Source organism: Kaistia terrae (assembly GCF_026344005.1).
Taxonomy (GTDB): domain Bacteria; phylum Pseudomonadota; class Alphaproteobacteria; order Rhizobiales; family Kaistiaceae; genus Kaistia; species Kaistia terrae.
This window is the reverse complement of the sequence record NZ_JAPKNH010000002.1, coordinates 455,431-568,618: the sequence shown is the minus strand read 5'-3', so window position 1 is coordinate 568,618 and position 113,188 is coordinate 455,431. Positions and strand designations below refer to the sequence as shown.

109 protein-coding genes and 1 tRNA gene (2 of these 110 running past the window's edge) are annotated in these 113,188 nt (G+C 64.0%); 65 read left to right on the top strand and 45 right to left on the bottom strand.

Annotated features, from left to right (window positions below; genetic code table 11):
- A protein-coding gene (locus OSH12_RS07830; protein ID WP_266342965.1) for an SDR family NAD(P)-dependent oxidoreductase crosses the window boundary here: on the bottom strand, positions 1–549 show its 5' portion. The gene continues 234 nt to the left of window position 1, outside the view; only the first 549 of its 783 coding nucleotides appear in the window; the start codon lies at positions 547–549; its stop codon lies off the left edge, out of view.
- A gap of 130 nt (positions 550–679) precedes the next feature.
- Between OSH12_RS07830 and OSH12_RS07825 the strand changes: the two genes are divergently transcribed.
- Both OSH12_RS07825 and OSH12_RS07820 read left to right on the top strand, forming a co-directional pair.
- Positions 680–1,567 (top strand): DeoR/GlpR family DNA-binding transcription regulator, encoded by an 888-nt coding sequence (locus tag OSH12_RS07825; protein ID WP_266342964.1) that lies wholly within the window; start codon positions 680–682, stop codon positions 1,565–1,567.
- 58 nt (positions 1,568–1,625) lie between these two features.
- Positions 1,626–3,125, top strand: a complete 1,500-nt coding sequence (locus OSH12_RS07820; protein ID WP_266342963.1) for an FGGY-family carbohydrate kinase — start codon at positions 1,626–1,628, stop codon at positions 3,123–3,125.
- Positions 3,126–3,171: 46 nt separating this feature from the next.
- Here the strand turns inward: OSH12_RS07820 and OSH12_RS07815 are convergent, their stop codons facing one another.
- Both OSH12_RS07815 and OSH12_RS07810 read right to left on the bottom strand, forming a co-directional pair.
- Positions 3,172–3,642: a nucleoside deaminase gene (locus tag OSH12_RS07815; RefSeq protein WP_266342962.1), complete on the bottom strand. Its 471-nt coding sequence runs from the start codon at positions 3,640–3,642 to the stop codon at positions 3,172–3,174.
- A gap of 221 nt (positions 3,643–3,863) precedes the next feature.
- On the bottom strand, positions 3,864–4,082 hold the full coding sequence (locus OSH12_RS07810; RefSeq protein ID WP_266342961.1) for a hypothetical protein: 219 nt from the start codon (positions 4,080–4,082) through the stop codon (positions 3,864–3,866).
- A gap of 197 nt (positions 4,083–4,279) precedes the next feature.
- Between OSH12_RS07810 and OSH12_RS07805 the strand changes: the two genes are divergently transcribed.
- Entirely contained in the window at positions 4,280–4,690 is a 411-nt protein-coding gene (locus OSH12_RS07805; protein ID WP_266343348.1) for a DoxX family protein, read from the top strand.
- Positions 4,691–4,804: 114 nt separating this feature from the next.
- Here OSH12_RS07805 and OSH12_RS07800 read toward each other — a convergent pair whose 3' ends face one another.
- The gene (locus OSH12_RS07800) at positions 4,805–5,512 is read right to left on the bottom strand and encodes a phosphatase PAP2 family protein (protein WP_266342960.1); all 708 of its coding nucleotides are present in this window, start codon (positions 5,510–5,512) and stop codon (positions 4,805–4,807) included.
- Positions 5,513–5,605: 93 nt separating this feature from the next.
- Between OSH12_RS07800 and rfbC the strand changes: the two genes are divergently transcribed.
- Complete coding sequence (rfbC, locus tag OSH12_RS07795) at positions 5,606–6,160, top strand: dTDP-4-dehydrorhamnose 3,5-epimerase (RefSeq protein ID WP_266342959.1); 555 nt, start codon at positions 5,606–5,608, stop codon at positions 6,158–6,160.
- A gap of 6 nt (positions 6,161–6,166) precedes the next feature.
- Here rfbC and OSH12_RS07790 read toward each other — a convergent pair whose 3' ends face one another.
- From OSH12_RS07790 to OSH12_RS07740, 11 genes are all read right to left on the bottom strand, one after another.
- Positions 6,167–7,060, bottom strand: a complete 894-nt coding sequence (locus tag OSH12_RS07790) for an SDR family NAD(P)-dependent oxidoreductase (RefSeq protein WP_323180617.1) — start codon at positions 7,058–7,060, stop codon at positions 6,167–6,169.
- A gap of 57 nt (positions 7,061–7,117) precedes the next feature.
- Entirely contained in the window at positions 7,118–7,687 is a 570-nt protein-coding gene (locus tag OSH12_RS07785) for a TetR/AcrR family transcriptional regulator (protein ID WP_266342958.1), read from the bottom strand.
- A gap of 207 nt (positions 7,688–7,894) precedes the next feature.
- Complete coding sequence (gene rfbA, locus OSH12_RS07780; RefSeq protein WP_266342957.1) at positions 7,895–8,767, bottom strand: glucose-1-phosphate thymidylyltransferase RfbA; 873 nt, start codon at positions 8,765–8,767, stop codon at positions 7,895–7,897.
- Complete coding sequence (gene rfbD / locus OSH12_RS07775; RefSeq protein ID WP_266343346.1) at positions 8,764–9,648, bottom strand: dTDP-4-dehydrorhamnose reductase; 885 nt, start codon at positions 9,646–9,648, stop codon at positions 8,764–8,766. The genes rfbA and rfbD overlap by 4 nt, the downstream gene beginning before the upstream one ends.
- Positions 9,648–10,706 (bottom strand): dTDP-glucose 4,6-dehydratase, encoded by a 1,059-nt coding sequence (gene rfbB, locus OSH12_RS07770; protein WP_266342956.1) that lies wholly within the window; start codon positions 10,704–10,706, stop codon positions 9,648–9,650. Before rfbB ends, rfbD begins: the two co-directional genes overlap by 1 nt.
- 114 nt (positions 10,707–10,820) lie before the next feature.
- The gene (locus OSH12_RS07765) at positions 10,821–11,588 is read right to left on the bottom strand and encodes an SDR family NAD(P)-dependent oxidoreductase (RefSeq protein WP_266342955.1); all 768 of its coding nucleotides are present in this window, start codon (positions 11,586–11,588) and stop codon (positions 10,821–10,823) included.
- A gap of 168 nt (positions 11,589–11,756) precedes the next feature.
- Entirely contained in the window at positions 11,757–12,752 is a 996-nt protein-coding gene (gene iolG / locus OSH12_RS07760) for an inositol 2-dehydrogenase (protein ID WP_266342954.1), read from the bottom strand.
- Positions 12,753–12,834: 82 nt separating this feature from the next.
- Positions 12,835–13,953 carry a Gfo/Idh/MocA family protein gene (locus tag OSH12_RS07755; protein ID WP_266342953.1) on the bottom strand — a complete coding sequence of 373 codons (1,119 nt, stop codon included), beginning with the start codon at positions 13,951–13,953 and terminating at the stop codon, positions 12,835–12,837.
- Positions 13,954–13,985: 32 nt separating this feature from the next.
- Entirely contained in the window at positions 13,986–14,765 is a 780-nt protein-coding gene (locus OSH12_RS07750; protein ID WP_266342952.1) for an ATP-binding cassette domain-containing protein, read from the bottom strand.
- The gene (locus tag OSH12_RS07745) at positions 14,765–15,892 is read right to left on the bottom strand and encodes an ABC transporter permease (RefSeq protein ID WP_266342951.1); all 1,128 of its coding nucleotides are present in this window, start codon (positions 15,890–15,892) and stop codon (positions 14,765–14,767) included. Before OSH12_RS07745 ends, OSH12_RS07750 begins: the two co-directional genes overlap by 1 nt.
- Before the next feature lie 204 nt (positions 15,893–16,096).
- Positions 16,097–17,020, bottom strand: coding sequence for a sugar ABC transporter substrate-binding protein (locus OSH12_RS07740; RefSeq protein ID WP_266342950.1), 924 nt, complete (start codon positions 17,018–17,020; stop codon positions 16,097–16,099).
- A gap of 204 nt (positions 17,021–17,224) precedes the next feature.
- On the opposite strand from OSH12_RS07740, the gene OSH12_RS07735 reads away from it, so the two are divergent.
- From OSH12_RS07735 to iolB, 5 genes are all read left to right on the top strand, one after another.
- Entirely contained in the window at positions 17,225–18,064 is an 840-nt protein-coding gene (locus tag OSH12_RS07735) for a MurR/RpiR family transcriptional regulator (RefSeq protein ID WP_266342949.1), read from the top strand.
- Between the two features lie 130 nt (positions 18,065–18,194).
- The gene (locus tag OSH12_RS07730; protein ID WP_266342948.1) at positions 18,195–20,132 is read left to right on the top strand and encodes a bifunctional 5-dehydro-2-deoxygluconokinase/5-dehydro-2-deoxyphosphogluconate aldolase; all 1,938 of its coding nucleotides are present in this window, start codon (positions 18,195–18,197) and stop codon (positions 20,130–20,132) included.
- Positions 20,133–20,743: 611 nt separating this feature from the next.
- The gene (iolD, locus tag OSH12_RS07725; protein WP_266343345.1) at positions 20,744–22,591 is read left to right on the top strand and encodes a 3D-(3,5/4)-trihydroxycyclohexane-1,2-dione acylhydrolase (decyclizing); all 1,848 of its coding nucleotides are present in this window, start codon (positions 20,744–20,746) and stop codon (positions 22,589–22,591) included.
- Between the two features lie 356 nt (positions 22,592–22,947).
- On the top strand, positions 22,948–23,832 hold the full coding sequence (gene iolE / locus OSH12_RS07720) for a myo-inosose-2 dehydratase (RefSeq protein WP_266342947.1): 885 nt from the start codon (positions 22,948–22,950) through the stop codon (positions 23,830–23,832).
- A gap of 94 nt (positions 23,833–23,926) precedes the next feature.
- Positions 23,927–24,724, top strand: coding sequence for a 5-deoxy-glucuronate isomerase (gene iolB, locus OSH12_RS07715; protein ID WP_266342946.1), 798 nt, complete (start codon positions 23,927–23,929; stop codon positions 24,722–24,724).
- Here iolB and OSH12_RS07710 read toward each other — a convergent pair.
- Positions 24,721–25,830 (bottom strand): FUSC family protein, encoded by a 1,110-nt coding sequence (locus OSH12_RS07710; RefSeq protein ID WP_266342945.1) that lies wholly within the window; start codon positions 25,828–25,830, stop codon positions 24,721–24,723. The genes iolB and OSH12_RS07710 overlap by 4 nt on opposite strands.
- 143 nt (positions 25,831–25,973) lie before the next feature.
- A complete protein-coding gene (locus OSH12_RS07705) occupies positions 25,974–27,014 on the bottom strand; it encodes a LacI family DNA-binding transcriptional regulator (RefSeq protein ID WP_266342944.1) in 1,041 nt (346 codons plus the stop codon).
- Positions 27,015–27,191: 177 nt separating this feature from the next.
- Between OSH12_RS07705 and OSH12_RS07700 the strand changes: the two genes are divergently transcribed.
- The 13 genes from OSH12_RS07700 (at position 27,192) to OSH12_RS07640 (ending at position 40,597) form a co-directional block, all read left to right on the top strand.
- On the top strand, positions 27,192–28,286 hold the full coding sequence (locus tag OSH12_RS07700; protein WP_266342943.1) for a fatty acid desaturase family protein: 1,095 nt from the start codon (positions 27,192–27,194) through the stop codon (positions 28,284–28,286).
- A gap of 309 nt (positions 28,287–28,595) precedes the next feature.
- Entirely contained in the window at positions 28,596–28,922 is a 327-nt protein-coding gene (locus tag OSH12_RS07695) for a MocE family 2Fe-2S type ferredoxin (RefSeq protein ID WP_266342942.1), read from the top strand.
- A gap of 4 nt (positions 28,923–28,926) precedes the next feature.
- A complete protein-coding gene (locus tag OSH12_RS07690) occupies positions 28,927–30,174 on the top strand; it encodes an NAD(P)/FAD-dependent oxidoreductase (RefSeq protein ID WP_266342941.1) in 1,248 nt (415 codons plus the stop codon).
- 478 nt (positions 30,175–30,652) lie between these two features.
- Positions 30,653–31,489 carry a sugar phosphate isomerase/epimerase family protein gene (locus OSH12_RS07685; RefSeq protein ID WP_266342940.1) on the top strand — a complete coding sequence of 279 codons (837 nt, stop codon included), beginning with the start codon at positions 30,653–30,655 and terminating at the stop codon, positions 31,487–31,489.
- A gap of 71 nt (positions 31,490–31,560) precedes the next feature.
- Positions 31,561–32,343, top strand: coding sequence for a DeoR/GlpR family DNA-binding transcription regulator (locus tag OSH12_RS07680; RefSeq protein WP_266342939.1), 783 nt, complete (start codon positions 31,561–31,563; stop codon positions 32,341–32,343).
- A gap of 231 nt (positions 32,344–32,574) precedes the next feature.
- Positions 32,575–34,125, top strand: coding sequence for a glycerol-3-phosphate dehydrogenase (glpD, locus tag OSH12_RS07675; protein ID WP_266342938.1), 1,551 nt, complete (start codon positions 32,575–32,577; stop codon positions 34,123–34,125).
- Positions 34,126–34,152: 27 nt separating this feature from the next.
- Entirely contained in the window at positions 34,153–35,238 is a 1,086-nt protein-coding gene (locus OSH12_RS07670) for an ABC transporter ATP-binding protein (protein WP_266342937.1), read from the top strand.
- Positions 35,239–35,249: 11 nt separating this feature from the next.
- Positions 35,250–36,341 (top strand): ABC transporter ATP-binding protein, encoded by a 1,092-nt coding sequence (locus OSH12_RS07665; RefSeq protein ID WP_266342936.1) that lies wholly within the window; start codon positions 35,250–35,252, stop codon positions 36,339–36,341.
- Between the two features lie 2 nt (positions 36,342–36,343).
- Positions 36,344–37,213 (top strand): carbohydrate ABC transporter permease, encoded by an 870-nt coding sequence (locus OSH12_RS07660; RefSeq protein ID WP_266342935.1) that lies wholly within the window; start codon positions 36,344–36,346, stop codon positions 37,211–37,213.
- A gap of 128 nt (positions 37,214–37,341) precedes the next feature.
- Entirely contained in the window at positions 37,342–38,118 is a 777-nt protein-coding gene (locus OSH12_RS07655; protein WP_266343344.1) for a carbohydrate ABC transporter permease, read from the top strand.
- Positions 38,118–38,399 (top strand): DUF2160 domain-containing protein, encoded by a 282-nt coding sequence (locus OSH12_RS07650; RefSeq protein ID WP_266342934.1) that lies wholly within the window; start codon positions 38,118–38,120, stop codon positions 38,397–38,399. Before OSH12_RS07655 ends, OSH12_RS07650 begins: the two co-directional genes overlap by 1 nt.
- A gap of 73 nt (positions 38,400–38,472) precedes the next feature.
- Complete coding sequence (locus OSH12_RS07645; protein WP_266342933.1) at positions 38,473–40,209, top strand: ABC transporter substrate-binding protein; 1,737 nt, start codon at positions 38,473–38,475, stop codon at positions 40,207–40,209.
- Positions 40,210–40,408: 199 nt separating this feature from the next.
- Entirely contained in the window at positions 40,409–40,597 is a 189-nt protein-coding gene (locus OSH12_RS07640) for a hypothetical protein (protein ID WP_266342932.1), read from the top strand.
- A 95-nt stretch (positions 40,598–40,692) separates the two neighbouring features.
- Here OSH12_RS07640 and OSH12_RS07635 read toward each other — a convergent pair whose 3' ends face one another.
- On the bottom strand, positions 40,693–40,953 hold the full coding sequence (locus OSH12_RS07635) for a hypothetical protein (RefSeq protein ID WP_266342931.1): 261 nt from the start codon (positions 40,951–40,953) through the stop codon (positions 40,693–40,695).
- Between the two features lie 242 nt (positions 40,954–41,195).
- Here OSH12_RS07635 and OSH12_RS07630 point away from each other — a divergent pair.
- Positions 41,196–41,271: transfer RNA gene (locus tag OSH12_RS07630), tRNA-Ile, on the top strand.
- A gap of 225 nt (positions 41,272–41,496) precedes the next feature.
- On the opposite strand, the gene OSH12_RS07625 is transcribed toward OSH12_RS07630, so the two are convergent.
- Both OSH12_RS07625 and OSH12_RS07620 read right to left on the bottom strand, forming a co-directional pair.
- Positions 41,497–43,011: an FGGY-family carbohydrate kinase gene (locus OSH12_RS07625; RefSeq protein ID WP_266342930.1), complete on the bottom strand. Its 1,515-nt coding sequence runs from the start codon at positions 43,009–43,011 to the stop codon at positions 41,497–41,499.
- A gap of 38 nt (positions 43,012–43,049) precedes the next feature.
- Positions 43,050–43,922 carry a MurR/RpiR family transcriptional regulator gene (locus OSH12_RS07620; protein WP_266342929.1) on the bottom strand — a complete coding sequence of 291 codons (873 nt, stop codon included), beginning with the start codon at positions 43,920–43,922 and terminating at the stop codon, positions 43,050–43,052.
- A gap of 266 nt (positions 43,923–44,188) precedes the next feature.
- On the opposite strand from OSH12_RS07620, the gene OSH12_RS07615 reads away from it, so the two are divergent.
- The 4 genes from OSH12_RS07615 (at position 44,189) to OSH12_RS07600 (ending at position 48,128) form a co-directional block, all read left to right on the top strand.
- Positions 44,189–45,517 (top strand): ABC transporter substrate-binding protein, encoded by a 1,329-nt coding sequence (locus tag OSH12_RS07615; protein ID WP_266342928.1) that lies wholly within the window; start codon positions 44,189–44,191, stop codon positions 45,515–45,517.
- A 113-nt stretch (positions 45,518–45,630) separates the two neighbouring features.
- A complete protein-coding gene (locus tag OSH12_RS07610; RefSeq protein WP_266342927.1) occupies positions 45,631–46,548 on the top strand; it encodes a carbohydrate ABC transporter permease in 918 nt (305 codons plus the stop codon).
- On the top strand, positions 46,545–47,375 hold the full coding sequence (locus OSH12_RS07605; protein ID WP_266342926.1) for a carbohydrate ABC transporter permease: 831 nt from the start codon (positions 46,545–46,547) through the stop codon (positions 47,373–47,375). Before OSH12_RS07610 ends, OSH12_RS07605 begins: the two co-directional genes overlap by 4 nt.
- Positions 47,376–47,453: 78 nt before the next feature.
- Positions 47,454–48,128 carry a class II aldolase/adducin family protein gene (locus tag OSH12_RS07600; protein WP_266342925.1) on the top strand — a complete coding sequence of 225 codons (675 nt, stop codon included), beginning with the start codon at positions 47,454–47,456 and terminating at the stop codon, positions 48,126–48,128.
- A gap of 119 nt (positions 48,129–48,247) precedes the next feature.
- Here OSH12_RS07600 and OSH12_RS07595 read toward each other — a convergent pair whose 3' ends face one another.
- From OSH12_RS07595 to OSH12_RS07580, 4 genes are all read right to left on the bottom strand, one after another.
- Positions 48,248–48,664 (bottom strand): hypothetical protein, encoded by a 417-nt coding sequence (locus OSH12_RS07595; protein WP_266342924.1) that lies wholly within the window; start codon positions 48,662–48,664, stop codon positions 48,248–48,250.
- Between the two features lie 44 nt (positions 48,665–48,708).
- Positions 48,709–49,446 (bottom strand): glycosyltransferase family 2 protein, encoded by a 738-nt coding sequence (locus tag OSH12_RS07590; RefSeq protein WP_266342923.1) that lies wholly within the window; start codon positions 49,444–49,446, stop codon positions 48,709–48,711.
- Complete coding sequence (locus tag OSH12_RS07585; protein WP_266342922.1) at positions 49,446–50,138, bottom strand: glycosyltransferase family 2 protein; 693 nt, start codon at positions 50,136–50,138, stop codon at positions 49,446–49,448. Before OSH12_RS07585 ends, OSH12_RS07590 begins: the two co-directional genes overlap by 1 nt.
- A 97-nt stretch (positions 50,139–50,235) precedes the next feature.
- Positions 50,236–51,189: a hypothetical protein gene (locus OSH12_RS07580; RefSeq protein WP_266342921.1), complete on the bottom strand. Its 954-nt coding sequence runs from the start codon at positions 51,187–51,189 to the stop codon at positions 50,236–50,238.
- Between the two features lie 112 nt (positions 51,190–51,301).
- Here OSH12_RS07580 and OSH12_RS07575 point away from each other — a divergent pair, with 112 nt between their 5' ends.
- Positions 51,302–52,393 carry a phosphoenolpyruvate carboxykinase (ATP) gene (locus OSH12_RS07575; RefSeq protein ID WP_266342920.1) on the top strand — a complete coding sequence of 364 codons (1,092 nt, stop codon included), beginning with the start codon at positions 51,302–51,304 and terminating at the stop codon, positions 52,391–52,393.
- Here OSH12_RS07575 and OSH12_RS07570 read toward each other — a convergent pair.
- On the bottom strand, positions 52,363–54,147 hold the full coding sequence (locus OSH12_RS07570) for a glycosyltransferase family 2 protein (protein ID WP_266342919.1): 1,785 nt from the start codon (positions 54,145–54,147) through the stop codon (positions 52,363–52,365). The genes OSH12_RS07575 and OSH12_RS07570 overlap by 31 nt on opposite strands.
- A gap of 170 nt (positions 54,148–54,317) precedes the next feature.
- On the opposite strand from OSH12_RS07570, the gene OSH12_RS07565 reads away from it, so the two are divergent.
- The 5 genes from OSH12_RS07565 (at position 54,318) to OSH12_RS07545 (ending at position 58,919) form a co-directional block, all read left to right on the top strand.
- On the top strand, positions 54,318–55,265 hold the full coding sequence (locus OSH12_RS07565) for a polysaccharide deacetylase family protein (protein WP_266342918.1): 948 nt from the start codon (positions 54,318–54,320) through the stop codon (positions 55,263–55,265).
- Between the two features lie 5 nt (positions 55,266–55,270).
- Positions 55,271–56,707, top strand: coding sequence for a nucleotidyltransferase family protein (locus OSH12_RS07560; RefSeq protein ID WP_266342917.1), 1,437 nt, complete (start codon positions 55,271–55,273; stop codon positions 56,705–56,707).
- Between the two features lie 185 nt (positions 56,708–56,892).
- Positions 56,893–57,081: a hypothetical protein gene (locus OSH12_RS07555; protein WP_266342916.1), complete on the top strand. Its 189-nt coding sequence runs from the start codon at positions 56,893–56,895 to the stop codon at positions 57,079–57,081.
- 316 nt (positions 57,082–57,397) lie between these two features.
- Positions 57,398–57,604 (top strand): hypothetical protein, encoded by a 207-nt coding sequence (locus OSH12_RS07550; RefSeq protein ID WP_266342915.1) that lies wholly within the window; start codon positions 57,398–57,400, stop codon positions 57,602–57,604.
- Between the two features lie 208 nt (positions 57,605–57,812).
- Complete coding sequence (locus OSH12_RS07545) at positions 57,813–58,919, top strand: OmpA family protein (RefSeq protein WP_266342914.1); 1,107 nt, start codon at positions 57,813–57,815, stop codon at positions 58,917–58,919.
- Positions 58,920–58,974: 55 nt separating this feature from the next.
- On the opposite strand, the gene OSH12_RS07540 is transcribed toward OSH12_RS07545, so the two are convergent.
- Positions 58,975–60,318 (bottom strand): metal-dependent hydrolase family protein, encoded by a 1,344-nt coding sequence (locus OSH12_RS07540; RefSeq protein WP_266342913.1) that lies wholly within the window; start codon positions 60,316–60,318, stop codon positions 58,975–58,977.
- 242 nt (positions 60,319–60,560) lie between these two features.
- Between OSH12_RS07540 and OSH12_RS07535 the strand changes: the two genes are divergently transcribed.
- The gene (locus tag OSH12_RS07535; RefSeq protein ID WP_266342912.1) at positions 60,561–61,295 is read left to right on the top strand and encodes an SIMPL domain-containing protein; all 735 of its coding nucleotides are present in this window, start codon (positions 60,561–60,563) and stop codon (positions 61,293–61,295) included.
- A gap of 88 nt (positions 61,296–61,383) precedes the next feature.
- On the opposite strand, the gene OSH12_RS07530 is transcribed toward OSH12_RS07535, so the two are convergent.
- Both OSH12_RS07530 and carA read right to left on the bottom strand, forming a co-directional pair.
- Positions 61,384–62,310: a diacylglycerol kinase family protein gene (locus OSH12_RS07530; RefSeq protein WP_266342911.1), complete on the bottom strand. Its 927-nt coding sequence runs from the start codon at positions 62,308–62,310 to the stop codon at positions 61,384–61,386.
- A gap of 173 nt (positions 62,311–62,483) precedes the next feature.
- A complete protein-coding gene (carA, locus tag OSH12_RS07525; protein WP_266342910.1) occupies positions 62,484–63,740 on the bottom strand; it encodes a glutamine-hydrolyzing carbamoyl-phosphate synthase small subunit in 1,257 nt (418 codons plus the stop codon).
- Between the two features lie 249 nt (positions 63,741–63,989).
- Here carA and OSH12_RS07520 point away from each other — a divergent pair, with 249 nt between their 5' ends.
- The 6 genes from OSH12_RS07520 to OSH12_RS07495 all read left to right on the top strand — a co-directional run bounded on the left by OSH12_RS07520 (position 63,990) and on the right by OSH12_RS07495 (position 70,816).
- The gene (locus tag OSH12_RS07520; protein ID WP_266342909.1) at positions 63,990–64,442 is read left to right on the top strand and encodes a GatB/YqeY domain-containing protein; all 453 of its coding nucleotides are present in this window, start codon (positions 63,990–63,992) and stop codon (positions 64,440–64,442) included.
- Between the two features lie 11 nt (positions 64,443–64,453).
- The gene (locus OSH12_RS07515; RefSeq protein ID WP_266342908.1) at positions 64,454–65,422 is read left to right on the top strand and encodes a small ribosomal subunit Rsm22 family protein; all 969 of its coding nucleotides are present in this window, start codon (positions 64,454–64,456) and stop codon (positions 65,420–65,422) included.
- A gap of 289 nt (positions 65,423–65,711) precedes the next feature.
- A complete protein-coding gene (gene dnaG / locus OSH12_RS07510) occupies positions 65,712–67,655 on the top strand; it encodes a DNA primase (protein WP_266342907.1) in 1,944 nt (647 codons plus the stop codon).
- 173 nt (positions 67,656–67,828) lie between these two features.
- Positions 67,829–69,826: an RNA polymerase sigma factor RpoD gene (gene rpoD / locus OSH12_RS07505; protein ID WP_266342906.1), complete on the top strand. Its 1,998-nt coding sequence runs from the start codon at positions 67,829–67,831 to the stop codon at positions 69,824–69,826.
- A gap of 73 nt (positions 69,827–69,899) precedes the next feature.
- Positions 69,900–70,490 carry a Uma2 family endonuclease gene (locus OSH12_RS07500; RefSeq protein WP_266342905.1) on the top strand — a complete coding sequence of 197 codons (591 nt, stop codon included), beginning with the start codon at positions 69,900–69,902 and terminating at the stop codon, positions 70,488–70,490.
- Between the two features lie 35 nt (positions 70,491–70,525).
- Positions 70,526–70,816 (top strand): HlyU family transcriptional regulator, encoded by a 291-nt coding sequence (locus OSH12_RS07495; protein ID WP_266342904.1) that lies wholly within the window; start codon positions 70,526–70,528, stop codon positions 70,814–70,816.
- An 86-nt stretch (positions 70,817–70,902) separates the two neighbouring features.
- Here OSH12_RS07495 and OSH12_RS07490 read toward each other — a convergent pair whose 3' ends face one another.
- A complete protein-coding gene (locus OSH12_RS07490) occupies positions 70,903–73,188 on the bottom strand; it encodes a DUF6600 domain-containing protein (RefSeq protein ID WP_266342903.1) in 2,286 nt (761 codons plus the stop codon).
- Positions 73,189–73,491: 303 nt separating this feature from the next.
- On the opposite strand from OSH12_RS07490, the gene OSH12_RS07485 reads away from it, so the two are divergent.
- A complete protein-coding gene (locus OSH12_RS07485) occupies positions 73,492–74,427 on the top strand; it encodes an alpha/beta hydrolase (protein WP_266342902.1) in 936 nt (311 codons plus the stop codon).
- Between the two features lie 44 nt (positions 74,428–74,471).
- On the opposite strand, the gene OSH12_RS07480 is transcribed toward OSH12_RS07485, so the two are convergent.
- Positions 74,472–75,044, bottom strand: a complete 573-nt coding sequence (locus OSH12_RS07480; protein WP_266342901.1) for a DUF1003 domain-containing protein — start codon at positions 75,042–75,044, stop codon at positions 74,472–74,474.
- 6 nt (positions 75,045–75,050) lie between these two features.
- A complete protein-coding gene (gene ypfJ / locus OSH12_RS07475; RefSeq protein ID WP_266342900.1) occupies positions 75,051–75,989 on the bottom strand; it encodes a KPN_02809 family neutral zinc metallopeptidase in 939 nt (312 codons plus the stop codon).
- A 231-nt stretch (positions 75,990–76,220) separates the two neighbouring features.
- On the opposite strand from ypfJ, the gene carB reads away from it, so the two are divergent.
- From carB to OSH12_RS07460, 3 genes are all read left to right on the top strand, one after another.
- Complete coding sequence (carB, locus tag OSH12_RS07470) at positions 76,221–79,529, top strand: carbamoyl-phosphate synthase large subunit (protein WP_266342899.1); 3,309 nt, start codon at positions 76,221–76,223, stop codon at positions 79,527–79,529.
- A gap of 242 nt (positions 79,530–79,771) precedes the next feature.
- Positions 79,772–80,245 (top strand): transcription elongation factor GreA, encoded by a 474-nt coding sequence (gene greA / locus OSH12_RS07465; RefSeq protein ID WP_266342898.1) that lies wholly within the window; start codon positions 79,772–79,774, stop codon positions 80,243–80,245.
- Between the two features lie 88 nt (positions 80,246–80,333).
- A complete protein-coding gene (locus tag OSH12_RS07460; RefSeq protein ID WP_266342897.1) occupies positions 80,334–81,095 on the top strand; it encodes a glycosyltransferase family 2 protein in 762 nt (253 codons plus the stop codon).
- Between the two features lie 34 nt (positions 81,096–81,129).
- Here OSH12_RS07460 and OSH12_RS07455 read toward each other — a convergent pair whose 3' ends face one another.
- Positions 81,130–81,594 (bottom strand): Lrp/AsnC family transcriptional regulator, encoded by a 465-nt coding sequence (locus OSH12_RS07455; RefSeq protein WP_266342896.1) that lies wholly within the window; start codon positions 81,592–81,594, stop codon positions 81,130–81,132.
- A 217-nt stretch (positions 81,595–81,811) separates the two neighbouring features.
- Here OSH12_RS07455 and trxB point away from each other — a divergent pair, with 217 nt between their 5' ends.
- Positions 81,812–82,780, top strand: a complete 969-nt coding sequence (gene trxB, locus OSH12_RS07450; protein ID WP_266342895.1) for a thioredoxin-disulfide reductase — start codon at positions 81,812–81,814, stop codon at positions 82,778–82,780.
- A gap of 39 nt (positions 82,781–82,819) precedes the next feature.
- Positions 82,820–83,710: a LysR family transcriptional regulator gene (locus tag OSH12_RS07445; protein WP_266342894.1), complete on the top strand. Its 891-nt coding sequence runs from the start codon at positions 82,820–82,822 to the stop codon at positions 83,708–83,710.
- Positions 83,711–84,185: 475 nt separating this feature from the next.
- On the opposite strand, the gene msrP is transcribed toward OSH12_RS07445, so the two are convergent.
- Positions 84,186–85,142, bottom strand: coding sequence for a protein-methionine-sulfoxide reductase catalytic subunit MsrP (gene msrP, locus OSH12_RS07440; RefSeq protein ID WP_266342893.1), 957 nt, complete (start codon positions 85,140–85,142; stop codon positions 84,186–84,188).
- 209 nt (positions 85,143–85,351) lie between these two features.
- Here msrP and OSH12_RS07435 point away from each other — a divergent pair, with 209 nt between their 5' ends.
- The 3 genes from OSH12_RS07435 (at position 85,352) to OSH12_RS07425 (ending at position 88,675) form a co-directional block, all read left to right on the top strand.
- Positions 85,352–86,554: a pyridoxal phosphate-dependent aminotransferase gene (locus OSH12_RS07435; protein ID WP_266342892.1), complete on the top strand. Its 1,203-nt coding sequence runs from the start codon at positions 85,352–85,354 to the stop codon at positions 86,552–86,554.
- Between the two features lie 234 nt (positions 86,555–86,788).
- The gene (locus tag OSH12_RS07430; RefSeq protein ID WP_266342891.1) at positions 86,789–87,193 is read left to right on the top strand and encodes a VOC family protein; all 405 of its coding nucleotides are present in this window, start codon (positions 86,789–86,791) and stop codon (positions 87,191–87,193) included.
- Between the two features lie 39 nt (positions 87,194–87,232).
- Positions 87,233–88,675 (top strand): phospholipase D-like domain-containing protein, encoded by a 1,443-nt coding sequence (locus OSH12_RS07425; RefSeq protein WP_266342890.1) that lies wholly within the window; start codon positions 87,233–87,235, stop codon positions 88,673–88,675.
- Positions 88,676–88,714: 39 nt separating this feature from the next.
- Here OSH12_RS07425 and OSH12_RS07420 read toward each other — a convergent pair whose 3' ends face one another.
- Positions 88,715–89,686: a magnesium transporter CorA family protein gene (locus tag OSH12_RS07420; protein WP_266342889.1), complete on the bottom strand. Its 972-nt coding sequence runs from the start codon at positions 89,684–89,686 to the stop codon at positions 88,715–88,717.
- A gap of 240 nt (positions 89,687–89,926) precedes the next feature.
- On the opposite strand from OSH12_RS07420, the gene OSH12_RS07415 reads away from it, so the two are divergent.
- The 3 genes from OSH12_RS07415 to OSH12_RS07405 all read left to right on the top strand — a co-directional run bounded on the left by OSH12_RS07415 (position 89,927) and on the right by OSH12_RS07405 (position 94,717).
- Positions 89,927–90,445, top strand: coding sequence for a DUF992 domain-containing protein (locus tag OSH12_RS07415; RefSeq protein ID WP_266342888.1), 519 nt, complete (start codon positions 89,927–89,929; stop codon positions 90,443–90,445).
- A 195-nt stretch (positions 90,446–90,640) separates the two neighbouring features.
- A complete protein-coding gene (locus tag OSH12_RS07410) occupies positions 90,641–92,704 on the top strand; it encodes an elongation factor G (protein ID WP_266342887.1) in 2,064 nt (687 codons plus the stop codon).
- 156 nt (positions 92,705–92,860) lie between these two features.
- Positions 92,861–94,717, top strand: a complete 1,857-nt coding sequence (locus tag OSH12_RS07405) for a diguanylate cyclase domain-containing protein (RefSeq protein WP_266342886.1) — start codon at positions 92,861–92,863, stop codon at positions 94,715–94,717.
- On the opposite strand, the gene OSH12_RS07400 is transcribed toward OSH12_RS07405, so the two are convergent.
- On the bottom strand, positions 94,676–96,190 hold the full coding sequence (locus tag OSH12_RS07400; RefSeq protein WP_266342885.1) for a DHA2 family efflux MFS transporter permease subunit: 1,515 nt from the start codon (positions 96,188–96,190) through the stop codon (positions 94,676–94,678). The genes OSH12_RS07405 and OSH12_RS07400 overlap by 42 nt on opposite strands.
- A gap of 173 nt (positions 96,191–96,363) precedes the next feature.
- Here OSH12_RS07400 and OSH12_RS07395 point away from each other — a divergent pair, with 173 nt between their 5' ends.
- The 5 genes from OSH12_RS07395 to OSH12_RS07375 all read left to right on the top strand — a co-directional run bounded on the left by OSH12_RS07395 (position 96,364) and on the right by OSH12_RS07375 (position 101,595).
- Entirely contained in the window at positions 96,364–97,167 is an 804-nt protein-coding gene (locus OSH12_RS07395; RefSeq protein WP_266342884.1) for a DUF1194 domain-containing protein, read from the top strand.
- Positions 97,168–97,244: 77 nt separating this feature from the next.
- Complete coding sequence (locus OSH12_RS07390; protein WP_266342883.1) at positions 97,245–98,480, top strand: lytic murein transglycosylase; 1,236 nt, start codon at positions 97,245–97,247, stop codon at positions 98,478–98,480.
- Positions 98,481–98,778: 298 nt separating this feature from the next.
- Positions 98,779–99,276 carry a YaiI/YqxD family protein gene (locus OSH12_RS07385; protein WP_266342882.1) on the top strand — a complete coding sequence of 166 codons (498 nt, stop codon included), beginning with the start codon at positions 98,779–98,781 and terminating at the stop codon, positions 99,274–99,276.
- Between the two features lie 181 nt (positions 99,277–99,457).
- On the top strand, positions 99,458–100,285 hold the full coding sequence (locus OSH12_RS07380; protein ID WP_266342881.1) for a lytic murein transglycosylase: 828 nt from the start codon (positions 99,458–99,460) through the stop codon (positions 100,283–100,285).
- Between the two features lie 62 nt (positions 100,286–100,347).
- The gene (locus OSH12_RS07375) at positions 100,348–101,595 is read left to right on the top strand and encodes a BaiN/RdsA family NAD(P)/FAD-dependent oxidoreductase (RefSeq protein ID WP_266342880.1); all 1,248 of its coding nucleotides are present in this window, start codon (positions 100,348–100,350) and stop codon (positions 101,593–101,595) included.
- An 11-nt stretch (positions 101,596–101,606) separates the two neighbouring features.
- Here the strand turns inward: OSH12_RS07375 and OSH12_RS07370 are convergent, their stop codons facing one another.
- From OSH12_RS07370 to OSH12_RS07360, 3 genes are all read right to left on the bottom strand, one after another.
- Positions 101,607–101,969, bottom strand: coding sequence for a winged helix-turn-helix domain-containing protein (locus tag OSH12_RS07370; protein ID WP_266342879.1), 363 nt, complete (start codon positions 101,967–101,969; stop codon positions 101,607–101,609).
- Between the two features lie 146 nt (positions 101,970–102,115).
- Complete coding sequence (locus OSH12_RS07365) at positions 102,116–103,111, bottom strand: ABC transporter permease (RefSeq protein ID WP_266342878.1); 996 nt, start codon at positions 103,109–103,111, stop codon at positions 102,116–102,118.
- Positions 103,112–103,142: 31 nt separating this feature from the next.
- The gene (locus tag OSH12_RS07360; RefSeq protein WP_266342877.1) at positions 103,143–103,883 is read right to left on the bottom strand and encodes an ATP-binding cassette domain-containing protein; all 741 of its coding nucleotides are present in this window, start codon (positions 103,881–103,883) and stop codon (positions 103,143–103,145) included.
- A 470-nt stretch (positions 103,884–104,353) separates the two neighbouring features.
- Between OSH12_RS07360 and OSH12_RS07355 the strand changes: the two genes are divergently transcribed.
- From OSH12_RS07355 to OSH12_RS07345, 3 genes are all read left to right on the top strand, one after another.
- A complete protein-coding gene (locus tag OSH12_RS07355) occupies positions 104,354–105,343 on the top strand; it encodes a substrate-binding domain-containing protein (RefSeq protein WP_266342876.1) in 990 nt (329 codons plus the stop codon).
- A gap of 152 nt (positions 105,344–105,495) precedes the next feature.
- A complete protein-coding gene (locus OSH12_RS07350) occupies positions 105,496–105,753 on the top strand; it encodes a hypothetical protein (protein ID WP_266342875.1) in 258 nt (85 codons plus the stop codon).
- Between the two features lie 132 nt (positions 105,754–105,885).
- Entirely contained in the window at positions 105,886–106,209 is a 324-nt protein-coding gene (locus OSH12_RS07345; RefSeq protein WP_266342874.1) for a GYD domain-containing protein, read from the top strand.
- A 159-nt stretch (positions 106,210–106,368) separates the two neighbouring features.
- Here the strand turns inward: OSH12_RS07345 and OSH12_RS07340 are convergent, their stop codons facing one another.
- Positions 106,369–106,557, bottom strand: a complete 189-nt coding sequence (locus OSH12_RS07340) for a hypothetical protein (RefSeq protein ID WP_266342873.1) — start codon at positions 106,555–106,557, stop codon at positions 106,369–106,371.
- A gap of 107 nt (positions 106,558–106,664) precedes the next feature.
- On the opposite strand from OSH12_RS07340, the gene arfB reads away from it, so the two are divergent.
- A complete protein-coding gene (arfB, locus tag OSH12_RS07335) occupies positions 106,665–107,084 on the top strand; it encodes an alternative ribosome rescue aminoacyl-tRNA hydrolase ArfB (protein WP_266342872.1) in 420 nt (139 codons plus the stop codon).
- Between the two features lie 77 nt (positions 107,085–107,161).
- Complete coding sequence (locus OSH12_RS07330; protein ID WP_266329708.1) at positions 107,162–107,416, top strand: GlsB/YeaQ/YmgE family stress response membrane protein; 255 nt, start codon at positions 107,162–107,164, stop codon at positions 107,414–107,416.
- Between the two features lie 124 nt (positions 107,417–107,540).
- On the opposite strand, the gene OSH12_RS07325 is transcribed toward OSH12_RS07330, so the two are convergent.
- The gene (locus tag OSH12_RS07325; RefSeq protein ID WP_266342871.1) at positions 107,541–107,780 is read right to left on the bottom strand and encodes a YgaP-like transmembrane domain; all 240 of its coding nucleotides are present in this window, start codon (positions 107,778–107,780) and stop codon (positions 107,541–107,543) included.
- Between the two features lie 73 nt (positions 107,781–107,853).
- Here OSH12_RS07325 and OSH12_RS07320 point away from each other — a divergent pair, with 73 nt between their 5' ends.
- The gene (locus OSH12_RS07320; protein WP_266342870.1) at positions 107,854–108,645 is read left to right on the top strand and encodes a DUF72 domain-containing protein; all 792 of its coding nucleotides are present in this window, start codon (positions 107,854–107,856) and stop codon (positions 108,643–108,645) included.
- Between the two features lie 196 nt (positions 108,646–108,841).
- Positions 108,842–109,228 (top strand): septal ring lytic transglycosylase RlpA family protein, encoded by a 387-nt coding sequence (locus OSH12_RS07315; RefSeq protein WP_266342869.1) that lies wholly within the window; start codon positions 108,842–108,844, stop codon positions 109,226–109,228.
- Positions 109,229–109,277: 49 nt separating this feature from the next.
- Here OSH12_RS07315 and modC read toward each other — a convergent pair whose 3' ends face one another.
- Genes modC through modA form a run of 5 tightly spaced genes read right to left on the bottom strand, consistent with a single transcriptional unit; the run spans position 109,278 to position 112,637 of the window.
- Positions 109,278–110,345 (bottom strand): molybdenum ABC transporter ATP-binding protein, encoded by a 1,068-nt coding sequence (gene modC, locus OSH12_RS07310; RefSeq protein WP_266342868.1) that lies wholly within the window; start codon positions 110,343–110,345, stop codon positions 109,278–109,280.
- Entirely contained in the window at positions 110,342–111,037 is a 696-nt protein-coding gene (modB, locus tag OSH12_RS07305; protein ID WP_266342867.1) for a molybdate ABC transporter permease subunit, read from the bottom strand. The genes modC and modB overlap by 4 nt, the downstream gene beginning before the upstream one ends.
- Before the next feature lie 59 nt (positions 111,038–111,096).
- Positions 111,097–111,606, bottom strand: a complete 510-nt coding sequence (locus OSH12_RS07300) for a molybdopterin-dependent oxidoreductase (protein WP_266342866.1) — start codon at positions 111,604–111,606, stop codon at positions 111,097–111,099.
- Positions 111,607–111,618: 12 nt separating this feature from the next.
- Positions 111,619–111,825, bottom strand: a complete 207-nt coding sequence (locus OSH12_RS07295; RefSeq protein ID WP_266342865.1) for a TOBE domain-containing protein — start codon at positions 111,823–111,825, stop codon at positions 111,619–111,621.
- Between the two features lie 5 nt (positions 111,826–111,830).
- Entirely contained in the window at positions 111,831–112,637 is an 807-nt protein-coding gene (gene modA / locus OSH12_RS07290; protein WP_266342864.1) for a molybdate ABC transporter substrate-binding protein, read from the bottom strand.
- A gap of 158 nt (positions 112,638–112,795) precedes the next feature.
- Between modA and OSH12_RS07285 the strand changes: the two genes are divergently transcribed.
- Positions 112,796–113,188, top strand: the 5' portion of a protein-coding gene (locus OSH12_RS07285; RefSeq protein WP_266342863.1) for a glutathione S-transferase family protein. Its footprint extends 237 nt past the window's final position; the window shows 393 of its 630 coding nt (coding positions 1–393); it begins with the start codon at positions 112,796–112,798; the stop codon falls past the right edge of the window.

The window sequence follows — 113,188 nt, the reverse complement described above, 5'->3', positions numbered from 1 at the left end:
GCAATTAACGCGGATGTTCTTCGGCGCCATTTCGCGGGCAAGGGCCTGGGTCCAGCCGAACACGGCGAATTTCGAAGCCGAGTAGTGTGCCAGCAGAGGCGCGCCGACCTTGGCAGCCAGCGAGGCGGTGTTGACGATCACGCCCTTGGTCCGATTGGCCAGAAAGTGTCGGCAGGCGATCTGGTTGGCAAGGAAGACGCCGCGCGCGTTGACGTCGAAATTGAAGTCCCATTCCTCGTCGGTGATGTCGACGGCCGGCCGCATCGTCGAGACGCCGGCATTGGCGCAAAGCAGGTCGAAGCCGCCCATGCCGTCGATCGCCTTCTGCATGGCCCGGTCGACCGAATCCCGCTTGGTGACGTCGACCTCGACAGCGAAACCGCCATTCTCCAGCTCGGCCACGACGGCTTGCGCCGCCATCACGTCGAGATCGGCGATGGTCACGGTCGCGCCGGCCCTGTCGAGCGCCCGCGCGATGGCCGCGCCGATGCCTTTCGACCCACCGGTAACGATTGCCTTGCGTCCTTGAAGATCAAAAGTACCGGCCATGTCGTGCGTTCCCTGCTCGTTTGATGGACCAAACAAATCGCAGTTTCGAACACTTTACAACGCCCCACTTCGCGCTAATGTTCGCTTATGTTCGAACTTGTTGCAGAATAAACGTCCAGCAGGAGCTGCGATGCAATCAGACCCAGCGCATGGCCACGATTTCGGACCAAGGGAATTGGGCGATCGCGCGGATTCGGGCGAACATGGTTTTGGACGCATGCCCGCCGGCGCGCGCCAGTCTCTCATCCTCGAGTGGATCGAGCACAAGGGCTTCGTCTCCGTCTCCAAGATCGCCGGCAACCTTCATGTCGCCGAAATGACCATCCGGCGCGATCTGGTGCTGCTGGAAGAACGCGGCCTTCTGGCCCGCACGCATGGCGGCGCCGTCTCTTCAGCCTCCAGCCCACGAGAAATATTCGATCTGGAGGAACCGGCGTTCAAGCGCAGACGTCACAGAAATGCTCGCGAAAAGACCGCCATCGCCACCTGTGCGGCGGCCCTGATCGGGCCGGGCGAGACCATCGCCATTGATGTCGGCACCTCGACGCTTTCGCTCGCGGAAGCTGTCGTCGAACGACACGATCTCCGCGTCTTCACCAACAGCCTTCGTGCCGCGATGACGCTCTCCGCCTCGAAGAGCCCCGTCTATGTGCTGGGCGGCGAGGTGCGCAATCCGGAACAATCCGTGGTTGGTTCGCGCGCTGTCAGCGAATTGCAGAACTACAATATCGACCGCGTCTTCATCGGCGTTTCGGGCCTGATCGAAGCTGGCTTCTTCGATTATTCCGTCGAGGACACCGAGGTGAAGCGCGCCTTCATCGCCCGTGCCGACCAGGTGGTCATCCTGTGCGATGCATCCAAGTTCGATCATCGGTCTCTTGCGAGGGTGTGTGAACTCTCCGGGGTCGACGTCATGGTGACGGATGCAGCCCCGCCCGCCCATCTGGCCCGCGCCCTCGAAGCCGCCAATGTCGAGATCATCATCGCCGGGCCGGAGCCCGGACGACTTTTCGACTGATCGCCGCGCCTGTTTCCACCGCTGGCCTATCGCCCGGCAACTGACTGGAACTCCCCGGATGCCTGCCTTGAAGACCACTGTCATCGGCCTCGATATCGGTACGACCTCGACCATCTCGATCGCGGTCCGTATTCCCGACCAGATCCTGCACATGGCATCGCGGCCGGTGACGCTCGCCTCGCCGCGTCCAAGCTGGGCGGAGGAAGACCCGGCGCAATGGTGGTCGAACACCCGCGAAATACTGCGCGAGACGATCGCCGCCCTCCCCGATGGCCCGCAATCGCTCGCCGGGCTCTGCGTGACCGGCATGCTGCCCGCCGTCGTCCTGCTTGATGCGGACGGCAAGGTGCTGCGCCCCAGCATCCAGCAAAGCGATGGCCGTTGTGGCGAAGAGGTCGAGGGACTGAAGCGCGAGATCGATGAGGCGGCCTTCCTCCAGCGCACCGGCAACGGCGTCAACCAGCAACTGGTCGCGGCGAAGCTTCGCTGGATCGCCAAGCACGAGCCGGACATCTTTTCGCGCATCGCAACCGTGTTCGGTTCTTATGACTACATCAACTGGCGGCTGACCGGCCGCCGTGCCGTCGAGCAGAACTGGGCATTGGAAGCGGGGTTCACCGATGTCGCCAGCGGAAAGATCGCCGACGACCTAGTGGCGCTGGCTGGCATTCCGCGCAGCGCCGTGCCGGACCGCACCGTGACACACGAACAAATGGGCACGGTCACAGCCGAGGCGGCGCGCGAAACCGGTTTGCCGGAAGGCCTACCGGTGTTCGGCGGCGCGGCCGACCACATCGCCTCGGCACTTGCCGCCGGTATCGCATCGAATGGCGACGTTCTGCTCAAATTCGGCGGCGCCGGCGATATCGTCGTGGCGGCCGACAAGGCGATGCCGGATGCACGGCTTTATCTGGACTACCACCTTGTCCCCGGCCTGTTTGCGCCGAATGGCTGCATGGCCTCGTCCGGCTCGGCGCTGAACTGGATGGCCGGTCTGCTCGTGGAAGGAGATACCGAAGAGCGGCCGCATGTCGTTCTCGACAGGCTGGCTGGAGCGATTGCCGCCGGCAGCGACGGGGTGCTGTGCCTGCCCTATTTCCTCGGCGAAAAGACCCCGATCCACGATCCGCTGGCGCGCGGCACCTATATCGGCCTCAGCCTCGGCAACACGAAGGGCCACATCTGGCGCGCCCTGCTCGAAGGCGTCGCCTATGGCTTCCGCCACCACATCGACGTACTCGCCGATATGGGCCATGCGCCGCGCCGCTTCTTCGCCTCCGATGGCGGCACGAAGAGCCGGGTCTGGATGCAGATCATGGCCGACGTCATCGGCGCGCCCGTGCAGCTGCTCGATAACCCATATGGCTCGTCGGTAGGCGCTGCCTGGGTCGCGGCGATGGGCACGGGCCTGGCGACAGAGTGGAGCGGGATCTCCAGCCTCGCCACGCAGGGAGCACTGATCCAGCCGAACCCGGCCAATCGCGAAGTCTACGACAATGGCTATGCGCGCTACCGCGCCGCCTATGTCGCGCTGAAGCCCGTCTTCGCCATGCCCTAAGCTAGACTCATCCGGTCGAGTTGGGCAGGATCTTCAGTCGAAGGGTCTAGGCCTTGCCCAGATGCTTCGGCCAGAATTCCTGATGTACTTCAGCGGCTTCGTGTTCGATGGCCGGGCCAATCACGGTGACGATGCGGGCGCCAGTTTGCAACACCGCCCGGCTCGGCACGTTCAATCCGATCCCGGCGATCTCTCCAAGGCGCTCTTCGGAGCACGCAAACACCATACGGCCGATGCCCGACCAGTAGATCGCCCCCGAGCACATCGCGCACGGCTCCGTGCTGGTGTAGAGCGTGCAGTCAGCGAGAAAAGCCGTATCGTAGTGCTGCGCCGCCAGCTTGATCAGGTTCATCTCGGCGTGGTTCGTCATATCGTGGCCGGTGAAGACGCTGTTTTCGGCGCGCAGGATTACTTCGCCGTCCTTCACCAGCACCGAGCCAAACGGTTCGTCGCCGCGATCCATTGCGGATTTCGAGAGCGCAATCGCCTCACGTAAAAACGGCTCGTGGCTTTCCATCAACGGTTCCCCAAAGAGCTATGGCGGCATGAGTTTGCCTTGAATCGGAGGGGCTTCCAAGGGCTGCAAAATCACATTCAAGTCGACGATCTGCATCGCTGCTACCGCCATCCATCAAGAAAAACCCCGCCGACCGAAGGGCCAACGGGGTATTGAGGTGGAGCGCGCAATGGCACTCAGGGAGGATTCGGGAAGCCTCGTCGCAAAGAATCGGTATCGGATCAGTCGATCGTCTTGCCCTTGGCAATCTGCGACGGGGACAATTTCGATGGCTTCACCTCGGCGCCCGTGATGCCGGAGCCAGGCTGAACGCTGCCCGGCGTATCACTCGTCGGAAAGGTTTCCTTGAGCTCCTTGTCCAGGCGGCTTTCCTTTTCCTTGCGGGTGTGGCGCGCGGCGTGACCGGGCACCAGCGACTTGAGCAGTTCCTTCACAGGCATGGAATGTCTCCTCCAGAATGCGTCTTCGAATAAACAAGGCGCGAGCGCTGTTTTCGTTCCAGACAAAGCAAAGCAATCGCACCGACAGCGCTATTTCCAAGCTGGCATTCGTCGGGACGACAGCGGTGGAGGAAGACATGGACATTGATCGGAGCGACGTCGGCCACGGTCGGGACCTTGTAGCGGGATGGCCGCGCATAGGAGCCTTGGCCAGATGGCGTCCGCAGATCCTGTCGCTGCTGCGGATCGCCACGGCGCTGGTCTATCTCGAATTCGGAACAGCGAAGCTGCTCGGTTTCCCCTATTCGGAGACGCTCTCCGAATTGCCGCGGTTTTCCATCTTCTGGGTCGCAGGGCTTGTTGAAATCATCGGCGCGCCGCTGCTGCTGATCGGATTGTTCACCGGCCCGGTCGCGTTCCTCCTCTCGGGAGAAATGGCGATCGCCTATTTCATGATCCACCAGCCGACGGATTTCTTTCCGCTCCGCAATGGCGGTATCGAGGCGATCCTGTTCTGCTTCATCTTCTTCTATATCGCCGCCGCAGGCCCCGGCGCCTGGAGCGTCGATGGCCTTTTGGCGCGGCGGCGATCTCTTAAGACCGGCTAGATCCGCGCGCCCGGAGGATCGACATCGTTGAGGGCTGCGATGGGCGCCGCTTGGCATTCAAAAGGAGCGCCGGCCTGCAAGCTGGTGCTGCGCGGCCGGTATTGAGGCGACCGTTCAGCGGCAGACACCGAGCAGCGCGTTGAGTTGACGGGCCACATGTTCGATGGCCGTCTCGGCGCCGAGATCGACGCCGCGCAGCAGCGCCACAACGATCACCGGCGCGACAAGCAGCCAGATCCACTTGAGCCGGACCGGCCGCAGGAAGAGGTCCTGCCGGGTAGCAAGAAGGATCGGTGCGATCAACCCGATTGCGCCGCCAAGCACGGTTTCAGACACCGTATGCGCCCCCAGCACGATGCGGGTGACGGCAATGGCCAGGGAGACGCCAAATCCGCAGAGAAGTGCCAATCCCCCAAGCGCCCGGGTCCGCGCCAGCCGCGCCACCAGCACGGCGAGACCGCCATAGACCGCCATCGACGCTCCCGCATGACCGCTCGGGCTGCGAAGATCAAGGGCCGGAAAGTATCTGCCGCAGGGGATGAAGCCGATCTTGGCGACCAGCACCAAGCCCAGCACCAGAACGACCGAGAACGCCCACCAGAAGGCAGCGCGACGCTGGCCGGAGACCAACAGGATCAAAATCACCAGGATCAGGATCGGCAGGATGACGGCCTGCCCGCCGAAGCTGGTGACGAAGAGGGTGAGCGGCCGAAGCGACATCAAGGTTTCCGGATCGAGCGAACAACGCGCTGTAACGCGCCGCGCCAACTCGGCCGATTCGTCCGTCGTCCTGCGCTTGGCCGCCACCATGAAGCCGGCCAATCGCGCTGTCCATGCGGCGATGCGCCGACGGCTTGCACTCTGCCCCCGATCGCGTCAAAGCTGCCCTCCCTTGAGATCGGAGCCGCTCACACCATGACGACCGTCGAACGCTTTGCCATCGAAGGACCAGCCCTCATCCACCCGACGGTACATGGGGATGCACGCGGCTGCTTCTTTGAGGCGTTTCGGCAGGATCTTTTCGAGCGCAACGTCGCGCCCGGCGTTCCCTTCGTCCAGGACAACCAGTCGCTGTCACGTCCGGCCGGGACGCTGCGCGGACTGCATTTCCAACTCGATCCGCGCGCACAGGCCAAGCTGGTTCGCGTGCTCCGGGGCTCAATCCTCGACGTCGCCGTCGATATCCGCCCGCGATCGCCCACCTTCGGCCAGCATGTCGCGGTGACGCTTTCAGCCGAAAACCGGGCGCAACTCTATGTGCCGACCGGATTCGCCCATGGTTTCTGCACGCTTGAGCCGGATACCGAGGTCTTCTACAAGACGTCGGATTTCTATAGTCCGACGCATGATCGCGGCCTCGCCTGGAACGACCCGGCGCTCGGCATCGTCTGGCCCGTCAGTGAAGCAGACGCGACCCTTTCAGATCGCGACCGACTTCATCCCAGGCTCGCCGACCTCGCGATCCGCTAGGGCGCCTTATTTCCAGCCTTCCAGGATTGACAGTTCCGAGCCCTCGAAATCGGTCGAGGCGCTAACGGCTGCCCATTCCTTCGCCTCGGCCTGGCGCGCCGCCTCGGCAAGTTCATAGATATGCAGGGCGTCGCTGCCCAAGATCAGATGCGCCGGAACCGTATTGCGACCGGCGAGGTCGACGACGACATCGGCGATCCTGGCTGGGTCCCCGACCTCATTGCCTGCATAGGCCTTGATCATACCAAGCAAGGCCCCGACGGTCGGCTCGTAGTCTGGCAGCAAGTCGGGCGCAGCCCTCCCAGCGACCTGAGCCCAGGCCGTGCGCATACCGCCCGGCTCGACCGCGACGATCTTGACGCCGAACGACGCGGTTTCCTTGGCGATCACCTCGGTGAAGCCACCTACCGCCCATTTCGCCGCCTGATAGGCGGCCATGCCCGGCGCACTGGTACGTCCGCCGACCGACGAGATATTGATGATATGGCCGGCACGCTGCCGGCGCATCGCGGGCAGCGCCGCTCGCGTCAGGTTGACGACGCCATAGAAGTTCGTATCGATCTGAGCGCGAAAATCCGCAGCGTCCGTCTGCTCGAACGGGATGAGATGGCCATAACCCGCATTGTTGACGAGAACGTCGAGCCGGCCAAACGTCTGGATCGCGAAATCGACGGCCGCTTGCGCCGCCTCGGCATCGGTCACGTCAAGCGCGAAGCTGCGTAGATTGCCGCCGTGTTTTGCCTCCAGATCACCAAGCCTTTCGGGATTGCGCGCCGTGGCGACAACGCAATCTCCCGCAGCGAGAGCGGCTTCTACGATCGAGCGGCCGAGCCCGTGAGCGCTGCCGGTAATCAACCAGATCTTGGACATGGAAGCCTTGGACGTTTGAGTATTGGACATCGGATCTTTCTTTCTATGTTTAATGAGCGAGCACGCACTCATTAAAAGGACAAAAAATCAGCGGGCGATCCCCTTCCAGAATATCTCGAAGCCGGACTGTTTGTAGTGTTCGCGCTTTTCGGGATCGCGCAGGATGAACTCCAGCGTTGTCTCGGCCAGCGTGTCGAGTATGGCGGCGACATAGGTCACCTTTTGTCCGACCGGCGCATGGTCGGCGAGGTTCTGCTCCAGCACTCCAGTGATCTCCTGGAATAGTTCGCCGGCACGGCAGCGGCTGTCCTCGGAGACGCGATCGGAGACCTTGAGCTGGCGCATTGCCTTGCGTTTTGCGGGGTTCGCCGCCCCCCAGTCGATCAGCCGATCCCAGAGATGCCGGGTCCGCTCATAGGGGCTGCCGTCCCCCGGGTAGCCATCGAGAAGCGCAGCCGCCAGCTCCGCCTCGATTTCGAGGAAAACCTGGTTGAGCAGATCGTCCTTGGTGGCGAAATAGGTGAACAGCGTTCCCTCGGCAAAGCCGGCCGCCTTGGCAATCTTCGCCGTGGGCGCACCGGTTCCCTGCGTCGCCACCAGTTCGATGGCAGCGGTGAGGATCGCTTCGCGCTTTTCTTCACTGAGGGGACGAGCCATTCCAACAACCTGATGAGCGAGTGCTTGCTCATTAATTGGATCAGGCTCTGTGTCCTTTCAAGGGCGTCTCGTCATGCGAGTCGGATTTTTGGAGCCGGTAAGGCCGGCTCGCGCCGATATGCTTCGGAAATCAGATAATTGGATCGCGCGAATCCCCTGCCCTTGCCGGCCGATCTTCGAGGCATGCCAGGAAGCCACGCATCCAATTCAGCGTTCGGCGAGAACCATTTTGAGCAGGTACTGGCCGTATGAGCTCTTGCCGAGTGCCACGCCGAGGCGTTCCAGGGCGGCGGCGTCGATGAAGCCCATCTGGTAGGCGATTTCTTCCGGGCAGCAGATCTTCAAACCCTGGCGTTGTTCGAGAATGCGCACGAACTTGGACGCCTCGATCAGGCTATCGGGCGTGCCGGTATCGAGCCAGGCATAGCCACGGCCCATCTTCTCGACATGCAGCGCGCCGCGCTCCAGATAGACGCTGTTGATGTCGGTGATCTCCAGTTCACCGCGCGCCGATGGCTTGAGGTCGGCGGCGATATCGACCACCGTCTCGTCATAGAAATAGAGGCCGGTAACCGCCCAGTTGGACAGCGGCCGCTTCGGCTTCTCCTCGAGCGAGACAGCCCGCTGCTGGGCATCCAGTGCCACAACGCCATACCGCTCGGGGTCTTGCACGTGATAGGCGAACACCGTCGCCCCGGTTTCCCGTGCCTGCGCCCGGGCGAGTAGTGCCGTCAGGCCATGACCAAAGAAGATGTTGTCGCCCAGGACCAGGGCGGACCGCTGGCCGGCAACGAAATCGGCGCCGATCCGATAGGCCTGCGCCAGCCCATCGGGCGTCGGCTGCACGGCGTAGGAAAGCGAAATGCCCCACTGCGAGCCATCGCCCAGCAGCGCCTGGAAATTCGGCAGGTCCTGCGGCGTCGAGATGAGCAGGATGTCGCGGATGCCTGCCAGCATCAGCGTCGACAGCGGATAGTAGATCATCGGCTTGTCGTAGATCGGCAGCAATTGCTTGCTGGTGACCATCGTCATCGGATGCAACCGCGTGCCGGCGCCGCCGGCGAGTACGATACCCTTCATGCAGCATTCCGTTCGGGATTGAGGATGGCGTCGACAGTGACACCGAGACTGTCCGTCCAGCCGGGCAGGCGGACGCCAAAAGTTCGCTCCGCAAGCGAGCCATCGAGCCTTGAATCACGCGGTCGCGCGGCAGGGGCGACATAGGCGTCGCCCGATATTTTTCCTAGCGTCGGCACCTTGCGCCCGGTTTCCGCGAGCCGCGCCATGACGCCGCTGGCGAGATCGAACCAGCTCGCCTCGGCGCCGCCAGCAAGATGAAACACGCCGCCGGCCGCGCCCTTCGCCCGATGGGCGATGGCCAGCAAGGCATCTGCGAGATCGGACGCCGATGTCGGATTGCCGAAGCGATCGGCGACGATATCCAGATGCTCTTTCTCTCCGGCGAGACGGACCATCGTGCGGACAAAATTGCCGCCGTCCGGGCCATAGACCCAGCCGGTGCGGAAGATCAGCGCATCGGGATTTTGGGACAGGACCGCGTTCTCGCCCGCAAGCTTGGTATGGCCATAGACGCCGAGCGGATGGGTCGCGTCGGTCTCGACATAGGGCGCGCCCTTCTCGCCATCGAAGACATAGTCCGTCGAAACATGCAGGAACGGCAGGCCCAGCTGGCGCGAAACCACGGCAAGCTGCGCTGCGCCATCGCGATTGATCGCCATGGCCAGATCGGCCTCGCTCTCCGCCCGGTCGACGGCTGTATAGGCTGCGGCATTGATGACGAGATCCGGCTCGAAGCCGGCGATCACCCGCGCCATCTCGGCGGGACGGGCCAGGTCGAACTCCGGCCGGCCGAACGTGGCGACGACCTGGTCGTGCGCGGCGGCCCGCGACGTCAAAGCGCGCGCCAACTGACCGGCGGAACCGGCGACAAAAATCCGCATCACGGCACGCTCGCCAGCAGGCCGAGCCGTTGGCCCTGATAGGTACCGCTGCGGATCGGCTCCCACCAGTCGCGCCGGTCGAGATACCATACAACGGTCTTTTCGATGCCGCTGTCGAAGCTTTCCGCCGCCTGCCAGCCCAGTTCCGCCTCAGCCTTGGTCGGGTCGATCGCATAGCGGTGATCATGACCGGGCCGGTCGGCGACGAACTCGATCAGTTCTTCATGCGGAGCCCCGGCATCGCGCCGGCGGTCGAGGATGGCGCAGATGCTGCGCACCACGTCGAGATTGGTCCGCTCGTTGCGGCCGCCGATATTGTAGCTCTCGCCCGGCGTTCCACGCGTCAGCGCGAGGAACAGCGCGCGGGCATGGTCCTCGACATAGAGCCAGTCGCGCACGTTTAGCCCGTCGCCATAGACGCGGATCGGCTTGCCTTCGATGGCATTGAGGATGACGAGCGGGATCAGCTTTTCCGGGAAATGATACGGCCCGTAATTGTTCGAGCAGTTGGAAATCAGCGCCGGCACGCCATAGGTGCGCTGCCAGGCGCGGACCAGATGGTCGGACGCCGCCTTGCTGGCCGAATAGGGCGAGGACGGATCATAGGGCGTCGCCTCATGAAACAATCCGTCCGCCCCGAGCGAGCCGAACACTTCGTCCGTCGAGACATGCAGGAAACGGAACGCCGTACGCTTCTCGGCGCCGAGCCGGTCGAGATACGCGCGCGTCGCTTCAAGCAGCGTCGCGGTGCCCATGATGTTGGTCTGCAGGAACTCGCCCGGATTGCCGATCGAACGATCGACATGGCTTTCGGCCGCGAGGTGAATCACGGCATCCGGCTCATACCGGCGAAACACGTCGGCCATGGCGGTCGCGTCGCACACATCCGCGTGGACAAAGCTGTACAGCGAGTGATCGGTGATCGGCGCCAGCGAGGCGAGGTTGGCGGCATAGGTCAGCTTGTCGACATTGACGACGCCAACGCCAAGATCCCTGACCAGATGCCGGCAAACAGCCGAACCAATGAACCCGGCACCACCGGTAACAACTACGCGCATGAATGCTTCCCAAACTATCAGATTGTGCCAGCCTACCTTCGGCGAATGGCCTCAGAAAGGCAAAAGGACGCGTCTTCAGCCCTTCCCGCCGCCTTTCGTGGGGTATTTGGGGCTTCAGGCAGCCGTAAAGCCGTTGTCGACGAAGAGATGCGTGCCATTGATGAAGCTGGCCTCGTCGCTGGCGAGGAACAGAACCGCCTTTGCCACTTCCTCCGGCTCGCAGACGCGTCCCTGCTGGGCGGCCAGCGCCGCGTCGGAAACATCGACGCCGTAGCGAAGCAGGTCGGCCACTTCGCGATTGCCATGCGGCGTACGCACGAAACCGGGGCAGACGGCATTGCAGCGGATGTTGCGGTCACGGAATTCGATGGCGATGGCGCGGGCGAACATGTGACAAGCGCCCTTGGTCGTGTCGTAGAGCACCTCCATCGGCGTCGCCGCCACGGCTGAAATCGACGAAGTGCAGACAATCGAGCCGCCGCCATTGGCGATCATCTGCGGTAGCACAGCCTTCGTCATCAGGAACATGCTCTTCACATTGATGGCGGTCAGCCTGTCCCACTCCTCCTCGGTGGTTTCCAGGAACGGCTTGATGACGATCGAACCGGCATGATTGAACAGCACGTCAATCCGGCCATAGGCCGCCAGAACGCTGGCGACGGCAGCCTCGACTTCGGCGGCAGAGGAGACATCGGCCACCGCATGGATCGCATCGCCACCGGCGGCCCGGATTTCCTCGACCAGCGCCAGCGCCGCCGCCTCGTTGCGATCCACGATGGCGACCCGGGCGCCTTCGCGCGCAAACAGGACCGAGGTCGCCCCGCCCATCCCGGTCGCGCCTCCCGAGATCAAGGCAGTCTTGCCAGCGAGACGTCCAGTCATCCGTGCCTCCCCCGAAGCTTCCCGCCATCGACAAGAGGCGGAGGTGGATTACAGCGTTTTCCTGACACAGGAGCAACGGAAGGTTTATCGGCCAGCAAATGCGTGTCAAAATGCACAAACGACGGCGGCGATCCGATATCGCCACCGTCTGCAGAAGAATATCGCGCCTCAAATCGAAACGGCGATCGCGCGCTTTTCCTTGACCGATTGCAGTGCCGCGTCGGCGAGAACCAGCGCCTTCCAGCCATCCTCACCCGACGGCGTCGCCGGGCCGCCATCTTTCACCGCCGCGACAAAGGCGGCGATCTCGTTGCGATAGGCTTCGGTGTAGCGGGTCATGAAGAAGTTCAGCAGCGGCTCGCGGCGATAGCCTTCGGCATTGGCGACCTCGACATTGGTGGCGCGCAGATTGTCGGCGCTGACCAATCCCTTCGAGCCATGCACCTCGATGCGCTGGTCGTAGCCATAGCTGGCGCGGCGCGAATTCGATATCTGCGCGATCCGGCCGGATTTCGTCGTCAGCACGACCGAAGCGCTGTCAAAATCGCCGAGCTTGCCGATTTCGGGATCGACCAGCACCGACGCGCTGGCATAGACGCTGACCGGCTCCTCGCCGAGAAGGAAGCGCGCCATGTCGAAATCATGGATCGTCATGTCGCGGAACAGCCCGCCCGACCGGCTGATGTAATCGGCTGGCGGCGGTCCAGGGTCGCGCGAGGTGATCGACACCATCTCGACCTTGCCGATGGCGCCGTCATCGATTTGCCGGCGCACCTCAATGAAGTTCGGATCGAAGCGGCGGTTGAAGCCGACCATCAGCAGCGCGTTCTCAGCCTTGACGACGGCAAGGCATTGCTTGACGCGGGCGACGTCGAGATCAACCGGCTTCTCGCAGAAGATCGCCTTTTTGGCCCGCGCCGCCTGCTCGATCATAGTGGCGTGCAAATCGGTCGGCGTCGTGATCAAAACGGCGTCGATATCCGAGGCGTTCATGATCGCGTCCGCCTCGCGCACTTCCGCGCCGGTCGAGGCGGCGAGCGCCTTGGCCGCCTCGGGAAAGGCATCGGCGACAGCGACGAGCGTGGCGCCCGCATTCGCAGCAATCGCTGCCGCATGCACCTTGCCGATGCGGCCAGCGCCCAGAAGTCCCAGTCTCACGGTCATGTCAAAGTCCCTGAAAGCTCATGCGAATTAAACAGTCGTCCGCGCCACCTCGACAGAGATGCGCGCCCCATCGGCGGTAGAATTATCCGGGCACGTCCACCCAGCCTCGCACCTCGTGCGAACGAGCCATGGCATGGACGCTTCGTTCGATCTGCAAACCCGTCTCGAACTCGATCAGATGGGCGGGCTCGCCGGCAATTCGACGCATCAGCTCGCGCGCCTCAATCACTTTCAAATCGTTGAAGCCGAGACCGTGACCGGGCGCCGGAATGAAGCGGTCATAGGGCGGATGAGACGTGCCAGTCAGGATGGTGCGAAACCCCTGCTCGGCCACGGGACCGCGCGCTTGGAACAGTTGAAGCTCGTTCATGCGTTCCTGGTCGAACAGCAGCGACCCTTCCGAGCCGAAGATCTGAATGGCGATCCGGCCCTTGCGGCCCCAGGCCGAACGGTTGACCAGCAGGCTGCCGGAAGCACCGTTTTCAAGCCGGAACAGGATGTTGGCGATGTCATGCGTTTCGACCGCACGGCTGCCGCCGTCGGCCAGCGGCCGTTCGGCATAAGGTTTTGCCATATCGACGACGACGCTGGCGATCCGCCCGACCAGAACGGAAAGCAGCGACAGCGGATGGACGGCAAAATCGTCGAGCGCGCCATAGCCGGACGCCGCCTCGCTCTTCCAGCCGAAGGTCGCGGCCGGATCGGCCATGAAGTCTTCGTCCATCTCGACACGGACATGGTTGACCGTGCCGATCGCCCCTTGCTCGATCAGCCCGCGCATGTGCCGGACGGCCGGATTCTGGATGTAGTTATACCCAAGCGCCGCGACTTTGCCGGAGGCCTTGGCTGCCTCCAGCATGGCGACGGCATCGGCGGCTGACGTCGCCATCGGCTTCTCGCACCAGACATGCTTGCCGGCTTTCAGCGCCGCGATCGCCATCTCGGCGTGGAACTGGTTTGGGGTCGTGATCGAGACGACATCGACGTCCGGATCCTCGACCGCAGCGCGCCAGTCGCCGGATGCCCGTGCGAAGCCAAGCTCTTCCGCCTTGCAGGTGGCGAGTGCCGCATTGGCCTCGCCCAGATGCACCAGCTTCGGCCGCGCCACATCGCCAAATGTCGGCGCGACGGCGTTCCAGGCAAGCGCATGGCACTTGCCCATATAGCCCGTGCCGATCAAGCCGATCCCGAGGGATTTCATGCTGGTCATTCCCGATGAAGGTAAGATGAGGTTTAGACGGTACCGCCGAGCTCGGACGACAGATCCGCCAGCTCCTTGCCGCCGGCCATCAGGTTCTGCAATTCATCCGCCGTGATCTCGCCGCGCGCCGCCGTGCCCAACGTCCGGCCACGGTTCAGCACAGTGAAGCGATCGCCGACAGCCATGGCGTGTCGAACATTGTGGGTGATGAAGACGACGCCGAGGCCGCGCTTGCGCACCATGTCGATATATTTCAGCACCATCGAGGTCTGCCGCACGCCGAGCGCCGAGGTCGGTTCGTCGAGGATCAGCACCTTGGCGCCGAAATAGACGGCGCGCGAGATCGCGACGCACTGGCGCTCGCCGCCGGACAGTGTGCCGACCGCCTGGCCGGGATCGCGCACGTCGATGCCGATCCGCTTCATCTCCTCGCGAGTGATACGATCGCAGAACCCCATATCCATGAAGCGGAACGGCCAAATCCCCTTCACCGGCTCCCGCCCCATGAAGAAGTTCCGCGTCACCGACATCAGCGGGATCATGGCGAGATCCTGATAGACCGTGGCGATGCCGGCATCGAGAGCCTGGCGCGGGCTGCTGAACTGGACCGGCTGTCCATTCAGGAACATCTGGCCCTTGGTCAGCCTGTGCACGCCCGCCATCGTCTTGATGAAGGTCGATTTTCCGGCGCCATTGTCGCCAAGCAGGCAATGCACCTCGCCCGGGTGGATTTCGATCGACACGCCGGCCAGCGCCACGACGGAACCGAAGTGCTTCTCAATATCGCGCATTTCCAGGATAGGCGTATCCATCACCGCTCTCCCGTCACACGCTTGCGGATGATGTTGTTGAAGAACACCGCCATCAACAGCATGCCGCCAAGGAAGACCAGATACCAATCCTGGTCGATGTTGGTGTAGGTGAGCCCGATCAGCACCATGCCGAAGATGACTGCGCCGATCGCTGCGCCGACCACCGAGCCGTAGCCGCCCGTCAGCAGGCACCCGCCGATGACCGCCGCGATGATCGCCTCGAACTCCTTCTGGAAACCACGTCGCGCGTCCGTCGATCCGGCGTCGAGCACGGTCAGGACGGCGACCAGGGCAGCGCAGCACGCCGTCAGAACGAACAGTGACGTCTTCACCCGTCGCGTCGGCACACCGGAATTGCGCGCCGCGTTCGGATCGCCGCCGGCGGCGAAGATCCAGTTGCCATAGCGGGTTCGCGACAGCACGACGGCTGCTAGCGCCGCCAGCACGACAAACCAGATGATCTCGACCGGAACGCCCGTCACCTTCGGCTGGCCATTTGGAAACTTGGCGATCCAGTCATGCGCGGCGAGCCAGGCGAACTGGCTCTCGAAGGCATCGCCGGCAAACAGCTTGTAGAAGAACGCGTCGAGCGGCGTATCCGTCGCCGCCTCGCGCACGCCACGGAGCTGCGTCGCGCCGCCGGTCGCCCATTTGAGACCGACCAGCGAAAGACCGCGCAGAACGAACAGGAAAGCCAGCGTAACGATGAAGCTCGGTAGGCCGGTATGAATGACAAGCTGCCCGTTCAGGAAGCCGATCGCGGCAGCGCAGGCGAAGGCCACGGCGATCGCCACCGGCAGCGGAAGGCCGAACGTCACGACGCAGGCCGCGAAGATCAGCCCTGCGAACGCCACCATGGAACCGACCGACAGGTCGAACTCGCCGCCGACCATCAGCAGCGAGGCGCCGATCGCCAGGATGCCGAGTTGCGCGGCCGGTGCCATGAAATTCATGATCCCCGACAGCTCGAACATAACCGGATTGGCAACGGCTATAAAAAAAACCGTGACGATGACGAGGCCGAGAATAGCTCCGAGCTCGGGCCGTCGAAAGATGCGCGTCAGCGCCGAGGCATGCTTGAGCCGCTCGTCCGCCGCCGCTTCGATCAAGCTGTTCCTGTCCATCATTCTCTCCCCGCCAGCGCGCGAACCTGCGCTCCGCAGGTCTTTCGAGGACGTCGCCCGCCGGCCGTCGGACGCAGCGTGCGACGGGAGACGAGGCGATTTCGTTCACGGCCTTGCCGGCCAGGTGGGGCCGAGAGACCGAAGCCTCTCGGCAAGCACGCCAATACGCGCGGGCATTTCGGCCCACGCACATTGGCTGGGGCCGGTCTAGCGGATGCCCTTGGCCGACAGATCAACGACCTTGGCAGCCGAATCCTTGGTCACCAGATTGGGACCGGACGGCACGTCTCCGCCGGGCATCAGGCCATACTTGCTGTGCAGCGCCAGGAACGCGACCGGCAGATAGCCCTGCAGGAACTGCTGCTGGTCGATGGCGAAGGCCGCCTTGCCGTCGGCGACGGCCTGCAGGAAGCCGGCCGAGAGGTCGAAGGTCGCGACATTGACCTTGCCGTCCATGCCGGATTCACTGACGGCCGCGACAGCGGGTTCACCCGCCAGCGAGGCATTGAGCGTGATGATTGCGTCGACGGTCGGATCGGAAGCCAGCGCCGCCTTGACCTTTGCCTTGACGTCGGCCGGATCGGCGGAGGTCGGCAGGACGGTCACGGCGCCGAAACCGTCGGTGAAGCCCTTGCAGCGCAGATCGAGCGCGACGTTGCCGACTTCCTGGTTGACGCAGAGGCCCTTCTTGCCGCCCATCGTCTTGAGCTTCTCGCCGGCGGCCTTGCCCGCGTCATACTCGCTCTGGCCGACATGCAGCAGCGCGCCGAGCTTCTTCGAGACATCCGATCCCGAGTTCATCGAGATGACGGGAATGCCGGCAGCGACGGCCTTCTGGATCGACGGTCCAAGCGCGTCGGCGTCGGGGATCGATACGACGATGCCCTCCGGCTTCTGGTTGACGGCGGCGTCGATCAACTGCGCCATGGCGACCATGTCGAAGGTTTCCGGGGCGCGGTAGTCGACCTTGACGCCCAGATCCTTGCCGGCCTCGGCGACGCCGTTCTTGACCACCGACCAGAACGGATCCGATGCCTGACCGTGGGTGACAACGATGATATCGGCATGGGCGGCAACGGCGGAGACCGCCAAAGCTGTGGCTGCCAACATCGCCTTGAGTTTCATCTTCATGACATTCCTCCCGAGAATGAAAAAATGCGAGATTCCGGCCGTTTTTGCTGCTCTGCGACCTCGCCGCATCGATATTCGGAATAAACAGACCCTTCACATCAATGCCGGAATATTCATTCCATCAACCCATATGCGCGTCAAGAGTTGATTTTCGCGCCGAAGTCAGGGAAAGCTGCGCCAAATGCGCAGGAAAGGCCCGCGATCATGACCATCGACGACAATGACGCCCTGCCGCCGCGCGATTTCTGGAGCCTTCGCAATTTGATGGTGAGCCGGAAGGACACGCTGCCGAAGCGCCTGGCCCAGGTCGCCATCTATGCCGTCGCCAATCCAGACGATGTCGCCTTCGGCACGGCGGCGAGCATTGCCGAGAAAGCCGAGGTCCAGCCCTCGACGCTGGTCCGCTTCGCCCAGGCCTTTGGATACCAAGGCTTTTCCGACCTGCAGGCCGTGTTCCAGGATCGCCTGCGCGACCGCACCTCGAACTATTCCGAACGCCTATCGTCGCTGCGCTCGCATGTCGCCGGCGACAGCAAGTCGGCGACACTTTTCTCTGGATTCTGCAAGGCAGCGGAACGGTCCGTGGGTTCACTGCGCGAGCGCGTGCAGGTCGAGCAGATCGATGAGGCGGCCGGATTACTGGCCCGCGCCGAGACGATCTACCTGATCGGCCAGCGCCGCTCCTTTCCCGTCACCTCCTATATGAGCTACGCCTTCGGCAAACTCGGCGTGAAGTCGGTCCTGGTCGGCTCAGCCCAGGGCAACGACCCGGAAACGCTCTCCTTCGCCACCCCGCGCGACGCCGCGATCGCGATTTCCTTCACGCCCTACGCCTCGGCGACGCTGAATTATGCGCGCCAGATCAATGAGGGCGGCACGCCGCTCGTCGTCATCACCGACAGCCCGTTCAGCCCGCTAATCCCCAAGATTGGCGTCTGGTTCGAGGTGGTCGAGGCTGATTATGAGGGTTTCCGCTCGCTTTCCGCCTCGATGGCGCTGGCGATGACCCTGACCGTCGCCGTGGCCGAAGCACGCCGCAGTTGACGGTTTGGATATTCCATATTGACGAAATCGCAGAATTTTTGTTTCACTGCCCGGTGTGAGTCAGGGGTGCGTTGAGGCCGTTTTCTGGTAACGGTCCGTCAGCCCCTCGTTAACCGGGACGGAGAATGCGATGACCGAGGCTCGTGGGGCCGAGACGGCGGCCCGACCGCTCGACGTGATCACCATCGGGCGATCATCGGTCGACCTCTATGGCCAGCAGATCTTCTCCCGCCTCGAGGACATCACCTCCTTCGCCAAGTCGGTCGGCGGCTGCCCGTCCAACATCGCGATCGGGACGGCCCGGCTCGGACTGAAGTCGGCCGTGATCACGCGCGTCGGCGACGAGCAGATGGGCCGCTTCATCCGCGAGCAGATGGTGCGCGAGGGCGTCGCCACTGACGGCATCGCCACCGATCCCGATCGCCTGACGGCGCTGGTGCTGCTGGCGGTCGAGGATGAAGGCGTCTCGCCCATGATCTTCTACCGCACCGACTGCGCCGACATGGCGCTGTCGGAAGCGGATATCGACGAGGCGTTCATCGCCTCGGCGGAGGCGATCGTCGTCACCGGGACGCATTTTTCGCGGCCGAACAGCGACGCAGCGCAGCGCAAGGCGATCCGCATTGCCAAGGCGAATGGCGGCAAGGTCGTGTTCGACATCGACTATCGCCCCAATCTCTGGGGCCTCGCCGGCCATGGCGATGGATTCGCCCGCTATGTGAAATCCGACCGCGTCTCCGACCAGCTGAAGTCGATCCTGCCCGATTGCGACCTGATCGTCGGCACGGAGGAGGAAATCCGCATCGCCTCCGGCGCCGACGACGTGCTCGGCGCCCTGAAGACGATCCGGGCGCTGTCGAAGGCGACCATCGTGCTGAAGCGCGGCGCCATGGGCTGCATCGTCTATGAGGGCGCGATCCCCGACGACCTCGAACAGGGCATCGTCGGCGAGGGCTTTCCGATCGAGATCTATAATGTGCTCGGCGCCGGCGACGCTTTCATGTCGGGCTTCCTGCGCGGCTGGCTGAAGGGCGAGGCACTGGAGACCGCCGCCACCTGGGCCAATGCCTGCGGCGCCTTCGCCGTATCGCGGCTGCTCTGCTCGCCGGAGTATCCGACCTGGGCCGAGCTTTCGTACTTCCTCGCCCATGGCAGCCCCCACCGCGCGCTGCGCAAGGACGCGGCGATCAACCACCTGCACTGGGCGACGACCCGCCGCGACCAGCCGGAGACACTGATGGCGTTGGCAATCGACCATCGCTCACAGTTGGAAGCGGTGGCGGACCGGCTCAACGTGCCGCGTGACAAGATCGAGGGCATCAAGGCGCTCGCCGTCGAGGCGGCGGCGCGGATTGCCAAGGGGCGACCTGGCTTCGGCATGCTGCTCGATTCCACCTACGGCCAGAAGGCGTTTCCGCGCGCTTCCGAACAGGGTTTTTGGATCGGCCGGCCGGTGGAGAAGCCCGGCTCGCGCCCGCTCGATTTCGATCATCTGCCAGATCTAGGCAGCCATCTGGCGGAATGGCCGATCGGCCATACGATCAAGTGCCTCTGCTTCTATCATCCCGACGACAGCGCCGAGTTGAAGGCGCGGCAGGAGCGCGAGCTTTTGCGCGTGGCCGATGCCGCCCGCACCGCCGGACGCGAGCTGCTGATCGAGATCATCGCCGGCAAGCATGGCGCACTCGACGAAACGACGGTGTCGTCGATCCTCGCCCGGCTCTACGAACTCGGCATCAAGCCGGACTGGTGGAAGCTGGAGCCGCAGACGAGCCCGGCCGCGTGGCAAGCGATCGAACAGGTCATCCTTGCCAATGATCCGCTCTGCCGGGGCATCGTCCTGCTCGGGCTGGAGGCGCCGGAGCATGAGCTGGTGGCCGCCTTCCGTGCCGCCGCCACGACGCCGCTGGTCAAGGGTTTTGCGGTTGGCCGAACGATTTTTGCCGAGGCCGCCGAAGGCTGGCTATCGGGCCGGATCGACGACGAGGCTGCGGTCGCCGACATGACCACCCGCTTCGGCAAGCTGGTGGCGGCCTGGGAAAGCGCGCGGCAAACGGAAGTGGCGTGAGGGTTTTGAGTACGAGGTTGCTGTGACACGCGGTCGTCATCCCTGCGAAAGCAGGGATCCATCCATCCGCCACCTCGGGCGTTTCGAGTAAGGGCCAACCCGGCTGAAATGGATCCCTGCTTTCGCAGGGATGACGACGACGGTGGGAATACGAGTGGCGCAAGGCGTTGGACAATTTCCTTCCTTCACCTCTCCCTCAGGGAGAGGTGGGCTCGAAGAGCCGGCTGAGGGTTCAGGGAACTGTCCGGTGAGGCCGTAAACCCTCACCCGCCGGCCTACGGCCGTCGACCTCTCCCTGAGGGAGAGATGAAGGAGACTGCGACACCGCACGGTGCCGCAAAGAGTTGAGCTAACGTCGGAACCACAACCTCCGGCGTCATCCCCGCGAAGGCGGGGATCCATGCAGCCGCGCCATCGGGCGTTTCGCACGACTGCGAACCCGGATGAATGGATCCCGGGTCAAGCCCGGGATGACGGCGAGAGTGGAAATGGCGCAGGCCCCTCCCCGAGGGAGCGCCGAAAGAATACCCTCTCCCGCGGGAGAGCCGAACAAGGGAGACCGCCGCAGACGACCGGGGCGGAGTGCTACAGAAAATGGGCGAGGAAATAGCCTGATGACCACCATCCGTCTCACCATGGCGCAGGCGCTGACGCGTTACCTCGCCAGCCAGAAGACCGTCATCGACGGCAAGACCGTGCCGATCTTCGCCGGCGTCTGGGCGATCTTCGGCCATGGCAACGTCGCCGGCATCGGCGAGGCGCTCTATCAGCATCGCGATGATCTGCCGACCTTCCGCGCCCACAACGAGCAGGCGATGGGCCACGCCGCGATCGCCTTCACCAAGGCGAGCTTCCGCCGCCGCATGATTGCGGTGACCAGTTCGATCGGCCCCGGCGCGACCAACATGGTGACGGCCTGCGCGCTGGCCCATGTAAACCGGCTGCCGGTCCTGTTCCTGCCCGGCGACATCTTCGCCAACCGCCGCCCCGATCCCGTGCTGCAGCAGGTCGAGGATTTTGGCGATGGCACGGTTTCGGCCAATGACGTGTTCCGCCCGGTCTCGCGCTATTTCGACCGCATCACCCGGCCAGAGCAGATCCTCGCCGCTCTGCCCCGCGCCATGGCCGTGCTGACCGATCCGGCCGATTGCGGCCCGGTGACACTGTCGCTCTGCCAGGACGTGCAGGCGGAAGCCTATGATTATCCGGAGGCCTTCTTCGACGAGAAGATCTGGACGCAGCGTCGGCCGCGTCCGTCCGAGGATGAACTGGCAGCGGCAGTCGCAGCCCTCCGCTCGGCGAAAAAGCCGCTGATCCTCGCCGGCGGCGGCGTGCTCTATTCCGGCGCGACCGAGACGCTGGCAAGCTTTGCCGAGGCGCATGGCATTCCCGTTGCCGAGACGCAGGCCGGCAAATCCTCGCTGCCGGCCGATCACCCGCTCAACATGGGCTCGATCGGCGTCACCGGCACCTCGGCCGCCAACGAGCTAGCGCTCGAAGCCGACGTCATCCTCGCCGTCGGCACGCGGTTGCAGGATTTCACCACCGGTTCCTGGTCGCTGTTCCAGAACGGCAAGACGATCATCGGCCTCAACACGCAGGTCTTCGACGCTACCAAGCATCGCGCCCTGCCGCTCGTCGCCGACGCACAGGCCGGCCTTCGCGAGATCGAGTTGCGGCTGGAAGCGTTGAGCGCGCCGGAGGAATGGACCAAGCGCGCCCGGGACGGCCGGACGGCGTGGTTCCTCGCCGCCGACAAGGCGACCGCCGCGACCAATGCGGCGCTTCCCTCGGATGGCCAGGTGATCGGCGCCGTGCAGCGGGCGTTGGGATCCGGCGCGACGGTGGTCTGCGCCGCCGGCGGCCTGCCGGGCGAACTGCACAAGCTCTGGCAGGCAGGCGCCCCCGGCTCGTACCATCTCGAATATGGCTATTCGACCATGGGCTACGAGATCGCCGGCGGCCTCGGCGTCAAGATGGCGAAGCCCGACCAGGAAGTCGTCGTCATGGTCGGCGACGGCTCCTATTTGATGATGAATTCCGAGATCGCCACCTCGGTGATGCTGGGGCTGCGGCTCACCATCGTCGTGCTCGACAATGCCGGCTATGGCTGCATCAACCGGCTGCAGATGGCCACAGGCGGCGCCAACTTCAACAACCTGTTCCGCGACGTCCGCCACGAGGTGATGCCCTCGGTCGACTTCACCGCCCACGCCCGAAGCCTTGGCGCGATCGCGACCAAGGTCGCCTCGATCGCCGAACTGGAAGCGGGCCTCGCGGCCGGATTGAAGAACGATCGCACGACCGTGCTGGTGATCGACACCGACCCGCTGGTCACCACGGACGAAGGCGGCCACTGGTGGGACGTCGCCGTGCCGGAAGTGAGCCCAAGGCCGCAGGTCAACGCCGCGCGCAAGGCATACGAGAAGTCGATCCAGGCGCAACGCGTGCTGGATTGAGGTCTTCCCTCACCTCTCCCTGAGGGAGAGGTCGGCGCACGGAGTGCGGCGGGTGAGGGTTTACGGCTTCTCCGGATGGGTCCCTAAACCCTCACCCGGAGCTGCGCTCCGACCTCTCCCTCAGGGAGAGGTGAAGAGGAGAGCATCGGGGGATGAGCAGAGACGTTCCGGGACGGAGAGCGTGGGGCGCAGAAAAAAACCCTCGGTCGTCATCCCTGCGAAAGCAGGGATCCATCCATCCGCCTGCGACAGGCGGAGGCATGGATCCCGGGTCGCGCTTCGCTTGCCCGGGATGACGGCGGAGTCCAGGTTTCAGAACGCAATCGACGCTTCAGACACAGAACGAGGAAACACCCATGATCCGCATCGGCGCCAACCCGATCTGCTGGTCCAATGACGACAAGCAGGACATCGGCGGCGACATTTCGCTCGAGCAATGCCTGTCGGAAGCCAAGGCCATCGGCATCGAGGGCATGGAGCTCGGCCACAAGTTTCCGCGCGACGCCGAAACTCTGCGACCGATCCTGGCCGGCTATCCGCTGGATCTCGTCGGCGGCTGGTATTCAACCTTTTTGATCGAGCGCGACGCCGAAGAGGAATTGAAGCAGGCCCGCGCCCATATCGACCTGCTGAAGGCGTTCGGCTGCAAGGTATTCATCGTCGCCGAATGCACCCGCACCATCCACGGCACGCAGTCGGCTCCGCTGTCGACCCGGCCGGTGATGACCGAGGTCGAATGGGGCCGCTTCACCGCGCGGCTGACCGAATTCGCCGACTATCTTTCCCGCGAGGGGCTGACGCTGGTCTATCACCACCACATGGGCACGGTGATCCAGACCGAGGCCGACATCGACCGGATGATGGAAGCGACTGGCCCGGCGGTGAAACTGCTGCTCGACACCGGCCACATCACCTGGGCCGGCGGCGACCCGGCCCGGCTGGCGCGGCACTATCGCTCGCGCATCGCCCATGTGCACACCAAGGACGTCCGCCCCGACGTGGCAAAGCAGGCGGCGGCCGGCGACTGGTCGTTCCTCGATAGCGTTTTGGCCGGCGTCTATACCGTGCCCGGCGATGGCGCGATCGACTATGTTTCCGTCTTCAAGCAGATCCCGGATTATTCCGGCTGGATCATCATCGAAGCCGAGCAGGACCCCGTCAAAGCGCCGCCGGCGCACTATGTGAAGATGGGATTCGACAATCTGAACCGGTTTATCGATGCTGCAGGACTGAAGCGGTAAGGCGCTGGATTCTCGTCGCGAACCGCCCCCTCTCCTGCCTATGCGGCGAGAGGGAAAGCACGGGTGTTGAAGGCAGACATATCGGGAGACCTTAATGGCAGACCTTCTCGTCAAACCGGCCGGCAACAAGGGACAGACTGTCCACGTCACGCCGCAATCGGCCGGATGGAACTATGTCGGCTTCGACCTTCATCGGTTGGCGCCGGGCGAGATGGCGCAGGGCAACACCAACGACCGCGAGATCTGCCTGGTGCTGATCTCCGGCAAGGCGCGCATCATCGTCGAGGATATCGATTTCAACATTTTGGGCGAGCGGATGTCGCCCTTCGACGGCAAGCCGCATTCCGTTTATGTCCCGGCCGATCACGACTGGATCGTGACGGCGACGACCGAGGTGACGCTCGCCGTCTGCTCGGCCCCGTCGAAGGGTGGCCTGCTGCCGCCCCGCCATATCCGGCCGGAAAAAGTTACGCAGGAAACCCGCGGGCGTGGCACCAATGTGCGCCATGTGACCAACATCCTGCCGGAGACGGCCAAGGCGGATTCGCTGCTGGTGGTCGAGGTGATCACGCCGGGCGGCCACACCTCGAGCTACCCGCCGCACAAGCACGACACCGACAATCTGCCGCTGGAATCTTTACTGGAGGAGACGTACTACCATCGTCTCAACCCGCCGCAGGGCTATGCCTTCCAGCGCGTCTATACCGACGACCGCTCGCTCGACGAGACGATGCTGATCGAGGACGGAGACGTGACGCTGGTGCCGAAGGGATATCACCCCTGCGCCACCATCCACGGCTATGACCTCTATTATCTCAACGTCATGGCCGGGCCCACGCGGACGTGGAAGTTCCACAACGAACCCGAGCATGAGTGGCTGCTGAAGCGCTAACCCTCGGAAGCCGGCGGAGGCTCGGCGCTGCCACGGCTGCGCCGAGCCCAGGCGTCGACGCAGATCGCCGTCACCAGCGCCAGCAGGCCGCCGATCACCGTCGCGGTGATGCGATGCTCGACGACCTCGATCTCCGGCAGGCCGGCAAGCGACACCAGGAAGGCGACGCAGGCGGTAACGGTGGCGACGAACGCGGCATAGCCGGAGCGCTGCATCGAATAGGCGAGGCCCGCCAGCACGACCACCAGCACGGCCAGCAGGCTTTCGTCCGGCCTGAGCAGGGCGGCGATCAGCGTGGCGATGCCGGCGCCGGCGACCGTGCCGCAGATACGGAAGACGACGCGCTCGATCGTCTTGTCGGATTGCGGCTTCAGGATGATCAGCGCCGTCACCGGGATCCAGTAGCCGTTCGGGATATCCGCGGTCTTGGTCATCAAGGTCGTCACCACCGCCAGGATCGCGGTCGCGATAGCGATCCGGAGCGTATCCGAATGGCCGGTAAGGCGGCGCCCCATCACGGCGAACAGGTCTTGCCAGCGCTCGGTGCCGTCATGTTCGCGGATGATCGACGATTTGCCGGCCAGCGCCCAGACGATCGTCACCACCAGGATCTGCAGCAGGCCGCCGCTGAAGATCAGGGCGGCTCGGCCCAGCGCGCCCATCATATCGGAGGGAAAAGCGTCGGCGACGAAGAAGGCGATCGCCCATTGCAGCGTGATCCACCAAGCCCCCGGCCCGGCCGCATTGGCGCCGCCGCACAGCGCACCGAAAACGGCTGCGAACAGCAGCATCAACGGCATGTAGCTGCCGGAAAACGACCCAACCCACGCGGCCACGCTCATGCCGACCATGGCGAGGATCATCGGCGCGGCGCGCACCGCCGTGAAGCGCTGGAACGCGCCGAAGCCGACCGAGAAGGCGCCGCTGGCCGCGACGAGGCCGAAATCCGGGCTCCCGAACCAGATGCCTGCGGCGAGGCAGATGGCTATCGCCGGCATGCAGGCGATGACCGTTTCCGGCCGGATATCGCCACGGCGGAAGGCGAACATCTCCTGGCTATAGCGACGAACCGGGATCCGGCCGCGAAGAAGACGATGGACGATCACGCGGCTCACCTGTTCCCGAGAATTACTAGAATTGATCGCATGGCGGGATCGCGCCAGTGGCGGAACGATGCGATTAACGATGCGATTCTTGCGGGGATGCGCAGCGCCGTTCCACCCTAACCCCGTTTATCCGCTCGCGCTCATCAGACATTCTCGGAAACGTAGAGCTCAAAGGACAACAGAATACGACTATCCGTCTCGCCCGCCCCGCCCGCGACGGCGCGGCTCAGGATCTCGACCGCCTTTTCCGCCAAGGCGTGCACGGGCGTCGCGATCACGGCGTCGAGCACGCCGTCGACCAGCGCCGCTCGCGTCTCCGGCACAAGCTCGTTGCAGACGGCGATGATGCGACCGGCGGCCCCGCTTTCGCGCAGCGCCGAGATCAACCCGGCCATGCCGCCGCCGGCGACATAGATGCCGACGAGATCGGGATTGCGCCGCAGAAGCTCGAGCGTGCCCTCATGCGCCAGATGCGGATCTTCCAGATTGGCCAGCGGCTCCAGCAGGCGAAATTTTGGCGCATGCTCACGAAAATAGCTGCGAAAACTGATCTCGGAGAGTTCGTGGCCGACATAGCGATGGCTGCCGACGAAGATGCCGACACTGCCCGGCTTTTTCGCCAGCCGCGAAATCGCCCAGGCGGCGGTGCGGCCGGCCTTGCGGTAATCGATGCCGACATGGCCGATGCTTCCCGGCGCCGACAGCTCGGACAAAAGCGTCATCACGCCAACGCCGCGCGCGGCCAGCGTCTCGACCGCCTCCGTCACCTTGGGATGATCGGCGGCGACGACCGCGAGCGCATCGACGCGTGCCCCCAGCGCCAGCAGCTTTTCCGCCACCGTGCCGGCCGAGATATCCTCGACAAACTCGACGATCGGTTTTCCGCGCAGGCCGGGAGCCGCCCGCGTCGCCGCGACCAGCGCCGCAGCCATGTCCTGATAGAAGGCATCGGCCCGGCGCTGCAGCAGGAAGCCGAAGGTGCGGTTCGGCACGGTTTCTTCCAGCCGGCGCTTCAAAAGGCCGGTGCCGTGGTAACCGATCGCTTCAGCGGCGGCGAGCACGCGCTCGGCCGTCTCGCGCTTGACCGGCGCGCGCTGGTTCAGCACGCGATCGACGGTGGCGACGCCGACCCCGGCGGCCAAGGCCAGGTCGCGGATCGTGGGCCGGGTCACGCCGTCCATCATGTCCGGTTCCTGATAGTTTCTATCATCAACACGCGCCGCATCCTTGAGCTTTCATGAGAGATTCTATCATCGACTGATTGAGCTTGGAACAGGTGAAGACTAGACTCATTCCCGACATCGAAAAGGCGCGCCTCCGCTCGCGGAACGGCACAAAAGCGCGATGCGGCGGAGGAACGGATGACCACCGAGACGGTTCAGCGCGATTACTCGCTTGTCGGGCGCGACACCAAGCGGGCCGAGGAAAACGGCCTCGCGGCGGCGCAGTGGTATCAATGCCCGATCCCGCGCAAGGAACTGAAGGAGCTGATGAAACGCTCCGACGGACCGGCGCTGCGCGACACGGCGATCTGGTTCGCGGCGCTCTTCCTCTCCGGCCTCGGCGGCTATTATTTCTGGGGCACGTGGTGGGCCGTGCCGTTCTTCCTCGTCTATGGCGTGCTCTATGGCTCGTCGTCGGACTCGCGCTGGCACGAATGCGGCCACGGCACCGCCTTCAAGACGCGCTGGATGAACGACGTCGTCTATCACATCGCCTGTTTCATGATCCTGCGCGAGCCGACTGTCTGGCGCTGGAGCCATACGCGCCACCACACCGACACGATCATCGTCGGCCGCGACCCCGAAATCGCCGTGCCGCGCCCGCCGGATATTCTCGGGCTCCTGCTCAACGTCTTCGCGCTGAAAAGCACGGTTGCCGCCTTCAAGAAGCTGTTTTTGCACGCGGTGGGGAAGCTGACGGACGAAGAGTTGACCTACATCCCCGAGATGGAGCGTTCGAAAGTCTACTGGGTGGCGCGGCTGTATCTGGCGATCTTCGCCGCCGTCGCAATCTGGTGCGTTGCCATCGGCTCGATCCTGCCGGCGATGTTCATCGGCCTGCCGACGCTCTATGGCGGCTTCTTCACCATCATCTTCGGCCTGACGCAGCATGCCGGCCTCGACGAGGACGTTCTCGACCATCGGCTGAACAGCCGCACGGTCTACATGAACCCGGTCTATCGGTTCCTGTACCTGAACATGAATTATCACGTCGAACACCACATGTTCCCGATGGTGCCCTATCACGCGCTTCCAAGACTGCACGCGGCGATCAAGGACGATTGCCCGACGCCCTATAACGGCCTCCGGGAAGCCTATGCCGAGATCATCCCGGCGCTACTGCGCCAGGTCCGGGAGCCCGGTTATTTCGTCAAGCGCCAGCTTCCCAATCCGGAAAAGTCAGTGCCGCACAATCACGGCACGCAGTTCGTCCAGGCCGTGCCGGCGGAGTGAGAGGGCAAGCAAGCCCCTCACCCAACCCTCTCCCGCAGGCGGGCGAGGACTTATCGAATGCAGGCCGGTCGACCCACCTCCACCATCATCCGGAGGTGCTTCGCGTGAGCGAAGCCTCGAAGGAGGGTCCAGGAAGCACCCACTTGCTGAAGCGAAATCGAGTAGTCCGCGCCTCAGGACCGATATCGGGAGGTTCCCCTGGAGCCTCCTTCGAGGCCCGGCCTCGCCGGGCACCTCAGGATGATGACTTTGATTGACCGACGTCTCTCTCGTGGGGCGGCGGCAAGAAGAACCAGTGAGGAGACCACCATGAACACCGCCGCCACGAACTGGATCGCCGCCTGCGACGCCGACGAGATCGACGAGGAGGACGTCATGCGCTTCGACCATGACGGCCGCACCTATGCGATCTATCGCTCGCCCGACGACGAGTATTTCGCCACTGACGGGCTCTGCACGCATGAGCAGATCCATCTCGCCGATGGCCTTGTCATGGACCACATCATCGAATGCCCGAAGCACAATGGCCGCTTCGATTATCGCACCGGCCAGGCCAAGGGCGCGCCGGTCTGCGTCAACTTGAAGACCTATCCGGTCAAGCTCGACGGCGGCAAAGTCTTCCTCGGTCTGGCGTAAAATCATGGCGGGCGGAGCAAAGCCGGAATTCATCGTGATCGGCGCGGGCGAGGCCGGCGCGCGCGCCGCCATGGCGCTGCGCGAGAATGGCTTTGCCGGCAAAGTGACGATCCTCGGCGACGAGGCGCATCGCCCCTATGAGCGCCCGCCCCTCTCCAAGGCGGCGCTGACCGACGCGGACGAACCGCAGGCGGCCTTCATCCTGACGCCCGACCGGCTCGACGAACACGGCATCGCGCATCGCGCCAACGCGCCCGTCACGACGATCGACCGTGCCGCGCATGAAGTGCATCTCGAGACTGGCGAGCGGCTTCGCTATGACCGGCTGCTGATCGCGACAGGGGCGCGGGCGCGAAAGTTGGCGCTGCCCGGGGCGACGCCGGAAAGTGTCCACTATCTCCGCACCTTCGAGGAGGCGCGCGCCCTGCGCTCACGCCTCACGCCGGGCTCGCACATCGCCATCATCGGTGGCGGGTTTATCGGGCTGGAACTCGCGGCATCCGCGCGTGCAAGAGGCGCGGAGGTGACGCTGATCGAGCTGGCGCCCCGCCTGCTTGCCCGCGCAGTACCGGCAGCGATCGCCGGCGTGATCGCGGCACGGCACGAGGCGGCGGGTGTGCGACTGCTGCTTGGCACCGGCATCGAACGGATCGAGGCGGTGGGAGAGCGCCACGCCATCGTGCTTTCCACCGGCGAGCGGATCGTCTGCGACGGCATTTTTGCCGGCATCGGCGCGGTGGCGGAAACGGCTCTTGCCGAACGCGCCGGGCTCGCCATCGAAAACGGCATCGCCGTCGATGAGCGGCTGGCGACAACCGATCCCGACATTTTTGCCGCCGGCGATTGCTGCTCATTCCCGCACGCTCTCTATGGCGGACGGCGGCTGCGGCTGGAAGCCTGGCGCAACGCGCAGGACCAGGGCAACGCGGCGGCAAAGGCCATGCTTGGCGGTAGCGATGCCTATGACGCGGTGCCGTGGTTCTGGTCGGATCAGTATGATTTGACGCTGCAGATCGCGGGCCTCGCCGATGAAGGTTCCGAGACGGTGACAAGGGATCTTGGCGATGGCGCCAGGCTGGATTTCCACCTCGCGGCGGACGGAAGGCTGGTCGCCGCCAGTGCTGTCGGCCCAAACGGCAAGATCGCTAGAGAAGTGCGACTGGCTGAGATGTTGATCGCGAAACGGGCGATGCCGGACAAGGCGGCGCTGGCGGATGTGAGCGTGAAACTGAAGGGATTGCTGGCAGGGTGACGGAAGCAAGCCCCTCACCCAACCCTCTCCCGCAAGCGGGCGAGGGCTTTTCCGGCCGGCGCTCTTCATCGAGTTCGTTGCTGCAACCGACGCGATGCACCCCCTCGCCCGCTCGCGGGAGAGGGATGGGGTGAGGGTCTTCTGGTGGAATCCCGATGACACAACAGAATGGATCCCGGCTCGGAGGCCGGGATGACGGCGAGCGCGGGGCGACGCCGGAGTTCTGCTAGGAGACAGAGCGTTGAGACCATCCTTCAGCCTGCCACTCACTTCGCCCCACCCTCCGTCGTCATTCCTGCGAAAGCAGGAATCCATGCAGCCGCAGCCTCGACCCGATGTCGCTCAACCTCCCGATGTCGCAGCTGATTGGCTTCCGCCGCGGGGCCGGGATGACGGCGGACCTGTGACGACGGCTGTCGACCACACCTCCAACCAGCGCTAAAACCTCTTTCAACCCATCCACTCCGGAGCCCCAAAAATGCAACGCCTGCTCGTGTTTGAATCGCTCTGGGGCATGCAGCGCCTGAAGGGGCGCGGCGCGGATCTACCGCTCGCCGACATGGTCGCGGAAGCCGCCGCTGCCGGCTTCGACGGCGTCACCAATCTGTTCTTCACAAAGGAACTGGCCGCCCCGCTGGCGCAGGCGGCGAGCGACAACGGCATCCAGGTCGAGGGTCAGTGCTTTCCAACCTCGATCGAGGAACTGAAGCCGGCGTTGGAACTCGCCAATCATTTCGGCATCCATCACTTGACCATCCAGCCGGATGTGCGCCCGCGAGCCCTGACCGAAAGCCTGCGCATTCTCGAAGGCTGGAACCGGATGGCCGAGGATTCCGACGTGCCGGTCTATGTCGAGACGCATCGCGGCCGCATCACCAACGATCTGCTGGTGACGCTCGATATCCTCGACGCCATGCCGGACTTGAGACTGCTCGCCGACCTGTCGCATTTCATGGTCGGGCGCGAATTTCCGGAGCCGCCAGTGCCGAAGGAAATGGACGACCAGATCCGTAGAGTTCTCGACCGGTCCTGGGCAGCGCATGGCCGCGTCGCCTCGCCGGAACAGGTTCAGGTCGAAATCTCCTTCCCGCACAACAAACCCTATCTCGACCAGTTCCTCACCTGGTGGGGATATCTGTTCGAAAGCTGGAGCCGCCGCGCCGGGCCGAACGACACGCTTTCCTTTACCTGCGAATTGGGTCCGAAGCCCTATGCGATCAGCGGACCCGACGGCTTCGATCAGTCGGATCGCTGGCAGGAGGCCTTGATGCTGAAGGATCTGGTGCGCGAGCTTTGGGAAAAGACCCCGCGCTGAGGGATGCGGTCAGGCGATTGCGGTGCTAGTTTCGTTTTTCGGTTGAATCGAAACTTTCGAAAGCCAAGCGCATGCTGCCATCGCGCCAGACCGCCATTCTCGAAATCGCCAAGCAGCGCGGTCGCGTCCTCGTCGACGAACTGGCCGTGCAATTCGCCGTCACGCCGCAGACGATCCGCAAGGATCTGAACGATCTTTGCGATCGCAAGCTGATGGCGCGGACGCATGGCGGCGCCATCCTCGCTTCCGGCGTTGAGAATGTCGGCTATGAGGCGCGCTCGCAGATCGCCGCCCGCGAAAAGGCGGCGATCGGCCAGGCAGTGGCGGAACGGATCCCCAACGACGCCTCGCTGTTCATCAATATCGGTACCACGACCGAGGCCGTCGCACAGGCGCTGCTGCAGCATCAGGGCCTGATGGTGATCACCAACAACATCAACGTCGCCCACATCATGCGCCCCTATCCGCAGATCGAGGTGGTGATCGTCGGCGGCGTCGTGCGCAGTTCGGATGGCGGCATCGTCGGCGAGGCGGCGATCGACTTCATCCGCCAGTTCAAGGTCGACTATGCCATTGTCGGCACCTCGGCGATCGACGAGGACGGCTCCCTGCTCGATTATGATTTTCGCGAAGTGAAAGTGGCGCAGGCGATCATCGCCAATGCGCGCCATGTCATTCTGGCGTCGGATTCGACCAAGTTTTCCCGAACCGCCCCGGTGCGGATCGGCAGCTTGAAGCAGATCCACACCTTCGTTACCGATGTCTGCCCGAGCGAGTCCGTTCGCGCGATTTGCGCCGACAACGAGGTCGAGTTGATCGAGGCTCTGCCGGAATCGGCCCGCCAGGACGATTGAGCGCTGCGGCGCACGCGCCCCGCCCCATGCCGTTTCTCCGCTGAATCCGTCCGCGAAGCCGCAGTCTGCGCGCTGGTCACGGCTTGCCCGCGTCGAAGCGGGTGAGCCATTGCGCAGCGATGCCAGCCACTTAGAGCCCCCTTCCCGGCGCGTCGACACCTTTCGAAGCTTTCGCTTGACCCGCATTACCTTTCGTTTATCGTTCATTTTTAGTTTCGTGATGAACTTATTATGCTGCACTGCACAGGAGACTGCCGGACTTTGCCCCTACTCGATCTCTTCATTATCGGTGGCGGAGTAAACGGTTGCGGCATTGCCCGCGACGCGGTCGGTCGTGGCTACAGCGTCGGCCTGGCCGAGATGAACGATCTGGCGAGCGGCACCTCGTCCCGCTCGACCAAGCTGGTGCATGGCGGCCTGCGCTATCTCGAATATTACGAATTCCGGCTGGTGCGGGAATCGCTGATGGAGCGCGAAGTGCTCTGGGCCAGCGCGCCGCACATCATCCATCCGCTGCGCTTCGTGCTGCCGCATCACAAAGGTCTGCGCCCGGCCTGGCTGCTGAGGCTCGGCCTGTTTCTTTACGATCATCTCGGCGGCCGCAAGCTTTTGCCCGCCACCAGGACGATCGACCTGACCCGCGATCCGGCCGGCGCGCCGCTCAAGGGCGATTTTCGTCGCGGCTTCGAATATTCCGATTGCTGGGTCGACGATGCCCGCCTCGTGGCGCTGACCGCCCGCGACGCCGCCGATCGTGGCGCGCAGATTTTTACGCGAACGCGCGTGAGCCATGTCGAGCGCATCAACGGTCATTGGCGCATCGCGCTCGAGGATATGACGACGGGCGAGACCCGGCATGTCGAGGCCAGGCTGCTGATCAACGCCGCCGGCCCCTGGGCCGACCGCGTGCTGCGCGGCATGGCGGGCGCCGATGCCGGCCACCATGTCCGCCTCGTGCAGGGCAGCCACATCGTCGTGCCGAAGATGTTCGATCACGACCGCTGCTACATCTTCCAGAATGCCGATGGCCGCATCATCTTCGCCATTCCCTATGAGGATGATTTCACGCTGATCGGCACCACCGACCGTGACTACAAGGGCGACCTCAGCGAGATCGAGATCTCCGAGGAGGAGACCGAATATCTCTGCGCGGCGGCGAGCGAGTATTTCAAGAAGCCGGTGCTGCGGCCTTCCGTGGTCTGGAGCTATTCCGGCGTCCGGCCGCTCTATGACGATGGCGCCGACAGTGCGCAGGCGGCGACCCGCGAATACGTGCTGAAGGTCGACGGCGCGGCCGACGCGCCAAAGATCGTCAACGTCTTCGGCGGCAAGATCACAACCTTCCGCAAGCTGTCCGAGCATGTGCTGGAGCATGTCGAGGCGATACTCGGCAAGCGCGGCCCGGCATGGACTGCCAGGGCGACGTTGCCGGGCGGTGATTTCCCCGTCGACGGCGTCGAGGCGACGATCGCTACGCTGGCCACGAGATATCCCGCGATCAACCGCGCGTTGATCCGCCGGCTCGTCCGCCACTACGGCACGCGGACGCGAGACATTCTCGGCGCAGCGCGGAACGAGGCCGAACTCGGCCGCGCGTTCGGCGCGGGCCTCACCGCCGCGGAAGTTCACTATCTGATCGATCAGGAATGGGCCCGGACCGCTGCCGATATCGTCTGGCGGCGGAGCAAGCTCGGTCTTCGAATGACGGCGACGGAGATCGCCGCGCTCGACGATTACATGCGCAGCGCATTGCAGGAAAGACTACCGACAGCGGCCCAATAGAGGGCCGTTTCGGGCGCGGGAGGAACCATGCTCGAACTCAGACAGGTCACGAAGAAGGTCGGCGCGGCAACGCATATCGAGGATGTCTCTCTCATCCTCGAAAGCGGCTCGCTCAACGTCCTGCTGGGCCCGACGCTCGCGGGCAAGACCTCCCTGATGCGCCTGATGGCCGGCCTCGACACGCCGACCAGCGGCGACGTGTTCATGAACGGCGTCAAGGTCACCGGCCTGCCGGTCCAGAAGCGCAACGTCGCCATGGTCTACCAGCAGTTCATCAACTACCCGACGTTGACCGTCTACGAGAACATCGCCTCGCCCTTGCGCGTCGCCGGCGTCGACAAGACCGAGATCGACCGCCGCGTGCGCCAGACGGCAGAGCTGATGCGCCTGACGCCGATGCTGAAGCGCACCCCGCTTGAGCTTTCCGGCGGCCAGCAGCAGCGCACTGCGCTCGCCCGCGCCGTGGTCAAGAAGGCCGATCTCGTCCTGCTCGACGAGCCGCTCGCCAATCTCGACTACAAGCTGCGCGAGGAACTGCGCGCCGAACTGCCACGCCTGTTCGCCGAAACCGGCGCCATCTTCGTCTACGCGACGACGGAGCCGACCGAGGCGCTGCTTCTGGGCGGCAGCACGGCGACGCTTTCCAAGGGACGCGTCACCCAGTTTGGCCCGACGACCGAGGTCTATCGCCGCCCGGCCGACCTGACCACCGCGACCACCTTCTCCGACCCGCCGATGAACACGTTGCGCGCCACCAAGACCGGCGACCGCATCACCGTCTCGGATGGCTCGACACTGCCGGCCACGGGCCGGCTCGGCCGCCTCGCCGATGGCGCCTATCTGTTCGGCTTCCGCCCGCACGATTTGCATCTGGAACCGACCGCCACGGACACGATCTCCGTGCCGGCGACGGTTGCGATCACCGAGATCACCGGGTCGGAAAGCTTTGTCCATCTCGACGCGCCGGACGGGCGCTGGGTCGGGCTGATCCACGGCATCCGACCGATCGAGATCGGCGCCCGCGTCGAGGTTCGGCTCGATCCGGAACGCTTCTTCGTGTTTTCGGCCGATAGCGGCCGCGCCGTCGTGACGCCGCCCGCGATGGCGGCCTGAGGGGATTTGAGATGGCCAGGATCGACCTTCGCAATCTCGCCCACGCCTACGGACCCAACCCGCAAGGCCCGAGCGGCTATGCGCTGAAGCCGCTGAACCACACCTGGGAAGATGGCGGCGCCTATGCCCTGCTCGGCCCCTCCGGCTGTGGCAAGACCACTTTGCTCAACATCATTTCAGGGCTAATCACGCCGAGCCACGGCCAGGTTGTGTTCGACGGCGTCGACGTCACCTCGATGCCGACCGAGGCGCGCAACATCGCGCAGGTGTTCCAGTTCCCCGTCATCTACGACACGATGACCGTCTACGACAATCTCGCCTTCCCGCTGCGCAACCGCCGGGTTCCCGAGCCCGCCGTCGATGCCCGCGTCCGTGAGATCGCGACCATGCTCGAAATGACCGACGTGTTGGACAAGCGAGCGCGCGGCCTTACCGCCGACGCCAAGCAGAAGATCTCGCTCGGGCGTGGCCTCGTGCGCTCCGACGTCGCCGCCATCCTGTTCGACGAGCCGCTGACGGTGATCGACCCGCAGCTCAAATGGCAGCTGCGGTCGCAGTTGAAGCAACTGCACAAGAAGTCCGGCTACACCATGGTCTATGTCACGCACGACCAGACCGAGGCGCTGACTTTCGCCGACAAGGTCGTGGTGATGCTGGAGGGCGAGGTGGTGCAGATGGGCACGCCGGCCGAATTGTTCGAGCGCCCGGCCCACACCTTCGTCGGCTATTTCATCGGTTCGCCCGGCATGAACGTGTTCGCCGCCGACGTCGACGGCACGGTCGCGACCGTTGACGGCACGCCGATCCGCCTGCCCCGCGCCTATGGCAAGGCGCAGGCCGATCGCAAGGTCGAGCTTGGCATCCGGCCGGAATTCGTCCGCGTCGCCCGCGGCGAGGGTTTGCCGGTGACGATCCGCAAGGTCGAGGATGTCGGCAGCTACAAGATCGCGCGACTCACCTTCGGCAATCGCGAGATCGCGGCGGTCGCGCCCGAAGGCACGGAATTCCCGGCCGACGGGGCTGGCGCCATCTTCGATCCCGCCCATCTCAATGTGTATGTCGACGGTCATCTCGTCGACGGCGCGCCGGCAAGGGAGGCGTGATCATGGACAAGCCGATCAACCAGAAGGCCTGGTTCCTCGTCCTCCCCGTTCTGCTGCTCGTCGCCTTCTCGGCCGTCATCCCGCTGATGACCGTCGTCAATTATTCGGTCCAGGACACGTTCGGAAACAACGAGTTCTTCTGGGCCGGCACGGCCTGGTTCGAGGAGATGCTACGTTCGCCGCGCTTCCATCAGGCCCTGGCGCGCAACCTGATCTTCTCCGCCATCATCCTGGTCATCCAGATCCCGCTCGGCATCGTCGTCGCGCTCTCCATGCCGCGAAAGGGCGTCGGCGTCTCGATCTGCCTGGTGCTGATGGCGCTGCCGCTGCTCATTCCGTGGAACGTCGTCGGCACGATCTGGCAGGTGTTCGGTCGCGTCGACATCGGTCTTCTCGGCCATACGCTGGAAGCGCTCGGCATCGACTACAACTACGTCCGCGACCCGCTCGACGCGTGGTTCACCATCATCATCATGGATGTCTGGCACTGGACCAGCCTCGTCGCACTGCTTTGCTATGCCGGATTGGTCTCGATCCCCGAGGCTTATTACCAGGCGGCGCGCATCGACGGCGCCTCACGCTGGGCGGTGTTCCGCTACATCCAGCTGCCGAAGATGAACCGCGTGCTGCTGATCGCCGTCCTGCTGCGCTTCATGGATTCATTCATGATCTACACCGAGCCCTTCGTCGTCACCGGCGGCGGTCCCGGCAACTCGACCACCGTCCTGTCGATCGATCTGGTGAAGTTGGCGGTCGGCCAGTTCGATCTCGGTCCGGCGGCGGCGATGTCGATCATCTACTTCCTGATCGTGCTGCTGCTTTCCTGGGTCTTCTACACCGTCATGACGAACTATGAGCGGGGCGGACAGTGAGCACCGGCGTCACAAAGAGCATCAATCTGAACGGCCCGGCCGGCACGCTCCCGGCCAGCGCGGCCAAGGCCCATGGTTTCGTCGCGCCGCCAAAAGTACGAAAACCGCTCCATCTCGGCTGGTTGGTGATGACGATCTATCTCACCTTCCTGCTGCTGCCGATCTACTGGCTCGTCAATATGAGCTTCAAGACCAATGTCGAGATCACCAATACCTTCTCGCTCTGGCCCAACAATCCGACGCTGCGCAACTACACCGTCATCTTCACCGATCCGTCCTGGTACAACGGCTATATCAATTCGATCACCTATGTGGTGATGAATACGGTGATATCGATCGCCGTGGCCTTGCCGGCGGCCTACGCCTTCTCGCGCTATCGTTTCCTCGGCGACAAGCACCTGTTCTTCTGGCTTTTGACCAACCGGATGGCGCCGCCTGCGGTGTTCGCCCTGCCCTTCTTCCAGCTCTATTCCGCCTTCGGCCTGATCGACACCCACCTCGCCGTGGCGCTGGCGCATTGCCTGTTCAATGTGCCGCTGGCGGTCTGGATCCTTGAGGGTTTCATGTCCGGCGTGCCGCGCGAGATCGACGAGACCGCCTATATCGACGGCTATTCCTTCCCGCGCTTCTTCGTGAAGATCTTCATGCCGCTGATCGCCTCCGGCATCGGCGTCGCCGCCTTCTTCTGCTTCATGTTCTCGTGGGTCGAACTGCTGATCGCCCGCACGCTGACGACGACGGCGGCCAAGCCGATCGCCGCGATCATGACCCGCACCGTCTCCGCCTCGGGGCTCGACTGGGGCGTGCTGGCGGCGGCTGGCGTGCTGACCATCATCCCCGGCGCGCTCGTGATCTGGTTTGTCCGAAACTATATCGCCAAGGGCTTTGCCCTCGGGAGGGTCTGATGAACTTCGCCTGGATGGCCTGGACGCCGCCGACCGCGATCTTCTTCGCGACGATTTTCCTGCTGCTCGTCGGCATGGGGGTCTGGGAATATGCCCGCCCCGGCGGCGCGCCGCGTGTCGGAATTCTGCGCTTCGAGACAACGCGCGGTGACCGGCTTTTCGTTTCGCTGCTCGGCAGCGCCTTCATCTGCCTCGCCTGGCTCGGCCTTGTCGGCCCGAACCTGTGGTGGGCGCTCGGCCTCTCTCTCGTCTATGCGGTCCTCGTGTTCCGCTGGGTGTGAGAAAGAAGGATGGCGCGGCCATTTTGCAGATGGCCGCGCCAAGTCGCTAGAAAAACCCTTGGGAGGATTCCACATGCGACGCAGTCTCTTAACATCCACGGCGACGATGGTCGTCATGATATTTGCTACGCCTGCCTTCGCAGATATGGACGCCGCGAAGAAGTTCCTCGACGGCGAGATCGGCGACCTGTCGTCGCTCTCGCGCGCCGATCAGGAAAAGGAAATGCAGTGGTTCATCGATGCCGCCAAGCCGTTTGCCGGCATGGACATCAAGGTCGTGTCGGAGCCGATCACCACGCACGAATATGAGTCGAAGACGCTCGCCAAGGCGTTCACCGATATCACCGGCATCAAGATCACGCATGACCTGATCGGCGAAGGCGACGTCATCGAGAAGCTGCAGACACAGATGCAGTCGGGCGAGAATATCTACGACGCCTATGTCAACGACAGCGACCTGATCGGTACGCACTGGCGCTACCTGCAGGCCCGCAGCCTGACCGACTGGATGGCGAACGAGGGCAAGGACGTCACCAATCCGGGCCTCGACATCGCCGATTTCATCGGAACCTCCTTCACCACCGCCCCGGACGGCAAGCTCTACCAGCTGCCCGACCAGCAGTTCGCCAACCTCTACTGGTTCCGGTATGACTGGTTCAACGACGCCAAGAACAAGGAAGAGTTCAAGGCCAAGTATGGCTACGACCTCGGCGTTCCGGTCAACTGGTCGGCCTATGAGGACATCGCCGAATTCTTCACCGGTCGCGACGTCGACGGGAAGAAGGTCTATGGCCATATGGACTATGGCAAGAAGGACCCGTCGCTCGGCTGGCGCTTCACCGACGCCTGGCTCTCCATGGCCGGCAATGGCGACAAGGGCATTCCGAACGGCCTGCCGGTCGACGAATGGGGCATCAAGGTCGACGAGAAGTCGAGACCCGTCGGCTCCTGCGTCGCACGCGGCGGCGACACCAACGGACCGGCCTCTGTCTATTCGGTCCAGAAATATCTCGACTGGCTGAAGGCCTACGCGCCGCCGGAAGCTCAAGGCATGACCTTCTCCGAATCCGGCCCCGTGCCGGCCCAGGGCGCGGTCGCGCAGCAGATCTTCTGGTACACCGCTTTCACGGCAGACATGGTCAAGCCCGGACTACCCGTGATGAACGCGGACGGCACGCCAAAGTGGCGGATGGCGCCCTCGCCGCATGGCGTCTACTGGAAGGACGGCATGAAGCTCGGCTACCAGGACGTTGGCTCGTGGACGATCCTGAAATCGACGCCTGAGGACCGCGCCAAGGCCGCATGGCTCTATGCGCAGTTCGTCACCTCCAAGACCGTCGACGTCAAGAAAAGCCATGTCGGCCTGACCCTGATCCGCGAAAGCTCGATCCAGCACCCGAGCTTCACCAAGCGCGCGCCGGAACTGGGCGGCCTGATCGAGTTCTACCGTTCGCCGGCCCGCGTGCAGTGGTCGCCGACCGGCACCAACGTGCCGGACTATCCGAAGCTGGCACAGCTCTGGTGGCAGGCGGTCGGTGACGCCGCCTCCGGCGCCAAGACGCCGCAGGAAGCGATGGACTCGCTCTGCGCCGAGCAGGAGAAAGTGCTGCAGCGCCTCGAGCGGGCCGGCATCCAGGGCGATATCGGCCCGAAGCTCGCCGAGGAGCACGACCTCGCCTACTGGAACGCCGATGCGGTCAAGAAGGGCAATCTCGCGCCGCAGCTGAAGATCGAGAACGAGAAGGAAAAGCCGATCACCGTCGATTATGACCAGCTGGTGAAGAGCTGGGCCGCCGGCAAGGCGCAGTAAATCTTCGAGCTATCATCGGTTCGACAAACGGCCGGACCGCGCAAGCGGCCCGGTCTTTTTTTCATGACGCGCTGCGTCTTGCGGGCGAGCTCATGGCGCCTGCCCGCTTGCAGATTGTTCGGCGAAAGTTGAACCTCTCGACGCGGCCGCCGTTGATCTTGCAGTGGTCAAAATACCGGCACGCCAAAGGAGATTTGCAATGAGCGACCCGAGAGACCTCAGCGAAACCAGCGGACGCATCGCGGTCATCCGCGAGCAGATCCGCATCGCGACCGAACAGGCAGCCGCGGAGACAGGCGGGGCTGTCGAGGAGCGGCTGAGCGAGCGGATCGCAGAACTGGAAGCCGAACTGGCCGAACTCCAGAATCGGCCGAGCCAGCCGGCCTGAGTTCCAACGACCGACCAAGCCTCCGGATGACCGACCCGATCGACCGGAGGCTATTTACCGATGGATGCGCTCCAATCGGGACAAGTGCTGCTCCCTCACGGACTGTCCTGCAACGCCGCGTCGATCATCGCGGATAGAATACGACCGGGCTTCCTGCCCTCCATGGGGCCGTTGCTGACCAACTCCCCGCGAAAGATCATCGCTTCGGTCGGAGGGCGCATGGCCTCGATTGCGGCGCGCGCGTGCGGTTCGTATTTCCGCCAATCGAGAATGAGGTCGTCGCGCGCACGGCCTGATTCCCCGGCGCTCGCCTCGCAAATCGCCATCGCGACCCGTTTGATCATCTCGTTGCTCATGATGATGCCGAACTCCTCTCGCCTCGCCATGTGCCCCTCTCGCCTTTGATAAAGAGATGGCGCTCGGCACCGTTGGCTGCAATCCTCTCCGGCGACGCATCCCGCCGCCGAAGGACCGGCGGTCGATAGACGAGCCCGCACCGGGTTGTTGCACAGGCCTCCGCATGGATTTGTCATGACCGGCTGAGGACGTGCGATCCGGGTCGACAAGCTCAGCCAAAGGCGATACGGAAAGCCCTTGGGGGCCTATAGCTCAATGGTTAGAGCCGACCGCTCATAACGGTCTGGTTCCAGGTTCGAGTCCTGGTGGGCCCACCAGTCTTTTCAATGAGTTAGCTGATACTCTAACCGCCTCGCCGTTCTACGGCAATGATTGCGGCAATCATTGAGCCCGCAGCGAGCCTGGCTGGCTATCGAATCGAGCGCCCGAAAACATGGGCCCGACCGCACCACCAGCCACTCCAGCGACCAAGGTGAACACCTTGCATGGAATGCAAATAGCCCACCCCAGCGTGCGGCAGAGGCGGGCTAGCGCTAGAAGAACTACACCAGCGCTCTATCCAATTCGCGCGAAGCGCCGATCAGCGCGTCATACAGGCCTTCATAGATCGCAAGTCTTCGCGCATAGACGCGGTGGCGATCGGGATCCGGGGTGAAGGTGACTGAATCGCGCTCGACGATCTTCTTCACGTCGGCCAGATCGGAATAGATCCCGGTGGCAAGCCCGGCCAGCAGGGCAGCGCCAAGGCAGGACGCGTCCGACGTGTCCTGCCGGCAAAGCTCGCGCCCCATGATATCAGCCTTGATCTGCAACGCCGTATCCGAACGCGCGCCGCCGCCGACAACCATCAGGCGGCGAATGGCGACGCCGGATGCGTCGAGATGGGCGAGGCAGCTTGCCTGTTCATAGGTGACGCCCTCCAGCACCGCCTTGGCGACGTCGGCGCGCTTGCTGTCGAAGGTCAGCCCGATGATCGCGCCCTTGGAATAGGGATCATTGTGGATCGTGCCGCTGCCGGTGAAATGCGGCAGGACGATCAACGGGCTCGGCTCGGGCGACAGGCTCTCCAGGATCACCTCGTAGACGTCGCGGCCGCTCTCGCGGGCCAATTCCTCCTCGCGCGCCGCGAATTCGTTCCTGTACCAGTTCAGCAAGCGTCCGCCGGTCTGGCTGCCGGCCATTGCCAGCATCTTCCCCGTTGCCACATGCGGGCAGAGCGCGACGTGGAGCGCTTCGAGATTCGGCAGCGGCGGTTCGACCACCAGCGCCAGGGCTTCGGTGGTGCCAAGCCCGTAAAAGCCGGTGCCGGCATCGATGACGCCGACGCCAAGCGCGCCGCAGGCCTGGTCGAATCCGCCTGTCACGACGGCGACGGATGCAGGCAATCCGAGCGATGCCGCCATGTCGGCATCGAGATGGCCGACAAGCGTGCCGCTCGGCAGCGCGATCGGCAGGCGATCGACGGGAATGCCCGCAGCCTCAAGGATCGTCGCTGACCATTCGCCGCGATGAATGTCGAAGGCCAGCGTGCGCGCCGCCATGGAATGATCGATCACCGGATCGAGCCCCATCCGCGCCAGCACATAATCGCCGAAGCAGAGGAATTTCCAGACGCGGTCATAGAGTTCCGGCGTCGCCTCGCGCCACCACATCATCTTGGGCAGGCTGTAGAAGGCGGTTCCCGGTTGGCCGGTGATGGCATAGATCGCCGCGTCGCCAAGCGTGGCCGAAAGCCGTTCCATCTGCGCCGGTGCACGGAAATCGGCGCTGACGGGACCGCCGGCAAGCGGCCGCCGGTCATGGCCGACGGGGACCACTGCCTCACCAAGCGCAGAGACGGCGAGCGCGGTGATGGGATCGGCGCCCGTCTTGGCGGCGACCTCGGCGATCGTTGCCGTGACATCGCGCCAGACCTGTTCGGCGTCCAGCTCCCAATAGCCCGGCTTCGGATTCAAAAGCGGATATTCGCGCCGCGCCTCGGCGAGGATCCGCCCGGTAACGTCAAACGCAATCGATTTGCAGCCGGTCGTGCCGACGTCAACACCCAGAAGGGACATGGAGAAAACCTTGGCGAGATAGGAGGTAGGGGGCGGCGTCAGGCGCCTTGCGGATCCATGCGCTTCTTCTTCAGCTCACGTTCCAGCGCTTCGACCAGTTCCGGCTTCCATGGGTGGCGCATGGCAAGACCGGCGAACAGGATATCGATGATGGCGAGTTGGCTGATACGCGACGAGATCGTCTCGGCCGCAAGCTGCGATCCGCGCAGCGCCGATATCAACGCGACATCCGCGGCGCGCGCCGCCGGTGAGGCCGAAACGCTGGTCAGGATCAGGCTGCGCAGGCGCCGCTCGCGCACCGTCTCCAGGCATTCGACGATATCGCGGGTCGTGCCGGAATAGCTGATGCCGAAGAACATCGAGCCGCGCGGTGCATTGGCGCTGATGATTGCCACCACATGCGGGTCCGAGTGGAAGCTCGACGGAATGCCCAGCCGCAGGAAGCGCTGATAGACATCGAGCGCGACGGGGGCGGAACTGCCAAAGCCGATCATGTGCACATGCGATGACGACAGGATCAGGTCGATCGCCTGTTCGATGACGGCAAAATCGAGCAGGTCGAACGTATCCGAGAGAATGTCCGCGTTGATGCGGATCACATGCTTGGCGATCGTGCCAATCTCGGTCGACGCGCCTGTATAGGCGGGCATGTCGATGCCCAGCAGGTCGGCGCCGCGCCGATGCCCCCGGCTCTCGGCCATGGCGATACGGAACTCGCGGTAGCCGGCATAGCCAAGCTCCTTGCAGAGGCGGACGACCGTGGTCTGGCTGACCTTCGCCTCATGCGCAAATTCGGCGATCGCCATCGAGGGGATCGCCTCGCGGTTTTCCATGGTGAAACGCGCCAGCTTTTCGAGCGCGTTGGAGCTGAAGCGCTCCATGCTCTGCAGGCGATGGATGGGATCTTCCATTGGCGTGGTGTCCGTTTGTGTTGACGCCATCATGGATGGAATTCGTACTGCCGTAAACACGAAAAGAAATAAGTTCCGAGCACCGACTGGCCGGAACTGGCTTAAAATCTAGGGATTGGCGTCAGAACAGTTTGGAAGCCAGTTCCTGCGAATGCCGAAATAAAGAAGTTTCGTATTGACTCGCTAAATTGCGGTACGTAATTTTCCGGCCACACGCCGACAACGGCGTTCAAAGCCGCATCAAGCGGCGCTTGCGGAGGAAACGCATGTACGGATCGATCGTGAAGCGGGCGCTATTCGCGTCCACCATGCTGCTGGGCCTGGCGTCCGGCAGCGCGCTGGCCCAGGACAAGACCGTGATCACCATGTGGGATCAGTTCTTTTCGGCCGCGCCGAACAAGTTGATGGACGAATTCGTCGCCGAGTTCGAGGCCGCCCATCCCGACGTGCAGATCAAGCGCAACGTCCTTGATACCGACTCGATCCGCGCGACGCTGCCTTCGGCCCTCGCCTCCGGACAGGGCCCGGACATCTTCTATTATGACGCCGGCCCGGCCTTCCTCGGCCCGCTCGTGCAGGCAGGTCTCGTCGCCGACCTGACGCAGGAATACGCCGCCCGCGGCTGGGACAAGGCACTGGTCACCTGGCCGGTCGAGCGCGTGACGTATAACGGCAAGATCTGGGGCGTCCCCAACGAGATCGAATACACCAACGTCTATGTCGACCTCGCCGTACTCGACAAGATCGGCATGAAGGACAAGCTGGTGCCGGCGGAAGGCCACCCGGACCTGCTGACGCTCGCCTCGCTCGACGATTTCACGGCGATGATGAAGGCAGCCAAGGATGGCGGCGTCATCCCGATCGCCTTCGGCAATCGCGATCCCGGCCGTGGCGGCCATCTGTTCTCCTATTTCCTGACGCTGACGGCCGGCAAGGACTTCGTCGACACGATCCTGTTCGGCGACGGCCGCTGGGACGATCCGAAGGTGATCGCCGCCTGGGACCTCTACAAGTCGTTCAACGATGCCGGCTTCTACCCGCCGTCGCCGAACGCCATTTCCTATGATGAAGGCAATGCGCTGTTCTTCAACGGCGGCGCGGCCAGCAACATCACCGGCACCTGGCTGGTCGGCGACATCGTGGACCAGGTGCCGGAAGCGTCCAACTTCGACTTCTTCCTGCTGCCGAGCGCCTCGAAGGATCTGCCGCTCAGCGCCGCTGCCGGCATCGGCTCGACCTTCGCCGTCTCGGACAAGTCGGCCCACAAGAAGGAAGCCCTCGACTTCCTCGGCTTCCTGATGTCGAAGGAGGCTGGCAAGCGCTGGCTGGAGCAGGCCAATATCGTTCCGCCGATCCAGGACCTCGATACGGACTCGATGAAGCTGTCGCCGATGCTGAAGCGCGTCGTCGCCGGCGCGTCCCTGCCCCTTTCCTACAATCTCGACGTCGTCATGCCAGCGGAATGGAACCAGGCCATGACGGCCGGCACCCAGTCGCTGCTCGACGGATCGTCCACGTCAGCCGCGGTCTCGGCCGCGATGCAGACAGCCTGGGAGAAGGCAAAGGCCGAAGGCAAGATCTGGAAGGCGCGCTAGCCCCTCCAGCCGAGGATCGACCGGGGGACGCGCGTCGTCTCCCGGTTCTTCCCTTCGTGATGTGATTGGGAGGCGGAACGGCAAAATAACCTTCCGTCTCAAGGAACCGAGCCATGGCCATACCCAACCCGACCGCGTCCCGCTCTTCGCGTCGGCCCCGCTTCACCCTCGCCATCGCCGGAAAGTACCTTCTCTTCCTGGGTCCGGCCGCGGCCCTCTATCTGCCGTTCGTGCTGCGGCCGTTGATCGAGACCTTCTATCTCTCGCTGCATCAGTGGAACGGCGTGTCGCCGGACTGGACCTTTTTCGGCCTCGACAATTTCGTCCGCGCCTTCTCCGACAGGATCTTCTGGACGGCGCTGTTCAACAATTTTCTCTGGGTGGTCGCCTCGTTCATACTGCCGATGGGCTTCGGCCTCGTGCTGGCCGTGATGATCTCGAATGTCGGCCGCGGCCAGAAGATCTATTCCGGCATCTTCTTCATGCCGGTGGTGCTGAACCTGATCATCGTCGCGCTGGTCTGGGGCCTGATCTACAACCCGCTGATCGGCCCGCTGAACCGGTTCCTGAAGGTCATCGGCCTTGGCGCCTATGCGAAGGGCTGGCTCGGCGATTCCCTGACCGCGACCCCGGCGATCATCTTTGCCGGCAACTGGACCTTCTTCGGCTTCTGCACGGTCATCTTCCTGCAAGGGCTTCGAACCATGAACGTCGAGCAGTTGGAAGCCGCGACCCTCGACGGCGCCAATGCAGTCCGCAAATTCTTCCACATCGTCGTGCCGTCGCTCGCCGACCAGGTCCGGCTCATCGCCGTGCTCAGCGTCATCGGCTCGTTCAAGGTCTTCGACATCGTCTATGTCATGACCAAGGGCGGCCCCAACCATGCCAGCGAAGTCATCGCAACGTACATGTATTGGCAGTCCTTCATGAATGGCAGTCTTGGCTATGGCGCCGCCCTGGCCGTTCTCCTCACCGTCTTCGTCGCAAGCGCATCCTGCCTGCTGATGATGTCGAGGGAGCCGAAGCGATGATGGCGCAGCGCAAGCGGAACACCATCCTCCTGCATGGCTTCCTGATCGCAGGTGCTCTGCTGACGTTGTTCCCGCTCGGCCTGATCGGCCTGATGGCCTTCAAGTCAAACCCCGAGATCTTCGCCAATCCCGTCGGGCTTCCCTCGGTCTGGCGCTTCAACCAGCTTGGCGAGGCCTGGGTAAATGGCCGCTTCGGCCAGTATTACACCAACAGCCTGCTGGTCGCCGCGCCCGTCATCGCGCTGGTCGTGGTGTTCTCCAGCCTCGCGGCCTACGGCATCGTCTTCGCCGGGCTTCCCGGTACGACCGCGATCCTCGGCCTGTTCATGATCGGCCTGATCGTGCCGTTGCAGGCGATCATCGTGCCGCTGTTCCACAATCTGAACGGCTTCGGCCTGCTCAACTCGCGGCTCGGGCTGATCCTGTCGCAGGCGGCCATCGGGTTGCCGTTCGGCATCTTCCTGATGCGCTCCTTCTTCCTCGGCATTCCGAAGGAACTGATCGAGGCAGCGCGGATCGACGGTGCCGGCGACCTGACCATCCTGATGCGGGTGATCATGCCGATCGCCGCCGCCCCGACGCTGACGCTGGCAACCCTGCAGTTCATGTTCTCGTGGAACGACTTCCTGCTACCGCTGATCATCATCCAGGACCCCGCCCTGCGCACCGTCACCCTCGGCCTGTTCTACCTGCAGGGCGGCACCTACACGCTCAACTACGCACTGATCAGCGCCGGCGTCCTCATCACTGCCGTTCCGATCATGATCGTCTTCTTTGCCCTGCAACGCCAGTTCATCGCCGGCGTGACGGCTGGCGCCGTCAAGTAAACCCAAGAAACAGAGCCGGCTTCAAAACGCCGGCTCGCTCGACAACACCGAAATCCAACTTGATCCGAGGATCATTCCATGACTGAAGCAGACGTCCGCAAGCAGATCATCGCGCATTGCCTGATGATGAATGAAAATGGACTGAACCAGGGCGTCGCCGGCAATATCTCAGTCCGCCTCGGAGACCGGATGCTGATCACGCCGACCTCGATCGCTTATGACAAGCTGGTGCCGGAAGACATCGTCACCATGCGCTTCGACGGCGAATATGGCGCCTGGGAAGGCCCTCGCCCGCCTTCGAGCGAATGGCGCTTCCACCTCGACATCATGCTGTCGCGACCCGATGTCGGCGCCATCGTCCATTCGCATCCGATGTATTGCACCAGCATCGCCATCACCCGCCGGGCGATCCCGGCCTGCCACTACATGATCGCAGCCTTCGGCGGCACCGACGTCCGCTGCGCCGATTACGCGACCTATGGCACCAAGGAACTGTCGATCAACGCGCTGAAGGCGCTTGAGAACCGCTCGGCCTGCCTGCTGGCTAACCATGGCGCGATCTCCACCGGCCACGACCTCCAGAACGCCATGTGGCGCGCGGTCGAACTGGAAGCGATCGCACAGCAGTATTTCAATGCACTGCTGATGGGGGGCCCGGTGATCCTCTCGGACGAGGTGATGGAGGAAACCCGGATCAAGGGCTTCTCTTCAAACTATGCGGGGCAGAACGCGCCCAGCAAAAACAACGCCTAGGGGTTCAGAGGCAGCAGGCGAACGTGGCAATCCCGTTCGCCTGCTACTGAACCAAAACGTGTTCCACGACCGCCTGTTCTCTGGCTGCCCGTCAGCCGAACCAAGCTAAGACTCCGCGCCTAGTCCGGCGCCTTGGGCCAGCCCATCTCCTCGTCGACCTCATGCACCGGGTCGAGCAGCAGCAAGTCCTGCATGTCGCCGAACGACTCCAGCGCCGGAGCCGTCATCGTCGCGGCTTGTACGGCGGTCACGGCCGGCTCGCTCGGGACAGGCGCCTCGCTCGTCGGGCGCATCAGGCCACAACTCACCACTTCGTCGGCGAAACTCGCGATCCCGGCAGCCAACTCGGCGTTTTCGCCGGCCAGATCGACCAGCGCCTCGACCGAGTGGCCAGCGATCAGGTCGTGCCAGAGCACGGCGCCGGAGTCCTTGATGCTGTAGTAGATTCCGGTTTCGAGATTGATCGCGACGATCTCGCCATCGAAATCATCCGCCGAGCACTGGGGCGACGCAAGTTCAAGGTGATGGGGCGACACAGCCTGTCCTGACGATAAGAGTGATTGAAAATGAGGGCGCGAGTTCATTCGAAAAGAGCGCTGTCCCGCCGGGGCAGAAAATCGCGCTCGGGTGGGATCGTGGCCAACTCCATCCCGGTCTCATCGACCAGATAGTCGTAGCCCTGGGGCTGGTAGCGGTTGTCCGGATCCAGCGTGACATAGCGCTGGTGGCGCGCCTGCCGGTCCTCGGCGCGCACCATGCGCAGGTGATAGAGATTATGCGGCAGATGGGCGCCGACGCTTGCCAGCCGCGTGACGATATCGAGCGGCATCCAATAGCGGTGAAGCGGGCGGGGATCGAACTTGGTGTGGCGAGGATCGTTCCGAAACAGCCGGTAGCGCGCCTTGCGGCCCCAGATGCCATCCTTCCGGTAGTGCGACCGGTCGTTCCAGAGTTCGCGGAGCTGCAACGAATAGGCCTCGATGCCCTTCGTGTCGGCGTCATCGAGAATTTGGGCGATGTCGCCAGCGAACCGTTGCTCCAGCCGCTCGTCGGCGTCGACGCAGAGCAGCCATTCGGCGCCATGCTGGCGGGCAGCCTTGATGAGCGCGATGTGATTGCCGCGTTCGCTCCATGGCTGCCCCACGGGATTGCGGATGAGCTGGATCAGCTTCGGATGCCCGGCGAGAATCTCGGCGGTGGCATCCTCGGAGCCGTCGTCCAGCGCGATGATGCCATCGACGGCCGGGGCGACGTTCTCGAGCCAGCCGGGCAGGAAGCGCTGTTCGTTGCGGGCCTGCAGAAGAACAACGAGCCGCATCAGCCTTCCTTCGCGCTGCGTCGGCGGTCCAGCATCGCCTTCAGGACGGGGGCGTAGCTCTTTTCGCGCAGAGCCTTGGTGCTCTGGTTGGCGAGGTGGACCCGGCGGCGGGACACGACGGTGTCGAGCATGATCACCTCGGCGCCGCCATCGCGCGCCCTGCCATACCAATCGAGGAATTCACCGACCTTGAAGCTTTCGTTCAGCGGGCCGATGGCGCGAAACGTATCGAGACGGGTCAGCAGCGTGCCGGCGGAAAAAGCGGGCATCGGCTCAGGCGGACATGCCAGCCCGGCTGCCTGCGCCGGGGTCAGCTCGGGCGAAACGAAGTGCTGCATAGGGCCGAAGACAAGCCGGTTCGGCGCGTCCTGCAAGGCCTGGCTCTGACGCGCGAGCTTGTCGGGGCACCAGATGTCGTCGGCGCTCAGGAACGCGATGCAATCGCCGCTGGCGATGCGGGCCCCGTGATTGAGCGCAGCGGCGACGCCCGCATTGGCCTGGCGGACATAGGTCACGGCGGCGACGCTCCGAGCGATGTCGCCGGTGCCGTCGGTGGACCCGTCATCGACAAGGATGATCTCGGTCGCCGGGACCGTCTGCTCGAGGACGCTCGCCACAGCCTCGGCAAGATAGGCCTCGGCGTTGAAGGCGGGAATCACGACACTGACCCTGCTGCTCGTGGCGCTCTTCATGTCCCTCAACTGTCCAAATAACGAATTAACTAAGGCTAAATACCTTACTGCCTGTCTCGATTTCGCAGGGCAAGTGCGCGCAGGGAAAAAGCAAGATTTACCAGCGGGTAAATTGGGGCGGACAAAGATCCAGCAACGCGCTGCTTACCCGGATGCTGCGAAGCGCACCATGCAGGGCTCGGGGGCTAAAATCGTCGGGCGCCCGGATCATGTAGGGCTTGACGATCCGGTCCCGCAGCGCGGCGTAGTCGTCAAAGTTCGCGTCGGGCACGATCGCGCGCAGCGGATAGGCAACGATGTCGTCCGGCAGCACATCGAGACCGGCGGCAATGGAAAATTGCCGGGCGGCATGGCAGCGGATATTCAGCGCGAACAGCACCTGCATGACCCAGGACAATTGCGACATGCTGATCGGATCCGCGCGATGGAAGGGATGCAGGTCCTTCAGCAGGGTTTGTCCTGCGCTGGTGAGGACATGACCACAATAACCGATGAGGTCGTGCTCGACCGCGAGCTGCAACATGGTGTTGGTCAGGCGGATATTGGCCTCGCCATAGGCTCTGCCCGAGCTGGGGCTCGGGATGAGACCGGATCTCCAGTCGCGCTTCCATTCGAAGATGGAGAACCATGATGCGTGCGTGTCCGTGTCGACCCTGCCATAGCCCAGGCATGGCACGACGGCGACGCCCCGCCCGGCCAGCAGCTGGCTGACATGGAATTCGGTGGATGCCTGCTGGAAAGAGGCGCCTCCCAGGAAGGCATTGTCGTGGCCAGAGGCCACGTCGTCCATGACCCGGCCGTCGAAATCGAAGCGCTTTGCGGCCGGGCCCGTCTTGCTGAAAACCCCGAAACGCACGGCGCCACCATTGAGCCCCGCCCCTTTGATCTTGAGGGTGAAATCGCTTTTCTCCGGGTGAGGCAGGTGGATGGAGCGACTGCCATCGGGGAAACCGACCCGCCTGTCCGACTGAAACCATGCGTGAACCCGTTTGGAGATCGCATCGCTGGCCTGACGGACTTCAATGCTCTTGATATTCACTAAGGTCAGCATGCTAAGGCTTTGAATTGTCCGGTGTTGCAAGGGGCCGAGCTAAACAGCAAACGGTCCCGAGCTTCAACGGCTACGAGCATTTTCCGGCGCGCCGGATGGGAGATACGAAGACATGAAGCTGGCGGCCGCTCAGGGAGCAGGTGTGGATCGGGCCAATCTGGTCGGCTGGATGCGCCAGGTGATCCGCGATCTTCAAGCGATGCCGCGTGCGCCTTTCACCACCCACCGCATTTCGCCGGCGGGCCTCAACATCGAGACGCATTACGATGATCCCGATTTCGCCGCTGCCTATACGAGCCGGTTTCGCAATGTCGGCGTGAACGACGCGCCGATCGACCGCCTCTATGTGCTGACGGGCAAGTTGCCGGGATTTCAGGCAGTGCCGGCATGGCACGATACAGATTTTCTGCCTGCCGCGTTTCACGCCATGATCAAGGCCGCGGGCCTGCGCGCGGCCTATCCCTTCCAGGCACGTGTCTGGCGGTTCTTTGACACCCGGTCGCGGGTCGGCGTGCAATGGACGGCCAGTCCGGACGACCTGCCACCGTGGGACGGTTCAGCACCGCTTCGACAGCATCTCCACTGGCTATTGGGTGAGAACGGCCTCCGCTTGGCTCATGCCGCAACGCTGGGCTGGCGAGATCGTGGCGTCGTGCTGTTCGGCAAGGGCGGCGCGGGCAAATCCGGCACCACGCTGGCCGGGCTCACGGCAGGACTTTCAACGGTCGGAGACGACTATGTCGCTCTCGTTGATGGCCCCGCGCCGGCGGCGCGCCCGCTCTATCGCGGGCTCAAGCAGGACCGGGCGGGATTGGCTCGCACTCCGGAACTCGATGCGAGGACGGCGCATATCGGCGACAACTGGCGCGGCAAGGTCGAGTTCGACCCGGACCAGTTCTTCCGGGGCGCGACGGTCGAAACGATGGCCCTGCGCGCTGCCATCCTGCCGCGTATCGCGCAGGCTAGTCGGCCTGCCATCGTTGCCGCCCGGCCGCAGGCGCTTATGCTGGCGCTGATGAGTTCGAACCTGCATCAGTTCGCCGGCGAAACAGATGACGGCATGTCGTTTTTCGCGCGTCTTTTGGCGCGCCTGCCCTGCTACCACATGGAGCTCTCCGCCGACGCGGCTGCGAACGGGCTTGTGCTGCGCGACTTCATCGAGGGATTGCCGGCTCAGGCGAGTGCGCGGGAACTGGTTTCGTAAAGCGCATCGAGCCGCGGGCCAATCGGCGCCGCGGCGGGATCGCGCGCCAGCGCATCGAACGCCGCGAGTTCGAAGGCGACGGGATCGCCGATGGTTTCGGCCGCCCGCGCCAGGCGTTCATGGACGAGGATTGCCGACGGCAGGCTGAAGGTCGCGATCTCGCCGAGCCGCCACGCCCGCTCGGTCATCTTCCGTTCAAGCAGCCAATCGGCCATGCCGGCCAGCCTTTCGTCGTGAAAGGCCGATTGCCACATGGCGATGTCCAGATGCGTGTCGGCTTTCGCGCAGTGGTCGCCCCCGCCGCTCGCGCGCAGGAGATCGATCAACTCAAGCCGAACCGCCAGGTTTGCCGGGTCTGCCCGCAGCGCCTTTTCGGCTTTGCGAAGCGCTGGCTGAATGGCGCCACGCGATCGCGACCGGCGACTTTCCTGATGAAAGCGTCGGGCGCGGTGAAGCGAGACAAGCCCGATATAGTTTCCGGCGCCATAAGCTAGCGAGGCCGGGCCGACGAGCTTCCGGATGGCAGCCTGCCGCGTCGGCTCAAGCTTCAGGAACTCGTCTGCGATGCGCAACACCGTTGCGGTGCGCTGGCGCGCGGCGGCGAGCAACTCACGGACGACCGCTGCACGCGCGGACGATTGCGGTTCACGGGCTGGCTGATAGCGCGCCGCCCGGCGGCCTCGGCCGAACATCTCGCGCCAAAAACGCAGCCGGCCTTGCGGGCTGCCATGCTCGGTCTGCACCTGCGGAACCCAGGCAGGGTGAACCTGCCTGCCCAATCGCCTGGCCAGATCCGTGTCCTCGCTGATCCTTAGCGTCGGATTGAAATAGCCGAACTCGGCAAAGACCTGCCGATCATAGGATGCACCGTATCGAAGCGCTTGGGTCGGCGGCGTCTCTGGCGACCGGGCACCGAACAGGCAGAGATGGGCCGCCAGCGCGAGATCTTTATCGTGATCCGAGGGAACGATCGCAGAGGCAACCGCCCTTGCGCCTCTTTCATGCGCGGCCAGCCGCGTCCTGATCCAGCCGGGCCTTGCCCTGCAGTCCCCTGCGAGGAAGGCTATGTGGGGCGCCCTGCTCGCGTCGATGCCGATGTTGCGGGCCGCTCCAGCATAGAGCGGCGCCTGGACATCGATCAGGCGAATGCGGGCTGCGAAGGGCGCCAGCAGCGTCGCGGGGTCGCCGCCGCCTGAGTTGACGACGACGATCTCGGCCGGCTCTTCCTGCTCGAGCAGGGACGCGACGGCATGGACAAGGCTCGGCTGAGCGCGGAAGCCGATCACGACGACGGCCATCGCCGAGTTCGCGATGCCGCCGCCCTCGCGCGATGAGCCCGAGCCCGCGCACCATCGTCGCCAGAGGTCAAAGCCTGACCCCGCTGCGAACGCCGTCACCCGCTTCTCGAGGTCCTGAATGCGTGCATTGTCGGGCGCCTGCGCCACCAGTCTCGTGGCGAGCTCCGCCGCCTCGAAGGTCTGGCCGCACTTCAGAAGGAGTTCGCAGAGTCGGTAACGGGGATAGATAAGCTCGGGTGCCGCCGCCGCCATGCGACGATAAAGCCACTCCGATTCACCATTGCCAGCTCCCGCGAGTTCGAGGATGCGCCCCGCCAGCGCCAGGCTATGCAGGTCGGCGGTCTCGCACCCTGTGATCTCCCCCGCGAGATCGCAGGCCGCCTGCCTCTTGCCCTGGCGCACGCTCGCAAGCATGCGGATGGCGATATCACGGCAGGGCGCCTGCACGTTTGCCATTTGCGAGGCCGGTTCGGAATAGGTCGGCAAGGTTGGATCGCTCGTTCGAGGGGTTCGCGACGAAATCAATCCGTTCATATCGGCCAGTCGGCCAGCCGTAGTTCTGGATACCGCGTATATCGCATGCGAGGATGCCGCAGGACTGCGCTAGGGGGAAGGTCGATCCGGACGTGACTGAGCAATATGTGCTGATTTCGTTCGATGGTTGCGTCGACATCGAGAGCTGGCGCGCCTGGGCGGAATTCCGCGACAAGCATCCCCGTCTCCGCCTCACGTTCTTTGTCAGCGGAACCTGTTTCCTCACTGACGAGCAGCGCAACCTCTACCAAGGTCCGGGCAGCGAACCCGGCAAGGCAAGGATCCGGTTTGGCGGAACGCAGCCCGAGTTGCTCGAGCGCGTCGCCTGCATGAACGCGCTCTTCCTGTCGGGCCACGAGATCGCCTCACACGCTGTCGGGCATCTGGATGGCGCATCCTGGAGCCCGGCCGAATGGCTGGCCGAGTTCGGGACCTACGACCGGCTGATCGAGAACTTTGCTGGCAATAACGGTCTCGACGCCAGGCAAGGCCTCGCTTTCGGCCCGGACGACATCAAGGGTTTTCGTGCGCCCTTCCTGAGCATCGGGCCGGGGCTCGACGCCGCGCTTGCCGCGCGCGAGTACCGCTATGATGCCAGCATGGCCGGCCGCGCAGGCGATTGGCCGAGGAAGAACCAAGACGGTATCTGGAAGTTCAAGCTGGCCAGCATACCGCTGCGGGGATACCGGCGGGCGCCCCTCTCGATGGACTACAATCTCTTCATCGTACAGTCGCAGGAAAATCCCGAAGTCTTCGATGATCTTGAGTGCCTGGAGGAGCGCGTCGTGGAAGCGTACCTGCAGTACTTCAAGAGGAACTATCTCACGGATCGCGCTCCCATCCACATCGGCCATCACTTCACGGATTATCGCGGGCTCGTCTACCGCAAGGCCCTGATGCGGTTCATCGAGAGCATCATGGATCGGCCGGACGTGACGTTCTGCACCTACGCTCAACTTTCCGACGATCTTGACCGCATTGGATCGCCACCTCATGGCGCGGTGGTGCGCGAGGCCTCGCTCTTGAAGGCAGGCCGGTGACCGCAATGACGCAGGCGAAGAGCTGGCCGACCGGTCGCGTGGCGCAACTGGTGCGTGCGGCGCTCTGTCCGCCGGCCGAGGCCGCCCGTGCCTGGCGGGACTGGAAGGCCGCGCGGAACTTCGATGACATCACGTGGGATGAGATGCGCCTGCTGGTGCCTGTGGCGGCGCGTCTGGCCGAACTCGACCCAACCTCGCCCCTGCGGCCCCGCATCGACGGGCTGGCGAAACAGATCTGGACGCGAACCCAGATCCGGCTGCGCGAGTCCTGCATGGCTCTCGAGAGCCTCAACGCGGCGTGCGTGCCCTTCATCGTGTTCAAGGGCGGCGCCCAATATGCCGAAGGCCTGGCGGTCTCGCCCCGCCGCGTCATGGGCGATATCGACGTCCTGATTCAGAAGCGTGACGTCGCGCCTGCGTTGGTCGCCCTCGAGGCAAGCGGATGGCTGCCAGTGGGGGGCGAGTCGTTCGCATTCCTGCGGCAGGTCCTGCCGACCCGGTTGCGGGGAAATTTCAGGAAAGGGCAGTATGGCGAGATCGATCTCCATATCAGCCCCTTTCATTTTGCCCGCAGCACCCCTGCCCTCGAGGAGGCGCTATGGGCGCGGGCGAAGCCGGTAAGTCTGGCGCTTCGGCCCGTTCTGGTTCCAGATCCGACGGATTCGATGCTGCTCCTTCTGGCGCATGGCGCAGAGGGCGGAGGGGGCGACTGGGCAATCGACGCCGCCACGCGCATGGCCCGACAGCCGATCGACTGGGACCGTCTGATCGCGACGGCAGAGCAACGAGGCCTTGTTCCGGGCTGCCGCGACGGGATCGCCTATCTCATACAGGGTGTCGGGCTCCCCGTGCCTGCGCACGTTCCGGCCAGGCTGGCCCGGGCGCGGGTATCGGCGACCGAACGGCTCAAGCACTGGTCCAATACCCGCCACCCGGACGACCGCAGCCGCGTCGAAGATCTGGCGGACGGGTTCGCCGATCGCATCCTGCGTCGCCGGGGCTTCGACCTGGTGGTCAAGGATGCGCGACTGATCCGGGCGATGCGGACGCCCGGCGTCTGGATGAACCGGCGCCGCGGTCACGACGCTCCCCCGTCCGAAGCAGCGCTCGATCATCACCGGTCGCTGCGCGACGTGCAGGACCATGCCGCGCTCTTTCTCCGGTTGCGGATGGATCCGCCGGAGAAGCCACGCCGCTTTCTCTTCGAGGTCAGCGTCGATGGCGTCGTCATTGCCCGGCTGAGGACCCGCGTCGGCGGCGGAGGCTCCAGCGAGCCGGTCGACCGGCTCTTTCGGATGCCGGTGCCGAAGGGAAAGCGCGACAGCCTCCATCTCGTCATCTCGGCCAGGTCGCTCGAACTGGCGCGACCCAAGGCGACGGCCGCCGAAATCGCCAGGCTCGCCGCCGCGCCGTTCCGTATCGTCGGGCTCTGGACGGCCTGAGGTCTGATCCAGCGAGGCCCAAGCCCACCTATCGTTTCAGCGGGTCTGAAGCGCGAGAGCCTGCCGATTTCACGTCCGGCGCCGGACGAGCGCCGTGCCTGACGGTATTTGATTTCCTTGATTGTTTTTCGACGACGTGGCTGACTGGCGATCCTTGGTGAGGGTGGATCATTCGGAGAACGAGTATGACCGACTCCGCAACCTTGATTGAACTCGATGGGCGCATCGCAGCGGTCCGCGAGAACATTCGGAACCTCGCCGATCAGGCTTCTTCGCTACACGGCGCTTCGAATGAAAGCCGGGTGTCGGATCGGATCGCAGCACTTGAAGAAATGCTCGCAGTCCTGATCAAGGAGCGCGAAGCGCTCGAGTGAACGCAGAGCCACTTGCGCCGAAGATCGCTCCGATCAGCCGTGCGGCGAACTGACCGATGCACCCGGTTTGACAATTTTTGCCATTTGGCCGAGACATCGGCCATGCAAACAGTTTCCTTTGCCCCACGCATGATCCGCAAAGGCAGCCTTCAAACAGGCTGACTGCCTGGTGCTGCTACCTGCGAGAGCAAGAGCGGCGCCAGGGAAGCAACACGCACAACATCATGAATCTGTGTGTCCTGGCTGAGCGATTGGCTGCGCCTGTTTTTTTGCGCGCCGCTCGAAGCCGGGAGCCCACATCTATTGGGATCCACCCATGACCTTCCGATATACCTTCACGCTCCCGATCAGCGGTGCGAATAAGTTGCCGCGCTTCAAGGACTGGGCCGGCGAGCATGCGCCTGGCATGGACATCAACCTCCCGCTTCAGGTTCCGGCCAAAAGCGAGACTTTGACCATCCGCCTCAAATCCATCGAGGATCGGCAAACGCTGGCGAGCAAGCTGGCAGGCGTTAGTCTCTAGCGCAATGGCGGTGGCGGGTACGCCCGCCATCGCCTGCTTCAGGTTCGGAATCGAAGCCTGAACGACGTGGCTCCAGAGGCCCATCTCGTTCTGTGAAGGCGATCACTTGCCGCTCAAGCCGCTACCCCGCAAGTTCGACAGGGTCCTAGGACGGACGCACGGGACCAAGAAGTTCGCGAGTCTTTTCTTGAAATCGGCGGGAGAGGCCATGAAACGGCGAAGCATCACATGGGCAGCCTGGCTGGCCGCAACCGTTCTTGCACTTGTGGCAGGGTCGGCAACACTGAGTTTTGCAGATGCGACCATCCCCCAAGAGGACATTGCGGGCGCCAGCGACAATCCTCTTGTGAGACGTTATGAGGGCTCGTTCATCGTCTCCTTTGAACAATTGGCCTTTACCGATTTCACGGTGCCCCTGTCGCCGCTGAAGGCCAGCCCGGATCCAGACGCGCGGGACAAGAACAACAACCGTGTTTTCGCGCCGGAAAAGAAGATCGAGGTCGAAGGCGCGCTGACCCGGATCGCCTATGTCCTGCCGGACGGTCGCTCGCCGCTCGAGGTGCTGCGCAACTACCAGGACGTTGTCCAGGCGAACGGCGGTGAGGTGCTGTTCGAATGCAAGAAGGAAGAATGCGGTGGCGATGCCCAACGCGCTGCAAGTGGCGGCGGCGGCGATATGAGCTTGGCGATGCTGTTCGTCTACGATTCCGACCTGAAGGATGCGGACTTCAGCAACGGCAAATGCGCCCTGACGTCGGGGATCAACGACCAGCGTTTCTTCGCGGCCAAGGTGCCTCAGCCCGAGGGCGATGCGTATGTGACCGTCCAGACGTTCTTGCTGATCGACGATCTGTACTGCAAGGAACTCAACGGCCGCACCGTGGCTCTGGTCCACGTGCTTGAACCCAAGGCCCGCGACAACAAGATGGTCGTCGTGGAAGCCGCGAAGATGGCGGATTCACTGGCGGAGACCGGCAGCATCTCGCTCTACGGGATCTATTTCGACACCAACAAGGCCAGTCTGAAATCCGAATCCGAACCGACGTTGAAAGAGATCGCCGCGCTTCTTGCCAATGAGCCGGCGATGGCGGTCATCGTGGTTGGCCATACCGATAATGAGGGTGAGTTCAGCTACAATATCGACCTGTCTTCGCGCCGCGCCCAGGCGGTCAAGGCGGCCCTCACCGCCAAGTATGGCATCGCCGCGGGCCGATTGACGGCAGCAGGCGCAGGCATGATGGCGCCGGTGGATTCGAACGATAATGAGGCAGGGCGCGCGAAAAACCGAAGAGTCGTTCTCGTCAAAGCCAATTAACCCGCAGCAACTCGCCGGACCTCCGGCGAGTTGCTCTTGCCGCATGGTGCAGCGCCTAGTTCGCCCCCAGCGTCGTCTTGACGATGTGACCGTCCTTCATGATCACGACGAGGTTCTTGGCCGGGTCCGACAGCAACCCGATATCGGCAATCGGATCGCCGTCGACGAGCAACAGGTCTGCCATCGCCCCGACCTCGACGACGCCGAGCTTGCCCGGATAGGGATTGCGACGATCGGACAGCGCCAGTAGCGCGGCGTTGTCGGCTGTCGCCATCTTCAACACTTCCGCCGGTGTGTACCAGCGCGTCATCGTCGCCAGTTGCGACCCTTGCCGGGCGGCGAGCGCTGCGTCGAACAGGACATCTGTGCCGAAGGCAACTTTGACGTTGTATTTCCGCGCCAGCCGATAGGCGTTGTCGGTCCCCGCGAAAACTTCCGCCGCTCGCGCCTGTCCGGCAGCATCCGGCTGCTGGATCGCGTTTTCATCGGCGAGAAACGGCTGGAGACTCCACCATGTCCCCGTCTCGGCCATCAGTTTTGCGGTGGCCTCGTCGACGAGTTGGCCATGTTCGATGACCTTTGCGCCGGCCTGGATGGCGTGGCGGACCGCCTCGGACGTATAGGCATGCACCGTGACATAGGTGCCCCAATTGGCCGCCGCCTCCACCGCCGCGTGGATTTCTTCAACGCTGAGTTGGACCGTGTCGAGCGGGCCATAGGGCGACGACACACCGCCGCCACCGGTCAGCTTGATCTGGCTGGCGCCCTGCAACAACTGCTCGCGGGTGCGCTTGCGGACCTCGTCCGGCGAATCGACGATGGCCGACATGCCGATGCGTTCCGGATAGCTCAGCTGGTCGGGCGTCGTGGGTATCTCGAACAGCATGCGGAAATCGCCATGACCGCCGGTCTGCGAAATCATCGCCCCCGATGGCCAGATACGCGGCCCGCGGATGACCCCTCCATCGATCGCCATTTTAAGGCCGAACGCCGGCCCACCTACATCGCGAACGCTGGTAAAGCCGCGCAACAGCGTCGCCTCGGCCTCGGCCCCTGCCATCAACGTGATGAAGCTGAGGGGCGCAGCCGCTGCCATCGCCATCGTGGGCCGCGCCATGAAGCTGTGCCAATGCGCATCGATCAGCCCGGGCATCAGCGTCCGGCCGCCGCCGGCGATGCGCGTTGCGGTCGCGATCGTGATGATCGGCTCGGCCGAAATCTTGGCAATCAGATTGTCTTCGACCAGCACGTTCATCGGCGGCGTCAATGTGGTGCCGTCAAACACCCGGACATCATCAAAGACGACCAGCGATTGCGGGGCGGCCTGAACCGGCAATGGCGGGACCGCGAGGAACACCCCGAGGGCGAACACAAGAAACGCGCCGATTGATTTGACCATGAGTATCCCTCGCTCGTCCCGCATTCCGGCGGGGATGACTGCCACGACGTGAGCCCCATTTGGACCCGTTTGGCACGGACTGGCAAATCGCCCGCCGGCTGGCGTTTGCCCGGCAAGCCCGGATTGCAACCTCGGCGGGGGCAACCACGCTGTTGCCCGCAACTGGTCGCAGTCCCGTCGCAATGCCATCCTATTCAACGACCTCCAGTGCCTAACTATTGTGACGAAGGGGAAACGCGACCATGCACAACCTGAACCGAACCGGCATCCTCCGCAGCGCCATTCTGGGGTCAACCCTGCTCGTCGCGGCGTTCGCAGCGCCCGCCTTCGCGCAGTCCGCGCCGCAGCCGCCGACACTGACTGTTTTTGCCGACGGCAGCGCGACCGCCGCTCCCGACATCGCCATCGTGACGCTCGGCGTCATCTCCGAATCGCCGACCGCCAAGGATGCGCTGGCTGCCAACGCCACCGACATGACCGCCGTCATCGCCGCGATCACCGAGGCCGGCATTGCGACCAAGGACATCGCGACCAGCGGCCTCTCGGTCAGCCCGGTCTATTCCGACCCCTCCAAGAGCTCTGACGGCCGCTCCCAGGTCACCGGCTACCGCGTGCAGAACCAGGTGACGGTGAAGATCCGAGATCTCGCCAAGTCCGGTCCGCTGCTCGACAAGGTCGTCTCGGCCGGCGCCAACCGCGTCACCGGGATCGATTTCGACATCGACAAGGCCGGCGCCCTGCGCGACGAGGCTACCAAGGCTGCGATCGTCGAAGCCCGTCGCCGGGCTGAACTGATGGCGGAAGCTGCCGGCGTCAAGCTGGGCGCGATCCAGTCGATCCAGACCAGCGATGGCGGCGGCGTGCCGATCTTCCGCGCCCAGATGGCGATGAAGGCCGATTCGGTGACGCCGGTAATGGGTGGCGAGCAGCAGATCACCGCCAATGCGACGATCGTCTACCTGATCTCGCCGCGCTAATTTTCGCGCCGCCTCGGCCCGCACGAAACGGTCACCTCTCCCTGAGGGAGAGGTGAAAAGGCGTGCTCCAAAGCCGACGTTCTCTGCCTTAGCCGGCATCCTCGCTGGCTTCGGCAATTCCGGCAGGTTCGGGCGCGAGGACGGAAATCGCGCCGGGCAAGCTCTCGAACACCAGCGGTGTTTGCATCCGCGTCAGTTCGCCATCGATAGAAAGCCAGACTCGCGACCTGTGGCTGGTGATCGTCGCATGACTGACAGCCAGTGAATCGATCTCCGGATTGTCGCGCCAGCGCCCGGACAGAAGATCCAGCCCCGCCTGCATCCGACTCGCCATTTCTGCGCCTTCGGCAAAATGAATCTCGATCACGCCCTCGTCGAGCCGCGGGCGATCGAAGCCGCCGGTTGAAAGGCGGTTGTTGGTGACCAGCAGCGCATAAGCGGCGACTTCGCGCTCGCCCTGCGGCGTTTCCAGTTTCAATTGCAATATCCCGGCGCGTGAAAACGCCCGGAGCGACGAGCGCGCCACGGCGATGAAGCGGCCGAAAGGCAGGCTGAGGCCGCGAAATTGCGCCCGCCCACGCGCCACCTCAGCGAAGAAGCCAAGACCCGCCAGGGAATGAAACAGCCGCCCGTTGACCGCGGAAAGATCGATCCGGCTCGGGCTGGCGCCCGCCAGCGCCGCCAGCGCGGCTTCGAGGTCCGTCGGCATGCCGAGGCTCTTGGCGAACAGGTTCATCGTGCCGAGAGGCAGGACGCCGAGTGTGCGTTCGGTGCCAGCGATCTTGCGGATGGCATGGCCGACCGAGCCATCGCCGCCGCCGACGACGACGGTTTGCGGGCCGGATTGCGCGGCCCGATCGATCGCATGGACGAACTCGTTTTCCTCGGCCAGCACCACCTCGGCCGAATGGCCGCGATCGGCAAAGGCCCGCTCGACGATGGCGCGGATTTCGGCCGGATCGCGATCATGGATCGTGCCGGCCTTGGCATTCAGGATAACGATGGTATCGACCACGATAGGCTCCCCGGGACCACCTGAAAGTGGCGATCGGCAGGGGACAACGCAAGGCCGAGCGGATCGATCCATCGCCCCTGTCTACCGCGCTTGCACGGTCCCGAAAACGGGCCAAAAACGAAGAAGCGCCCGAAAATCGGGCGCTTCAAATTCGTCGGATCGAGTGGCAGAAACTAACGAGTCTGCAACGGCACCGGCGTGGGCCGCGCTTCCGAGAGCGGCGCGTCACCCTTGCGGGCGCGCATCAGGTTGACGAAGCGCGTGAACAGATAGTGGCTGTCCTGCGGGCCAGGCGATGCTTCCGGATGGTACTGCACCGAGAAGATCGGCTTGTCCTTGACGCGCAGGCCGCAATTCGAACCGTCGAACAGCGAGACATGCGTCTCCTCGACGGTGTCAGGCAGCGAGCCGGCGTCGACGGCGAAGCCGTGGTTCATCGAGGTGATCTCGACCTTGCCCGTCGTGCGATCCTGGACCGGATGATTGGCGCCGTGGTGGCCCTGATGCATCTTCTTGGTCTCGCCGCCGAGCGCGATGCCCAGCATCTGGTGGCCAAGGCAGATACCGAACAGCGGCACGTCGGCCGCGATCACTTCCTTGATCGCCGGCACGGCATATTCGCCGGTCGCGGCTGGATCGCCCGGGCCGTTCGACAGGAAGACGCCATCCGGCTTGTGCGACAGGATTTCCTCGCCGGTCGCCGTTGCCGGCAGCACGGTCACGGCACAGCCGGCGTCCGCCAGCAGGCGCAGAATGTTGCGCTTGATGCCGTAATCGACGGCCACGACCTTGTGGACCGGGTTCTCCTGGCGGCCAAAGCCCTTGTCCCAGACCCAGGTGGTCTCATCCCAGCGGAAGCTCTGTCCGGTGGTGACGTCCTTGGCGAGGTCCATACCTTCGAGGCCCGGCCATGCAGCCGCTTCCTTGGCAATAGCCTTCTGGTCGAAGACGCCGTCCGGCGCATGGACGATGACGGCATTCGGCATGCCCTTGTCGCGGATCAGCGAGGTGAGCGCGCGCGTATCGACGCCAGCGATGCCGACGATGCCGCGCGACTTCAGCCAGGCGTCGAAATTTTTCAGGGCGCGATAGTTGGACGGGTCGGTGATGTCGGTCTTGATCACGCAGCCGCGCACGCCGGAAGCCGAGGCCATGTTGATGGTCTCGACGTCTTCGTCATTGGTGCCGACATTGCCGATATGCGGGAAGGTGAAGGTGATGATCTGGCCGGCATAGGACGGGTCGGTCAGGATTTCCTGATAACCGGTCATCGCCGTGTTGAAGCAGACTTCACCGACCGCCTGCCCGACCGCGCCAATGCCTCGGCCTTCGATCACGGTTCCGTCGGCGAGGATCAGAAGCGCGGTCGGCTTCGGCTCTGCCCAGACGTTTTCGTCCGCGATCGTGTCGGTCAGCATTGTGTCGGCCATGGTCTACCTGCTGGTCTCGAATGGTCGGGCGTCAAGCTCGTGCCGGCAAGCTGATGCCACACAGAAACGCAGCGGATCCTAGGGATCCACCGCCTCGCGCCCATTTGCCGGGAAACTAGGCCAAGAGGCCCAACCCGTCAACCCGAACCGGAAAATACAAAAGATAGACATTTCAATGCTTTAGCATAGATGCGCTTGAAGGCCGCGCCAAGCTTCTCTATGGTGCGGCAGCGTTCAAGGAGATTGACCATGCGCGACACCATCACGGCTGCCCTGAAAACGGCAATGCTGGCCAAGGACAAGCAACGCACCGGAACGCTTCGCCTGATCATGGCGGCGATCAAGGATCGCGATATCGTCGCGCGCACAGCCGGCACCGGCGAGGCCACCGATGTCGAACTGATCGACCTCTTGGCCAAGATGGTCAAGCAGCGGCTCGAATCGGCGAAGATCTACGAGGACAATGGCCGTCCCGAGCTCGCCGCGCAGGAACGCGAGGAAATCGCCACCATCGAGGAATACCTGCCCAAGCAGCTCAACGAGGACGAAGCGAAGGCAGCCATTGCCGCCATCGTCGTCGAGACGGGCGCCAGCGGCATCCGCGACATGAACAAGGTGATGTCCGAGCTGAAGGCCCGCTATGCCGGCCAGATGGACTTCTCCAAGGCCAGCGCCGCCGTCAAGGCAGCTCTCTCCAGCTAGGGTAGACGAGAATGGAACTGCCGCCGGCCCTTCGCGACGCCGTCGACGCGGCGCTCGAGGGCGCCTCGACGGCAGCGCTTGCCGAAGCGTCCGCCATGCTCTCGCAGCGCTATCGCAGCGAGCTTCGCGATGGCCGCTTCCATGTCTCCGAAGACGACGCCGCGCGCGCCTATCTGGCGGCGCGGCTGCCGGCCACCTTCGCCGCCGTCCGCGCCGCGATGGGCGAGGCCGAGCAGCAGATGCCGGACTTCGCGCCGAAGTCGCTGCTCGACCTCGGCGCGGGCCCCGGCACCGCCATGTGGGCGGCGCGCGATACATGGCCGTCGATCGACGATACGCTGATGATCGAGGGCAGCCCGACGATGCGGCGCTGGGGCGAAAAGCTCGCCGCCTCGGCCCTGCCCTTCAAGCGCGAATGGCGCGCGGCGGATTTTTCCAAGGGCAAGCTCGCTGTCGATGCGCACGATCTCGTCACCATCGCCTATGTGCTCGACGAGCTTGAACTCGACGCCCGCGCGGCGCTGATTGAAGCCGCGTGGCGCGCGACCGGCTCGCTGCTGCTGGTGGTAGAGCCCGGCACGCCAGCCGGCTGGCAACGCATTCTCGACGTCCGCACGCAGCTTCTGGGCCTTGGTGCGCATATCGTGGCGCCTTGCGCCCATGAGGCGCCCTGCCCGATCGTTTCGCCCGACTGGTGCCATTTCTCCCGCCGCGTGGCGCGAACAAAAATCCATCTGCGCAGCAAGGGCGCGGTGGTGCCGTTCGAGGACGAGAAGTTCATCTATCTGGCCGTGTCGAAGGCGCCGGCCACCCGCACCACCGGTCGCGTTCTCTCACCCCCGCGCTCCGGCAGCGGCAAGGTCAGCTTGAAACTCTGTCTGGCGTCCGGCGCGGCCGAAACACGGCTGATCACCAAGCGCGACGGCGAGCTGTTCAAGGCAGCCCGCCGGATCGACTGGGGCGACGCGCTGGAGGTTTAGGCTATGAATGAATAGCTATACTTCACCTCTCCCTGAGGGAGAGGTCGACGCACGAAGTGCGGCGGGTGAGGGCTTACGGCCTCACCGGATAGTATCCTAAACCCTCACCCGGAGCTTCGCTCCGACCTCTCCCTCAGGGAGAGGTGGGAAGACAGATTTCGCCCTCGATAAGGACTCCTCGACCTGCGCCATCATACCGCCCTGCATAGCGGGCATAAGTCGCTCGATGGCTTTGCGCTTCGCGCCGCCAGGCCCTAAATTGGAGGGTCATCACCTGCCCCGGGGTCCAATGCGCTTCTCGCCTTCCTTTCTCGACGACATCCGTGCCCGCCTGCCGATCTCCTCGATCGTCGGGCAACGTGTGACGTGGGACCGGCGCAAGTCGCAGCCGCAGAAGGGTGATTTCTGGGCCTGCTGCCCGTTCCATGGCGAAAAATCCCCCTCCTTCCATGCCGAGGATCGCAAGGGCCGCTTCCATTGCTTCGGCTGCGGCGAATCAGGCGACCACTTCACCTTCCTGACCAAGCTCGAAGGCCTCTCCTTCCCCGAAGCCGTCGAGCGGCTGGCGGGCGAAGCTGGCCTTTCCATGCCGGCGCGCGACGTCCATGCCGAGGAAGAAGAGCGCAAGCGCGCCTCGCTGCATGAGGTGATGGAGATTGCCTGCCGCTTCTTCGAGGAAGGGCTGCAATCGCGCGACGGCGCCAGCGCCCGGGGCTATTTGAACGGCCGCGCGCTCGGCCCCGACATCCAGCGCCGCTTCCGCTTGGGCTATTCGCGCCAGAGCCGCAACGCGCTGAAGGAACACCTCGCGTCAAAAGGCGTGCCGCACGAGGACATGATCGCGACGGGCCTGCTGATCTCGGGCGAGGACATTCCGGTTTCCTACGACCGCTTTCGCGATCGCGTCATGTTCCCGATTACGGACTTCAGGGGCCGCATCGTCGCCTTCGGCGGTCGCGCGCTCTCCGCCGATGCGCAGGCCAAATACCTGAACTCGCCGGAGACTGTGCTCTTCCGCAAGGGCGACCTGCTCTACAACGGCTTTGAGGCGCGCAAGGCGGTGCAGAGCGCCGGCACGATCATCACCGTCGAGGGCTATGTCGACGTCATCGCGATGTCGACGGCGGGCTTCGGCCATACCGTCGCCCCGCTCGGCACGGCGCTGACCGAGCGCCAGCTCGACCTGCTGTGGCGGCTGACGCCGGAACCGATTCTCTGTTTCGACGGCGACAAGGCCGGTTTGCGTGCGGCGTATCGCGCCGCCGATCTGGCGCTGGCTGCCCTGAAGCCCGGCAAGACGGTGCGTTTCGCGCTTTTGCCGGAAGGCCAGGATCCGGACGACCTGATCCGTTCGGCCGGTCGCGAGGCAATGGCGCAGGTGCTGGCCGCCGCCCGCCCGCTCTTCGACATGGTGTGGACGCGCGAGACCGATGGCGGCGGATTCGAAACGCCGGAGCGGCGCGCGGCGCTGGAAGCGCGGCTGCGCGACATCGCCCGCACAGTGGCCGACGAGAGCATCCGCCATCACTACGAACAGGCATTTTCCGAGCGTGCGCGCGAGTTTTTCGGCTATGGCCAGAAAAACGGCAATCGCCAGCAGCGCGGCAATGGCGAGCGGCGCAATGACCAGCGCGGCGGCGGCGGCAATGGCTCCTCGCGGCCGATTCGTCAGCCTCCGCCGATCATTTCGGAGAGCCTGAAGCGCTCGACGACGCTCTCCGGCCGGGTGCAGGCGCCACTGCGCGAAGTGGTGCTGGTGATGACCATGGCTAACCATCCGGGCCTTGTCCCCGACCTTCTGGACGAGTTCGCGCAGATCGAGTTGACGAATCGCGAACTTGACTCTCTTCGCACGCAAATCCTAGAGATTGCGGCCGAGGATCCTCATATCGAAGGGGGAGGCTTGCGCGACCGGCTCATAACCGCGCGATTCGGCGAATTGCTCGACAAGCTCGACCAGCAAATCGAGCGATGTGGCAATTGGCAGGCAAGGGCGGATGCGTCGGATCGTGACGCTGCGGACGGTTGGATGCAGGCTCTAACCTTGCACAGGAAGGCGCGAACGTTACATAAGGAACTTAAGGATGCCGAGGCGGCTCTAGCCACAGACCCCAGCGACGCCAATCTGGCGCAGATGATCGACATCCAGAACCAAATGGCAAACAGCGACGGCACCGAGGCCCAGATCGAGGGTTTCGGACTCAGTTCGGGCCGACGACAGAAGTCGATGTAGGATCGACAGTCGGCGGCGTAAGGTTAAGCGGGCCTTAAGACAAGAAAGTCTAATTGTCGGGAGACCGACGGTGAGAGGGAAACCTCCTGCCGCCTCTAGGGTTTAACGGTGGTGTGCGAGCGCGACGGACGAGAACCGTCTGGCGCGAAGCCTCTGCCAAGACGGAGAACAGCATGGCGACCAAGGTTCAGGAAAACGAAGAGGCGCAGGACGCGCAGGCCGAGCCGCAGGACGGTCCGCTTCTCGACCTCTCGGATGCCGCCGTCAAGCGGATGATCAAGGTCGCCAAGAAGCGCGGCTTTGTGACCTATGAAGAGCTGAATTCGGTCCTGCCGTCCGAGCAGGTCGGTTCGGAACAGATCGAAGACATCCTCTCGATGCTCTCCGAAATGGGCATCAATGTGATCGAGGCCGACGAGGTCGAAGAAGCCGAAGAACCGACGGCTGCCGACGCCGAAGAGGAAGCGGGCGAGCTCGCCGAATCAACCGGCACCGCGGTCGCGCGCACCACCACCACCAAGGAGCCGACCGACCGTACCGACGATCCCGTCCGCATGTATCTGCGCGAGATGGGCTCGGTCGAATTGCTGTCGCGCGAAGGCGAAATCGCCATTGCGAAGCGCATCGAGGCCGGTCGCGAAACCATGATCGCCGGGCTCTGCGAGAGCCCCCTCACCTTCCAGGCCATCATCATCTGGAAGGAGGAACTTGCCGAAGGCAAGATCCTGCTGCGCGACATCATCGATCTCGAAGCGACTTATGCCGGCCCCGAGGCGAAGAACGCCCCGATGGCGGGCCCCGGCGGCGTGCCGTTTGGCCAGGCTGCCGCGGAAGAGGAAGACGCCGAAGCGCCGATTCCGCCGCCGACCGACGACAATGACGACGAGGACGACCTCGAAAACAACATGTCGCTTGCCGCCATGGAGGCCGAGCTGAAGCCGAAGGTCGTCGAGACCTTCGACAACGTCGCCGAGAACTACAAGAAGCTCCGCCGCCTGCAGGACCAGCTGGTCGAAGGCCGTCTCAAGAACGAGACGCTCTCGCCCTCGCAGGAGCGCCGCTACAAGAAGCTGAAGGACGACCTGATCCTCGAGGTCAAGTCGCTCTCGCTGAACCAGCACCGCATCGATTCGCTGGTCGAGCAGCTCTATGCGATCAACAAGAGCCTCGTCAGTTCCGAAGGTCGCCTTCTGCGCCTGGCCGAAAGCTATCGCGTATCGCGCGAAGAGTTTTTGCGCGAATACCAGGGTTCGGAACTCGATCCGAACTGGCTGCGTCGCGTTGCCAATCTGGGCGGTCGCGGCTGGAAGGACTTTGTCACCAACGGCAAGGACCGGATCCGCGAACTGCGCGGCGATATCCAGAATCTCGCGACCGAGACCGGCCTGGAAATCACCGAATATCGCCGCATCGTCCACATGGTGCAGAAGGGCGAGAAGGAAGCACGCCAGGCCAAGAAGGAAATGGTCGAGGCCAACCTTCGCCTCGTGATCTCGATTGCCAAGAAGTACACGAACCGTGGCCTGCAGTTCCTCGACCTGATCCAGGAAGGCAATATCGGCCTGATGAAGGCGGTCGATAAGTTCGAATACCGTCGCGGCTACAAGTTCTCGACCTATGCGACCTGGTGGATCCGCCAGGCGATCACGCGTTCGATCGCCGACCAGGCCCGCACGATCCGTATCCCGGTTCACATGATCGAGACGATCAACAAGATCGTCCGCACCTCGCGCCAGATGCTGCACGAGATCGGCCGCGAGCCGACCCCGGAAGAACTGGCCGAGAAGCTGGCCATGCCGCTCGAAAAGGTCCGCAAGGTCCTGAAGATCGCCAAGGAGCCGATCTCCCTCGAAACGCCGATCGGCGACGAGGAAGATTCGCATCTCGGCGACTTCATCGAGGACAAGATGGCGATCCTGCCGATCGACGCCGCGATCCAGTCGAACCTTCGCGAGACGACGACGCGGGTTCTGGCCTCGCTCACGCCGCGTGAAGAGCGCGTGCTGCGCATGCGCTTCGGCATCGGCATGAACACCGACCACACGCTGGAAGAAGTCGGCCAGCAGTTCTCGGTGACGCGCGAGCGTATCCGTCAGATCGAGGCCAAGGCGCTGCGCAAGCTCAAGCACCCGAGCCGTTCGCGCAAGCTGCGCTCGTTCCTCGACAATTAGTCTTCGAAGCCTCGCTTCGACGATAACAAAAGGGCCGCTCGCGAGAGCGGCCCTTTTGTTTTAGAATGGGCGAATGAACGTCCGCACCCTGATCGAGAACGCCGGTTTGCCCCGCCGTGGTTTCACGGTGAAGGAGGTCGAGCGTATGAGCGAGGTCGGCTTGCTGCGCGACGGGGAACGGGTCGAGCTGATCGGGGGAGAGCTCATTCCGATGAATCCCAAAGGCAGCCGGCACGAGACATTGAAGGCAAGGTTGCTCCGCCACTGGTATCGCGTGGCGCCGGAGACGATCGAGCTCATCCCGGAAACAACCTTTCGCCTGGCGCTGGATACGTACCTGGAGCCTGACGTCGTGCTCTTCGAACGGGCGATCGGCATCCGCCGTCTCGACGGCGGTACTGCCCTGCTCGCCGTCGAACTCTCCGACAGTTCGCTCGGTTTCGACTTGGGACCGAAAGCGCTCATTTACGCCCATTTCGGCATCCGTGAGCTCTGGGTAATCGACGCTGTCGCCAACATCGTCCACGTCCATCGCGAGCCGAAGGACGGGCGCTACCAGTCGATCACGCCATGGCGTGCCGAGGATCTCGTCGTTCCCGCCTTCGCGCCTTCGCAGTTCGGGCTGCGCCTTGCCGATCTCGACCTGGACGACGGATCGCGCTAAGCCTCGGACACAAAGCGTCAATCAGAGGTCTATCGATGTCGTTCCTGAAGAAGCTGTTCGGCGGTGGTGGTGGTGGAAAAGCTGCCGAAGCCAAGGAAGAAGCCACCGAGTACAAGGGCTACAACATCCGCCCGGCTCCCTTTTCGGACGGCGGCCAGTACAAGACCGCCGGCTTCATCGAGAAGACCATCGACGGCGTCGAAAAATCCTATCGGTTTGTCCGCGTTGATTCGCACGCAAGCCGCGACGCCGCCGCCGAATTCTCTGTCCTCAAGGGCAAGCAGATCATCGACGAGCAGGGCGACCGGATTTTCGACACCAACTGATCGCTAACGGAATCCAAGGCTCTACAAAGAAAAAGCCGGCCGCGGTGACGCGGCCGGCTTTCTCATTCTAGGCTGAAGTCGACGCCCTACTGGGCGCAGCTTCCATCCGGCTGGGCGGCGCCCTCGGGGCAATCGCCGCCGCGCTGCGGGCGCTCGCGACGCTCGGGCTGGCGCTGCTCCTGCTGTTGCTCCGGCTGGCCCTGCTCGGCCTGCGGCTCGCGCTGACGGCGCGGACGCTCCTGCTGGGGCTCCGGCTGTGCCTGCTCGGGCTGCGGCTCCTGCTGGCGCGGCTGCTCCTGACGGGGCTGCTCCTGCGGCTGGGGTTGCTCTTCCCGCTGCTGGCGACGCTGGCGCGGCGCTTCCTCGCTCTGGGCAGGCGCTGCCGGCTCTGCCTGGGGCTCGGCCTGCGGGCGCTGTCGACGCGGGCGCTCGGCCGGCTCCTGCTGCGTCGGCTTGGACTCCGGCTGCGGTTCGGCAGCAGGCTGCTCCTGGCGAGCCGGCGCTTCCTCCGCGGGCTTCGCCGGGCGTTCGCGACGCGGCTTCTCAGGCTTTGCCTCCGGCTCGGGAGCGGGCTTAGCCTGCTCCGGCTCGGCCTGGGGCGCAGCCTCCGGCTGGGCTGAAGGCGCAGGCTGTTCCTCGGCCGGCTTCGCAGGACGCTCGCGGCGCGGCTTGGCAGGCGGCTCCTGCGTCGGCTCGGCAGGCGCCGCTTCCGGTGCCGGCTTGGGTTCCGACGAAGGCTTCTGCTCGGGCGCAGGCTTGCGCTCCGGCGCAGGCTTGGAAGGAGCAGCGGGCTGCTCGGCAGCAGGCGCCTGATCGGCCGGCTGGGACGGACGCTCGCGGCGCGGACGTTCGCCTTGCTGGCCATCCGGCTGCTGGCCGGCGGGCTGACCCTGCTGGTCCGGACCGCGATCCGGCCGGTTCGGGCGCTGAGGCTGATCCGGATTGACCGGCGGCGGATTGCCGTCGGCGGGCGCCTGCGGCTCGGCCGGCTGCGGATTGGCCTCGACCTTCTTCAGCACCTCGTCAGCCCTGGCGGCGCGTTCCTGGCGGATGCGCTCCTGGTCGGCCTGACGCTGCTGTGCCGCCTTCTGGGTGGCCGCGTCGATCTCGGCAGCGCGGGCGTCGGCCGCCTTGCGCTGCTGATCGACAAGATCGGCCTTTTCAGCTTGCAGCTTCTTGATCTCCGCCTGCATGCGGTCGCGCTGCTGCGGCTGATCGCGGTCACGACGCAGATCGCGGCGCTCGTCCGGGTTGAGCACGGAGAGCAGCGCTGCCGACACGACGCCGGCAATCGCCGCCTTCGGATCGGGCTCGACATACTGATGGATCAACGTGCGATCGTCGCGTGGGACGTCGCGGTCGAACCGGCCCGGACGGCCATCGAAACGCTGATCGTCGATGCGCGGACGGAACACGCCGATACGGCCGCCCTGATCGTCATCGAAGATGTCGCGCTGGTCGTCGACATACACGACCTCGCGGCCGGGCCTGTCGCGGCGACGGACGGGCTCGTTGAAGTAGCGGCCATCCTCGAACCTCGGACGACGCACGTCGCGCGCCTCGCCGAGGTAACGGCCGACATCGCGCACGGGGGCTGCCCGGCGACCAATGTCGTCATCGTCGAAATACTGGTCGTCGACAAACACCCAGCTTTCCGAGACGGGCGGTTCGTAGCGTTCCGGCGCGCCATAGGCATAGCCCGGACGATCGGGGGCGATCGGCGCCCAGCCGACGGCGCCGCCGCCGACGCGGAACGTCACCCAGGCCGGCGACCACGTGTCGCCCGGAACCCAGTACCAACCATAATCGGGGCTATAGTCCCAGCGGCCATAGTGATAGGTGGCCCAGCCGAACGGCTCGCTCGACTCCCAATACCAGCCGTAATCGTCGGTCCAGGTCCAGCGACCTTCCTGATAGGGCCGCCAGCCGGCGCCACGGCGCTTCGGCACGAAAACGTAGCCATAGTCCTCATCCTCGATCCAGCGGCCATAGGGCTGCAGTTGATCGAAGAAATAACCGACATCGCCGGAAGCGCGGCTGGCGCGCGGGCGGCTGGAAACCGGCTGGGCGCGCGGACGCGACGGCGCTGCCTGAACGGGCTTCGGGCGCGGCGCGGGCGGCACGACGGCCGGGCGCGCATCAGCGACCTTCACCGGTTCGGCTTCGGCAGAGGGAGCGCCTTCCGCCGACTGATCATATTCATCCATGTCGGTCGTATCGGCAGACGGAGCCTGTTCACCCTCGTCCGCGGCCGGCACCTTGGGGCGCAGCTCGAGCTTGTAGGGAATATCCACGACGCCGGTGACAACCGCCGCACCGGCAAAGACGACGCCGCCCGCAAGGGCAGCTCCGATCAGACCCAGAAGTTTCATCTATACCTTCCCGTCGTTTCCGGACCGTTCAGGCCCGGGCGAACCGAATCATGCTTAACCAATTTGGCTATTCCCCCGATACCAGCGGACGAAAGCGGCATGGTCGAGGCTCAATCAAGGCCGATTGCTTGGCCGTCTCGCCTCATTTCTCCAGGTATCAATCCCGTTTGCCGCATGAACGTTCCCTGAATGCCGAACGGGATGTCCTTGGGCACAGAACGGCAAGCCGTTGCGCCGATGGATTGGCGACGCGGCGCGAAGATGCGATCCTGCCGCCGAGATTTTTCAGGAGACGCGGGACGCATGACTGTTTCACGAACGCGCCGGCCATTCGGCATTGTCGGGCGCATTGCCATGCTCGGCGCGCTGGTTGCGCTCGCCCTGCCAACGGCCCCGGTCCTGGCCGACGGCCTGCGGCTCGCCCCCTACAAGGACGAGTTGTTCCAATACGGCACCGTCCTTGAGACCCGCGCCGACGGCGATTTTCGCATCGTCGAATATGACGAGATGCGCGACATCAACGGTCGCGACGAAATTCCCGAACGCAAGGCGCAGAGCAAGTATGTCTCGCTGAAAACCAAGCGCGTCGAGGACCACCTCGCCTACAAGGCTGACGGCCGCAGCCTCAAATATGTCGGCGCCGGCGCGACCAAGAAGCCGGCCAAGGCCATCGTCATCTACCTGCACGGCCAGAACGGCACCCGCTTCCAGGGCGCCGATGACTGGACCTTTGGCGGCAATTTCAACCGCGTGAAGAACCTCACCGTCGCCGCGGGCGGCGCCTATCTTTCGCCGGACTTTTCCGACTTCGAGGGAACCGGCACGGCCGAGATCAAGACGCTGATGCTGGACTATGCGTCTCGCTCGCCGGGCGCGCCGATCTTCATCGCCTGCGGCTCCTATGGCGGCAAGCTGTGCTGGTCGCTGGCCAGGGATCCGGAGGCTGCGTCGATGATATCGGGGCTGATCCTGCTCGGCTCGCTCAACGATCCGGGCTTCCTGAAAACGGCGGCGATGAAGCCGGGCGGCCGGAAGATCCCGATCTTCATCGGCCATGGCAGCCGCGACCCGATCATCGACTGGAAGACGCAGCAGGCCTTCTTCGATTCAGTCCGCAAGAAGTCGCCGGGCTATCCGATCAAGTTCGTCCTGTTCCAGAACGGCAATCACGGCACGCCGATCCGCATGACCGACTGGCGCGAGACGCTGAACTGGATGCTGGCAGCAGGCGGGAAGTAGGGCGAGGCGAAAGACAGCTTTGCGCTCAACGCCAACAATTGTCCCTAACCCTTCGCATCCTGGCGTCTCGCCACCTCGTCCTGCGCCAGATGCACTTCCAGGACGGTTTCGATCCGCCTGAGGATCGTTTGCAATTCGCCGGTGCGGACCTGCTCGAACTTTTCGTGCAGGGACATGATCTCGATCTCGGCCTTCAGATTGACCTCATAGTCGTGCTGCGCCGCCAGCCGATCCTTATCGGATTGCCGGTTCTGCGACATCATGATGACCGGAGCCTGCAGCGCCGCCACCATGGAGAGGACGAGGTTGAGGAAGACATAGGGATAGGCATCGAACACGCCGCCCCATCGGACCAGGACGACCGAGTTCATCACCACCCAGACGACGATGATCAGCGCGAAGGTGCCGATAAAGCCCCATGAACCGCCGACCGCCGCGACGCGGTCAGCCAGGCGAGCGCCAAAGGTCTGCTGACTTTCGTATTCCGTGACGATGTTGCGCGCCACATGCTGGCGCGCCGCCATCCGTTCCAGAAGCTTGCGATCCGCGTTGGAGAGCGTCGCCGTGCCGTCGGCAAGGAGACGCTCGCAGAGGTCGCGGATCGCCGCGTCTGACATGGCTCGTCAGATCTGCCCGGAGAACGTGTTGCACTGGTTCAGGTCGCCCGACTGGTAGCCGCGCTTGAACCAGTTGCTGCGCTGGGCCGAGGTGCCGTGCGTGAAGCTCTCCGGCACGACGACGCCCTGGGTGCGCTTCTGGATGGCGTCATCACCGATCTGGGTGGCGGCGTTCAGCGCCTCGTCGATATCGCCGGCCTCGAGCATGCCCTTCTGGTCCGTGCGGTTGGCCCAGACACCGGCATAGCAATCCGCCTGAAGCTCGACGCGAACCGACATCTCGTTCGCCTGCGCCTTGCTCATATTGGCCCGCATCTCGTTGAACTTCGGCAGGATGCCGGTCAGGTCCTGGATGTGATGACCGACTTCGTGGGCGATCACATAGGCCTGCGCCATGTCGCCCGGCGCGCCGAAGCGACGCTTCAACTCGTCATAGAAGGCGAGGTCGATATAGACCTTCTTGTCGAGCGGGCAATAAAACGGTCCGGAAGCCGAACTGGCCTGGCCGCAGGCCGAACGGGTCATGCCCGTAAACAGCACCAGCGGTGTCGGCTGATAGGTCTCGCCGGCGCTCTTGAAGATGTCGCTCCAGACATCCTCGGTACTGCCGAGCACCTTGGCGACAAACTGCTTGCCGGCGTCGTTGACACCCGCGCCGGTCTGGCTGCTGCCCGGTGACGGCGCCTGCTGGTAGCTGGTGTCTTCGCTCTGGGTGAAGCCGCCACCGCCGCCCGTGACCATGGCGAGCATCTGGATCGGATTGATGCCGAACACCAGCCAGCCAATGCCGACAATGACGGCGATCGTCACCAGCGATCCGCCCTTGAGCGGGATGCCGCGTCCGCCGCCCATGCCGGCCGGCCGGAAGCCCCCGCCAAGTCCGCCGGATCCGTCACTGCGCCGGTCTTCGACGTTCTCGCTCTCGCGCTGTCCATCGAGACGCATCGACCTTCTCCCTCTTGCCACGACCAAAGCCGCGAAGTTCCTTTTGCCGAAACTAGTCCGGCCGACCCGTCACCGCCAGTGGCTCTAACGTGCCGAGGCCATACACAGTTGCCTGCAGGGGTTCCCCCACCCTGCCTTTTCCCCTATAAGCCCGCTTTAGCCTTACACGCCCCCTGCTTGATGGCCCGCGCGGATCACCGCTTCGGGTTTTTTGCTACGCGCGAGACGAAATTGCCGAAACGTACAGATATCAAATCGATCCTGATCATTGGAGCTGGCCCGATCATTATCGGCCAGGCTTGTGAGTTCGACTACTCCGGCACCCAGGCCTGCAAAGCGCTGAAGGACGAGGGGTATCGAATCATCCTCGTGAACTCCAATCCGGCAACGATCATGACCGATCCGGATCTGGCGCACGCGACCTACATCGAGCCGATCACGCCGGAGATCGTCACCAAGATCATCGAGAAGGAGCGCCCCGACGCGCTGCTCCCGACGATGGGCGGCCAGACCGCGCTGAACTGCGCGCTGTCGCTCAAGAAGATGGGCGTGCTCGACAAGTTCAACGTCGAGATGATCGGCGCCACGGCGGAAGCGATCGACAAGGCCGAGGACCGCGAGCGGTTCCGCGATGCGATGACGAAGATCGGGCTGGAGACGCCGCGTTCGCGCCTCGCCCATTCGCTCACCGAAGCCCTGCCCGCGCTCGAAGAAATCGGCCTGCCCGTCATCATCCGTCCGTCCTTCACGCTGGGCGGCACCGGCGGCGGCATCGCCTATACGCGCGAAGAATTCATCGAGATCGTCGAGAGCGGCGTCGATGCGTCGCCAACCGACGAAGTCCTGATCGAGGAATCCGTTCTCGGCTGGAAAGAGTATGAGATGGAGGTTGTCCGCGACAAGAAGGACAACTGCATCATCATCTGCTCGATCGAGAACATCGATCCGATGGGCGTCCACACCGGCGATTCGATCACGGTTGCTCCGGCGCTGACGTTGAGCGACAAGGAATACCAGATCATGCGCGACGCCTCGCTGGCGGTGCTGCGCGAGATCGGCGTCGAGACGGGCGGCTCCAACGTCCAGTTCGCTGTCAACCCGGCCGATGGCCGGCTGATCGTCATCGAAATGAACCCGCGCGTGTCGCGCTCCTCGGCGCTCGCCTCCAAGGCGACCGGCTTCCCGATCGCCAAGGTCGCGGCCAAGCTCGCCGTCGGCTACACGCTCGACGAGTTGGACAACGACATCACCGGCGGCGCCACCCCGGCTTCGTTCGAGCCGACGATCGACTATGTCGTTACCAAGATCCCGCGCTTCGCCTTCGAGAAGTTCCCCGGCGCCTCGCCGGTGCTGACCACCGCGATGAAGTCGGTCGGCGAAGTCATGGCGATCGGCCGCACCTTCCAGGAATCGCTGCAGAAGGCGCTGCGCGGTCTGGAAACCGGCCTTTCCGGTCTCGACGAGATCGAGATCCCCGGCCTCGGCCAGGGTGATGACGCGAACGCCATCCGCGCCGCCATCGGCACGCCGACGCCCAATCGCCTGCTGCAGGCAGCCCAGGCCATGCGCCTCGGCATTTCCGTCGACCAGGTGCACGACATCTGCAAGATCGACCCGTGGTTCCTCAAGGAAATCAAGGGCATCATCGACACCGAGCAGAAGATCCGCGCGCACGGCCTGCCGAAGACGACCGGTGCGCTGCGCCGGTTGAAGGCGATGGGCTTCTCGGATCAGCGGCTGGCGAACATCACCGGCCAGGCCGAGAGCGCCGTCAAGGCGCTGCGCAACGAACTTGGCGTGCATCCGGTCTACAAGCGGATCGACACCTGCGCGGCCGAATTCGCCTCGCCGACGCCCTACATGTACTCGACCTATGAAGGTCCGTTCACCGGCGCGCCGGTCAGCGAGGCCGAGCCTTCGAACGCCAAGAAGGTCATCATCCTGGGCGGCGGTCCGAACCGCATCGGCCAGGGCATCGAGTTCGATTATTGCTGCTGCCATGCCGCCTTCGCGCTGAAGGATGCCGGCTACGAATCGATCATGATCAACTGCAACCCGGAAACCGTCTCGACCGACTACGACACGTCGGACCGACTCTACTTCGAGTCGCTGACGGCCGAGGACGTGCTGGAGATCATCCGCGTCGAGCAGTCGAACGGCACGCTGCACGGCGTCATCGTCCAGTTCGGCGGCCAGACCCCGCTGAAGCTCGCAGCCGCCCTCGAAGAGGCCGGCGTGCCGATCCTCGGCACCTCGCCAGACGCGATCGACCTGGCCGAAGACCGCGACCGCTTCTCGAAGCTGCTCAACAAGCTCGGCATCCGCCAGCCCAAGAATGGCATCGCCTATTCGGTCGAGCAGGCCCGCCTGATCGTCGCCGATCTCGGCTATCCGCTCGTCGTGCGCCCGTCCTACGTGCTTGGCGGTCGCGCCATGCAGATCATCCGCGACGACGACACGCTGTCGGACTACCTGCTCGGCACGCTGCCGGAGCTCGTGCCGGCCGAGGTCAAGGTTCGCTACCCGAACGACAAGACCGGCCAGATCAACACGCTGCTCGGCAAGAACCCGCTGCTGTTCGACCGCTATCTCTCCGACGCGATCGAAGTCGATGTCGATGCGCTGTCCGACGGCAAGACGGTGTTCGTCGCCGGCATCATGGAGCACATCGAAGAGGCCGGCATCCATTCGGGCGACAGCGCCTGCTCGCTGCCGCCGCATTCGCTCAGCCCCGAGATGATCGCGACGCTGGAGGAGCAGACCCGCAAGCTCGCGCTGGCGCTTGAGGTTGGCGGCCTGATGAACGTCCAGTACGCGATCAAGGACGGCGACATCTACGTGCTCGAAGTGAACCCGCGCGCCTCGCGCACGGTGCCCTTCGTCGCCAAGACGATCGGCCTGCCAGTGGCCAAGATCGCCGCTCGCGTCATGGCAGGCGAAAGCCTGGAGAGCTTCGATCTCAAGGCTGGCCGCCGCGATCACATCGCCGTCAAGGAAGCCGTGTTCCCGTTCGCCCGTTTCCCGGGCGTCGATACGCTGCTCGGCCCGGAAATGCGCTCGACCGGCGAGGTCATGGGCCTCGACTACAATTACGCGGTCGCCTTCGCCAAGAGCCAGCTCGGCGCCGGCAGCACGCTGCCGACCGCTGGCACCGTGTTCGTGTCGATGCGCGACTCGGACAAGGCCGGTATTCTCGAGCCGATCCGTCGCCTCGAAAGCCTCGGCTTCAAGATCATCGCGACGACCGGCACGCAGCGTTTCCTCGCTGAGAACGGCATCACCTGCGCGAAGATCAACAAGGTCGCCGAAGGCCGTCCGCACATCGTCGACGCCATCAAGAATGGCGATGTGAAGCTCGTGTTCAACACGACCGAAGGCGCCCGCGCACTCGGTGACAGCCGTTCGATGCGTCGCGCCGCCCTCCTCCACAAGGTGCCGTATTACACGACCCTTTCGGGCGCCATCGCCGCGTCGCTCGGCATCGAAGCCTATGCGACCGGAACTCTGGAAGTGCGCCCCTTGCAGGCCTATTTCGAGTAAGCCTGACCGCTCACGGGCCGGGTTCCGCCCCGTGAGCATTCCCCTTGCGCTCGCCGCAATCGTGGACGACACTTGAAGGCTCAGTTTGCCTCGGGCAACCCGACAGAGAATGCGTCGGCTTCGACGCGTTCTTTCGGTTTTTGAAATCAGGAGCAGGCGCCTTCGGGCACCGGCGTCTGAATTATTGTGCTTCGGCCCATTTGGGAACCGAGGCCAAGAAGGAAGAAAAGGCCAGAAAGACCATGGAAAAGGTTCCGATGACCATCAGCGGTCATGCGGCTCTCGAAGTGGAGCGGAAACGTCTGACCTCGGAAGAGCGCCCCCGTATCATCGCGGCGATCTCCGAAGCGCGCGCGCATGGCGACCTCTCGGAGAACGCCGAATATCACTCGGCCAAGGAAGCGCAGAGCCACAATGAGGGCCGCATCGCGGAACTCGAGGACAAGCTTTCGCGCGCCGAAATCATCGACGTCAGCAAGCTGTCGGGCACGACGATCAAGTTCGGCGCGACGGTGAAGCTGATCGACGAGGATACCGAGGAAGAACGGGTCTATCAGATCGTTGGCGACCTCGAAGCCGATGTCCGGTCCGGTCGCATCTCGATTTCGTCGCCGATCGCCCGCGCGTTGATCGGCAAGAGCGCCGGCGACACGGTGGCCGTCACAGCCCCCGGCGGCGATCGTTCCTACGAAGTGCTTGAAGTCTCATTCCGCTAGGCTGACCTGCCGAGCCGATCCTCAAGCACCGGGCTTCCAAGGCCCGGTGCTTTTTCGTATCTGACAGGGCCTGCAACCCGGAGTCGCCATGACGTCGTCCAGCACGACCCCCACTCGCCTTTCGGCAATCATCATTGCCAAAGACGAAGCCCGCGACCTGCCGGCCTGCCTCGCCTCGCTGGCGTTCTGCGACGAGATCGTCGTCGTCGACAGCGGCTCGACCGACGACACCGTCGCGATCGCCGAGGCGAAGGGATGTCGTGTCCTGATACGCACTGACTGGGCCGGTTTCGGCGCCCAGAAGCAGCGCGCACTGGATGCGGCGACCGGTGACTGGGTACTCTCGATCGACGCCGACGAGGTGATCCCCCATGCCCTCGCCGCGGAAATCCGCGCGGCCATCGAAACCAGGGCCGCCGCCGGCTACCGCGTCAATCGGCTCAACAGCTTTCTCGGCAAACCGTTGCGGCATGGCGGCTGGTATCCTGATCGCCATCTGCGCCTCGCCCGGCGCGATGCCGCGCGCTTCACCAAAGATCTCGTCCATGAAGCGTTGGTCGTCGATGGCACCGTCGGGGATCTCGCCACCGACATGCCGCACCAGAGCTATCGCGATCTCGACGAGGTCCTGGACAAGCAGCACCGCTATGCGCTTTCGGGAGCCGAGCAACGACGGCTCAACGGCAGAAACGGCGGCGTCGGCAAGGCGACGCAGCGCGCGATTTGGATGTTCATCCGGCTCTATGTCGTCAAACGCGGCTTTCTCGACGGCCGCGAGGGCTTTCTCGCCGCCGTCTCCAACACCCAGGAAGTTTTCTGGCGCTATGCGGCAACCGGCAAGAAAAGCTAAGATCGAGTGAGGGCAGCTGCCAGGCAGCTCTCCCCTACTCGATAGGAACCAGCGGCTCGTCCTTGATGCGGCGGATGGTGAGAGTGGTGCGAACGCTCGCGACGTTGGCGGCGGACGTCAGTTCCTCGATGAAGCCCTGGAACGACTTCAGCGTCGGCGCGACGCATTTCAGGATGAAATCCGCCTCGCCCGACAGCATGTAGCACTCGCGCACGATCGACCAGTCGCGCACCCGCGCGCCAAAGGCGGTCAAGTCCGCTTCGGCCTGGCTCGAAAGCCCGATCATGGCGAAGGCGGTGACGTCGTAGCCGAGCGCCCCTTCATCGACCAGGGCGCGATAGCCCTCGATGATTCCCGCTTCCTCCAGCGCGCGCATGCGGCGGAGGCAGGGAGGCGCGGAGATGCCGGCGCGACGGGCCAGCTCGACATTGGTGATGCGACCGTCGGCCTGAAGCTCCTTCAGGATCTTCCAGTCGATCGCGTCTAAACGGGCTTTCACGCGTGCCTCACGGCTAAAGAGCCTTTAATGGGAAAGAAAGCCGGGGATGCCGGTCGGCAATCGGATATTCGAGTCTGGCCCAATTGCCATGATTCGGAAACAATTGTTCGCGAGAACGCACAAGATCGCATAGCTTGTATCATGGCATGCGCTACGCACATCCATCCAGAGGCGCGGCCTTCAAAAGCGCACGTCTCGACATTATGTCTGGCCCATCATGCAGCACGCAAAGCTCATCATCGTCGGATCCGGCCCTGCCGGCTACACCGCCGCCATCTATGCGGCCCGCGCCATGTTGGAGCCGATGCTGATTGCCGGCATCCAGCCCGGCGGCCAGCTCACCATCACAACCGATGTCGAGAATTATCCGGGCTTCGCCGACGTCATCCAGGGTCCCTGGCTGATGGAGCAGATGCGCGCCCAGGCTGAGCATGTCGGCACCAAGATGGTCAGCGACCACATCGTCGAGGTCGATCTTTCGCAGCGCCCTTTCATCCTGAAGGGCGATTCCGGCGAGATCTACTCGGCCGACGCGCTGGTTATCGCCACCGGTGCGCAGGCCAAATGGCTCGGCATCGACAGCGAACAGACATTCAAGGGCTTTGGCGTTTCCGCCTGCGCGACCTGTGACGGCTTCTTTTACCGAAACAAGGAAGTCTTCGTGGTCGGCGGCGGCAATACCGCCGTCGAGGAAGCGCTTTACCTCGCCCATATCGCCAAGAAGGTGACGCTCGTCCATCGCCGCGACCATTTCCGCGCCGAGCGCATCCTGCAGAACCGCCTGTTCGGCCTCGACAATGTCGAAGTGATCTGGGACACGGTCATCGACGAAGTCATCGGCAAGACGGGCTTCCCGCCTTCGGTGACGGGCGTAAAGCTGCGCAATGTCGTGACGGGTAAGACGAGCGAGCGCGAGACGCATGGCGTGTTCGTCGCCATCGGCCACGCGCCGGCTGTCGAAATCGTTAAGGGTCAGCTCGATCTGAAGCCGTCCGGCTATATCTGGACGGCGCCGGACTCGACGGCGACCAGCATTCCCGGCGTCTATGCCGCCGGCGACGTGACGGACGAAACGTTCCGCCAAGCTGTAACGGCGGCGGGACAGGGCTGCATGGCAGCGCTCGAAGCCGAGCGCTGGCTGGCGATCAATCCGGTTGTGATGGAATCCGCAGCCGCCGCCGAATAACAACAATATCGGGCTGGTGCTGCAGGGGGCTGTCCAACCATGGACTGGGACAAACTGAGAATATTTCACGCGGCCGCACAGGCTGGCTCGTTCACCCATGCCGGCGAGGCGTTGGGCATGAGCCAGTCGGCCGTCAGCCGCCAGGTTGGCGCGCTGGAGCTGGATCTCGGCGTCCCCCTCTTCCATCGCCATGCCCGCGGGCTGATCCTGTCGGAACAGGGCGAACTGCTCTACCGCACGTCGCAGGACGTGCTGCAGAAGCTCGAAGGCGTGAAAATCCGCCTGACCGATTCCCGCGAAAAGCCGACCGGCACGCTGCGCATCACCACGACCGTGGCGCTCGGCTCGACCTGGCTGACCCAGCGCATCAACGAATTCGTCGACCTGCACCCGGATCTGAACCTGCACCTGATCCTCGACGATCAGGAGCTGGACCTGACCATGCGCCAGGCTGACGTCGCCATTCGCCTGCGCCAGCCCGTCCAGCCCGACCTGATCCAGCGCCGGCTGTTCACGGCGCACTATCACGTCTACGCCTCGGCCGCCTATGTCGAGCGCTTCGGCAAACCCGAGACGCTGGACGACCTGGAAGGCCACCGCATCGTCACCTTTGGCGTACCGGTCCCGCCGAATATCCGCGACGTAAACTGGCTGGAAATCGCCGGCCGCTCGGCCGACAACCCGCGTGAGCCGGTCGTTCGAATCAACAACATCTATGCAATCAAGGCTGCCGTAGAGCGCGGCACGGGCATCGCCATCCTGCCGGACTACATGATCGAGGAAGGCTCCTCGCTCGTGAAGCTGATGCCGGAAGCGCAGGTACCGAGCTTCCCGACCTATTTCTGCTATCCGTCCGAGCTCAAGAATTCGGCACGCGTCACGGCTTTCCGCGATTTCATGCTGGCGAAAGCTCAGAACTGGCAGTTTTGAGCCAATCCGGCTCAAATTCAGGCACAGTTTCATGACAATGTCGGGACAGATTTGCCCGACATTTTTATTGCTTTTTCCTCCATTCCCAATTTGGCGCAAATGGCGGAATTTCTTTGCGTGACGTCGGGTCTATAACGCCGTTCTGGCTATATATTCCGCACCGGACGAACCAATCGTTGCGCCCCTTCAAAACTGCATAGCTGTGATGCAGTGGTGCCGGTTGATTGGGCAGCCTGAGGCATCCATATACGTGTCTCAGTTGATGCGTTGGGCCCGTTGCTCCCTCCTCCCTGCGATGGGTTCGACCTCAGCTGTTCCCCTCTGGAAGGTGTTTGCTGCGCATTTCCCTGCCGCAGCAACAAAGACTTAGCCGGGCCTCGCAAGAGTGCCCGGCCTTTTCTTTTCTGGAGCCTCTTTTGGCGGCCAGCATCCGTCGGTGCGGGACGACGCATGCCTGCTCATAAATCAGGCATGCTCACATATAGAGCGGCTCGCTCTCCATGCCCTTGTACAGCCCCGCCACATATTCCCCGTAGCCGTTGAACAATTGGGTCGGGACGCGCTCGCTGGTGCCGATGACGGTTTCCGACGCCTGGCTCCAGCGCGGATGCGGCACTTCGGGATTCACATTGGCCCAGAAGCCATATTCCGACGATTGCAGCTGCTGCCAGAAGTTCACCGGCTGCTCCTCGACGAAGCTCACCTTGACGATCGACTTGATCGATTTGAACCCGTATTTCCACGGCGTATGCAGGCGGATCGGCGACCCCATCTGCTTCAGCAGCGGCTTGCCATAGGCCCCCGTCACCATGAAGGCGAGCTCGTTGTTCGCCTCGGCCATGGAGAGCCCCTCGACATAGGGCCAGGGATAGAAGGGCTGGTTCTGGCCCGGTGCCATGGCCGGATCCATGAAGGTCTCCATGCGGATGTATTTCGCGCTCGCCAGCGGCTTGGCGAAGGCGACGAGGTCGGCAAGCGGAAAGCCGGTCCATGGCACGGTCATCGACCAAGCCTCGACGCAGCGATGGCGATAGAGCCGTTCCTCCAGCTTCATCGCCTTCAGCAGGTCATCGATATCGACCGTCTTCTCTTTTTCAACCAGCCCGCCGAACTGGATCGTCCAGGGACGGATCTTCAAAGCCTGCGCCGCATCGGCCAGATCCTTGTCGGTGCTGTATTCGTAGAAATTGTTGTAGTGGGCGTTGATCTTCTCCGGCGTCACGTCGCGCGCGATCGTGTAGCGCGGGTTTCGCTTGGCCGGATATAGCCCGGCGCTCGGATCCGCATCATTGGCGCGGGCAAAACCCGGCAGGGCTGTCGCGGCAAGCCCAAGGCCGGCGGCGGCGAGGATTTCCCGGCGATTGAGAAAGATCGCCTCCGGAGTGGCGCGATGTTCGGGAATCTCCCAGCCACGCTTTCGACGAATGAGCATCTTGGTCTCCATTCCGATCTTCTGCCCCGCTGAAGATACGTAAGCCCCGCGCAAAAAGGTTCAAAACAATTTTGCGTGGCGCGAACCGGCGGTTTGCGGTGGGTCGACGGGCCGAAGGCGCTATTGCAGCGCTTGCCATCCCCGGCCTCCCGGACTAGGTTCCGCGCCGCAGAATTCCCTCTGTTTTTCCACCTTCGGAGCCCGGAAACATGGCCTTCCTCGCTGACAGTCTCGCCCGCATCAAGCCGTCCGCGACCATTGCGGTCACGAACAAGGCGCGCGAGTTGAAAGCGGCTGGCCGCGACGTGATCGGCCTCGGCGCCGGCGAGCCCGACTTCGATACGCCCGAAAACATCAAGCAGGCCGCCATCCAGGCGATCCGCGACGGCAAGACCAAGTACACCGCCGTCGATGGCATCCCGGAGCTCAAGGCTGCCATCGCCGCCAAGTTCCTGCGCGAGAACAACCTGAGCTACGCCCCGAACCAGATCACGGTCGGCACGGGCGGCAAGCAGGTGCTCTACAACGCGTTGATGGCGACGCTGAACCCCGGCGACGAGGTCATCATCCCGGCGCCGTACTGGGTGTCCTATCCGGAGATGGTAGCGCTCGGCGGCGGCACGCCTGTCGAGATCGTCGGCCCGCAGGACCAGGGCTTCAAGATCAACGCCGCTGCCCTCGAAGCCGCGATCACGCCGAAGACCAAGTGGCTGCTGCTGAACTCGCCGTCGAACCCGACCGGCGCCGGCTACACCTTTGCCGAGCTCCGGGCGCTCGCCGACGTGCTGCTCAAGTATCCGCATGTCTGGATCATGACCGACGACATGTACGAGCACCTCGTCTTCGACGACTTCAAGTTCGTCACCATCGCCGAGGTCGAGCCGAAGCTCTATGACCGCACGCTGACGGTGAACGGCGTCTCCAAGGCCTATGCCATGACCGGCTGGCGCATCGGCTATGCCGGCGGCCCGGCCGAGCTGATCAAGGCCATGGGCACGATCCAGTCGCAGTCGACCTCGAACCCCTCCTCCGTCTCGCAATGGGCGGCGGTCGAGGCGCTGAACGGCACGCAGGACTACATCCCGAAGAACGCCGAGCTGTTCAAGAAGCGCCGCGACCTCGTCGTCTCGATGCTGAACCAGGCAAACGGCATCGTCTGCCCGAATCCGGAAGGCGCGTTCTACGTGTTCCCGTCCTGCGCCGGCACGCTCGGCAAGACGACGGCCGGCGGCAGGCTGTTGGAGACGGACGTCGACTTCGTCACGGCTCTGCTGGAAGAGGAAGGCGTGGCCGTGGTCCAGGGCTCGGCCTTCGGCCTGGCGCCCTATTTCCGCATCTCCTACGCCACCTCGACCGAGGCGCTGGAAGAAGCCTGCACGCGCATCCAGCGCTTCTGCGGCAACCTCCGCTAAGGCGTTCGAACCCAGTACAAGCCGGCCCGTGGCAACACCACGAGACCGCGACTGACAAAGACGGACGGCCCCTGGCCGTCCGTTTCCGTTTTGGGGGAAGCCTCATCCCGCGCGATATCCAGAGGCGCGACGACGGCTTCCAACATGCCGCAAGACAGGACCGCGGCTTGGCCCTATCCTCCGACGAAAGCCGTCCACAAGGCTTGATCATCCGATCCCGGGGGAACTATCGGAATGCTCGATCTGCGCATCCACCATGTCTCGATCGTCGTCACTGACCTCGAGCGTTCCGTGGCCTTCTATCAGAGGGCATTCGGGCTCGAGCGGCTGGCGCGCCCGCCGTTCAAGACACAGGGCGCCTGGCTCGCCTGCCACGGCCTGCAGATCCATCTGATCCTCTATCCGCAAGGCACTTTTCGCGCGAACGAAGCCATCGATAACAACGACGTCCACTTCTCGTTTCACACGCGCGACTTCTACGGGATCCTCGATCACCTGCTGGCGCAGGGCTTTCATGAAGGCCCGGACGAGAACGACCCGATGCGCCTTTATGTTCTGCGCGACGGAGCCGCCGGCTTCCCTCAACTCTACCTGCGCGATCCCGACCGCAATGTCGTGGAGGTGAATGGTGCGCCCTGATTGCGACTCCTTGTCGGCTGAACCACGCGGCGATCGGCAATGACGGCCAATCACGTCGCGCTGTTCTTCTCGTTCCTGCACGTCATCCTCGCGACGGCGGTGACGATCCATGCCCTGCTGACGCGGCTCAATCCGCAATCGACGATCGGCTGGATCGGCCTCGCCTGGCTGTCGCCCTATATCGGCCCCCTGCTCTACGTCCTGCTCGGCGTCAATCGCGTCCGCCGCAAGGCGATCAAATTGTCCAACCCGGGCGACAACGTCGACCCGCCGAAGTCGCGATACGCGCTGGCGCCCAGCGATGTCGGCCAGGGCGATGACGAGCATCTGGAACCGCTGGCGCAATTCGGCCTGCGGATTACCGGGCGCTCCCTGCTGTCGCGCAACGCCGTCACGCCGCTGGTGGACGGCGATGTCGCCTATCCGGAAATGATCCGCGCCATCGACGCAGCCAAGGCCAGCGTCGCCCTGGCCGGCTATATCTTCCATGACGACCTCGGCGGCGGCCCGATCATCGACGCGCTGATCGCCGCGCATCAGCGCGGTGTCGCCGTGCGGGTCCTGCTGGACGGCATCGGCAGCGGTTATCTGAAGAACCCCGCCTATGACCGCCTCATGGCGGCGGGTGTACCCAGCGCCCGCTTCCTGCATGAAGTGGCGCCCTGGAAGATGTCCTTCATCAATCTGCGCAACCACAAGAAGGTTATGATCGTCGACGGCCGCCACGGCTTTACCGGTGGCATGAACATCAGCGCCGGCAATCTCTATCGTGTAGCGAGCATCCCGGCCGGCCATGCGGTCCAGGATATTCACTTCCGCGTCGAGGGGCCGGTCGTCGCCCACCTGCAGGAAACCTTCGCCGAGGACTGGGCCTTTACCGTCGACGAATTGCTGGGGGGCCCCGCGTGGTTCCCCGAGATCCGGGCCGCCGGCACGATCCCCGCGCGCGGCATCGCCAGCGGACCGGACGAGGACAACGAGAAGCTGATGTGGACGATGGCCGCGGCGATCGCCCGCGCCGAGCGGCGCATCCGCATCGTCACGCCCTATTTCCTGCCGGATGACCGCATCAATTCGCAGCTGATCCTGGCAGCGCTGCGCGGCGTCGCGGTGGAGATCCTGATCCCCGAGCAATCCGACCAGTTCTACATGGATTGGGCAATGAACGCCTCGTTGGCGCCCCTGATCCGGTCCGGCGTCGTGATCCGTCGCGCCGAGCCGCCTTTCGACCACTCGAAGCTGATGACGGTCGACAGCGCCTGGGTGATGTTCGGCAGCGCCAATTGGGACGCCCGGAGCCTGCGGCTCAATTTCGAATTCAACGTCGAGGCCTACGACCTCGAATTCGCCGCCCTGATCGACACGATCATCGACGCCAAGCTGGCGTTGGGCCGGACGATAGCGATCCAGGAATTGCGCGCCCGGCCGCTGGTCGTGCGCTTGCGCGACGCGGCGACCCGGTTGCTGACGCCCTATCTCTAGATATCACCGCCTCTCCGAAGAAGCGCACAGCCCGCCGGGTCAGAGCCAGCCTCGCCGCTTGAAGTAGAAAAACGGCACGAGGGCCGACACCGCCATGATGGCCAGCGCCAGCGGATAGCCATAGCCCCAGCCAAGCTCGGGCATGTCCTTGAAATTCATGCCGTAGACGGTGCCGATCAGCGTCGGCGGCATCAGGATGGTGGAAGCCACCGTCAGCACGCTCACCACCTGGTTCTGCTGGTTGGCGACGAGGCCGAGCGTCGCGTCGAGCAGGAAGGTGATCTTGTTCAGGACGAAATTGACGTGGTCCTCGAGCGAGCGGACATCGCGGAGCGCGAGTTTTAGACGGGCGCCGTTGCCATTCTTTAGAGCCTGGTCGGGCAGCATGGCAGAGGCGTACTGGGCGAGCCGCTCCAGCGAGGCAAGACTTTCGCGCGCCTTGGAGGCAAGGTCGCCCTGCATGCCGATCGCCCCGATCAGGACGGAAAGGCGCTTGGACCGGATCCGCTCATTGGCCTTGCGGGTAAAGATCTCGCTGTTGATACGGTCAACGGCCTGGGAAATGTACTCCAGCACGTCTGCCGTCCGGCCGATGAAGGATTCCAGCAGGCCGTTGAAGATGCCGGCCGGCGTCTCGCAGCCGCTTCCCGGCTTCGGCGCGACGGCGAGAAACTGGCGAAAAGCCTTCATATCCTCGTAGCGCAGCGTGACAATCTTCGATTTACCGACCCCGAAGGTGAAAGGCGTCAGCTTCGGATGGCCGACATCCAGGCCGGCCATGACGCTCGCCGTCATGAAGACAACGTCCTTCTCGACGTAAAAGCGGCTGGAAAACTCGATCTCCTGCGTCTCTTCCCGCGTGGGCACGAGCGCGCCGAGATAGGCTTCGGCAGCATGCTCCTCGTCCTGTGTCGGATCGAACAGATCGAGCCAGGCGGTCGCACCGGACGAAGCCGCCTCGGCCGGAATCGGCGCCAGGCCGGCTTCGGACATCGCGTAGGCAGTCAGCATAAAAATGCTCCAGTTGCGTTAACCGAACATCAAGGCTTGTGAGCCTCTTCACTTGCGCCGCCATCAAACGTTTGTCATGACGGAGCTAAGTCCTATGTCGATAGGATCGAACTCGCGCAAGATCCGTTGTCGTGTTCGTAGTCCGATCGTCTCCCAAGGTTCCATCGCCCCCATCGACGGACCCTCTAACGCCGGCAAACGCGACAATGCCGGTCCGTAACACGAAAGGCGTAATTCGTTATGACCAAGTTTGTTTCCCTTAAGCTGTTTGCAACCGCCGCCGCTCTGACGCTCGCGGGCCTCGGCGTGGCGAAGGCTGCCGATATTGTCGCCGCCCCGGTCTACGAAGATGGCCGCAACGGCATCCGCATCGGCATGCTGACCTGCGACATCAATTCCGGCCTCGGCTACATCATCGCTTCGGCCAAGGAAGTTGCCTGCACCTTCAAGCCCAATCGTGGCGCTCCCGAGGATTACACCGGCAACATCAAGAAGCTCGGGGTTGATCTCGGCTGGACCCAGCAGGGCCGCCTGATCTGGGCGGTGTTCGCACCGACCGCCGGCTATCATCGTGGTTCGCTCGGCGGCCTGTATCTCGGCGCCACAGCCGAGGCGACGGTCGGCGCCGGCGTCGGCACCAATATCCTCTTCGGCGGCACGCGCGGCTCGATCGCCCTGCAGCCGATCAGCGTGACCGGCCAGATCGGCCTCAACGTCGCCGCTGGCGGCGCGGCACTCGTGCTCGATCCGGTCAACTAAGACCCGATCTTCGGACTTCATCCGTCCGGATGGAAAGGCCCGCGCCTCGGCGCGGGCCTTTTTCCGTTCCGGGCCTCGAATGCCTTGCCACACCCGGATTTCCCTGAGACGATCCGTTGCGGGCCGGATTTGGCTCCGGTCCACGCGTCCAAGACATGAGAATGCCACTAGAACATTTCATGAACGGAGGAAGCGATGACGGATCGGAACGGAGGTGGAGTCGGCAGAAGCGCCGGCCCCAAGGCGATCGCGCTGATCGGGCCTTTCGGCAGCGGCAAGACCACGCTGATGGAGGCCATGCTGGCGCGCACAGGCGCCATCCATCGCCAGGGTATCGTGGGTGACGGCAGTGCTGTCGGCGACGCCGGCGCGGAAGCCCGCGCCCACGCCATGAGCGTCGAGCTCAACGTCGCCGAGACCAGTTTCATGGGCGAGCGGCTTACCCTGCTCGACTGTCCCGGTTCCGTCGAATTCGCGCATGAGGCAGAGGCTGTCCTGGCCGCCGTCGACTGCGCCATCGTCGTCGCCGAGGCGGACGAGAAGAAGGTCGGCGCGCTGCAACTGGTGTTGAAGCGGCTGGAAGCGCTGGGCATCCCGCGCATTCTCTTCCTGAACAAGATCGACAAGAGCGAAATGGGCGTCCGCGAAACGCTGACCCTGTTGCAGCCGGCGAGCAGCGTGCCGCTATTGCTGCGCCATATTCCGATCCGCCAGCATGATGTCGTCACCGGCTTCGTCGACCTCGCCCTCGAAAGGGCGTTCGTCTACCGCGAATATGCGCCGAGCGAGCTGATCGACATGACGGACGAGGTTCGCGTCAGCGAGGCGCGCGAACGCTACGCCATGCTGGAAAAGCTGGCGGATTACGATGATTCCCTGATGGAGGAGCTGCTGGACGATGTCGAGCCGTCGCTGGAGCATGTCTTGACCGATCTGGTCGCCGACATGCGCGCCGGGCTGGTCTGTCCCGTCCTGATCGGCTCGGCGCTGCACGGCCATGGCGTCGGCAGGCTGCTGAAGGCGATCCGGCACGAAGCGCCCGACGTCACCACGACAGTCGAGCGCCTGGGTCTTGAGGACGGAACCGAGGCGGTGGTCCAGGTTCTGAAGACGATCCACACCGGCCACGCCGGCAAGCTCTCGATCGCCCGCGTCCTGCGCGGCACCGTCCAGGACGGTGTCGAGCTGACCGGACCGGAGGGCTCGGTCGGCCGCGTATCAGGCCTGCTTCGCGTCATAGGCCAGCAGACTGCGAAGCGCGATCCGGCCGCGGTTGGCGAAGTGGTTGGGCTCGGAAAGCTCGATGGCGCCGCCACCGGCATGACGCTCGCGACCGGCAAGCACCCCCCTGTCCAGTTGGCGCCGCTCACGGCGCCCGAGCCGGTGATCGCGCTGGCCGTCAATCCGGCTGAGCGCAAGGACGAGACGAAGCTCTCTACCGCCTTGCTGCGACTCTCCGAAGAGAACCCTGCCCTCATCGTTTCGCAGGACGAAGAGGCCGGCGAGATTCGCCTTGCCGGACAGGGCGAGATGCATCTGCGCGTCGCCATGGAGCGGCTCGCCGCGCGCTACGGCCTCAAGGTCGAGACCCGTCCACCATCTATCCCCTATCGCGAGACAATCCGGGGCCAGGCAACCGTGCGTGGGCGGCACAAGAAGCAGTCTGGCGGCCATGGCCAGTTCGGCGATTGCGTGCTGGAAATCCGGCCGCAGCGGCGCGGCAATGGCTTCCTGTTCGAAGACGCGATCACCGGTGGCGTCGTGCCGCGCAACTACATCCCGGCCATCGAGGCGGGCGTGAAGGACATGCTGAAGCGGGGACCGCTGGGCTTCCCGGTCGTCGACGTCGCGGTCAAGCTGACGGACGGATCGTATCACAGCGTCGATTCCTCCGATCAGGCGTTCCGCACGGCGGCGCAGCTCGGCATGCGCGAGGCGCTGGAGGCATGTAGTCCGGTTCTGCTCGAGCCCGTGCTGCGCGTATCGGTGACGGTACCCTCCGATGCGAGTTCCCGCGTCAACATGATGGTCACCCAGCGCCGTGGCCAGTTGCTCGGCTTTGACGCCAAGCCCGGCTGGCCCGGCTGGGACATCGTCGAGGCGGAGATTCCGGAATCGGAGATGCGGGGGCTGATCGTCGAGCTGCGCTCGGCAACCGCCGGCGTCGGCACCTATTCCAGTCGCTTCGATCATCTGGCCGAGCTGACCGGTCGCCTGGCCGATCAGGTTTCGGACAAGAAGGGCACGCGCGCCGCCTGACACAGACGAAAGCATAGCCGGAGGCATAGCGCCCTCCGGTTGTGCTTCCGGTTTTCCGAGTCCCCCAAATCTCTCCCACAGAACGCTTTCTTCGCAATTCCTCAACGAATTTATGCGATTGGCAGCCTAGCGACGAACACAACCAGGCCGCGTTCCGTGCAGCGTCTCCTCCTTCCTGTAACCTCGTTCCTGTCCGGTGCCCTGGTCTATGGCATCGCCGGCGTCCTTGGCCTGTGGCTGATGCATGTTGCGGGCAACGTGCCGACATTCTGGCCGGCGAACGGGCTGATGGTGGTGCTGATCCTGACGCTGGGCATCAACCAGATCGGCTTTGCCCTGGCCGGCGCCACCTTTGGCGGCCTTGTCGTGCAGTGGTTCTTGCAGAGCGGTCCGATGGGGCTGGCGCTGACCGCATCGGACCTGACCGAGGTCGCCATTGTCGTCCTTGCCGCCGAACGGCTGCGACTGACCCGCTCCGGCCTGGAAACCGTCTCCAGCATCGTGGCGCTTGTCGGCATTCTTTCCATTGCGACGGCTTTGAGCGCGCTTGGCGCGGCGGCCACACTCGCCTGGTTCCGCGATATCGACTATGCCGAAAGCCTCCTGACGCTCTGGCGCCTGAATGCCGTCAGCGCATTGATCATCCTTGCGCCCTACTTTGCCCTCGTGCGGCCGGGTTGGACGAAACAGCTTCGCGCTGCTTTTCACGACCGCGGCAAGCAGCGCATTCCCGAGTACCTCGCCATCGTCGGCGTGCTCATCAGTTCGGTGCTGATCATGCGAGACGTGAACGTCTCGATGATCAGCTTCTTCACCGTGCCTTTGCTTTCGTGCGCGATCCGCTACGGACCGCCGGCGACCGCCGTGACGGGATCGATCCTGTCGCTTGTCATCATCCTTCTGTTGGTTGCCGGTGAATGGCCGAGCGCCTCCAGCACTCTATCGCTCGGCTCGCAACTGCAACGGATCGAGCTTGCGCTGAGCTTCAACACCATTCCGCCGCTGTTCGTCGCCGCCGCCGTCGCCGGGCTGCAGCGGGCGGCGCGCGAGTTGAAGCAGAGCCAGCAGAGGCTGCGTTATGCGCTCGCGGGTTCTGGCGAGGGCGTCTGGGATTGGTGCATCGCCAACAACCAGACCTATTTCAGCGACAGCTGGTATGCCATTCTCGGCTACCAGCGCCACGAACTGGAAGAGACGGTCGCCACCTGGGATCTACTGCGCCATCCCGACGATACGGCGGAGAACCGGCGGCGGATCCAGGACCATCTGGAAGGTCGCACGCCCCGCTACAGCGTCGAGCAGCGCTTCCGCCACAAGAACGGCCACTGGATCTGGGTTCTGGATCGCGGCAGCGTCGTCGAGTTCGATGCCGATGGACGCCCCTATCGCGCTGTCGGCACATTGCAGGACATCTCGCGCCGCCGCGCCCGCCAGGACGAACTGGACCGTCGCGCCCATCACGACCCGCTGACCGGTCTCGCCAACCGCGCGGCGTTAAGTGACAGCTTCGAAAAGTGGAGCGCGGAGGGGCGCAGCTTCTGCTTCTTGCTGATCGATCTCGACGATTTCAAGCCTATCAACGATCGCTTCGGCCACCAGTTTGGCGACCATGCCCTGCTGGCCATCGCCGATCGCATCCGCGCCTGCCTCGGCAAGGATGACGTTGCCGCCCGCATCGGCGGCGACGAATTCGCGCTGCTGATCCAGGCGCCAGATGCCGATGCCGAGATCGCAGCCAAGCGCCTGATCGAACGCATCTCCGAACCCATCGGCTTTGCCGAGTCCGTCGTCACGACCGGGGCCAGCATCGGCATCGCTCGGGTGACGGACGGCGCTCCCGACTTCGAAAGCACCTATCGCCTGACCGACATTGCACTCTACGACGCCAAAGCCGCCGGCGGCTCCACCTACCGCAAGGCCGATGCGACGACTTATACCGACCGCGGTCGCCCCCAGATCCAGGCGCCCGCCTCAGCCCTTCCTGCCCTCACCGGTGAAGGTCCAGCCGACTAGACCGCTCGCGATGGCAAGCACGCCGCAGACAATCGTCACGGCTGAAAAGCCCGCAATCGTCGCCTGAGCCCAAAGCCCTTCCATCGATACAGCGTCCATTCCGACGACCGCGCCGAGATTGCCGCCGAAACCTGCCGCGCGAACCATGGCGGCCGCTTCAGCGCCCGCCTCCGCCAGCACGCGGTCGAAGCCATAGGTGACCGCGATGCCGAGGCTTGCCACGGCGACGAGGCCGGCGACCCGCGCCACGGCATTGTTGATGCCCGACGCCGCGCCTCGCCGCTCATCCGGTGCCGCGTTCATCACTGCCGTCGACAGCGGCGCAACCGTAATGCCCATGCCGAGCCCCATCAGCAGCATGGTCGGCATCAGCGCCACCCAGAAGCCGCCATGCGCGACCGCAGGTGACAGCAGCAGGAAGCTGATGCCGGTCAGGATCGGGCCGACGGTCAGACAGGGCCGAACGCCGAACTGATCGGCCAATCCGCCGCCGAAACGCGACAGCACGGCCATGACGATGACAAACGGCAGAAACACGGACCCGGCCAGAGCGGCGGGATAATGGTGCGCCTGGATCAGCGCCGTCGGCAGGAAGAACAACGCGCCGGCCAGCGCGAAATAGAGAAGCAATGTCAGCACGTTGACACCGGAGAACATCCTGTTGGCAAACAGGCCGAGCGGCATCATCGGCGCGGGCGACATTGCCTCCCACAGCACGAAGACGACGAGAACCGCCGCGCCCGCCAGCGCCAGCCCGACGGCCAGATCGAACCGGAATCCGCCCGACGAGCCCATTTCGGTCAGGCCATAGGCAAGCACTCCGAGCCCGATGACGGCGAACGCGCCGCCGAGCCAGTCCATCCGCACGGACGTCCGACTTGCGTCCGCTGGAACCTTTGCCCGGCAAAGCAGCCAGGCGACGATCGCAATCGGCACGTTCATCAGGAACAGCGCCCGCCAGGATCCCAGATCGACCAGCGCGCCGCCGAGGATCGGCCCGATCGCCGGCGCGATCGACGAGGCGGCGGCCCAGGTACCGATGGCCCTGCCCCTTGCCTCCGCCGGATAATGCGCCGTGATCAGAGCAAGCGAACCCGGCACCATCAGCGCTCCGCCGACGCCCTGAATGGCGCGGGCGATGATCAGGCTCTCCGGTGACCAGGCCAGGCCGCAGGCGGCCGAAGCGAGCCCGAACAGCGCGATTCCGATCATGAAGACACGGCGTAGGCCATAGGCGTCGCCTGCGGCGCCGCCGAGCAGGGTGAAGGCGGCAAGCGTCAGCGTATAGGCGTTGGAGGTCCATTGCGCCTCGCCAAAACTCGCCCCGAGATTGGCGCGGATCGCCGGCAATCCGACCGTGATGATCGAACCGTCCATGAAGGCCATGCCCGAGGCCAGGATGGTCGCCAGCAGGACATAGAACTGGCGATTGGCGACGGGCTTGTCTGCGATGAACATGCGCTCTTCGGTCAAGGCGGCCTCCCCCGCGTTCGACAGCGTCGAATGGCGCCGAGAATAGCAGGACGCGGGGGTTCATGCCGGGGAATTGATCCGGCTTCGCCTGCTGGATGTCTCTCCCTCCCTTGTGGCGAAGCAATGATGCCCTAGGGTGTAGTTCGATGAGAAACTACCGATCGAGGGGCGTCATGAGGCTTCCCGGAATACTCATCGCAACCCTTCTGATGGCCGCGAGCGTTCCATGCGCCGCCGCCCAGGAGACATCCGTCGACCTCGAGCTTGTCCTGGCGGTCGATGTTTCGCGCTCGATGGACACCGATGAACAGGCGCTGCAGCGGCAGGGCTATGTTTCCGCCCTGCAGCACCCAGATGTGATTGCCGCCATACAGTCCGGACCGCTTGGCCGCATCGCCATCAGCTATTTCGAGTGGTCGGGCGAAGGATCGCAAAGCATCGTCGTGCCCTGGACCCTCGTCGACGACGCGGAAAGCGCCTATGCGGTCGCATCGCAGATTTCTCCGCGCGTCGTGCTCGGCCGCTATGGCACATCGATCTCCGCCAGCCTCGTCTTCGCGGCCGCGATGTTCGAGAACAACGGCTTCAACGGCGGGCGCCGCACCATCGATATATCTGGCGACGGCCCCAACAACATGGGGCCGCCCGTGGCGTTGGCCCGCAACGCGGTTGTCGCGCGCGGCATCACCATCAATGGCCTGGCCATCATCCTGAAGCCGCCAACCGAGGGATTGCGATCCAGCGCGTTCGATATCGACAATCTCGACGCCTACTATCGCGATTGTGTCGTGGGAGGCGCCGGAGCCTTCGCCCTGGCTGTCTATGACGTCGACCAGTTCGAGATCTCGATCCGCCGCAAGCTGGTGACCGAGATCGCCGGACAAACGCAGCCGATCCTGCGCGTTGCCGACCAGAAATCCGTTCCGAACGCCGATTGCCTGTCGGGCGAGGCGGGCGGCACCCGGTATCCGCGCTGACCGTTCGAGGTTGCGCCGGCGGCTCGGCTTCGCCAAGGTGACGGCGACGTCCCATCCACGGCCAGGTGACCGATCCCGTGCGCATTCTGCTCTGCCTCTGCCTGCTCCTCTTCGCCGCCTCGCCGGCTTTTGCCCAAACCGCCAACCAGGCCCGCGTGGAAAAGCAGTTCCAGAGCTGGCTGGCGACGACGGTGCGCGCCGATGCGCAGAAGCGCGGCATTTCGCGACAGACGCTGGACGCCGCGTTTGGCGGACTGACGCTCGACTGGTCGCTGCCGGACCTCGCCCCGCCCGGAGCGCCAAAGAAGCGCGAGGAGCCGCAGCGCCAGGCCGAATTCTCAGGCCCCGCCCGCTATTTCAACGAGGCGAAGGTTGCCGGCCTTGCCAATAGCGGCCGTACGCTGATGGCGAAATGGTCGAAGACGCTGGCCAAGATCGAGAAGACCTACGGCGTCCCCGCCTCGATCGTTGTGGCGATCTGGGGTCGCGAATCCGGCTATGGCGCCGCCAAGATGCCTTATCCGGCGGTCCGGGCTTTGGCTACAGAGGCCTTCATGGGCGCGCGCAAGGCAAACTTCTATCCCGAATTCCTCGCCGCGCTGCAGATCGTCGACGACGACCATATCGGCCTGAACGAGATGCGCTCTTCTTGGGCCGGCGCGCTCGGCCAGCCGCAGTTCCTGCCGTCGAAATATCTGACGCTGGCGGTCGATTTCGACGGCGACGGCAAGCGCGATATCTGGAACTCGGTCCCCGACAGCCTCGCCTCGATTGCCAATTATCTGCGCCAGAACGGCTGGCAGCCTGGGGTCGGCTGGGGCGTGGAGGTCGAGGTGCCGGAAAGCGTTTCCTGTCGCCTCGAAGGTCCGGAACAGGGCAAGCCGCTCGCCGCCTGGCAGGCCATGGGCGTGCGCCCCGTCGGCGGCGGCAAGCTCGCCGGCCGCACTCCGGACCGCATCGGCCATCTGCTGATGCCGGCCGGTCGTCACGGCCCGGCGTTCATCGTCTCGGGGAATTTCTACGTCCTGAAGACCTACAACGAGTCCGATCTCTATGCGCTGTTCATCGGCCACCTGGCCGATCGGCTGCGCGGCGCCGGCCCGATCGCCAATGCCTGGGGCGATGTCGGCGGCTTCACCCGCTCCGATGTCCGCGCCATGCAGCAACGGCTGGAGAAGCGCGGCGTCGATGTCGGCTCGGCCGACGGCCTGGTCGGTTTCAAATCGCGCATCGCCATCGGCGCCTGGGAAGAAGCGAACGGTCGCTCCGCCACCTGCTTCCCCGATGCCGGCATGCTTCGCTCGATCCGCTAAGCCGGCGGCGGCCGGGTGGGGATGGTGCAAAAACAGCGCGCCGCTACGGAAGCGTCTCGTCAGCCCTTACGAATCGCCCTGAAACGCGCTACGTTAACCATGTCATCAACAATTCGAAAGGAGGTGGTCTAGTGTCTCATTGTCGTTCACCGCGTGCGTCGGTTCCAATGGTCCGGATCTCTCTCTTTGCAGAGGTTTGCGCCGCTTGACCGGCTTTCCTCCGGCCTCATGCCGGAGCGCGGTCTGACAATGGAAGGGTCGCCCGGGCGGGCGGCCCTTCTGCCTTTTTGAGTATCGAATGTCTGTTTCCAATCCGAATCCTCCCCAAGAGCCCCGCCCCATCGAGATCTATGTCGATGCCGACGCCTGTCCGGTGAAGGCCGAGATCTACAAGGTGGCCGAGCGGCATGGCCTCAAGGTGCATGTCGTCGCCAACACGCCGATCAGCATCCCGCGCGAACCCTGGATCGAGCGCGTCGTCGTGCCGAGCGGTCTGAACATCGCCGATGACTGGATTGCCGAGCGCGTCGGTCGCGGCGACATCGTCATCACGGCGGATATCCCTCTGGCCGACCGCTGCATCAAGGCGGGCGCCGACGTCATCGGCTCGAATGGCAGGCCTTTCACCGAAGCCTCGATCGGCAATGTGCTGGCGACCCGCAACCTGATGGAAGATTTGCGCTCGGCCGGCGCCATCACCGGCGGACCACGCCCCTTCTCGCCGCGTGACCGTTCCGCCTTCCTCTCCGCCCTTGATCTGGCGATCGTCCGGCTGAAGCGGGCAGGCTTCGGCTGAAACCACGTCGTCGGACGCCGACAGCACCTTCCAGCGGGCCAAAATGCCGGCAAAGTGTGACCAAGATCACACTGATGCGCCTCCTCAACCGCTAGGTAACCTTCCCTCCGCTAGTGTCGTCTTGCGCGTGCTCGCGAAGCCCGCATAGTTAACGGCCGTTCCGACTAGACAAAGGCTTATTATGAAGACCTCGAAGCTCCGCCTGTCCGCCCTGGTTCTCACCGTCGCGCTCGCAGCTGGTCTGGGACGGGCCGAAGCTGCGACCTGCGGCAACAATCCGGCGCAGTTTGGCGCCTGGTTGACCGAATTCAAGGCCGAGGCCGTTTCGGCCGGCATCTCGCGCTCCGTCGTCGATCAGGCGCTTTCGGGCGTCACTTATGACCCGCGGGTCATGAAGCTCGATCGCAACCAGAAGCATTTCAGCCAGCCCTTCGAAGTCTACGCGAAGCGCGTCGTCTCGCCCGGCCGCGTCGCCAAGGGCAAGAAGCTGATGCAGCAGTACAAGAGCACGCTCGACCGGATCGAGAAGCAGTTCGGCGTCCCCGCGCCGATCCTGATCGCAATCTGGGGCATGGAGACCGATTTCGGCGCCGGTAGCGGCAACATGTCGACGATCCGCTCGCTCGCCACCCTCGCCTTCGACTGCCGCCGCGGCGAATTCTTCGAGAATCAATTGATGGCCGCCCTGAAGATCGTCCAGCGCGGCGACCTGACGCCGGCGCAGATGAAGGGCGGCTGGGCCGGTGAAATTGGCCAGACCCAGTTCCTGCCGACATCCTATGTCCGCTTCGCCGTCGACTTCGACCGCAATGGCCATGCCGATCTGCGCAACAGCCCGATCGACGTACTCGCCTCCACCGCCAATTACCTGAAGGGTTATGGCTGGCAGCGCGGCGGCAGCTGGGAGGAAGGCTCGCACAATTTCGGCGTCCTGCGCGAGTGGAACAAGGCCGGCGTCTACGCCAAGAGCGCGGCCCTCTTCGCCGACAAGCTGGTCGGCAAGCGCTAAACGCGACCTCGCTTAACCTACCCACTTGCGATCGCCGCGGTTTCGACCGACAAACCGCGGCGATGTCCAATCAAACCTCTCCCCACAAGCCCTCCGTGGCAATCATCGGCGCCGGCCCTGCCGGCCTGATCGCCGCCGAGACGCTCGCCAAGGCCGGTCTCGCCGTCACGGTGCATGACCGCATGCCTTCCGTCGGTCGCAAACTGCTGATGGCAGGGCGCGGCGGCCTCAACCTGACCCATAGCGAACCACTGGAAGCCTTCCTCGGCCGCTACGGCGCGGCATCGGCCAGGCTGCGCCCGCTGATCGAGGCGTTTCCGCCGGAAGCTCTGCGCGCCTGGGCCGAAGAACTCGGAACGCCGACCTTTGTCGGCTCCAGCGGCCGCGTCTTCCCAACTGCCCTGAAAGCCTCGCCGCTGCTGCGCGCCTGGCTGCGCCGGCTCGACAGCCTCGGCGTCCGTTTCGTGCTGCGCGACGACTGGGTGGGATTTGATGCGGAGACGCGGCCGGTTTTCCGCCGCCCCGATGGTGCGAGCGAAACGGTTGCCGCCGAAGCCACGCTGCTGGCGCTTGGCGGCGCAAGCTGGCCGCGCCTCGGCTCCAACGGCGCCTTCGCCGACATTCTCTGGGAAAAGGGCGTCGACATCACGCCACTGCGCCCGGCCAATGGCGGATTTCGCGTCGACTGGTCGGACATCTTCAGGACCCGCTTTGCCGGCCAGCCACTAAAGACCCTCGCCATCGGCTTCGAGGACGCGATGCTTCGTGGCGAGGCGATGGTCACGAGTTACGGGCTTGAAGGCGGCGTCATCTACGCGCTGTCGGCGCCGCTTCGTGACGCCATCGCCCGCGACGGCTCGGCGACGATCCATCTCGATCTCGCCCCCAGCCGCAGCGTTGATGAGCTGGCGACGCGGATCGCGATCCAGAAGCAGAGCCAGTCGCTCTCCAATCAGCTGCGCAAGGCGGTGCATCTCTCGCCGGTGGCGATAAACCTGCTTCGCGAAGGTGGCGGCGGTCCTGCCCTGCCGCGCGACGCGAAAGACCTTGCCGCCCTGATCAAGTCCGTGCCGATCCGCCTGACCGGCACGGAGGGCATCGAACGCGCCATCTCGACGGCGGGCGGCGTGGCCTGGAGCAGCATCGACGACACCATGATGCTGAAGAAGCTGCCGGGCGTCTTCGTCGCCGGCGAAATGATCGACTGGGAAGCGCCAACCGGCGGCTATCTGCTGCAGGCGAGCTTTGCCACCGGTATCGCCGCCGCCAACGGCATTTTGGCACGTCTGGGAACCTCATCGGACGCCTGAGACGTCCGATCTCAATCTTCGCGCATGAGCCCGCGTAATTCCGCGACACCGGCGGCGATGCGGGCGTTTGTCTCGGCTTCCATGGCGCGATAGCGATCGAGTACGAGCCGTCCGGCCGGCGTCAATCGCGCGCTGCCGCCGCCGCCCGTCCCCCCCTTCTCCGTCTCGACCAGCGGATCGCGAAAAGCGGCATTCATCTCGCGCACAAGCCCCCATACGCGTTTCGGACTCATGGTGAGACGCGCGCCGGCGCCCGCCAGCGAGCCGCTTTCGGCGATCGCCTCCAGCAAGTCCGCCTTGCCCGGCCCGAGCGCGAAGCCGGGTTTCAGGACGAGACGGAAGCGGAGGCCTTCGGTCTGATTGGGAAGCTTCATGCTGACTGAGGTTCGCTCGAGATCGGGAGCGCATTCTTGCGTCAGCCGCCGCGAACAGTCGAGGGCGACCTTGTCGCCTGCTCGGGAACCCACTGCCTCAAAGAAAAACCGGGCGCCGCTTCGTCGCGGCGCCCGGGGCGTGAAAATCAGTCCGACTGGCGGAGGCTGCGGATGCGGTCGAAGGCGACCGCGATGACGATGAAGCTGCCGACGAAGGCACCCTGCCAGAAGGTCGAGATGCCCAACAGGATCAGGCTGTTGCGGATCACCTCGATCAGCGCCGCGCCGACCACGGCGCCAAAGGCCGTCCCCACGCCACCGGCAAGATTGGCACCGCCGATGACAGTCGCCGCGATCACGGTCAGTTCCATGCCGGTGCCGAGATTGGTGGTCACGCTGCCGAGCCAGCCGGTCATCAGCACGCCGGCAATGCCCGCCGTCAGCGCCGAGATGACATAGACGCCAACCTTGATGCGCCGGACCGGCACGCCCGTCAGGATCGCCGCATGCTCATTACCGCCGATGGCGAAGATATGCCGACCCCAGCCCGTCCAGCGGAATACGAAGCCGGCGATCAGCGCCATCACGGCAAGCACGATCAGCGGGTTGGCGATGCCGAAGGTGGTGCCGCCGCCGAGTTGCAGCAACAGCGCCTGATCGGGACCGAACTGGTAGACCATCTTGTTGTTGGACAGCACCAGCGCCATGCTTCGGGCGACCGAAAGCATGCCGAGCGTCACCACAAAGGGCGGCATGCCCACATAGGCAATCAGCACTCCGTTGACGACGCCGACGAGGATGGCGGCGATCAGCGCCAGCGCGATGCCGACGGCAAGCGGATAGCCGGCGCTCATCACCAAACCGGTGACGATCGCCGACAGGCAGAGCGTCGAACCGACCGACAGGTCGATGCCGCCCGAGATGATGACGACCGTCATGCCGATGGCGACAATGCCGACAAAAGCAAAATTGCGCGTCACGTTGAAGAGATTGTTCCTCGTCGCGAACGTATCGGTCAGGAATGACAGCGCGATACAGGCCAACAACGCCGCGAGAAAGACCCAGAAAGTCTGGCGCGACAGCAGCCAGCTCAACGTGCTGTGCGTCTGGCGATTGATGGTGTCGTCGAGCGAAACAGCCATTTTCGTAACTCCCTCTCAGTTTCGCTCGATGTCAGGCGCGCTCGAGCGCGCCGGTGATCAAGGCCGTCACTTCTTCCGGCGAGCTTTCGGAGATCAGCTTGTCGGCCACCTTGGTGCCACGCCGCAGCACGACGATCTTGTCGCAAACGGAGAACACGTCGGGCATCCGGTGGCTGATCAGGATCACGGCGATGCCCTGGTCGCGCAGCCGGCGGATGAGGTTCAGCACCTCGGCCACCTGGCGCACGCTGATCGCCGCCGTTGGCTCGTCCATCAGCACGATCTTCGAATCGGAAAGCCGGGTCCGAGCGATCGCCACGGCCTGGCGTTGACCACCCGACATCTGCTTGACCAGATCGCGCGGCCGCGTCTCCGACTTCAACTCCTTGAACAGATCAGCGGCGCGCTTGTACATCGTCGCATAATCGAGGATGCGGATCGGACCGAAGCCGCGCTTCAACTCGCGTCCCAGGAAGACATTGGCCGCCGCCGTCAGATTGTTGCAAAGCGCGAGGTCCTGGTAGACGACCTCGATGCCGTTTTCGCGCGCTTCGACCGGCTTGTGGAAATGAACCTCGCGGTCCAGCACCCGCATCGTGCCGTGCGAGGGCGGAAAATTGCCGGCGATGATCTTCACCAGCGTCGACTTTCCGGCGCCATTGTCGCCCATCAGCCCGACGACTTCGCCCGGCTTGATGGTGAGCGAAACGTCGTTCAGGGCCTGAATCGCCCCGAAATGCTTCGATATGCCCTTGAGTTCCAGGACAGTCATCCCGGCGCTCCTCCCTGCCACGCAGGCCGTTGATCGGCCCGTCGTTACCCTCTGTTCCGGTTCGGCACGCCGCCCGGGTCTCGATTTCAACCCTTATGGGCGCGCCCGACCGCCGTCAACTTTAACATCGGACAAATGCACTTCCGATGCCGTTGAGACAGATAAGCTGATTTAACCCCGACGGGAACGAACCTTAGTAAAGCGCTGTACCTTACCACGCCGCGCCATGAAAACGGTGAACCCCGTTACCTTAGTTGCAAAGCACAATATTTACATTGCATTGCGGTATGCCGTGTTTCATAGGATTAATCGGATTGACTTTGTTCGAATTCGGAATTTAGTAGATCCAGCCCGCCGAAGGCAAACATCCGATCGTCCGCAGTTCGTCACCGGGAACACCCGGGACGGGAAGGCGAGACCCGGATCGGGCGGCGGGCGAGCGAATTCTATTGTCTCGGGAGGACAACATCATGAAGAAGACACTGGCGATACTGTCGCTTGCTACCACCTGCCTCGCCCTAACCCTCGGCGCCGCTCGGGCGGAAGACAAGATTCTCGCGATTGTCGTGAAGGGCCTCGACAACCCCTTCTTCGAAGAAATCAACAAGGGCTGCCAGAAGTGGAATGCCGAGAATGCGGGCAAGGGTTACACCTGCCTCTATACCGGCCCCGCCTCCAGCAACGATGAAGCCGGCGAAGTTCAGATCGTCGACGACCTTCTGACGAAGGGCGTCGCAGCCATCGCCATCTCGCCGTCCAACGCGCCGGCCATGGCCAACCTGCTGAAGCAGCGCGCGCCGACCATCCCGGTGATGACGGTTGACGCAGATTTGAACAAGGAAGATGCAGCGCTCCGCAAGGCCTATCTGGGTACCGACAACTACCTGATGGGCGTCAAGATGGGCGAAGAGCTGCAGAAGCATAAGAAGGGCGGCACCGTCTGCCTCCAGCTCGGTAACGTCGCGGCTGCCAACATCGCCGCCCGCGCTGCCGGCGTGCGCGATACCCTCGCAGGCGCCAAGGGCATCGACTCGCTGACCGGACAGAACGGCTGGACCGAGCCGGCAGGTTGCCCGCTGTTCACCAACGACCAGTCCGACCTCGCCAACCAGCAGATGAGCGACACCTTCACCGCCAATCCGAAGCTCGACGCCTTCGTGCTCGTCGGCGGCTGGGCCCAGTTCGCCCCGCAGGCCTATGCGCAGGTCACCGATGGCGTGATGGAGCGCCTGAAGAGCAAGGACCTCGTGATCATCGCTGGCGACACGCTGCCGCCGCAGATCGACGCGCTCAAGGCCGGCCGCAGCCATGCACAGATCGGCCAGCGCCCGTTCGAGATGGGCTACAAGGCTCCGGATGCCATGATCAAGCTGATCAATGGCGAGAAGGTTGACGAGATCCTGTTCACGGGCCTCGACACCTGCCTGCCGGAAAACGCCGACACCTGCCTGGCCAAGTAAAGCCAGCGGCGGTCAGCTCGTCGACCCGATATCCAGCGAAAAGGGGCGTTTCGACGCCCCTTTTCTTTGCCCGGAGCCCGGCAGGCGTGCATCGCCGGACGAGAGGCTCTATATCGGATCGGGGACTGGCTTCCAGACGAGGATATCTGACAATGCGCCGTACGATCCTGGCACTTTCACTTCTTCTTGTGGCGACGCCGGCCTTTGCCTGCACCCAAGAGGAATTGCAGGCGAAGTCGATCTCGCTCGCGGAACTGGTGAAAGCCATCACCGCCAAGGATCCGGCGAAAGCCGCCGATTGGCGCCAGCGCCAGGTCGAGGTCGACCGGGTCGCTGAACGCACCACCAGTTTTGACGAAATCTGCGCCGCCTATGACAAGGCAATCGAAGAGGCCAAGGCGCAGCAGTAAAGCTCTCGCGAGCCGCGCCTCGCGACCTTCCCTTACGTCAACAAGAGGTTCACTGTTGGCAACTGCCCCGCCGATCCGCCGGATCCGAGCCGGGCGGCCCGGGTGCTTCAGCGCGCCCGAAGGGAGGACGACATGGCCCACTACCTGTTGCAGGTCTCCTATACGACCAGTGCCGTCAAGGCGATGGTCGCCAATCCGCAGAACCGCGAGGATGCGGCCCGCAAGGTCGTCGAATCGATGGGCGGCAAGCTGAATTCCTTCCATTTCGCGCTCGGCGAATTCGACGTCGTCATGATCGCCGAGTTCCCAAGCAATGTGGCGGCAGCATCCGTGGCCATGGCGACGGGCGCGTCAGGCGCCTTGTCGAAATTCCGGACAACGGCGCTGATGACGACAGCCGAGAGCATGGAAGCGATGAGCAAGGCGAAAGCCGGCAGCTATTCGCCACCGTCCTGACGGGATCTCCGGCACTTCACCGCCAAATCCATGGTCGGAACCGAGACTTGCAATTCGCGGCTTCCGTGACGGATTCGCGCTGAAAAAGCCAAGGCGCAGGAATGGATCCCGCGCAAAGCGCGGCGAAGGAAGATCCGGCCGGCCTTTTGCCGGCGGTCGTCAGCGCTGCGGGATCCGGATGTGCGACAGCGCCCCATCGAACGCGAACGACACCCCGGAAAGCACGACCGCGCGATGCGAAGCAACGCTGTGATCGGCCCAGATAATCGGACCCGCACCGGCCTTGTTGGCAAGCAGAAAGCCGGCCACGACGACGAGCGCGACAGCTAGTCCAAACTGGAGATTCATCGATACCCCCGTTCTGCTGACTGATTCTAGCACAAGTCACGAGTCGCTGCGACACCCCCTGCCGAAAAGCTCTTGGTCATGCTATGCGGTCGGCCTGGAAGGCCATCATGATCCGCATCAATGACGACATCGCCCTCGACGACAGTGAAATCGAGGAGAGCTTCATCCGATCTTCCGGGCCGGGTGGGCAGAATGTGAACAAGGTGTCGAGCGCGGTGCAACTGCGCTTCGACGCCCGGCGTTCGCGCGCCTTGCGGGATGACGTGGCGGTGCGCCTGATGCGGCTCGCGGGTTCGAAGCTGACGCAAAACGGCGTTATCGTCATCACGGCGCAGCGGTTTCGCGATCAGGCTCGCAACCGCGCCGATGCGCTGGAGCGCCTGGTCGCGCTGATCCAGGAGGCGATCATACCGCCGACCCCGCGCCGCGCCACCAAACCAACCATGGCTTCCAAGAAGCGCCGTTTGGAGGGGAAAGCCAAGCGCTCGGGCGTCAAGGCGATGCGCGGCGGCGTCAAAGTCGATTAGCTCTCGCCAAATCAGCCGGACCGGTGCAAGATTCTGATGCGGCCGCTCGATCGCGGCACCATCACGGGGAGCGCCTCATGGGCATCATCTGGACCATCATCATCGGCTTCGTCGCCGGCGTCATTGCCAAGTTCATCACCCCCGGCAGCAATGAGCCGAGCGGCTTTATTCTGACGGTCATCCTCGGTATCGCCGGCGCCTTCCTGGCCACCTATCTCGGCCAGGCCATCGGTTGGTACGGCCCCAACGACCAAGCCGGTTTCATCGGCGCGATCGTCGGCGCCATCATCGTGCTGCTTATCTGGGGCTTCATCGTCAAGAAGCGCGCCTGATCCAAAAGAGCATTTCGCCGTTTCTTCCGAAACGGCGCCGCACTCCAGCTTTTTGCTTGGGCGCACTTGATTGCGCGAGGCGCACCACGCTTCGCTCAGCAGCGCTCCAGCAGGCACGCCGGGTTCAGCGAACCCGGCTTTGCCATTCCGGGCAATGATCGTGGACAGCCTTGGTCACCGGACAATGGCCGGTTGCGCCGCGATAGGCCAGATACGATCCGGTCGCCAGCGCCAGCACGGAAAGAAGGCGGTTCGGCCTTGGCTTCACCGCCGCCGCGGCCAATATCAGTCCGGCGATCACGGAAACAACACGACCTTCCGTCGAGATTTCCGGAACGACAACGGGTGGTTTTGCCCGAAACATGTTTTTATCTCCAATTGCTGACAGGGGGTGAACGCGCCAGCGTCTCACCCGTTCCAATTGAGGAGAACGGCAGATGATCCGGGTTGGTATAGGCGGCTGGACGTTCGAACCGTGGCGCGACAACTTCTATCCGGCCGGATTGCCGCAGAAGCGCGAACTCGAATACGCCGCCTCCAAGCTGACCTCGATCGAGATCAACGGCACGTATTACGGTTCGCAGAAGCCGGAGAGCTTCCGCAAATGGGCCGAGGAGACGCCGGACGGCTTCGTGTTCGCGCTGAAGGGCCCGCGCTTCGCCACCAACCGGCGCGTCCTTGCCGAAGCCGGAGAGTCGATTTCACGCTTCTTCGCCAGCGGCGTGACCGAGCTTGGCGCGAAGCTTGGACCGATCAACTGGCAGTTCATGGCGACGAAAAAGTTCCACGCCGACGACTTCGCCGGCTTCCTGGAACTGCTGCCGAAAGCCGTCGACGGCGTGAAAATTCGTCATGCGGTCGAGGTCCGGCACGAGAGCTTCCAGACGCCGGAATTCATAGCGCTGGCGCGCCGGCATGGCGTCGCCGTCGTGGTCGCCGATTCTGACAAGCATCCGCAGCTGGCCGATCCCACCGCCGATTTCATCTATGCGCGGCTGCAAAACGCATCCGAAGACGAAAAAAATGGCTATCCGGACTCGGCGCTTTCGACGTGGCGCGAGCGCGCTGAATCCTGGGCCGATGGCGCGACGCCATCCGACCTTCCGCTTCTCGCTGACACCGCGCCGTCGGCCGGCAAGCGCGACGTTTTCATCTACATGATCAATGGCTTCAAGCCGAAGGCGCCGTTCGCCGCCATGACGCTGATCGAGAAAATCGGCTCCCGCTGAGTCATCTTCCCTGCACGGGGCAAGGGACCGATTCACGGATGGTTGCATTTGGTTGCATCCATTTTGTGAACAATCTCACGCCCAATTCTCGCCTTTTTCGGCTGTTGGATAAACAACCAGAAGAACTTGTCCCGGTTTTAGGTGCAATCCCGCGTCGGCGAGCGCGAAAACGAAGAGATCCAGCGTGCAGGTAAAAATGCGTATCGCGGCCGTGACGGCTGCTCTTGTTGCCGCCGGTGCGGCCCTCTCCTTCGGGAGCCTTCCGGCCGAGGCCGCGACCCAGTGCGGCCGCGCCTCCTGGTATCAGCTCGGCGGCAAGACCGCGAACGGCGAGCGCAACAACCCCAACGCCATGACGGCGGCCCATCGCAAGTTGCCCTTTGGCACGCGCGTCCGGGTCGAGAATCTCAAGAACGGCAAGTATGTCGTTGTCCGCATCAATGACCGCGGCCCCTTCACTGGCGGCCGAGTGATCGACGTCTCGCGCGCCGCGGCGCAGCAGCTCGGCATGGTCAAGACCGGCACCGCCAAGGTGCGCATTGTCGTCGACGGCACCGCCGTCAAGAACTCCTGCCCCGCCTGATCTCCGGAATACGGCAAGCCCCCCGCTGCCGACATCCCCGAGATCGAGCCTACGTCCCGTCCAGCGCCACGGCCTTGACCAGCGCCGTGACGGCGAGGCCGGGGACAAGCTCCAGATCCCGCACAGCGTCGCGCGTGACCCGCGCCAGCATCGGTTCGCCGCCGACGTCGAGGCGAATGCCGACGTCGTGCGAGCGGCCTTCGCTGATCGAGACGATCTCCGCCTTGAGACGGTTGCGCACCGAAAGGCGACCCGGTTCGCCGACCGCCAGCGTGACATCGCGGGCGCGGATGCGGATGCGCAGGAGTTTGCCGACGGGCGCTTCGATATGGGGCACGACCAGTGACCCGGCCGGATGAACGAGCCGGGTGACGCCGCTATCCGGATCCTGTGCCTGCACGACCGCCTCCAGCACGGCGCCCGCTTCCCAGTCGCCCACCGCATCCAGCTGTGCGAACACCTCGCCGACCGGGCCGAGCGCCATCACCCGTCCATCCTCGATCAGCGCCACCGCATCGGCAAGCCGGGCCACTTCCTCGACGGAGTGGCTGACATAGACGATCGGCAGGCGCTTGGTATCCCGCAGTCGCTCGATATAAGGCAGGATCTCGGCCTTGCGCTCGCGGTCGAGGGCCGCCAGCGGCTCGTCCATCAGCAGGAAGTCGGGGCTCGCCAGCAAAGCCCGGCCAATGGCGACGCGCTGCTTCTCGCCGCCGGAGAGATCGCGAGGCATCCGCGCCAGCAGCGCTTCGATGCCGAGCAGGTCCACCACCTCATCAAGACCGCCCCAGCGCCGGCCACGCGGCGTCAGCCAGCGGCCGTAGAGCAGGTTCGATCGGACAGAAAGGTGCGGAAACAGGCGCCCCTCCTGGAAGACATAACCAATGCGCCGCTTGCCGGCAGCCACGAAGACGGAGCGTTCCGTATCGACCAGGGTCCGCCCGTCGAGGACGATCTGGCCGTGATCGGGCCGGATCAGCCCGGCGATCAGATTGACCAGCGACGTCTTGCCGGACCCGGAACGCCCGAACAGTGCGGTGACGCCCGGCCCGGTCTCCAAGGTGATATCGAGCTTGAACTGGCCGATCTGCTTGCGGACGGCGATGGAAAACGTCATGCCGTCGCTCCCCGCGCCATCCGCCGAGCGAGATATTCGGACAGCACCAGCGCCGCCAGAGAGATCGCAATCGAGATCAGCGTCAGCCGCAGCGCCGCCGCATCGCCTTCCGGCGTCTGGATCAGCGCATAGATCGCGGACGGAACCGTCTGCGTCTGGCCCGGAATGTTGGAAACGAAGGTGATGGTGGCGCCGAATTCGCCAAGCGCCCGGGCAAACGACAACACGACGCCGGCGAGTATACCCGGCAGCGCCAGCGGCAGCGTCACGGTAAGGAAGACGAGCGCCCTGCCCGCGCCAAGCGTCGAGGCCGCCTGCTCCAGCTTGCGATCGATGCTTTCAATCGAGAGCCGGATTGCGCGCACCATCAGCGGGAAGCCCATGATGCCGCAAGCAAGGGCCGCGCCTGTCCAGCGAAACGCGAAGACGAGCCCGAAAGTCTGTTCGAAGAAGGCGCCGAGCGGTCCCTTGCGACCGAAGGCGAGCAGCAGCAGATAGCCTGTCACCACCGGCGGCATGACCAGCGGCAGATGGACGATGCCGTCCAGCAAGGTCCGTCCAAAGAAGCGGCCCCGCGCCAGGATCAGCGCAATGGCGATGCCGAACGGCAGGCTGACCACTGTCGCCACCGTCGACACCTTGAGGCTGAGCCAGATCGCGTTCCATTCTTCGGGGGAGAGAAATTCGGTCATCGATCGGCCGTATCAGAGGTCAGGAGAGCGCAGGATGGGCGCGCCAAGGCTTCGGCGGATCACTTCACCTCGATGCGGACGACATCGCGCACGCTGCGGCCGCCATGCGCATCGCCGGGAACCACAAGCCGGAGATTGGTCGGCGAAACCGGCGGGGTGCCGCCTTCATAGGCAAGGATCACGTCCTTGCCGGCGTAGTGCGGATCCAGTTCGCCGATCGACAGCGAGACGGCGTAGCCGTCGCGGCCGGTCACGAGCAGCGTGTGGCGCAGCACGGCATTCTTGCCGGCCTCGTTGACGAGGTCCGCCTGCTCGACGAGCGTCCACAAGAGAGCCCCAGCGTAGCGACCGGTCTCGCGGCCCTTGCCGGTTGCGAAATCGACGTCGAGCGTCGTCTTCGGCACGGCGCGCAGCGTCGCTTCGGAAAGCTCAAGGCTGTGCCGCACGGCGCCGTCCAGCACGGCCAGGGCCGTCGTCCCCTCCGCGAATGCGGGAGCCCCCGCGCCGGCCAGCAAGGCCAACGCGAGGAAAGCGACGCGGACGCGCTTCGGGTCGATGCTTTTAGGCAAGGAGGCGCGTCTTCACTTGCCGACGAGGACGTCGGAGGCCTTGATAACCGCCGTCGCCTTGTCGCCGACCTTCAGGCCCAGATCGTCGACCGCCTCATTGGTGATCGACGAGGTGATGATCAGGCCATGGCCTATGTCGATCTTCACCCGCGCGGTCGTCTGCCCCTTCTCCACCGCCGTGACGGTGCCTTCCAGCTGATTGCGCGCGCTGAGCTTCATGATCGCTATTCCTTGGCGAGAATGGTGAAACCCTGAGCCTCGAAGCTCGGGCGGGCTTCCGCCGAACCCAGCCATTCCAGGAACGCCTTGGCATCCGGACTGGTCGAAGCGGCGACCCGGGCGACAGGATAGACGATCGCCGGATGGCTGTCCTCGGGGAAGGTTCCGACGACCTTGACGCCTGGCTCCGCCTTCGCGTCGGTGCCGTAGACGATGCCGAACGGGGCCTCGCCCTTAGCGACGAAAGCGAGCGCGCTGCGGACGTTGTCGGCCTGGGCGACTTGCGGAGCGACCGCGTCCCAGACGCCGAGCGCCGTCAGCGACGCCTTGCCATATTTGCCGGCCGGCACAGAATCGATCGAGCCCATGGCGAGCTTGCCGTCCTTGCCGAGCGCTTCTGCGAGCGGAAAATCCTTGGCGATCGTCAGCTCAGCGGTCGAATCCTTCGGCGCGACGAGAACCAGCGTATTGCCGAGCAGGGTCACGCGCGAGGCGGGGTCGATCAGGTCTTTCTTGGCCAGATAGTCCATCCAGTCGAGATCGGCAGAGAAGAAGATGTCGGCCGGCGCGCCGGATTCGATCTGCTTGGCGAGGTTGGACGAGCTCGCATAGCTGATCGCCACTTCCTTGCCGGTCTTCGTCTTGTAGACGCCAGCGGCGCCATCCAGCGCGTTCTTCAGGCTGGCGGCGGCGAAGACGGTCACGTCGGCGGCCTGCGCCGTCGCGGCGGCGAACGGGGCAACGAGCGGCGCGGCGAAGAGGGCGAGGCTGCCAAGAAGGACAAGCCCGCGACGGAGGCGATTAAGCGACATGATGAGCTCCTGAAATCGGAGCGACATTTCTGCACGGAAATGTCGCTCCGATCAACGCCTCCCGGATGGATCACCCCTATTGATGTCCGAAGCACGAATTGGAATTGGACGCGGTGCGCCCGGCCCGGCTAGCCTGACGCAAAGACAGAGGAATGATCATGGTCGCCGAATACACGCTCTATTCGATGCAGTTCTCCGGCAATTGCTACAAGCCGCGCCTGGCCATGCATGAACTCGACATCCCGTTCCGGATCGTCGATTTCGTGAAGGGCAGCGGCCAGACGACGAGTCCGGAGTTTTTGGCGATCAATCCGAACGCGCAGGTGCCGCTGCTGATCCTGCCGGACGGACGGCCACTGGCCGAATCGAACGCCATGCTGCTGCATCTGGCCGAGGGCAGCGCCCTTATCCCGGCCGACGCCTATGATCGCGCGATCTGCTACCAGTGGCTGTTCTTCGAGCAGTATAGCCACGAACCGGTGATCGCCGTGGCGCGCAACTGGCTGACCTACATTCCCGGCGGCCGCGAGACGATGGCGCACCGGATCGAC

Bases quoted from the DNA above. Each gene is read 5' to 3' on its own strand.
- OSH12_RS07730 (WP_266342948.1), top strand. From the start codon at position 18,195: ATGACCGAGGCTCGTGGGGCCGAGACGGCGGCCCGACCGCTCGACGTG.
- OSH12_RS07685 (WP_266342940.1), top strand. From the start codon at position 30,653: ATGCAACGCCTGCTCGTGTTTGAATCGCTCTGGGGCATGCAGCGCCTG.
- OSH12_RS07420 (WP_266342889.1), bottom strand. From the start codon at position 89,686: ATGCTGACTGCCTACGCGATGTCCGAAGCCGGCCTGGCGCCGATTCCG.
- OSH12_RS07415 (WP_266342888.1), top strand. From the start codon at position 89,927: ATGACCAAGTTTGTTTCCCTTAAGCTGTTTGCAACCGCCGCCGCTCTG.
- OSH12_RS07750 (WP_266342952.1), bottom strand. From the start codon at position 14,765: ATGGATACGCCTATCCTGGAAATGCGCGATATTGAGAAGCACTTCGGT.
- rpoD (WP_266342906.1), top strand. From the start codon at position 67,829: ATGGCGACCAAGGTTCAGGAAAACGAAGAGGCGCAGGACGCGCAGGCC.
- OSH12_RS07700 (WP_266342943.1), top strand. From the start codon at position 27,192: ATGACCACCGAGACGGTTCAGCGCGATTACTCGCTTGTCGGGCGCGAC.
- ypfJ (WP_266342900.1), bottom strand. From the start codon at position 75,989: ATGCGTCTCGATGGACAGCGCGAGAGCGAGAACGTCGAAGACCGGCGC.
- OSH12_RS07690 (WP_266342941.1), top strand. From the start codon at position 28,927: ATGGCGGGCGGAGCAAAGCCGGAATTCATCGTGATCGGCGCGGGCGAG.
- OSH12_RS07815 (WP_266342962.1), bottom strand. From the start codon at position 3,642: ATGGAAAGCCACGAGCCGTTTTTACGTGAGGCGATTGCGCTCTCGAAA.
- OSH12_RS07555 (WP_266342916.1), top strand. From the start codon at position 56,893: ATGACCGACTCCGCAACCTTGATTGAACTCGATGGGCGCATCGCAGCG.
- greA (WP_266342898.1), top strand. From the start codon at position 79,772: ATGGAAAAGGTTCCGATGACCATCAGCGGTCATGCGGCTCTCGAAGTG.
- rfbA (WP_266342957.1), bottom strand. From the start codon at position 8,767: ATGAAGGGTATCGTACTCGCCGGCGGCGCCGGCACGCGGTTGCATCCG.
- carA (WP_266342910.1), bottom strand. From the start codon at position 63,740: ATGGCCGACACAATGCTGACCGACACGATCGCGGACGAAAACGTCTGG.
- OSH12_RS07605 (WP_266342926.1), top strand. From the start codon at position 46,545: ATGATGGCGCAGCGCAAGCGGAACACCATCCTCCTGCATGGCTTCCTG.
- OSH12_RS07820 (WP_266342963.1), top strand. From the start codon at position 1,626: ATGCCTGCCTTGAAGACCACTGTCATCGGCCTCGATATCGGTACGACC.
- OSH12_RS07460 (WP_266342897.1), top strand. From the start codon at position 80,334: ATGACGTCGTCCAGCACGACCCCCACTCGCCTTTCGGCAATCATCATT.
- OSH12_RS07320 (WP_266342870.1), top strand. From the start codon at position 107,854: ATGATCCGGGTTGGTATAGGCGGCTGGACGTTCGAACCGTGGCGCGAC.
- OSH12_RS07560 (WP_266342917.1), top strand. From the start codon at position 55,271: ATGACGCAGGCGAAGAGCTGGCCGACCGGTCGCGTGGCGCAACTGGTG.
- iolB (WP_266342946.1), top strand. From the start codon at position 23,927: ATGGCAGACCTTCTCGTCAAACCGGCCGGCAACAAGGGACAGACTGTC.
- OSH12_RS07575 (WP_266342920.1), top strand. From the start codon at position 51,302: ATGAAGCTGGCGGCCGCTCAGGGAGCAGGTGTGGATCGGGCCAATCTG.
- modB (WP_266342867.1), bottom strand. From the start codon at position 111,037: ATGACCGAATTTCTCTCCCCCGAAGAATGGAACGCGATCTGGCTCAGC.
- OSH12_RS07340 (WP_266342873.1), bottom strand. From the start codon at position 106,557: ATGAATCTCCAGTTTGGACTAGCTGTCGCGCTCGTCGTCGTGGCCGGC.
- OSH12_RS07515 (WP_266342908.1), top strand. From the start codon at position 64,454: ATGGAACTGCCGCCGGCCCTTCGCGACGCCGTCGACGCGGCGCTCGAG.
- msrP (WP_266342893.1), bottom strand. From the start codon at position 85,142: ATGCTCATTCGTCGAAAGCGTGGCTGGGAGATTCCCGAACATCGCGCC.
- OSH12_RS07385 (WP_266342882.1), top strand. From the start codon at position 98,779: ATGTCTGTTTCCAATCCGAATCCTCCCCAAGAGCCCCGCCCCATCGAG.
- OSH12_RS07705 (WP_266342944.1), bottom strand. From the start codon at position 27,014: ATGATGGACGGCGTGACCCGGCCCACGATCCGCGACCTGGCCTTGGCC.
- OSH12_RS07375 (WP_266342880.1), top strand. From the start codon at position 100,348: ATGTCCAATCAAACCTCTCCCCACAAGCCCTCCGTGGCAATCATCGGC.
- iolG (WP_266342954.1), bottom strand. From the start codon at position 12,752: ATGACCGTGAGACTGGGACTTCTGGGCGCTGGCCGCATCGGCAAGGTG.
- OSH12_RS07825 (WP_266342964.1), top strand. From the start codon at position 680: ATGCAATCAGACCCAGCGCATGGCCACGATTTCGGACCAAGGGAATTG.
- OSH12_RS07535 (WP_266342912.1), top strand. From the start codon at position 60,561: ATGCACAACCTGAACCGAACCGGCATCCTCCGCAGCGCCATTCTGGGG.
- rfbD (WP_266343346.1), bottom strand. From the start codon at position 9,648: ATGCGGATTTTTGTCGCCGGTTCCGCCGGTCAGTTGGCGCGCGCTTTG.
- OSH12_RS07655 (WP_266343344.1), top strand. From the start codon at position 37,342: ATGACGATCTATCTCACCTTCCTGCTGCTGCCGATCTACTGGCTCGTC.
- OSH12_RS07640 (WP_266342932.1), top strand. From the start codon at position 40,409: ATGAGCGACCCGAGAGACCTCAGCGAAACCAGCGGACGCATCGCGGTC.
- OSH12_RS07410 (WP_266342887.1), top strand. From the start codon at position 90,641: ATGACGGATCGGAACGGAGGTGGAGTCGGCAGAAGCGCCGGCCCCAAG.
- OSH12_RS07600 (WP_266342925.1), top strand. From the start codon at position 47,454: ATGACTGAAGCAGACGTCCGCAAGCAGATCATCGCGCATTGCCTGATG.
- OSH12_RS07355 (WP_266342876.1), top strand. From the start codon at position 104,354: ATGAAGAAGACACTGGCGATACTGTCGCTTGCTACCACCTGCCTCGCC.
- OSH12_RS07585 (WP_266342922.1), bottom strand. From the start codon at position 50,138: ATGAAGAGCGCCACGAGCAGCAGGGTCAGTGTCGTGATTCCCGCCTTC.
- OSH12_RS07520 (WP_266342909.1), top strand. From the start codon at position 63,990: ATGCGCGACACCATCACGGCTGCCCTGAAAACGGCAATGCTGGCCAAG.
- OSH12_RS07380 (WP_266342881.1), top strand. From the start codon at position 99,458: ATGAAGACCTCGAAGCTCCGCCTGTCCGCCCTGGTTCTCACCGTCGCG.
- OSH12_RS07435 (WP_266342892.1), top strand. From the start codon at position 85,352: ATGGCCTTCCTCGCTGACAGTCTCGCCCGCATCAAGCCGTCCGCGACC.
- OSH12_RS07500 (WP_266342905.1), top strand. From the start codon at position 69,900: ATGAACGTCCGCACCCTGATCGAGAACGCCGGTTTGCCCCGCCGTGGT.
- OSH12_RS07590 (WP_266342923.1), bottom strand. From the start codon at position 49,446: ATGCGGCTCGTTGTTCTTCTGCAGGCCCGCAACGAACAGCGCTTCCTG.
- OSH12_RS07295 (WP_266342865.1), bottom strand. From the start codon at position 111,825: ATGAAGCTCAGCGCGCGCAATCAGCTGGAAGGCACCGTCACGGCGGTG.
- modA (WP_266342864.1), bottom strand. From the start codon at position 112,637: ATGTCGCTTAATCGCCTCCGTCGCGGGCTTGTCCTTCTTGGCAGCCTC.
- rfbC (WP_266342959.1), top strand. From the start codon at position 5,606: ATGACGACCGTCGAACGCTTTGCCATCGAAGGACCAGCCCTCATCCAC.
- rfbB (WP_266342956.1), bottom strand. From the start codon at position 10,706: ATGCGCGTAGTTGTTACCGGTGGTGCCGGGTTCATTGGTTCGGCTGTT.
- OSH12_RS07365 (WP_266342878.1), bottom strand. From the start codon at position 103,111: ATGGCTGTTTCGCTCGACGACACCATCAATCGCCAGACGCACAGCACG.
- OSH12_RS07660 (WP_266342935.1), top strand. From the start codon at position 36,344: ATGGACAAGCCGATCAACCAGAAGGCCTGGTTCCTCGTCCTCCCCGTT.
- iolE (WP_266342947.1), top strand. From the start codon at position 22,948: ATGATCCGCATCGGCGCCAACCCGATCTGCTGGTCCAATGACGACAAG.
- OSH12_RS07670 (WP_266342937.1), top strand. From the start codon at position 34,153: ATGCTCGAACTCAGACAGGTCACGAAGAAGGTCGGCGCGGCAACGCAT.
- OSH12_RS07580 (WP_266342921.1), bottom strand. From the start codon at position 51,189: ATGCTGACCTTAGTGAATATCAAGAGCATTGAAGTCCGTCAGGCCAGC.
- OSH12_RS07540 (WP_266342913.1), bottom strand. From the start codon at position 60,318: ATGGTCAAATCAATCGGCGCGTTTCTTGTGTTCGCCCTCGGGGTGTTC.
- dnaG (WP_266342907.1), top strand. From the start codon at position 65,712: ATGCGCTTCTCGCCTTCCTTTCTCGACGACATCCGTGCCCGCCTGCCG.
- OSH12_RS07635 (WP_266342931.1), bottom strand. From the start codon at position 40,953: ATGAGCAACGAGATGATCAAACGGGTCGCGATGGCGATTTGCGAGGCG.
- OSH12_RS07625 (WP_266342930.1), bottom strand. From the start codon at position 43,011: ATGTCCCTTCTGGGTGTTGACGTCGGCACGACCGGCTGCAAATCGATT.
- OSH12_RS07350 (WP_266342875.1), top strand. From the start codon at position 105,496: ATGCGCCGTACGATCCTGGCACTTTCACTTCTTCTTGTGGCGACGCCG.
- OSH12_RS07315 (WP_266342869.1), top strand. From the start codon at position 108,842: ATGCGTATCGCGGCCGTGACGGCTGCTCTTGTTGCCGCCGGTGCGGCC.
- modC (WP_266342868.1), bottom strand. From the start codon at position 110,345: ATGACGTTTTCCATCGCCGTCCGCAAGCAGATCGGCCAGTTCAAGCTC.
- OSH12_RS07325 (WP_266342871.1), bottom strand. From the start codon at position 107,780: ATGTTTCGGGCAAAACCACCCGTTGTCGTTCCGGAAATCTCGACGGAA.
- OSH12_RS07370 (WP_266342879.1), bottom strand. From the start codon at position 101,969: ATGAAGCTTCCCAATCAGACCGAAGGCCTCCGCTTCCGTCTCGTCCTG.
- OSH12_RS07550 (WP_266342915.1), top strand. From the start codon at position 57,398: ATGACCTTCCGATATACCTTCACGCTCCCGATCAGCGGTGCGAATAAG.
- glpD (WP_266342938.1), top strand. From the start codon at position 32,575: ATGCTGCACTGCACAGGAGACTGCCGGACTTTGCCCCTACTCGATCTC.
- OSH12_RS07490 (WP_266342903.1), bottom strand. From the start codon at position 73,188: ATGAAACTTCTGGGTCTGATCGGAGCTGCCCTTGCGGGCGGCGTCGTC.
- OSH12_RS07810 (WP_266342961.1), bottom strand. From the start codon at position 4,082: ATGCCTGTGAAGGAACTGCTCAAGTCGCTGGTGCCCGGTCACGCCGCG.
- arfB (WP_266342872.1), top strand. From the start codon at position 106,665: ATGATCCGCATCAATGACGACATCGCCCTCGACGACAGTGAAATCGAG.
- OSH12_RS07695 (WP_266342942.1), top strand. From the start codon at position 28,596: ATGAACACCGCCGCCACGAACTGGATCGCCGCCTGCGACGCCGACGAG.
- OSH12_RS07735 (WP_266342949.1), top strand. From the start codon at position 17,225: ATGACCATCGACGACAATGACGCCCTGCCGCCGCGCGATTTCTGGAGC.
- OSH12_RS07620 (WP_266342929.1), bottom strand. From the start codon at position 43,922: ATGGAAGATCCCATCCATCGCCTGCAGAGCATGGAGCGCTTCAGCTCC.
- OSH12_RS07495 (WP_266342904.1), top strand. From the start codon at position 70,526: ATGTCGTTCCTGAAGAAGCTGTTCGGCGGTGGTGGTGGTGGAAAAGCT.
- OSH12_RS07680 (WP_266342939.1), top strand. From the start codon at position 31,561: ATGCTGCCATCGCGCCAGACCGCCATTCTCGAAATCGCCAAGCAGCGC.
- OSH12_RS07650 (WP_266342934.1), top strand. From the start codon at position 38,118: ATGAACTTCGCCTGGATGGCCTGGACGCCGCCGACCGCGATCTTCTTC.
- OSH12_RS07645 (WP_266342933.1), top strand. From the start codon at position 38,473: ATGCGACGCAGTCTCTTAACATCCACGGCGACGATGGTCGTCATGATA.
- OSH12_RS07665 (WP_266342936.1), top strand. From the start codon at position 35,250: ATGGCCAGGATCGACCTTCGCAATCTCGCCCACGCCTACGGACCCAAC.
- OSH12_RS07785 (WP_266342958.1), bottom strand. From the start codon at position 7,687: ATGGCTCGTCCCCTCAGTGAAGAAAAGCGCGAAGCGATCCTCACCGCT.
- OSH12_RS07345 (WP_266342874.1), top strand. From the start codon at position 105,886: ATGGCCCACTACCTGTTGCAGGTCTCCTATACGACCAGTGCCGTCAAG.
- OSH12_RS07740 (WP_266342950.1), bottom strand. From the start codon at position 17,020: ATGAAGATGAAACTCAAGGCGATGTTGGCAGCCACAGCTTTGGCGGTC.
- OSH12_RS07485 (WP_266342902.1), top strand. From the start codon at position 73,492: ATGACTGTTTCACGAACGCGCCGGCCATTCGGCATTGTCGGGCGCATT.
- OSH12_RS07610 (WP_266342927.1), top strand. From the start codon at position 45,631: ATGGCCATACCCAACCCGACCGCGTCCCGCTCTTCGCGTCGGCCCCGC.
- OSH12_RS07545 (WP_266342914.1), top strand. From the start codon at position 57,813: ATGAAACGGCGAAGCATCACATGGGCAGCCTGGCTGGCCGCAACCGTT.
- OSH12_RS07430 (WP_266342891.1), top strand. From the start codon at position 86,789: ATGCTCGATCTGCGCATCCACCATGTCTCGATCGTCGTCACTGACCTC.
- OSH12_RS07755 (WP_266342953.1), bottom strand. From the start codon at position 13,953: ATGAAATCCCTCGGGATCGGCTTGATCGGCACGGGCTATATGGGCAAG.
- OSH12_RS07790 (WP_323180617.1), bottom strand. From the start codon at position 7,060: ATGTCCAATACTCAAACGTCCAAGGCTTCCATGTCCAAGATCTGGTTG.
- OSH12_RS07615 (WP_266342928.1), top strand. From the start codon at position 44,189: ATGTACGGATCGATCGTGAAGCGGGCGCTATTCGCGTCCACCATGCTG.
- OSH12_RS07480 (WP_266342901.1), bottom strand. From the start codon at position 75,044: ATGTCAGACGCGGCGATCCGCGACCTCTGCGAGCGTCTCCTTGCCGAC.
- OSH12_RS07395 (WP_266342884.1), top strand. From the start codon at position 96,364: ATGAGGCTTCCCGGAATACTCATCGCAACCCTTCTGATGGCCGCGAGC.
- OSH12_RS07765 (WP_266342955.1), bottom strand. From the start codon at position 11,588: ATGACTGGACGTCTCGCTGGCAAGACTGCCTTGATCTCGGGAGGCGCG.
- OSH12_RS07445 (WP_266342894.1), top strand. From the start codon at position 82,820: ATGGACTGGGACAAACTGAGAATATTTCACGCGGCCGCACAGGCTGGC.
- OSH12_RS07360 (WP_266342877.1), bottom strand. From the start codon at position 103,883: ATGACTGTCCTGGAACTCAAGGGCATATCGAAGCATTTCGGGGCGATT.
- OSH12_RS07745 (WP_266342951.1), bottom strand. From the start codon at position 15,892: ATGATGGACAGGAACAGCTTGATCGAAGCGGCGGCGGACGAGCGGCTC.
- trxB (WP_266342895.1), top strand. From the start codon at position 81,812: ATGCAGCACGCAAAGCTCATCATCGTCGGATCCGGCCCTGCCGGCTAC.
- OSH12_RS07330 (WP_266329708.1), top strand. From the start codon at position 107,162: ATGGGCATCATCTGGACCATCATCATCGGCTTCGTCGCCGGCGTCATT.
- OSH12_RS07570 (WP_266342919.1), bottom strand. From the start codon at position 54,147: ATGGCAAACGTGCAGGCGCCCTGCCGTGATATCGCCATCCGCATGCTT.
- OSH12_RS07425 (WP_266342890.1), top strand. From the start codon at position 87,233: ATGACGGCCAATCACGTCGCGCTGTTCTTCTCGTTCCTGCACGTCATC.